The following is a 113,748-nucleotide window of genomic DNA, read 5'->3' as shown; positions in this document are numbered from 1 at the left end:
GCCGGGACCTGGATCTCGAAATTGATGCCCCGTCCGAACGGCCGCTCGAATCGGCCGGTGATCCATTGCCGGGCCCGCGGATCTCGCTGCTCCAGCATGACCCGGGCGCCGTTCAGGTCGAGGCAGGCGAAGCCGTCCTCCGGCCGGTCATAGGCGATCCGGAAACCGATCAGGTCCCGCCAGAACCGCAGCGACGCATCGAGGTCGGTCACCACCAGTTCCGGAACCAGCGCGGGTGGGCGGGTCATGACGGGTTTCCTGGAGACGGATGCGCCGCCGCCCGGCCGCCCTTGGCGGCGGCCGGGCGGCGGCAGCCCCTACCAGATGGTGTAGCCGGCGTCGGCGACCAGCACGTGGCCGGTCACCAGCGAGGCGGCGTCGGTGGCCAGGAACAGCACGCAGGCCGCGATCTCCGGCGGCTGGCCGACCCGGCCCATCGGGGTCATGTCCATCCAGATCTTGTACCAGTCCGCCTTTTCCATGCCGGGCTTGGTCATCGCCGTCTCGATATAGGTGGGCGCCACCGCGTTGACCCGCACCCCGCGCTTGGCCCACTCGCCGGCCAGCGACTTGGTCAGGTGGTGCACGCCGGCCTTGGCAGCGTTGTAGTGGACCTGCTCCTGCGGGTAGTTGGAGATGATGCCGCTCATCGAGCCGATATTGATGATCGAGCCCTTGCCGGCGTCCAGCATGTGCTTGCCGAAGGCGCGGTTGGTGTAGAACACCCCGTTCAGGTTGATGTCGACCACCTTGTGCCACTGCTCGTCGGGCATCTCCTCGCCGGGGGCGCTGAGCGCGATGCCGGCATTGGCGACGGCGATGTCGACCCGGCCGTACTTCTTGACCACCGCATCGGCGCAGGCGGTGACCGCCCTGCTGTCGGTCACGTCCAGCTGGTGCAGCTCCGCCTCGTAGCCCTTGGCCTGGAGCGCCGCCAGGCCCTCTTCGCCGACCTTGGGGTCGATCTCGGCGATCACGACCTTGGCGCCGTGCTCGGCCAGCGCCATCGCCGTGGCCAGCCCGATGTTGCGGCCGCCGCCGGTCACCACCGCGACCCGGCCACTCAGATCAAACAGCTCTTTGTACATGATGCTCCCTCGAGCGCACATTGTCGGCGATTCGCTGTCGGCTTGGGCGGCGCCTGGTCGCCGCACGACGTCGACCAGGGAGGGCGGCCCGGCAGGCAACCCTTGCAGGCGCGATGAAAGATCGTTTCACGAAACGGTGCCTCGCCTGGCGGGATGGCCGGATTTTCCGGCCGTTCAGCTTCCCTGTGGCTTGGGAGATAACGTCGCCGGCTCGGTCCTGGCAACGGTATGCTGGCGGATGGCCGCGGGACCCCTTCACCTTGCGGGGCCATGCCGCCGCCTTGACCAGTTCAAGCAACTGCTCATCGTTTGATCGTTTGCCCGATCTCCCCTAGGCAGGACGAAAGATTGATCAGGAGGGCTTCGTTGGACGAGATCGACCTGCCCGTCGACCGCCGGAGGGATCTGGCCGCGCGGGCGGCCTGGCTTTGGTACATCAAGAACGACACGCAGGAGACCATCGCCCGCTCGCTCGGCCTGAGCCGCGCCGCGGTGCAGCGGCTGGTGGCCCAGGCCTTGTCCGAACGTCTCGTCAGCGTGCGCATCGACCACCCGATCGCCGCCTGCATGCGGCTGGGCGCGGAGCTCGAGCAGATCTACGGCGCCGACAGCGTCGACGTGGTGCCCGACGCCGGCGGCCGGGCGCTTGGCCACGCCGCGGCCGAGCGGCTGGGCCGGGTGCTGGCGTCGAAGGTGCCGACCGTGGTCGCCGTGGGCGCCGGCCGGGCCGTGCGTGCCGCGGTCATGGAGCTGCCGGCGATCGAGCGTCCCCAGCACCAGATCATCGGCATGGTCGGCTCGATCGCCCGGGACGGCTCGTCCAATCCCTATGAGGGCGTGGTGCGCCTGGCCGACCGGATCGGCGCCCAGCGCTGGCCGATGCCGGTGCCGCTGATCGTGGACAGAACGGACGAGCGCATCCTGTGGCAGTCGCAGCGCCTGTGGACGATCCTGTCCTCGCTGGCCGAGCGCGCCGCCCTGGGCATCACCGGCATCGGCCACATCGGCGCCAGGGCATCGCTGGTGCTGGATGGCTTCATCGACACCGTCGAGATGGCCGACCTGGCCGCCAAGGGCGCGGTCGCCGAACTGGCTGGTTTCGCCTATGATGGCGATGGTCATCTGCTGGATCATCCGCACAACGGCAAAGTGACGAGCCTGCCGCTTCCACGTCCCCATCCGATTCTGTCGGTGGCGGCCGGCCCCGCCAAGGTCGAGGCGATCCGGGCGGTACTGCGTGGCAAGCTGGTGAACCGGCTGGTGACCGATGAGACGACTGCACGGCTGCTATGTGAAAGCGCTTGACCCTCAACCTGCATCTGGGCGAACAGTCGCCCATTGATCGGGCAGTCGCCCGCATCGTGCACATCAACAATCCAGGGGGGTTCGCCATGAAAAGACGTGATCTGCTGAGCGTGGCCGCTGCTGCTGCGCTCTTGTCCACCACCAGTTTCTCCGCGTTCGCGGACGACGCGTTCTGGGCCAAGGCCGCCGAGCCGTACCAGGGCGTCACCATCCGCGGCGTGTCCGAGAGCACGCCCTCGTCCAACTGGGCGAAGGACGTCATCGCCAAGGAATTCACCGAGAAGACCGGCATCGAGATCCAGTTCGAGACCACCTCCTGGGATCAGATGTACGACAAGGCGATCAAGGACATGGAGGCCGGCTCGGGCATCTATGACTTCGTCTATATCGAGCAGGACATCATCTACTCCTACCTGTCCCGCGACTTCCTGGTGAACATCACCCAGGCGCTCAAGGACAATCCCGACCTCGCCGCGCCGAACTTCGATACGAGCGCCTTCACCACCTTTGCCGACTACTTCAAGGGCAAGGACGGCGACCTGTACGGCGTGCCGATGGAGGCGTTCCTCAAGACGTATCTCTATCGCACCGACCTGTTCTCCGACCCGGACATCAAGGCGCAGTTCAAGGAGAAGTACGGCCGCGATCTGGCGCCGGCGACGGACCACCAGCAGTACCGCGAGATCGCCGAGTTCTTCACCGAGTACGGCCAGGAGAACGATCTGCAGCTGTGGGGCACCACGGTGCAGGCCAGCTCCGGCCACCCGGCCTCGTTCTACGAGTTCGTGGAGACGATCGCGCCGACCTTCGGCGTCTACAACTGGGGCCTGAACACCGAGAACTGGGCGGCCACCGTCGAGAACGGCGGCACCATGAACAGCGACAAGGCCAAGGCCGCGCTGTCCTGGTGGATCGGCAACCTGCAGTACGCCCCGCCGGAATCGACCAGCTCGACCTGGGACGAGGTCGCCGCGTCCTTCTCCGCCGGCCGTGCCGCGCAGGCCTTCGTCTATGGCGAGAACACCGCCTGGATCGCCACCGACGAGAACAAGTCGACCGTGGTCGGCAATGTCGGCGTCGCCCTTCCCCCGGTCGAGCCGGGCGTGATGGAAGAGATCGAGGCCGGCGAGGGCTATATCGGCTACTATGACGGCGGTGCCTTCGGCATCCCGCACTCGTCGAAGAACAAGGAAGCTGCCCTGCTGTTCCTGCAGTATGTCGGCCAGCCCGAGGTCCAGGTCGACTGGGCGGTCAACGCGGCCCGCGTGACCCACACCGCGACCTACGAGGACCCGCGCATCCAGGAACAGGACGAGAAGACCAGCGGCTACTACTCGCTGATGCGCGACGAGGGCAAGCTGTTCGCCGGTGCGCCGGACTTCCCGTTCCATGGCCAGCTGCGCGAGGCGATCGCCCCGTTCTTCTACGACGCGATCACCGGCAAGCTGACGCCCGAGGAGGCGCTCGACCAGGCCGCCGCGCGCGCCGAGGAAGAGCTGACCCGCCTGGGCTACCGCAAGAGCTGACGCCCGCGCCGGGCCCGGGACATGCGCATCCCGGGCCCGGCCCCCTTGATCTCGACCTTGCCTGATCGGAACGCCCCTTGCGCTCACCCGTAACCGGTTGGCTGTTCCTGGCGCCCACGATCGCGGTGCTGGGAATTTTCGGCCTTCTGCCATTCTTCTACGTGGCCTTTGTCGGGTTCTTCGACTGGAACCCGTTCGCCGCCAATCCCGGCCTGGTCTACGCTGGGGTGAACAACTATCGGCGCCTCGTCTTCGACGATCAGTTCCTGCGCTCGATCGGGCTCACGCTGCAGTTCACCTTCTGGGTGGTGCTGAGCGAACTGGTCATCGGCTACCTGCTCGCCCAGCTGTTCATGCGCGATTTTCCGCTCAAGGGGCTGTTCCGTACCATCCACACCCTGCCGCTGCTGGTGGCGCCGATCGCGGTGGGCGCCGCCTGGCGGCTCCTGACCGTGCCGGGCCTGGGCCCGGTGCCGTTCTACCTGGACCGCTGGTTCGGCATCGACTTCCGGCTGGGCTCGTTCGAGAACCAGGCGTTCCTGACCACGGTGATCATGGACATCTGGCACTGGACGCCGCTGGTGACCCTGACCCTGCTGGCCGGGCTCTCGGCGATGCCCAAGGAACCTTTCGAATCCGCCCAGGTCGACGGCGCCAACCGCTGGCAGATCTTCTGGCACATCATGCTGCCGATGCTGAAGCCGGTGCTGCTCACCACCGTCTTCATACGGCTGATGGACGCGCTGCGCACCGTGGACGAGGTCTGGATGCTGACCGGCGGCGGACCCGGCACCGCGACCCGCTATATCGGCCTGCATATCTGGCGGGTGGTCTTTCCGCAGACGGATTACGGCTACGGGGCCGCCATGTCGCTCCTGACCCTCTACCTCACCATCATGCTCTGCTGGTTCCTCTATGTCGCGCTGGTCGCGAGAAAGCCGCGCGCGTCATGAAGAAGAAAGGCATCCTTCTCCCGATCCTCATCTGGTGCGGGATGACGGTTCTCACCCTCCTGCCGATCTGGTGGCTGTTCGTCGTGTCGATGCGCACGCGCGTGCAGCTGTTCGGCCGGCCCTCCCTGATGCTGGATGGCTTCTACTGGGGCAACTACGTCGAGGTGCTGCAGAACGAGGAGTTCCGCTATTACCTGTGGAACTCGATCGTGGTGGCGTCCAGCAACTGCCTGATCGTGACCGTCCTGGCCCTGCTCGCGACCTTCGCTTTGTCGCGCTACAAGCTGGCCGCCGAGGACAGCCTGTTCTTCTGGCTGATCACCAACCGGATGGCGCCGGCGGCGGTGTTCCTGCTGCCCCTTTTCCTGCTCTACACCCAGGTGTTCCGGTTCGGCGACTACCAGCTGTTCGACACGCGGATCGGCCTGATCCTGCTCTACTGCGTGTTCAACCTGCCGTTCGCGATCTGGCTGATGAAGGGGATCATGGACGGCATCCCCAAGGAGCTGGACGAGGCGGCGATGATCGACGGGGCCAGCACCTTCGAGGTCCTGACCAAGGTGATCCTGCCGCTGGCCAAGCCCGGCCTGGCCGTCACCGCGATCCTGACCTGGATGTTCGCCTGGAACGAGTACCTGTTCGCCGCCACCCTGACCTCGGTGGAAGCGCGCACCATCACCACCGGCCTGGCCGAGTTCGTGACCGTCACCGGCACCAACTGGGGCGAGCTGGCCGCCCTGTCGATGCTGACCCTGGCGCCTGCCCTGGTGTTCCTGGGCTTCGTGCAGCGGCACATCGTGGCCGGCCTGACCTTCGGCGCGGTCAAGGAGTGAGCCGATGAAAGCTCCCGTCACCCACGAGGTAACTCCGCGCGAGGGCTTCCTCCCGATCAAGACCAACGCGTTCGACCGCGGCTTCATCGGGGTCGTGCTCGGCATCTTCCTGCATCTCTTGTGGATGCGCTTCCTGGAACAGGCCATCCCGCTCTGGGTCTGCACGATCCTGGCGGTCGCGATCGGGATCTATATTATCAAGCGTGGCTGACTCCCTTTTGGGGTCAGCCGACCGCGTCTCCGGCATGGCGACGCTTGCCCTGGCCGGAGGCAGGCGGTAGTTCATGAGCTTTGAAACGTTCCACCGCCAGCCAATGATGCGGGGAATCAGGGAGGCAACCATGAAGCTACACTCGCTCGCCGCCGCGCTCGCCGTGACGCTCCTGAGCGGCACGGCGTTCGCCCAGGAGACGCGGCTCACGATCGCCACGGTGAACAACCCCGACATGATCGTGATGCAGAAGCTCTCGACCGAGTACGAGAAGGAAAATCCCGGGATCAAGCTCGACTGGGTGGTGCTGCCCGAGAACGAGCTGCGCACCAAGGTCACCACCGACATCGCGACCAAGGCCGGCGCCTACGACATCCTGACCATCGGCACCTATGAAGTGCCGATCTGGGGCAAGCTCGGCTGGCTGACCCCGTTCGAGGAGATCCCGGGCGACTACGACATCGAGGACGTGTTCCCGCTGGTCCGCACCGCTTTGTCGGTCGAGGACAAGCTGTACGCGATCCCGTTCTATGCCGAGAGCAGCTTCCTGTTCTACCGCAAGGACCTGTTCGAGCAGGCCGGCATCGAAATGCCCGAGCAGCCGACCTGGGCGCAGCTCGAGGAATGGGCGGCCAAGCTCCACGACCCGGCCAACAACGTCTACGGCACCTGCCAGCGCGGCCTGCCCGGCTGGGGCGAGAACATGGCGATCGTCGGCAGCCTCGCGAACACGTTCGGCGCCCGCTACTTCGACGAGGAATGGCGGCCGGAGCTGACCTCCCCGGAGTGGAAGGAGGCGGTCACCTTCTACGTCAACCTGATGCAGAACTACGGGCCGCCCGGTGCCGCCACCAACGGCCACCTGGAGAACCGCACCCTGTTCGCGGCCGGCAACTGCGCCACCTGGGTCGATGCCACCTCGGCCGCCGGCTACATGTTCAACCCGGCCGAATCCAAGGTGGTCGACACGGTCGCCTTCGCCAACGCACCGATCGGCACCGTGCCAAACGGCAACCACTGGCTGTGGTCCTGGGCGCTGGCGATCCCCTCGACCTCGCCGGATGCCGAGGAGGCCAAGAAGTTCGTCTACTGGGCGACCAGCAAGGACTACATCCAGATGGTCGCCAAGGAGAACGGCTGGGCCGCCGTGCCGCCCGGCACGCGCAAGAGCACCTATGACGAGGCCGAGTACATCAAGCTCCCGTTCGCCCAGAAGACCCTGGACGCGATGAACACCGCCGATCCGACCAAGGCCACCGCCAAGCCGGTGCCCTATGTCGGCATCACCTTCGCGACCATTCCGGAGTTCCAGGCGGTCGGCACCGAGATCGGCAAGGCGGTCGCCGGCGCGCTCGCCGGTCAGACCAGCGTCGACGAGGCGCTGGAGACGGCCCAGTCCGCCTCGGACCGGATCATGCAGGAAGCGGGCTACTACTGAGCCCAGCCTGAGGGCTCGGGCGGGCCGTGGCGGCGTATCCCCTGAAGGGACCGCCGGCGCCGGCCCGCCCGGCCCGGTTCGCGGATCGACGAGCGAGGACGCTGGCCATGGCGGCAAGCCTGGACGAGAGCAGAAATGCGGCGGCGGCAGCGGCGCGCGGGATGGCCAGGCCGGCCGGGTCCCGCCAGCGCTGGACGATGCTGGCCCTGGTGGCGCCCGCGGTGGGCGTGCTGCTGATCTGGATGATCGTGCCGCTGGCGATGACCATCTACTTCTCGCTGCAGCGCTTCAACATTCTCTATCCAGAGCGGTTCGGCTTCGTCGGCTTCCGCAACTTCCAGATCCTCCTGAACGACCCGCTGTTCTGGAGCTCGATGGGCCGCACCCTGATCCTGGTCGGCGCCTCCCTGGCGGTGACGGTGATCCTGGGGATCGTCCTGGCCCTGGTCATGGAGCGGGAGTTCCCCGGCCGCAGCATCGCCCGCCTGATGGCGCTGGCGCCGTTCTTCGTCATGCCGGTGGTGGCCGCCCTGGTCTGGAAGAACATGCTGATGCACCCGGTCTACGGGCTGCTTTCCTGGCTGACTTCCAGCCTGGGCCTGCCGGTGGTGGACTGGCTGCAGAACTGGCCGATGACCTCGATCGTCATCATCGTCGCCTGGCAATGGACGCCGTTCGCCATGCTGGTGTTCCTGACCTCGCTGCAGTCGATGCCCGAGGAACAAAAGGAAGCCGCCTGGCTGGACGGCGCGAACCCGCTGCAGATGTTCTTCTCGATCATCCTGCCGCATCTTTCCCGCGCCATCACCGCGGTCGTGATGATCGAGAGCATCTTCTTCCTGTCGATCTTCGCCGAGATCTTCACCACCACCGGCGGCGGCCCGGGCCAGGCGTCCACCACGCTCACCTACATCATCTACGCCCGCGCGTTCCTGGAGTGGAACGTCGGCTCCGCGTCCGCCGGCGGCCTGTTCGCCGTGGTCCTGGCCAACATCGTGGCCATCCTCCTGATCCGCATGGTCGCCCGCAACATGCAGAACCCGGAGAAGTTCGGATGAAGCGCACCGGCCTCGGCACCGCCCTGCTCGGCCACGGGCTGGCCTTCGTGATGTTCTTCCCGATCCTGTGGATGCTGCTCACCTCGTTCAAGACCGAGATCGACGCCTTCTCGATGCCGCCGGTCCTGTTCTACGAGCCGACCCTGTCGTCGCTGAACGACGTGTTCGCCAGGGGATCCTACTCCAAGTTCGTCACCAACTCGGTGATCACCGCGCTGGGCTCGACCATCCTGTGCCTGCTGTTCGCGGTGCCGGCCGCCTACCAGATGTCGTTCCACCCGTCCAAGCGCACCAACGGCACGCTGCTCTGGATGATCTCCACCAAGATGATGCCGGCGGTGGGCGTGATCATGCCGATCTACCTGACCTTCCAGTATCTCGGCCTGCTCGACACCCTGCTGGGCCTGACCCTGATCTTCTTCCTGATGAACCTGCCGCTCGCGGTCTGGATGCTCTACACCTACTTCAAGGAGATCCCGGGCGAGATCCTGGAGGCGGCCCGGGTCGACGGCGCCGGCGTCGTGGAGGAACTGCGCTTCATCCTCCTGCCGGCCTCGATCCCCGGCATCGCCTCGACCGCCCTGCTCTGCACCATCCTGGCCTGGAACGAGAGCTTCTGGAGCCTGCAGCTCACCGCCGTGGACGCGGCACCGCTCACCGTGTTCATCGCCAGCTTCAAGGCGGCGGAGGGCATGTTCTGGGCGAAGATGTCCGGCGCCTCGATGCTGGCCATCGGCCCCATCGTGGTGCTCGGCTGGATGCTGCAGCGCCATCTGGTCCGGGGCCTCACCTTCGGAGCCGTCAAATGAGCGGAACGGACGCATGAGCAAAGCCTACATCATCGGCCGGGTCCGGATCACCGACCCGGAAGCCTACAAGGGCTATGTCGCCCGCACCCCGGCCGCCGCCGCCGCCCATGGCGGCCGCTTCCTGGTGCGCGGCGGCGAGGTCGACAGCCTGGAGGGCCCCGACGAGGACCGCCGCATCGTCGTCCTGGAGTTCCCCTCCCGGGCCGCCCTGGACGCGTTCTGGAACTCGGCCGCCTATGCCGAGGCCAAGGTGTTCCGGATGGACGCGGCCGAGTTCGAGGCGATCGCGGTCACCGGCGTTCCCGAGGCGGGGTGAGCCGGTGCCGCATGCGGGATGCCGGCATGAACATCAAGAAGAAGCAGAAGCATTTATCAAGCAAGGTTCTGTCATTTGTCCCACATGGACAGCCCTTGAGCTGCCTTGGCCAGTTGATGATGGATTGTCCGCTCCCCATGCTTGCCGATGTACAACGCTGAGATGCCGACAATACTTCATGAACATGACGTATTATTGAAAAATCGGTCATCGTGAGGGGAACCACCCTTCGGCGCCCTGGTTGGAAAGGCGCGGCACGAGAGGCATTCCATTCAGGGGTACGCCACAACCGGGCCACTGGCTGGAATGGGAAAGGATCGGATCGGCCTGTGCATTGGCAGGCAAGACCCGCCCCGGCGGGTCGCCGGTCCCGGCGCGAAGCGCGCGCCTTCCCGGCCGCTTGAGCAACCACCACCAACACCGTGCCTGAAGGAAAGAACCATGCGATCGATCCTGATTCCGGCCATCGCCAGCGCCGCCCTGTTTGCCCTCCCGGCCTTCGCCCAGGAGAACAGCTCGTCGGGCAGCCAGGGTGATTCTGCGCAGACCCAGCAGATGCGGACGATGAGCCAGGACAAACTCCGCAGCGCGCTGGAACAGGCTGGCTTCTCCAACATCCAGATTCTCGACACCGCCTACCTCGTCCAGGCCAAGACCCAGGATGACGAGACGGTGATGATGATGATCAATCCGCCCAACATGGGTGGTGCGTCCGGCCAGGGTGGCTCCGGCAGCGGGTCCATGGACCAGAGCCAGAGCGGCTCGGGCAGCGACTCCTCGGGCTCCGGCCAGCAGCAGTAATCGCGAACGGTCGGCCCCGGGCGGCACCGCTGCCCGGGGCCCAGGCCTTCCCCTGCCACCGCCTGCTCACGCGCCGTCCCTTGCGGCGGCAGTCCTTCCTGGGCTTCCAGGTTTTTTCACGAACGAACCCGAGCCTTCAGCACGAGCCCGCTCAAGGCATAAAGACTGCCTCACCCGCTCGCTGCAGGAACAGCGCGCCCGCTGCGCCCGGCAGCATCCCGGCACTGCCCCATCTCCGATCAGAACATCCTATCGATCGGCCTTTCTCTTGGCGAATAACACTGCCACGCCATGAACGCGGCGCCGTGTCGCCAGGCCCGGCGACTGCGGTAGCCCCGCGGATCCGGCATTTTCCGGACCGCCATGCCGATGGAGTTCGCCTCATGCCGACGATCGTCACCAAGGACGGTACCGAGATCTTTTTCAAGGACTGGGGGCCGAAGGCGGCGCAGCCGGTCGTGTTCCACCACGGCTGGCCGCTCAGCGCCGACGACTGGGACAACCAGATGCTGTTCTTCCTGGAGCAGGGCTACCGGGTGATCGCCCATGACCGGCGCGGCCATGGTCGCTCCAGCCAGACCGCGACCGGCAACGAGATGGACACCTACGCGGCCGACGTCATCGAGCTGGCGGCGGCGCTGGACCTCAAGAACGCCGTGCATATCGGCCACTCCACCGGCGGCGGCGAGGTCGCCCGCTACGTGGCGCGCTCCGAGCCCGGCCGGGTCGGCAAGGCCGTCCTGATCGGCGCGGTGCCGCCGGTGATGGTCAAGTCCGCGAGCAATCCGGGCGGGCTGCCGATCGAGGTGTTCGACGGCTTCCGCGCCACGCTTGCCGCCAACCGGGCGCAGTTCTACCTCGATATCCCCAGCGGGCCCTTCTACGGCTTCAACCGGCCGGGCGCGAAGATCTCCGAGGGCACCATCCGCAACTGGTGGCGCCAGGGCATGATGGGCGGCGCCAAGGCCCATTACGACTGCATCGCCGCCTTCTCCGAGACCGACTTCACCGCCGATCTCCAGAAGATCGAGGTGCCGGTGCTGGTGATGCATGGCACCGACGACCAGATCGTGCCTTATGAGGATTCGGCGCTGCTCTCGGTGAAGCTGCTGAAGAACGGAACGCTGAAGTCCTATGACGGCTACCCGCACGGCATGTGCACGACCCATCCCGAGGTGATCAACCCGGACCTGCTTGCGTTCATCCGGGCCTGATCCAGCCGGGGAGCGGCCATCCTCCGGCTGTTCCCCCCTCCGCCCACCTTGCTGACGACGCACCCGGTCTCCGGCCGGCTGCGCGCTGTTCCCCAAAGATCGACAGGGATCGGCATGACAACCTCCAACCATGTGCGGCTGAGCCGGCGCGGGTTCTGCCTGTGCTGTCTCGCATCCGGCACCTTCGCGGCAACGGCCGGATGGCTGAGCCCGGCGGAAGTGTTCGCCAAGGCGCGCAACATCGTCGACCTGATCCGCGCCGATGCGGCGACGGCGCCGATCCATGTCCACGCCCTGCGCGGGGACGTGTTCGTCCTGGAAGGCTCGGGCGGCAATATCGGGGTGCTGGTGAGGCCGGAGGGCAAGCTGCTGGTCGATGCCGGCATCACCGCCTCCCGTCCCCGGATCGTCGAGGCCCTGGACGGCCTTGGCCCCGCGCCGGTCACCCACCTCATCAACACCCACTGGCACTTCGACCACGCCGATGGCAACGAATGGCTGCACGAGGCCGGCGCCACCATCCTCGCCCACGCCAACACGCGCACCCATCTGATGTCGGCCCAGCGGGTGGCGGACTGGGACTTCGACTTTCCGCCATCGCCCGGCGGCGCCGTCCCGACCGAGCTCATCTCGTCGGACCAGACCCTCGATCTGCTCGGGCGTCCCCTGGCGCCTGCCCACCATGCCGCCGCGCACACCGATGGCGATGTCACGATCACCTTCGAGGATGCCGACATCCTGCACGCGGGCGACATCTACTGGAACGGGATCTACCCGTTCATCGACTATTCCACCGGCGGTGGCATCGACGGAATGATCGCGGCGTCCGAGGCGATCCTGGAAAAGGTCGGCGGCAGCACGATCATCGTCCCGGGCCATGGGCACCCGGTCAGCAACCGCGCCGAACTGCAATCCTATCGCGACATGCTGGTCGCCATCCGCGAGAACGTCGCGCGGTTGAAGCAGCAGGGCCGCTCGCTCGACGAGACGATCGCCGCGTCCCCCACGGCCGCATTCGATGACCAATGGGGACAATTCGTGATCACGCCGGCCTTCTTCACCAGGCTCGTCTATCAGGGCGTGTGACCTTCCTGGCGGCAGGACCGGGGATGCTCTAGAATGGGTGGCTTTCATCCCCGACGCCCGCTCCTGCCTGCGGACGGTCCGACGACGAGGACGAAAACGAACCCGACAACGACCAGTGAAATTGCCAAACGAACCCGAGAACACGTTAACCCATTGATTTTGCTGGACGTTTCTTGCGTCTCCAGGCGCCGGCTCCTGGCCGGTTGTCCGGGTTCTCCGTTTACACGAACGAACCCGAGCCCCATCCAGGGAGCCGCCGATCGGCCCCGGGATCATCCGATGTCGGATGGTGGGCCAGACAGACCGGGCCTGGCCAGGTCAGGCGGCCGTCGCCAGCTCGGTCCTGCCCTCCTCCGCCATGATCATCGCGGCTGCCTTGTGGCCTAGCGCCAGGGCGATGGCGTTGGTGTTGGCCGACGGGATGAACGGGATCGAGGCGCAGTCGATCACCCGCAGCGCCTCGACGCCACGGACCCGCATCCGCGCATCCAGGACCGCCATCGGATCGCCATCCGGCCCCATGCGGGCGGAGCCCACCGGGTGGAAGTTGGTCTTCACGGTCTTGCCGGCAAACGCCGCTAGCTCGGCGTCCGACATCTTGTCGGCCCCGGGCAGGATCTCGCTCGCGATGTTGGAGGCGAGCGGCTCGGTGGCGAGCAGCTGCCGGGCGAAGCGCATCGAGGCCAGGGTCAGGCGCAGGTCGTCCGGATGGCCGAAGAAGTTGGCGTTGACCCGCGGCTGCTCCTTGGGGTCGGCCGAGCGCAGGCGCACCGTGCCACGCGCCTTCGGCCGGAGCAGGCAGGACGAAACGGTGATGCCGTCGCCGTCCTCGACATCGGAAATGTCCCGGTCGACATGCACGATCGGACCGCAATAGAGCTGGATGGTCGGCCTCTCGCCGCCGTCGGGATCGAAGAACAGGCAGGATTCGATCCCGGTGGTGGTCACCGGGCCGGTGCCGAACAGCAGGTACTGCAGGCCGTTGCGGATCATTCGCCAGCCATGGTCCTCGCCATGGTAGCCGCCGGGCTCGCGGGTGAGCGCGATCACCGGCACCTCGTGATGGTCCTGGAGGTTCTGCCCCACACCCGGCAGGTCGGTATGGACCTGGATGCCATGCTCGCGCAAATGGTCGGCGGGGCCGAGCCCGGACAGCATCAGGAGCTTGGCGGTGTTGTAGGTCCCGGCCGCCACCAGCACCTCGCAGGCAGCATGGGCGCGGAAGGTGGCGCCATTGCGCTGGTACTCGACGCCGATCGCGCGGTTGCCGTCGAACAGGATCCTCGTCGCCAGGCTTTCGGTGATCACCGTCAGCCGCTCGTCGTCGATGACCTGGGACAGGAACGCCGTGACGGCGTCGCAGCGCTCCATCTTGCCGTTCCTGGCGATGCCCATGGTGTGCTGCATCACCCCGACACCGGCCTGGGTCGCCCCGTTGAAATCCCGGTTGTAGGGGATGCCGGCGCCCTGTGCCGCCAGGATGTAGCGCCGGGTGGTCTCGCACAGCTGCCCCGGGTCGGACACCAGCAGCCGGCCGTCGATGCCGTGGTACTGGTCGTTGAAGTTGGCGTTCTTCTCCAGCGCCTTGAAGTGCGGAAGCAGGTCGGCATAGCTCCAGCCGGACCCCTGGCCCAGATAGGCCTCCCAGCCGTCATAGTCCTCGCGCTGCCCGCGCATGTACACCATGGCGTTGACCGAGCTGCCGCCGCCCAGCACCCGCGCCTGCGGCACGATCGGCCCACGCCCGCCCAGCTGTGGCTGCGGCGCGGTGTGGTGCATCTCCAGGAAGTCCTCGCGCCACAGATACTTCATGTAGCCGGCCGGCATCCGCATCAGCCGGGCATATTTCGCCGGCCCGCGCTCGATCAGCAGCACCCGCGCGCCATGGTCTCGGACCAGGCGGGTCGCCGCCACGCAGGCCGACGACCCGCCTCCGGCGATGATGTAGTCATACTCCATGTGGCGAGGCTCCCTGTGCTGCTCCGGTCGAGCGGATAGCGCAGGGACGATCCGGGTCAACCGGGCGTGCAAGGTTTCACCGGATCGTGCGGCGGTCCATCCGGACGATCCGGGCGGGGCTGCCGGAGCAGCCCTGGCGGCATCCTGCTGTTTCCGCGGATGTCGCTTTCGCGCCGATCGTGGACGTCACACGGCCTTTTCGGCCGAGGCGCCATCCTGGCCATGCGCTTCCGGCTGCCAGCTCACCGCCTTGATGGTAAGTTCCTTGGTCCGCCCGTCCGTGGTCTGCCAGGTGATGTTCTGGCCGACCCGCAGGCCGATCAGCGCGCTGCCCACGGGCGTGACGATCGAGATCCTGCCCTTTTCGACATCCTCCTCGCCCGGGTAGACCAGGGTCACCTCCTGCTCCGCCCCGCTGTCGGAAACGAAGACGCAGCGCGAATGCATCGTCACCACGTCGTCGGGGATCTCGTCGGGCGACACGATCTGGGCGCGGTCGAGCTCATCGGCCAGGGATTCGACGAGTTCGGGATCGCCGCGCTTCTCGTAGGCCTCGACGACCCCGGACAGGCGCAGATGATCCAGGCTGGTCAGGACGATACCGGTCGTGGCACGCGAACTGGTGGACATGTCAGATACTCCATCCTTGTAGGTGAGGTGTGAAAGAGCCGGCGGTTTTCAAGCCGCCATGCTGTCGGCCAGACCCTGGGCCTGGCGCTCGAGCAGGCCCCGGTAGATGCCGTCCTTGCGCTGGGCCAGCAGCTCGTGCGGGCCTTCCTCGACGATCCGGCCCTGGTCGAACACCAGGATGCGGTCGACCGAGCGCACGGTGGACAGCCGGTGGGCGATGATGATGGCGGTGCGCCCTTTCATCAGCCGCTCCATCGCGTCCTGGACCAGCGCCTCCGATTCGGAGTCCAGGCTGGAGGTCGCCTCGTCCAGGATCAGGATTGGCGCGTCGGCGAAGAACGCGCGGGCCAGCGCCACCCGCTGCCGCTCGCCGCCCGACAGCTTCACCCCGCGTTCGCCGACTGTCGTGGCATAGCCCTTGGGCAGCCGGCTGATGAAGTCATGCGCGTTGGCGAGCCGCGCCGCATGCTCGACCTCCGCCAGGGTGACGGCCCGCCCGCGGCCGGCCTTGGCATAGGCGATGTTCTCGAACAGCGAGCGGTGGAACAGGATCGGCTCCTGCTGGACCACGGCGATCTGCGACCGCAGCGAGGTCTGGCTGACCTGGGAGACCTCCTGGCCGTCGATCAGGATCCTGCCGTCGGTGACGTCGTGCAGCCGCTGGATCAGCTTGACGAAGGTGGTCTTGCCCGAGCCGGAGCGACCGACCAGGCCGACCCGTTCCCCGCCGCGGATCACCGCCGACAGACCGTCATAAAGGGGAGCCAAATGGCTGCCGTAGTGGAAGCTCACCCTCTCGAACCGGATCTCGCCGTGTGTGACCCGCAGCGGCGCGGCGTCGGCACGGTCCTCGACGCCGATCGGCTGATGCTGGATGTCGACCAGTTCCTCCATCTCGTTGATCGAGCGCTGCAACGCGTGGACGTGGTAGCCGACATCACGCAGGTAGCCCTGCACGACCAGGTACATGGTCAGCACGTAGGCGACGTCGCCGGGCGTCGCCTGATCCTGCCACCAGAACCACAAGGCCAGGCCGATCACCGCCGCCCGCATCGCCTGGAGGGCGGCGTTCTGGGCCGCCTCGCTCGCGGTGCCGCGCAGCCAGAAGCGGCGGGTCCGCCGGCGCCAGCGGCCGAGCAGGCGGTCCAGCGTCTCGTCCTCGCGCGCCTCGGTGCCGAACGCCTTGACCACGGCGTTGGCGCCGATGGCGTCGGCAAGGGCGCCGCCCAGTCGTGTGTCCCAGCTGTTGGAGAGGCGTGCCGCCGGCGCCACCCAGCCGAGCGACAGCCCGGCGGTGATGGCGAGGTAGCCGGCGGCGCTGACCGCCACGACCAGGCCCATCGCCGGCCAGCGCCATCCCAGCAGGGCCGCCGAGCCGGCAAGCACCACCAGGGAAGGCAGCAGGGCCAGGAGCAGGGTATCGTGCAGCGCATCGATGGCGTTCATGCCCCGGCTGACCTTGCGAACGGTCGAGCCGGCGAAGTGGTTGGCATGCCAGTCGCTGGAGAAGCGCTGGACCCGGAAGAACGCGTCGCGGCCGATGTTCGCCATCACGTTCAGGGTAAGGCGGATCACCGCGACGATCGCGCCGGAGCGCGCCGCCAGCGAGACGAGGCCCAGGGCCACGATCATCAGCAGCGCCTGGACGGCCGCGGCCCCGGCCTGCTGGCGGCCGAGCAGGTCGGTGGAGGTCAGCGCGTCGACCAGACGGCCGGCGAACAAGGGCACCAGCAGTTCGGCCAGCGTGGCCACGATCATGCCCATGGCCACGGCAACGGCGATCACCCCCTGGCGCTGCCAGTGGCGGTACACGAACAGAAGGACGGCCCGGAACGGGCTCGCACGCTTGATGGCGGAAGTCATGGATGGATCCCAGGGGGAGTGCGGAAAGCACAGGCAGGGCTGGCCTTCGGCTCCCGGGTGAAAGTCGATATCGACCTGCAGCGGCACCGGCTGGTGCTCGGCAGATCAAGAATGGGGGAAGGAAGACGGCTCCCCGGGGCGGGGAAGCTGCGTCGGACCTAGCGGCCCGGTCCGTCGGGGCGGACGAGTGGTCGCATCGCTGTCATGAACAACCCTCCCGACGGCTGGAGCAAAACCATCCAGTCTCTGTAGAACGCCGCGGCCGCTCTGGCAACAGAGCCCTGGCGTCGCACCGCACCGCCCTTGTCTGTCGCCCCAGCCGATCCGATCTGCTTTCGGCCAGCGGCGACAACCACGTGACGGTGAATGTGGCGAACAGATCGATCAAGCAGGTGAAATCGGAGTGGACGGAGGTCGTGCTGGTGTGCCGCAAATGCTCGAAGAAGCTGCGCGGCGGCTTCGGCCCAGACGGCGACCAGTCTCTCTCCAAGGCGCTGCGCCGGGAAATGCAGCCCGAGAATGGCAAGGCCAAGGGAAGGCGCGCCCGGATCGGCGTGGTCGAGGTGGGCTGCTTCGACGTCTGCCCGAAGAACGCGGTGGTGGCGGTGCAGGCAGCCAGTCCTGGGAAGTGGCTGGTGATCCCGGCCGGGACGCCCGCGTCCGAGGCCGCCGCCCGGCTACGGACCAAGGAACCCTCAGCGTGACGCCAAAGGCTTCGCCGGCAATCCGGCAATCTCCAGAAGGAGCTTGCGCCGGATGGCCTCGGCGAAGCTGGTCGTCTGGTCCACGGTGACCACGAAGGCCCCGAAGCCGCCGATGACCTGGCGAGCGAAATAGTCTTCCAGGTCGCCCCGCGCCGGGCGGCCATCGCAGGTCCGGCAAAGGACCGCCAGGCCGTTGATGGTGATGTCGTCCGACACAGCAGCCTCGCGCGCCAGCGGCAGCGGCACCCCGCCATAGTTCCCGCTGTCGGCGGAGATGTCGATCACCCGGCGGATCCCTTCATGGTCGTTCTCGCGGATGGCCCGGTGGGCGAACGCGATCGCGTTGGAGATCGAGTTCCAGCCGGTGGCGCCGCGCGGGGTCATGCGAAGCTGCTCCGCGAAGGCGGCTGCGCTGTCGATCCCGTCGATGACCGCCCAGTCTGCGATCACCACCTGCGATTCGGCCCCGCCCCATTCGAAATACATGATCGCGACCCGTCCGCGGCTTCCCGACGTCATCGCCGTCACCAGTTCCGGGTCGCTCAGGGCACGGGCATACCCCTCCCGCTGCAACCGCATCTCGCCATCGTCGATCGAACCGGACCCATCGGCAGCAAGAACCAGTTCGAGATCGACATCCGCCGCACGAGCCGGTGCCACCCATAGCAGCAGCGTCAGGACCATTACCGACCTCGAGAGGCGTGACCCAATCATGGCATGCCCTGGATTTTGCAAAGCGTTCTGAGGGAGATTGGTGCAGCCTACCCTCTACGGCAACCTATCATCGGGCATTGGAACATCGGCATGAAGCCGCAAGCTGACCGTGCGCCATATCGGCTTGGCTGAGGAAGGCACAAGCGGATCCTGCCGATCGAACTTAGGACTGCCGCACTCCGTTTTACATCAGAAATTTCAGGTTCCGCGAGCCGGCAACACGCAAGACTCCAAGATATAACTTTAGATATAATCTTGCATAATAATTTTGTTTCCAAGGATATTATTCTAATAAAGTCGTAGCATTTTTTGAAGAATGTATTTGGCTTTGCAGTCATATACAGCAAATCTCTGTTGCAATAACACGCCATATTGGTCTATCGTTTGCATCACATACAACTGCTACTAGACCCACGCGTTGATCATTGATGAGGTTCTAGAGCAAATACAAAGTCGCAGTCGTTTTGCTGCGACCAGCGTCGGACGGTCGAACCAGTGCGACGTCTTGATCCGTGCTGAGATTCAAAAAGGCCTCACATCATGCATAAAGTTAATATTTCTCATAAACGCGATCGGCATACGGTGTCCCGGGCGTTCCTCGCAGTAGCCGGCATGTTCTGCTTTGCCCTTCCGGCTTGGGCAGCCGCGTCAGAACCACAGGTTCCTACAGGTCGACCGAAATACTTCGCACCCATGTACCGCTCTGCTATGGGTGCGCCCCTGCCGAGCCTCGCTCCCAGCCAGTCCCTGCCAAGCGTCATCCCTGCTGAAGGCAGTTCCGTGAATAGCAGCGGCAGTCTTGGGTTCATTGCACCCAGCTCCGCCAAAACGAAGGGCTCGGACCAGCACTCATTCTTCAAGTCGCTGGGTACCAATGGCCGCAGCTGTGGAACATGCCATCAGCCAAGCCAGGGCATGAGCATCAGCGTCGATGAGATCAACAATCGGTTCCGTCGATCGGGCGCAAGTGATCCGCTGTTCGCCCCGGTTGATGGGGCCAACTGCCCAAATCTTGTTCCGCCTTCCGAGACCGCTCCTTCCCGGTACTATGGGGGGCGCCAGGGTCGCGGCTCCGACTCGGCCAAAGCGCGCTCGCTGCTACTCAAGGACGGGCTGATCCGGGTCTTCATGCCCCTCAACCCTAATGCAGACTTCAGCATCGAAGTCGACCACGATCCCTATACCTGCAACACCGACCCGAACTTCGCCAAAGATCCAAGCACAGGTGTCCCTATCTTCTCCATGTACCGACGCCCTCTGATCTCGGCGAACCTTGCGTTCAAGACCGAGTTCCTGTCCTTCGGGGCACCGGGTCTAAGTAACAACATCATGTGGGATGGCCGCGAGCCGACCTTGGAGTCCCAGGCGATCGGCGCCACCTTTGGTCACGCCCAGCGCGACCTTGCAACTCAGGGGAACATCCCTGCTGCTGACGTCAAGGCGATCGTCGATTACGAGACGGAGTTTTTCACAGCCCAGAATGATGATTGGAGAGGGGGAGGGCTGCACCGCAATGGTGGGACAGGTGGTGTCCGAAACCTGAAGGTGAACATCACGCCATCAAGCAAGGTGCTGCCCTCGTTCCCGGCTCCGGGCGAGCCTTTCCCGGACCCGTTGTTCATCCCATTCAACGAATTCGATGGATGGGCGACATCGTTCAGCCCGCACCAGCGGTCCGTGGCCCGCGGTCAGGCATTGTTCAATGGCACTGCCGAAAATGATCGCGGCAGGTTCACGATGGGTGAAGTCGCCGGGTTCAACGATGCCTTCGGCGGCCCGACCGATCCACAACCGCGGCAGACTTGCGCGACGTGCCATAACGGCATGCATGGTGGCGGCGACATGCTGCAGTCCAACCAGCGCAACATCGGTACGGCAGGCGATTTCGCTGGCCGTGGCGGGAGTGCTCTGCGCACGGATCTGCCCATCTTCAAGATCACGTGCCACAATGGCACCCCGAATTTCAGGACCAGCCCTGTCTTCAAGACCAACGACCCGGGCTTGGCGCTGATCTCGGGGAAGTGCAACGACGTGGGCAGGATCACGGTGCCCTCGCTACGAGGTCTTTCTTCCCGTGCACCCTATTTCCATGATGGCTCTGCCAATACCATTGCTGATGTCGTCAAATTCTACAACATCCGGTTCAATATGGGCCTTACCAGCCAGGAGAAGGCTGACTTGACGAATTTCCTCGCTGCTCTTTGAGACGGGCCGGATCATGCCGGTTCACCTTCTCGGCCCTGGTCGAACCATTGGACGACCAGGGCCGCTGCATTTCTGCAAGTCCTCATCAAGCAATATTCTGCCGCGGAGGCCGACCATGAACTATGCGGGTCACTTCGAAGCAGCCGTGCAGCGGGTTCGCGCTGAAGGCCGCTATCGGGTTTTTGCTGACCTCGCCCGACAGGTGGGGCGCCACCCGCAGGCCTGCTGGCGCGGGCTGAGCGGGATGCGGGATGTCGTGATCTGGTGCTCCAACGACTATCTGGGCATGGGTCATCATGAGACGGTACTTGAAGGCGCCGTGTCGGCGATCAGGCGCTATGGAGCAGGCGCCGGTGGGACCCGCAACATATCCGGCACGACGCACCTCCATGTCCTGCTTGAGGCGGAACTGGCAGGCCTGCACGACAAGCAGGCATCATTGCTGATGACCTCCGGCTATGTCGCCAATGAGGCATCCATCAGCACGATCGCGCGGCTTCTGCCCGACTGCCTTATTCTGTCCGACCAACTCAATCATGCCTCCATCATTGCCGGGATCAAGGCATCTGGATGCGAGAAGCAGATCTTCCGGCACAATGACCTTGTTCATCTGGAGGCATTGCTGGCGGCTCAGCCACAGAACCGTCCGAAGCTGATCGTGTTTGAAGGCATCTACTCCATGGATGGCGACTTCGGACCGATCGCGGCGGTCTGCGCTCTTGCCAAGCACTATGGCGCTCTTACCTATCTGGATGAGGTCCACGCAGTGGGGATGTACGGCGCGCGCGGTGGCGGCATCGCCGAGCGCGACGGCATGGTCGGCGCGGTCGACGTCATCCAGGGCACGCTTGGCAAGGCCATCGGTTGCATCGGCGGATACATCGCCGGGCCGGCGGCCCTGATCGATGCGGTGCGCAGTCATGCGCCGGGCTTCATCTTCACGACCGCACTTCCACCGGCCATGGTCGGCGGTGCCCTCGCGGCAGTCCGGTTGCTGAAGGGGCCGGAAGGCGTCGCTATCCGCGCCATCCATCAGGAACGGGCAAGCGCCCTCAAGCGGCGTCTGGAGGCGATCGGCATGCCGGTGATGCCGTCCCCTTCCCATATCGTCCCGATCCTCGTCGGCAACGCCACCCGCTGCAAGCTGGCATCCGACCTACTGCTGGAACGACACGGAATCTACGTCCAGCCGATCAACTACCCGACAGTCGCAAAAGGTACGGAGCGCCTGCGCCTGACGCCCAGCCCACTGCACAACGACGTCCTGATGGACCGCCTCGTGCATGCCCTTGAAGATGTTTGGGACCAGTTGGATCTCATGAGGCACCACCGGGGCGGTTTGATCTACTCTGCTCGCCCCGAACGCACTGCAACTCAGGTGGCATGAGCATGGGCGGATCCAGCAAGTTCAGGCCGCAAGCCTGCCATGGGACCAATCGAGCGTTCGAGAACCAGCTTGCCGCTTTCGATGATGTCGAGCATGGCCTGCTTTGCTCCGGCGACATCTCGCGCCGCTACCCGCTCGAATACAGTCTCATGCAGAATCAGGCCCTGCTCCTGCGGAATCAGCGAGCGGCGCTGCAAGGCAAAGCTGACAGCGAGCACGGCATCCACGACGGACCCGAGGCGATCGATGAAGGGGTTGCCGGTGGCGGTAAAAAGAGCCCGGTGAAAAGCCAGGTCAGCCACATAGTAGGCCAGTGGATCGTTCAGCGCACGGCGCATGTCCGCAAGTGCCGCGGCAAGCGCTGCAAGCTGGGCCTCGTTGTGGCGCTCGGCGGCGAGCGCCACCGCGCCAGGCTCGATCAGCCGACGCATTTCGGTCAACTCATGGGTGAGCCGAGGATCGGGGCCCCCTGCGATCGACCATACCAGCACGTCGGGGTCCAGGAGGTTCCAGGCCTCGCGTGGCCGAACCAGCGTTCCCCGCTTTTGTCGTGTTTCGAGCAGGCCCTTGGCCGATAGCACCTTCACAGCCTCACGAATCGAGGTCCGCGAGGTATGAAGCTCGGTCATCAACTCCGCTTCCTTGGGAAGCATCTCGCCCGCAGCGATTTCTCCTCCGACGATCCGCCGTCCGATCGACTCGACGACCCGGCCGTGCACGCCGCGCGCGCCATAGGTACGAGCTTGATCGATAAGAGTCTGAGGGTCGAGTTCCATGTTACTTTCTTCAGTGCATCCACCACCCGCCATCCACCGAGAGGTTATGGCCGGTGACGAAGCGCGCCTTGTCGGAGACCAAGAACATCAGGGCATTGGCCACGTCGTCCGGGCTGCCGCGATACTTGAGAGCCTGATGGTCAAGCAGGAAGGTCACATAGGTCTCGATCTGATCCGCCCACACTTCCTGCTCCAGAGGCGTCGGAATGGCTCCCGGACTGATACAGTTCACGCGAATGCCGAACCGGCCAAGCTCGCGTGCGAGTGACCTGGTCAAGCCGAGCAGGGTACCTTTGGAGCCGACATAAGCGCTGAAGTTCTCCCATCCCCCGTTCAGCGTGACCGTCGTGATGTTGACGATCTGTCCCCAGCCCTTGGTCTTCATCGACGGAACGGTCGCCTGAGCGATGGCGACGCATGCCGTGGCATTCACGTCCTGTACCCGCTGCCACTCCGCCAGATCGTAGGCATCGATGGCCTTCAGCGGATTGATGGCCGCGTTGTTGACGACGATATCGATCCCGCCATGTTCCGTCGTGAGCTTGCTGACTAAGTCCTTCGTCGCCTGGGGATCCGTCAGATCGCAGGGGACCCAGACAAGCTCGCCCGCACTTGGGTCGATTTGCTCGCGCAGATCTTCGACAGCTTGGGGTTCCTTGACATCGAGCATCAGGACCTTGGCACCGGCCTCGGCGAGCATGCGCGATTGAGCAAGTCCCAGGCCTCCCGTGGCACCGGTGACCAGGGCTGTACGGCCTGCATGTTCCATGCCTGCACCTTCCGAAGATCAAAGGATCGGATGTGCTGCACCTTTGGTACGCAGAACCACATGAAGCAAGCGATAGGTACGATCCTTGATCGCGACATCAAGGCACCGGGCTATCGGGTCGGCCATGAGCCGGAGCCACGGGCGTCTTCAGGATGCTCCTCGGGTGGTTGGCATTGCCGCCTGTCGCGTACCCCGCAAGTCCGCCTCGCGCAGCCAGGCAGGAATCGCAAGCGAAGCGATCGCAGTGATCGCAAGCAATGTCCTCACCGATTCGGGGAACGGACCGAGGTGTCGATCCACTGCAAGCATCGCGTAGACCACCACGACATGGAACACATAGACCTGCAACGAGTGGCGACCGATGAGCCGGAGGAACGGCAGCGAGAACAGCGACGTAAGAACTGCTGCGACTTGCCGGATCCAGTTCTCCTCGGCCCAGGGCCCGGCGATCAGAAGCCATGCAAGAAGGTATCCTGTCGCCACGAAGTTCAGCAGGTAGACAAGGCTGAACTCACCGCGATTGGTAATGGCGACGAATCGGTCCCAACTGGCTTCAGGGATCACGCCAAAAGTCCACCCAAGGCGGAACGCCATGAAAAAGCTAAAGAAGACGACTGCCGCGAGCAGCATGCTCCTGCTCGACGGGTGAAAAACTTTCTTCCAATCGATGCGATGGGTCGCGGACAACGCGCCCATCACCAAGCCGGCCATGAATACAACCTGCCAGGCGAAAACGTTGAAGTGGTTGCGCATCGCCAAGCCTGGCTCAACCTGACCGAGCAGGTGATCCAGTGCATTTCCCAGGGGCAAATGGAGCCCCAGTTGCACAGCCAGCCACAGAACAGCCGAAGCGATCGCCACCAGCATCCATCGATCGCGCAGAACGAGATACACCAGCGGAGGAGCTACCAGGAGGTAGGCGATGTACTGGGGGAGGATGTCCATATAGGTCGGTTGATGGACGAGCGTTGCCGCCGCAAGCGTCGACGCATGCCCAGGAGACGCTAGTTCTCCCAGCCAGTTGGCCCAATACGCCTCCAGCTCAGGCATCAGCCTTACTGCCAGCAGCACCACGAACAGGCACAGCAGCGCATACAGGTACAGCTCGGCGGCACGATGCCAGATGCGCACTGCCCCTGCCGCAAAGCCTTCCCGAGCCATCCTCTTTGCATACACCATGCCGATAAGCAGGCCAGACAGGAAGACGAACCCCTGCGCGTCCTCCACGAAACCTAGTTCAGCATGATTGACGTGTACCAGTGTCAACCCACCTGTAAAGTACAGGTGGTTCAGCATCATAAATACAAGGAAGTAACCTCTCAGCCCATCGAGAAGTTCAAGACGCCGCATTTCTGATCGCCTCTTTGGCCGCCACTCCGAGCCCGACTACCCTTGAGTGGCAGATACCTGGGTGCACGACCCGCGACCACCGCAGGCTGATGGTGCCTATAAAGGGACGCCTCCTTCTCGGTTCCACCCTCATTCAGCTGTGTGAACGAAGATTATATGGTCCGCCATTCATGGCACCTTGATGACGGCAGCAAAAAGGCAACTCCCCGACGAATAACTCGCGTTCTGATAGAATTTCCGGTGAAAGTTGCTCGGTCCCGCGTGTAACCGGGAATCACTCCCTCACCGGGGGCACAACTGTTTCCGCAGCCGGAGTGGATCAGGATGCGACGCTCGTCTCTTGCCTTTGCCGTATCACTGGCTTTTCTGCTCTTGTCGCCTCCCGCTCTCGGAATGCCCTCATGTGATGCGGCGTCAGGAATCTGGGGTCCATTCGCGCCAGTAACCCAGACCCTGGAACTTCTTCGTGCAGGCCAGCCAGTGACTATCGTCGCGATTGGCTCATCAAGTACCTATGGTACAGGCGCCACCAGCCCGAAGCGCAGTTACCCGTCACAGCTGGCAGAGATCCTCTCCATCCGCTATCCGAATACGCCGATCGAAGTGATCAATTCCGGGATAGGTGGGGAGACTATTTCCCGCAACCTCATGCGGTTCGAGCGGGATGTGCTGGCATACCGTCCAAACCTTGTAATCTGGCAGGTCGGAACGAACGATGCCTTCCAAGGGAGGAGCATCACCGAGGTTTACGACGACCTTCAGACAGGAATTGCCCGGATCCGGAATAGCGGTGCCGACATCGTGTTGATGGAGGCGCAGTATTTTCCAGATCGACCCGACACCGATGCTCTTCGCTCCGTGCGGGAAGCGGTACGGCAGGCAGCGAACGACGCTGACGTGGAGCTTCTGCCGCGTCATGCGTTGATGCGTCACTGGATCGAGACGGGCCGCTTCTCGCCAGCCACGATGCTCATGGCAGACCGGATCCACATGACCGACTCGAGCTATCACTGCCTTGCTGAGCGAGTCGCTGATCTCCTACCGGCAGCTGGATCGCAATTTCGTCCCATCATCAGCGCGTCGGCTGCATCGTCCAACGGAGTTGTTGCCGTGCCAGACCCGATCGTTCCTTGACTGCAGGGCTGCCACCTGGGCTCTCGCCACCCGCTGCTGTCTCTTGAGGCCTCAGGCTCCCGGATCTATCGCCGTTGAAGGCGGGGCCAACGAATCTATCGCCGTTGAAGGCGGGGCCAAAGCCGCCGCCTTCCATCGCGTTCACGCCGCCCATTGCTTCAGGAAGTCGCCGCTTCAGCTGGGGCTCGTACCGCGGGACAGCCGGCCGGATCGGCGGTCGGCTCGTTGTCCCAGGTGAAGGCCATGACCCGACTGGCCTTGGGTAGCTCGACCGGGGTCGCGCGCTGGATGATCAGGTCTGCGACCTCGTTGCTGAGCATCGGACCATGACGCCAGCGATAGATCGAGGTGATGATGATGCCACGCGGATAGCAGGCCATCAGTTCCTCGACCGATCCGGGGGTGCTGATCACCGGGCGCCCGGTCCGGGTGTCCCGGGAGAATTCAGGCGCCTCGGCCCTTCCCATGGCGCCAGCCCGCTCACCCATCCGACTGCGGCTGATCAGGACGTCATAGGAGCCTAGGAAATAGAGAGCCTCGAGCTCCGAACTGACAACCACCACATCCGAACCTGCGATCAGCGGATCAAGAATCGGTTTTGCCAGATCCCACTGGGGCGCCGGCCGCTCCGGTGGAATCGTGATGTCGGCCAGCATCAGGACGGTTCGGATCGATGCGGCGTTTGCGGCCACTAGCCAGATCACCGCCATCACGAGTGCAGCGCTGACCAAGCCTGCAACCCTGCGACCCGGCAGAAGCCGTGCAAGCACAACCCCGCTGTGATCCCGGAAGTATCGCACGGCCCGCGCCAGCACCGCGGCCAATCCCACTCCCCACACCACGAACAAGAATGGCGTTGCGTAGAAGATATAGCGCAGGTCCTTCGCGCCAGCGAAGCTGTGCAGGACGAACGCGATTCCGAACACGGTGATCGCGAAAAAGGTTATCCGCGGGTGTGCGACAAGTGCCACCACCAGAAGAACCGGGAGCAGCGTCCAGAACGTCGGGTAGTAGAGAATCATCCAGACATGATAGAAGGTCACGTCATTCGCATTGCTCTCAGCCCAGAGTGCTGTACTCCGGTAGAGTGCAAGAGCATAGCTCAACTTGCCGCTCGCTGCCGCAGCCGCCAGCGCAATCGCCGCGAGTAATATCAGCCCCGCTATGACGGCAAGACGGCGTGAAGCAGTAACTTCGGGACGAGCCAACCACGGCACGAGCAAATAGAGAACTGCCCAAAGCCCCAGAGCAGCAATGCCAATGAAGGTCGTCACCTGGAATACGATCGCAACCAGAAAAGCCGCGATCGCCAAAGCTCCGCGCACGGCCACGGGACCGACACCGCGTGGGCGAGTCACCAGGTCATAAGTCAGAAGCGAACCGACCAGGAAAGCCAGCCCGTGGATGCCATAGAAGCGCGCAAACTGAGCGATATCCACCGCGAAGGGAGATACAGCAAACAGCCCAGCGCCGATCACCGCGACCAACAGGCCGGCTTCACGGCGCATCCAGATGAAGAGCACCGTAACCATCAGCGCAATGCAGAGAACAGAGGGCAGCCTGGCCACCCATAGATGCTCTCCAAAAATGCTAAACAGCGCTGCTACAGCTCGGGTAAATGGCCATGCACGGGTATAGACGCCCTCGGCGATGGCAAAGTTGCCCGTAGCATTGTAGCCACGGGCAGCCAGCACATGATATAGTTCATCAAAATGTGGCGCCTTGTCGAGGTTGATCGCATAGAGTGCGCAACAGAACAAGAACAGGAACAGAGGGACCGCCGGTCCCGTGCGCCATGAGATCATGGGGTGGACTTTCTCGTCATGATCTTCCCCCCAGAATATCGCGATAGAGTTCCGTCAGCCGTTCCGCCTGCGTCGCCCAGTTGAAGGTCGAGACGATCGCACGACGACCATTCTCGCCCATCCGGGTGGCTTCGGCCGGGTGATGATGCAGCCACAAGGCGGCATCCTGGATGGCCTTGGGATCAGCAGGGTCAACGCAAAGGCCAACTCCATGCCCTTCGATGAGATTTTTCCAGACTGGAAAGTTCGAGGCCAGGATCGGCAAGCCTGCCGCCATGTACTCGAAGAACTTGGTCAGTTCCTTTTCCCGGTAGTGTCCGCTGTCGGGCATCACGGCCAGGCCGCAGGTCCATGGCTGCCGGTAAGCTTCCAGGATCACAGGGAAAGGCAGCTTCTCGCCGAGTCCGGTGAAGTGCAGGCGCTCGACGCCGCTGCCGGCATGGGCACGCATCTTCGCCGCCAGGTCGGTGGGCGTGATCCCGACGAGATGGATTTCACATTCCGGCAGGTCGCGGGCGAGATCGGCGTAGATGAATGCACCGCGCTCGGCATTCAGGCCGCCGGTATAGAGTAGGCGGGGCTTGGCCGGCGGTTCCGCCGGCTTTCCGGCCAGGACAGCTGAAAACTGCTCCAGGCGCGGATAGTTCAGGACGGGCACCGCTTCGGGGAAACGGCGTGCATAGTAGCGTTCGGCGATCACAGTTCGAAAGGCGCGACGAGTGACCCGCTCGACCACGTAATACCCGGACGCCACTACCCGAGCTGCCGGACCGGACAGGTAGGGCGTCTTGTCCAGAATTGACGTGTAGTAGTCTTCATGGACGTCGAACACGACGGGCTTCCCGCTCGCGCGCAACCTCAGGGCCGGAATGATCAGTTCAGGATCATGGAACTGGTAGATGTCGGCATTCTCGGCAATCGCCCGCGCGATGACCGCTCGCGTGGTATTCAGGATCCGTTCGCGACGACCTTTTGGCTTTGGAACGGTCAGGATGCGCACGCCCTTGAGCACGCGATCACCCTCATCATCCGGAACGACGAGCGCGATATCGTAACCGGCCTCGGCCAGCGACACGCATTCCTTTTCAAAGATCCGGTTGTCCAAAGCATGGTGCACCGAGGTGATGTGCACGATCTTGGGCCGGGGCGAACTCATGGCAGGGGCCGGGGCATTCATGGTCAAGCCGCTCGATGCTCCTGCATTCGACGAGGCAAGGGCTCAAGGATCGGTCCGGTGCTCGCTTGGTCGAGCGGCTGATCCGCCATACCAATCCCGCCACAGCCCATAAAGGCAGAACGCGCACCCGCCGTGACGGGTACGCGGAAGGTCGAATGACAATGCATGAAGCGGCCCGTCGCAGGTCAATTGGGTTCCCGGCGACGGAAAATGCCAGGGTCGCCCCCCGGAGCGCAAGGGATCCGGACATCGCCGGATCACCAAGCCAGCAGGCGCGGCCCCAGGGTACGCCCGAGCAGCCCCGCTATCAGCACCGCGGGGAGGTACCAGGCGGCCAGGTAGACAGGATCGTCGTTCGGGCAGTGCAACGCATAGGCGGAGGCCGAAAGGGCTCCGGCGGCCAGTCCGATCCACAGGCCGGCGTCCGACAGGTTGGTCGGTGCCTGTCGACGGGCGGCGAGAGCCAGGATGGCTAGAGCCGGCAGGGACAACAGCGGAATCGTTGTCAGACAGATCAACGTGTCGGGTCGCCAGACTGCGATGTGAGACGCAAACGCCATCTCTGCGACCGCTGCCACGCTGACGCCTGTCGCGGCGATCAGCGGCAGGAACCGGGACCATCTCAGGGCAGATCCAGGACGGAGGCTGCGTCGGAGGGCCGGTATCGACAGGGCGAACAGTCCGCCGGTGAACAAGAGCTTGGCCAGGACGTCACTGCCTCCAAGAACTGCCAGCGGCCGGATCCCCAGAAAGCCCATCGTAAGCAGCACAGCCATGACGAACCCGCCGGTCATGGCAGCAGCCAGCGACCAGCCCTCCGGCTGCTGTACGAGATTGTCACGAGCGAGCAGGTCGACGAGATCGGAAGTTCGCATCTCTTCAGCCTTCCTGCGTCCGCACCAGACGAGCCAGTCGCTTCAATCCACGGTGCACGCCTACCTTGATCGCCGATACCGACATGCCGGAGCGGCTGGCCGCATCCTGCACCGACATACCTTCCAGTTTCGTCAGCTCGATAGGTATGCGCATCTGCGGAGGAAGGGTTCGGATCAGCCGGTCGAGATCGATTGAGGCCGTGGCCTCCTGAGGGTCACCATCCGCCGGCAACTCGGCGATGTCGTCCAGATCGACCCGAATGCCCTCCGTACGACGACGGCGGATCATGTCGATCATCCGGTAGCGGGCGATCGCATAAAGCCAGGGCCCAACCGGTTCCCTGGGATCGAATGTGTGACGCTTGGCGTGTATGGCCAGCAACGTCTCCTGCACCAAGTCCTCCAGATCTGCTAAGGAGCCGGACGGCAGGCGACGACGCAGGAATGCGCGCAGCCTTTGGGCAGCCTCCGTCAGGAAGTCGCGATAGGCGGCCTGATCACCCGCAAGGGCAGCTCGCATGAGACGATCTAGTTGCTCGCTCGGATTCGTCTCTGCCATCTCCACCCTTCTCTACGTGTCGGGTGCCGGCGAAGTTACGCAGGATAGAGACCAGGGGACAGGCCACGGTTGCAGGCCGAGCCGCCGCCCAGGAGCGGCTGCGGAGTTCTTCGAAGCGGCAATTTCATGGGGATCCAGGCGTGGGTGGCGCTGCCGGACGTGAGCCGGGCCGCCAGCGCCAGGGTGGGCTTCGTCTTCCGGTCTGGGAAGATGCCTGATCGACCTCCGCCTTGTCGAACTCCACCATGAGTCGCACGTCCAGTCCCACCGCTTCTTTCATTCCAGCGATTGGACAAAGACGACCTGCAGGAGATGACCTTTAATGAAGCGGCTCCATCTGGGTCGGCCCCCACATCTTCGTCGAGGTCTAGTTCCAAAGCCGCCGCTCGGAAGCAGCTCAGTCCACCGGGACCGGAGCACCATCGCCGGCCGGCTGACCGTGCAGGATGACGTGGCGGCTGAGCAGCCAGTTCACCGCGTAGTTCAGGCTCATCGCGATGCTGTAGATTAGGAGAGTGCTGTGGGCGGAAAGCTGGAACATCCACCCAGCGAGGAATGCCAGCAGCGTAATCGCCATGTTGCCCACGTCCCACCAGAGATTCAGATCCTGCCGGCCGAACATCGCGAGGGTCTGGCCGACCGGGAAGATGACGAACTGCGCGAAGTACATGACCGCGAGGATCTGGAGCTGTTCTCCAGCTTCTCGCCAGCTCTCGCCAAACACGAGCGCGAACAGGAAAGGTGCGGGAACCGCGACCGCCGCCATCCCGAGCAGACCCATCCATCCAAGATGGAAGGTGGTGGTCTTGAAGAGCCGGAGCATGCCCGCCCGATCGTGGCGGGCCAGTTTCGGTGCTGCGCCGAGATAGGCTTGGCCGATACCCATGCCGAGCAGGCGCACCGGGGCCAGTACGACACGCTGCGCCAAACCGAATTGCCCGGCGACGACCGGGCCGTACAACGTCGCGAGAAACACTGCGGGAAGCATTTTCGCCGAGGTGTTGAGCAGGAGCGACGGCGTGAGGAGCAGCGGGAAGCGGCGATGCCGTGAGAGCGCCGCCCGGATCTGAGCTATACGGGTCGTGCGCAAGAGCCTGCGGTCATCGGCATCGAAGCTGCGCACGAAGTTCAGGACGCCAGCCGGCTGGCCGAGGGCCTGGCCGACGACGAGGCCAGAAGGTCCCTTGGTCAGAAGCCCGCTGGCCAGCTGCCATAGGACCTGGAACCCGAACTGGACGATCTTGCTCAGTCCGACGGCGCGGAACGCATGGCGTCGGACTGCCCATAGATTGGTCGCATTGTAGAGCGCCATGCCAAACGTGCCGATCGGGATCGCCCACAGGAGCGGGCGCAGCCCCGGAACATTGGCGGTCTCGATCAGGTAGTCTCCCAGGATGAAGACACTGGCGGCCACGAACAGGGTGGTGACGAAGCCTGTCAGAAGTGCCGCCAGAAACGTGGCCATGGCGTCTTCGTCCCTCTCGTCCAGCGGGATCGCTGTCTCATAGCGCAGGTTCGTGACGGCCCCGGTGATGGACACGATTGCCGTGAACACGGCGAGCACGCCGAAGTCCTCTGGCGTGTAGAGCCTGGTAAGCAGCGGCGTGACCGCAATCACCAGTGCCTGGGCGAGGAGTGTCCCGATCGTGACGGTGAGCGCGTTGCGGGCAAGCCCGCCTTTCTTGAAACGGGCAATCAGGCGGGCGTACACGGGAGATGACGGCCTTTTGTGGCGGGCGACGCAGGCCTCCTCATGCCACGACCTGACCAGGGCGGCGAGCCCAGCCTAGCAAGCCTGGGCGATCTGCCTCAGCTGCTTCTGTTGCTTCATCCTCTCTCTTGAAGGCAATCCCGTCGAGAACGACGGAGGGCCGTATCATTCAGATACGGCCCTCCAAGATGCATCGCCACTGGCAAGGTGCACCGGCTCAAAGAGTTGAGCGGTCAACCGATCTGGAGAGCGACAGGCAGGTCCATGTCGGTCCGGGTCTGGGTTCCCAGGCTTTCCGAGGAAAAGCTCCAGCCGGACCAGCTCGACCCGCTATTGACGCTGTACTCGGCATACCCGGACGGCGCGAAGTTGCGGTCCTTGAAGCCATAGGATGTGCCGCGCTGAGCAGCTCCAAACCAGTAGTTGCCGGAGCTCGCCGAGAAACGCACCAGGTAGGTCTTCCCCTTCAGCAGGCTGCGAGGCTGGGAAAAGGAGCGGAACTGCCAGGGAACCGCATTGTCGTAGCGGGTGCTGGTCACGACCTGCGAGGCCGGGATCCGCATATCCTCCAGGACCGTGTTGGCCGAAGCATCGATGAGCTGGCAGATAAGCTCCGAGGGTGACCCACCTGACTTTCGTACCCTGAACCAGACCCCATCCACGCTGCGGGTCTCATCGAGGATCGCGAACCGCTGTCGCGCCATGAGCGAGCCCCCGATTTGCTTGTCACCGCTGTCATGGGCAAAGATCCAGCCTACCCCACAGGCCATGCCGTCCGAGTAGTAGAGTTCGAAGATCGGGCAGCGATCGGTGCGCACATACCATCCACCCGAGTTATTGACCCACAGATGCGCCATGACGTCTCCGTGGAACGGTCCCATCCGGCCGGTTCCATCAGTGGGAATCGCCATCTTGGTGTGCAGCATGTTGACCGAGACCTCGTTCTTGCCGCTGGAGTCGAGCTGGACGAAGACGAGGTGGTAGATCTCCCCCGCAGTCAGCACAGGATAAGGTGCCAAAAACGAAAGCTGAGCGAACCGATCGCTGTTCAGAAGGTTGGTGACGTTGGCAGTCTTAGCCAGGACCGTATTGGTGGGAAAGCCCGTGACCGGGTCATTGGTTCGCAGCTCCACGCGGATCGTGCCGCCATTGCCGATGCTGTACCCGACATGGCCCGTCGCTGTGTCATAACGGAGGAAGTAGCGCAGCGAGGTGACCGAGCCGCTCCGCTCTGCCGCAAAGCGGAAGACTGCCGGCTTGCCGTAGCCATAGCGGGTGTTGCCCACAGCCTCGGCATGAATGGCGCAGCCGAACAGGCGGCCGCGATAGGGTTTGTCATCGGAGGTGACAGGCGGCGGCTGTGCCACGTCCACCAGAACGGTGCCGACGGAGGTCGCATTCTGTGCGTCCTGCATCGTGTAGTTGAAGCTGTCCTCGCCCACGAAGCCCGAACTCGGCATGTAGACGATCTTGCCGGAGGAGATCGTGGCAGTGCCGTTCGCGGGCGTGGTGACCTGGCCGGCAACCAAACTACGCGCCCCATTTTCGGGATCAATGTCGTCGGCCAGCACGTCGATGGTGATTGCCGTGTTCCGAGCTGTGGCTACCCGGTTGGGAATCGCCACAGGCGCCTTGTTCCCGGCTCCGAAGACGTCCTCGCCCCCCAGGCCGTAGAACGCACTCGGCCTGCGATGATTGAGATACTCCGCTTTCAGCCAGTTGGCGGGGAGTGCCTGGGACCGCAGGCGCACCTCGTCGATGGCACCCTCCCAGGAGGTCGACTGGTCGAGCGCCGCGCGGCCGATCCGGAGTGGCCCATTGCTGAAGCTGCTGGTGCCCGATCGCACCGGCGTTCCGTAGGTGGGCGCACTGACGACACCGTCGATCCAGATCTGGGGATTGGCATTCTGCTGCCAGGTCACCGTCAGATGCTGGCGGCTGGTCCGCTGGACATCGGAGGCGCTCTCGACCCTGCTGCGGCCGTTGGTCAGCTGGTGCTCGACCAGGAGAACGTTGGTGCCGCCTCCGGAGTAACCGGCTGCGTCATAGCGCAGGCAGAACCCCATGGCGTCGTCCCGCCCGGTAACAGGTCCAACCGAAAGGATCCCCAGGTCGGTACCTACGCGGGCAGGCTGCACCCAGGCCTGGATCGAGTAGGCGGAAAGTCCGTCCAGAAAGGTCGGCAAGGCACAGGTCATTTCACTGGAGGCGCCATTGAAGGCACCCGCATCGCCGACCAGGCTCGACGTTCCGACAGCCGTGGCGGCGAGGTCGCGGCCCCGTCCTGTCCGGTCCGACGTGGAGGGAAGATGATAGACGGCGAGATAGTCCTTCCATACGCCGCCCACATTCTCTTCCGAGATGGTGAGACCGGCCTTGCCGTAATAGAGGAAGATGGTGGTATCGGCAGTGGACGTAAGGCTTGGCAGCCTGACCCAGGCTCGCAGGGTGCCATTGTTGCCAGAATAGGCCTCGGCCTCATGGTCAAGCCGCGTTCCGGAAGCAGATTCGAAACGCAGGTCCAGTCCCACCAGGCTCTCCAGCCGGCCGCCGCTGGCGCCCTTGTGCTTCAGCCAGTTGCCCGCCAGTTCGACCAACATCGGAAAGTCCATGAGCGAGCCTTCGCTCAAGGAAGAACGCGGGATCACGATGCGCCGACGATAGCGATAGCCGTTGGGATAGGCCTGGGGGTCGGGGTCAGGTTGGACCTCGACCGTCACCGTCCCGGCGCTCTCGGCACTCCTGCTGTCCGAGATGCGGTAGGTGAAGCTGTCGTTGCCAAGGAAACCCGTGTTGGGCGTGTAGACCACGCGCTGCTGTGCATCGACCGAGACTTTGCCGTTCGCCGGCACGGTCACGGCGACCAACCGGATCAGGTCCTCATCGGCATCGTCGTCGTTGGCGAGGACCGGGATGGTGACGGGGGCATTGGCGTAGGTGGTGACCGCATCGGCGCGGGCAACGGGAGCGGCATTGCTGGCCTGGACCCGAACAGTCACCCTGCCGGTGGCGCTGCCCCCCTGCCCATCGGAGATCGTATAGCTGAATTCCTCCGTCCCAACGAAACCGGGCGCGGGCGTGTAGGTCAGCCGGTTCAGGCCGTCGATCGAGATGCTGCCATTGGCCGGCACTGCCAGACCAGACAATTGGAGGGGGTCGCCATTGCCGTCGCTGTCATTGGCGAGCACGGCGATCAGGACGGACTGGCCCGGCTCCGTGACCACCTGATCGTCACGGGCAAGCGGCGGCTGGTTCTGGCTGGCCACGGTGATCGAGACCTGCGCCGCATCCGAGCCGCCCGCGCCATCCGCCACCGTGTAAGTGAAGCTGTCGACCCCGGAAAATCCAGCCTCGGGCTGATAGGTCACCGACATGTCGGGATGTGCAGTGATGCTGCCATGCGCGGGCATCGAGATGCTGCTGAGATGGAGCGGATCACCGTCCGGGTCACTGTCGTTGGCGAGGATGGCCACGTTGACCATCGTCGATGGCGAGGTCACGGCAGCGTCGTCATTGGCGACCGGCTGCCTGTTGCCGAGACCGACGGTGATGGTGACGAGAGCCTGCGCCGTCCCGCCCGTGGCGTCTCCGATCGTGTAGGTGAACTGGTCGACCCCGGAGAAGCCGGCAGCAGGCGAGTAGACCAGGGTGTTGGGCTGCTGGCCCAGGGCCACCGTCCCGTTGCCGGGCGACGAGAACCCGACAAACGACAGGTTCTCACCCTCATCATTCGCGAAAGGGGCTACCGTAACCGGCTGTCCCGGCAGGGTGGCGACGTGATCCGAACGAGCAATAGGCATGGCAGTACGCTCCAGAAGCCAGACGGGCACCCCTCAATGGGACTGCAATCATACGCTTCCTCCATACCTATTATAGGATCATAATCCGGTCAACGGAAATCACACCTTCCCACACCTAGCTTCAGAGCCGGACCGGCCGAGGAACTCGCTGTGGCCGAACTGGTTGCCGCGCCCTTACCGGCAACGCGTTCTGGTTTGCAGGAACGGCCAAACCAAACAGTCGCCTCCGGCTTGGCCGCGAGAAAAGGCGCCCGCCTCAAATTCGAGCGGTGGATGAGGCTTCCAGTACCTGCTTCGGTGATGCTTCAGGAGTTACTAGATGAGGATATTCAATCGCTTGTCTCAGCAGTTGCAAGCGCGGCATGGCCAGACGGACATCCAGCCTCAGGTCCAGACGGAACATTCTCAAGCAGGTCCAGGATCCGAGGATCCCGATAATCGGCCACGGCGAGAGCCGCGCCCAGGTCCAGGATCTCCTGCCGGGACAGCACCGTCTCGATGCCGACCACAGTCAGGCCCGCCGCCACAGCGGAACGTAGTCCTGCTCGGCTGTCCTCAAAGGCGATCGTGGTCTCCGGGCGTCCGCCGAGAAGCTCGAGGCCCGTCAGGTAAGGCAGTGGATGGGGCTTCGCATCCGACAGCTCGGCGGCGCTGATGATGCCTTCAAACCGGTCCAGGATTCCTGCACCGGTCAAAACCTTCTCTGCATTGGCGAAGGGGGCATTGGTCACTACGGCCCGACGCAGGCCCATGCGCTCAGCCAGGTCCAGGAACTCGAGCACACCGGGCAGAGGCACGAGATCGGTCAGCATCTCCCGGTAGAGTGCTTCCTTGTCCTCCATCACCTGCATCCTAGCATCGGTGGGGAGATGAGGCAGGAATTCGGCGGCAATGGCGGTCGTGGCGCCGCCCAGGATGCGGCTGTCGTAGATATTCCGGTCAAACACTACGCCGAGACGGCCGAACGTAATCTCGAACGCCTGATAGTGATGATGCTCGGTATCCACCAGGGTGCCGTCAAGATCGAACAGAAGCGTGCGGATCATTGAACACTCAGTCAAAGAGAAACCCTTCGCACCATAACCGAGCAGCGGCCGCCGAGGCAGGCCCCTCGGGACAGGGTTGCCCTGCACGCAGCGAGGGTCCCGAGATCAGGCGGCCAGGGCCTGGATCCGCTTCAGCTCACGCAGTTCCAGCGCCAACATGGTGATGTCGTCCGCCTGTGCGGCTCCCGCCGTGAATGCATCCAGCCCCGCCTGAACATCCTCGACCGCCCTTCGGGGGTTGCCGGCCGGCAGGCCGGAGAGAGCGACCTCCAGCCCCTTCGTATCGAAGAACCGCTCCTGGTGATCGGCTGCTTCGGTGACCCCGTCGGTAAACAGGAACAGCAGATCGCCCTCCCTGAGCGGGATCGTGCGCTCTTCGAAGTCAACCTGGTCGGATACGCCGAGTGCTGGCCCCAGAAACTCTTCGAAGGTCGACAGGCTGCCGTCCGAGCGGCGCAGGAACGGCGGATTGTGGCCGGCATTGGCAAGACGAAGCCGACCGGTCCGAGTGTCGAGGATCGCCAGCAGCGCCGTCGCGAACATCATCTGCGGATTGTCGGACGCCAGCACGCCATTGGCGAAACGCATCGCTTCCGCCGGCCCCGCGCCTTGCAGGCACGCCGCCTTGATCAGGCTCCGCGCGATCGCGATGAACATCGCGGCAGCCACGCCTTTGCCCGAGGCGTCGCCGATCGCCACGGCGATCCTGTCGTCGTCTATCAGGTAGAAGTCGTAGAAGTCCCCGCCGACTTCCTCGGCCGGCCGCATGGCCGCATACACGTCGAACTCACGATGATTGGGGAAGGCCGGGAACTGAGCCGGAAGGGTAGAGAGCTGCAGGTCGCGCGCGATCGAAAGCTCCTGGCGGAGATGAACCAGTTCCTCCCGCTCGCGCACCGCTTCCTTCAGCCTCTCCAGATCGCGGGTCCGCTCGGCAAGCAGGCTCGAGAGTTCCCTGGACTGGGCGAGCACCCTGGCCGTCATATGTTCGAAAGCGACGGCCAGCGGCGTAGCGCCGTCGGCATCGGCGCCGGCAGCCCTGCTGCCGGCCTCGATCCGGGCCAGATCGTGCTCCATCTCGCGGCGGGCCTGACTCTCCAGGGTCGCGGCCAGTTCCTGCATTTTTTCCCGGATCAGCGCCTCCGAGCGTCGCCGCTCCCTGGAATGGCGGAAGCGGATCCGCTCCAGGTCGATCGCTCCCTCGCGCAGCACCGCCACCGCTCGCGCTATCCCTCCGATCTCGTCATTCCGTTTGGGCAGAGCTGGCGAAAGCAGGAGATTGCCGCGCGCAATGGCCTGCACCACCAGCGCCAGTTCCTCCAGAGGTTCCAGGCTGTGCCGCAGCCAGCCGTACACCAGTCCCACCACGATCAGGACGACCAGCGTGCAGCTCACGATGGTGACGCTGGTGATCAGCCACCGCTGCTCCCGTTCCGCGGTCACGTCGCGCAGCGCTATCAGCAGGGCAGCGGGCGACCCCGACATGTCGAAGGTCTGGACGCTGCGCGCCTTGTAGATCCGTCCGTCCGCATCCGGGATGACCGGGTCGATGTCACCGCTTCGATAGGCAACCTGCAGGGCTTGCCAGGGCCGCTCGTCGGTCGCGGCAATCAGATCTGAGCGGGCGGTCATCAGGTAGGCGCTGCCGCCATAGGTTTCGGCGAAGGCGAGCACGGTGGGTCCGAGCGCCCGGCTGATCGCGAGACTGCCGCCCTCCATCGACAGCACCACCGTCGGGGCAAGCTGCTCGCCGGTCTGGGGCTGGAGGCCTATCCAGATGTCCGGTCCGGCCTGCGCCTCGGGCGCCAGCCGGCGCACATCCACCAGGGCGCGATCCTCGGCGTGACCGATGCTGGTCCACATGAGCTGGCCATCCGGTCCGATCAGATCGACCCGATCGAACGGCTGCTCCTCGCTCAACGCTTCCACCCGGGCCTCAAGGAAGGAGGCGGCGGCCAGCCGGTCGCCCTGCGCGAGAGCCTGGCTGAAGGCCTGATCGTCGGCGATCTCCCGGGCCATCCGGACAAGCGAAGCCGCCTCGGCGCGAACCGTGGCCTCCCACACCTTGAGCTGCGCCGTTCTCTCGATCCGGTTGGCATCCCGCCCGATGCCATCGGCGATGATCGAGGCAGCGGTGGCCACGATTCCGGTGATCGAGACGATCACCAGGAGCAGCACCAGAACGAGACGGACCCTGAGGAGCATCCTAGACAGTCTCGGCGTAGCGGAGCAGGGACAGAGGCGGATAGAACCGCAGCCGGTTGGCGGTCTGCACGTTCACGATCAGCGAGAACCGCGCCAAAGGCTCCACCGGAATGGCCGCCGGGTCGCTGCCTTGAAGGATCTGTTCGGCCTTGAAGGCGGTGAACTGGCCCACCGCGTAGTAGCGGCTGACCAGCCCGAACAGGGCGTGCGCCTGAAGGATGTAGGGTTCGGTCGAGGTGAAGCTCGGCAGGCCCAGAGAAAGCGCGCTCTCGGTCAGGGGCAGCTTGTTGGCGTTCAGGAAACTGTCCGGCGCGATATAGAGCCATTGCGCTCCTGCCTCCGCGATCTCGCGGACCTTCTGCGGAATGGCGGAGGCGATCGGCTTGCCGGCATCGTCCAGTGGGACGGGCCGGTCGATCAACTCGAAGCCCAGCCGCTCAGCCTCCTGCCCAAGCAGCTCGACCACGGCCCGTGAGTTGCCCTCGATCGGGCTGTAGGTGACCCCCATCGACCGGAAGGGGCGGTAGGCCGTGAGCGTGGTGAGCTGTTGCCCGACGCCGGTGATGTACAGCGTCCCGGTGACACGGCGACCAGGATGCTCCAGCGACGGCACGATCCGGTTCCACACCGGCTCGGTGACGATGTTGAACACTGCCGGGATCTCGTCGGCGAGATGCACCGCCGGATCGACGGCATCGAAAGGACCGAGTGCCACCATCGCCGTGGTGGTACCCCAGAGATAGACGAGATCCGGCCGGGTTGCCTTGGCCTCGGCAACGTGCCGGCTGACCATCTCCGGATTGCGGGCGGCATCACGCAGGATCAGTTCCACCGGCACATTCCGCTCGGTGAAATAGTCCGCGAAACCCTGGCAGGCGTCTTCCCAGCCGCGCCAGGTGATCATCATGATCTTCCAGGCCTTGTCCTGGGACCGGCCAGGGGTTGCTCGCAGCATGCCGGTAGCGGCGGCACCGCCCAGCAGGCTGCGCCGGTCCAGCAGACGGTGCCTCATGGGCTTGCTTCCCGGGCTGCCGGGATCAGACCACGACCGGGGGAGAGCAGCCCCACGGCCGCCAGCAGAATGGCAGCGGCCCCGGGGATCATGCCCAACCAGAACAGCGCATCCTGCGATCCCGCGCCGGCCAGGAGCGTGGCGGCGATCATCGGTCCAAGCATGCTGCCGATCCGCTCCCCACTGCGCAGGAAGCCCAGCAGGACCGCCGAATCTCGTCGGCCATCAGGCCCTCGGCACATGGCCGGCACCGCTGCCAGCATCGGGGCGCTGCCGAGCCCATGGCCCAAACCCAGGGCTGCAACCGCGACAAGCATCCCCGCCTCGACGCCCAGGACCGGCACGAACAGCACCCCTGCCGTGGCAGCGAGCCCCATCAGCACCATCGGCAACAGATAGAGGTGGCGGCGATCGGCGAGCCAGGCCCCGGCGCGGATCGCGACCAACATGCCGATCGAGTACATCATGATGGTGCGCCCGATCGCCGGCAGGGTCACCCCGACGTCCGCAAGATAAAGGGGCGCCAGGTAGTAGACGAGGCCGTTCAGCCCGATCTTGGCCGGGATCGCGGCGAGCAGCACGATGGCGAGGAAGCGCGGCGAGCGAAGCGCCAGGGACCAGCCACGTCCACCAGCCGCCTGGGCTGCTGGTTGGTCCTTCGACTCCTCCCGCTCTTCCCGCGGCAGCACCCATCCCGCCAGCAGCGCCGAAACCAGCACCAGGCCCGCTGCGACCATGAACGTGCTGGTATAGCCCAGACGGTCGGCCAGTACGGCCCCGATCGCCATGCCGCAGATTGTTCCGGTCACCACCGCCAGAACAAAGACCGCGAGACTCCCTGCTTGCCGCCCTTCTGCCGCCACACGCACCAAATGATGCTGGCAGGCGATCGTCACCAGCGCGTAGCCGATCGCGGCGATGACACGGGCGACGATCAGCATCGTGAGGCCATCGGCCAGCCCTGCCAGGATATGCCCGAGAATCGCCGGAACGGCGCCTGCCAGGAAGACCCGCCGACTGCCGATGCGCCCGACCCACCATCCACCGAAGGGGGTTGCGATGGCGACGGCAGCCACGAAGGCCGAGAGTGGCAGCCCGATCGCGATAGCCGGCCCCAGCCAGGGCAGCGGCGTATAGAGGGTCCTGGCATAGAGCGGCATGAACGATGTCGGCAGTTGCTCCGCGAAGACGAAAATGAACAGGGGCGTACGTGCCATGACCGCGTTCGGCAGAGCGGTGAGCCGTCCGAGCCCATCGGGTGCGAACGACAGTCCACGGCCGAGCTCGGCAAGCTCCCGAGCGATCCGCTCACCGGTGGCACGGCCTTCCCTGGCCACCTCCTCCGCCTTCCACATCACACGCCCATAGGCTTCGTTCACCGTACGCACCGCGAGATTGAACGCACCCAGGAGCTGGCGGCTCTCGTCGGCTCCCACCACGGGCACGGACCTGGTCCACCGGCCCTCCATCAGTTCCCGGGTCGCCCTGCCCAACAGTTCCAACGGGGCCACCGCGGAGCGGGCCAGCAGGAAGATCAGGATTTCATAGGTCGCCAGCACGGAGACCAGCAGCACGATCCAGACATCCCAGCGGACGTCGCTGATCTGCATCTCATAGACGCTGCTCGAAGAGCCGACATGCAGCACCAGCGGCTCCTGGTTCGGGACCATGATCGGCCAGGCCGTGTCACGGATTTCGGCTAACGTCGTGCTGACGGCTCGCAATGACAGATCCTGCTCCGTTCCATCTTGGCTGGGCAGGACGATCTGATCCGGACGTGCAATCAGGCCGGCTCCAAGCAGGGCCTCAAAGGATGGGAGCTCCGGTCCGATGCCGTGCAGCATCACCGAATCGGCATCGACCAGCGCCACGTAGCCAAGGCTTGGAAGCTGACGTCGGAATTCCTCAAGGAAGGGTTCGACCCCAACGAGTTCCTTGGGTGGTATCCCCAGCTCGACTGCCCGTTCGACCGTGGCCGCTATCGAGCTGGAGACCGCCTCGGCCTCTCGATCCATGAGCGGCAGAAGTTCCCGGTTGAATGCGTCGAGCGCCCGGTTTGCGACATAAAGCGTCGAAAGCACCAGCACCGCGACCACCAGGAAGACCAGGGCAATGCTTTCGCCACCGCTGGTGCTGTTATGTCGTTCGCCGGACAGGGCGCTGGCCACCTGGTTGCGTGTCGAGACCCTCACGGGAGATCTGCCCGTTCGATGTGGCGCTCCGTGCGCGCCAGGCGGTCGAGGGTCTCGCTGATGACGCTGGCGACAGGGTCCGGTGCACCCCCGCTCGTCGACGATCGATCCGCCGATCCGTCGATGGCGCTCATCACCGCTACCGTGCTCGCCCGCATGCGCCTGCGGGTCCGGTGCATGACCATCGCCACGCCCAGGATCAGCACGACCGCCGCCGGCACGCTCGCCTCGAGGATGGCCTGGCCGAGAATGACCCGGATGGCGAGCATGGTCTGCTCGATGCCGCTCTCGCTGTAGCCAACCGCAAGCCCACCCACCGGACGATCGAACAGGTTCACAAGGGGTACCACGATGACCGGCACGTCCAGTCGCACGGGCTGTGCAACCTGCCCCGGCTCAAGGCGGCTTGCCTCCTGCCATGCCGCTGGAACGGGCTGGTCCACCGCCGCCGTCCGGTCTGTGGTGTAGAGCCGGCGCCCCTTGTCATCGAAGATCACGATCCACTCGATCAGCCGGTCGATGGTACGGCGGCGGTCGATCAGTGGCTGCAGGGAGCGGAGCGCATTGAGCGGCAGCCCGATCCGCATGCCGTCCTGGATGGTGGAGGCGAGATCGCGGGTCAGGAACTCGAAACGCGCCTGCTCCTTCTGGCGGACTACCTTTTCGAACTTGAGCAGATTGAGCGTTGCAGAGAGGGCGAGACTGGCCAGGACAATCACGAAGGCAGTCAGCGCCAGGCGCCCGACCAGGGATGTTCCGGATAACATCAGCCTCTCCGCCGTCCGCTCAAACCGACATCCCGACGAAGTTGCCGCTAAGACCCGGCCGCAAATGCCTACGTTGCGGCCGGAGCACAATGCGACCGCATTGGGGCGGATGGACAGCGGAAACCATACTGGCTACCTGTCCCTCGCTTCAAGCAGCCGTGCATCCGAACGGTCGGGGCCAGCTGCGAAAACTGTGTCTCCTGGCAGACGGAAGACCGGGCTATTGCGAATTCTTGTCTGCACCAAGGCAGATCTACCAAGCCTGATCGCAATGAACCGGCTCCTCCCGGCCCTTGCGGGGCATGAAGTCGAACTGCTGCTCACCGAGCGCACTCGGCCGGCGGAGCGAAGTGCTCCCGAGCTGGCGACGCTCAAGTTTCTTGAGCGTGACCTGCCCCTGACGATGCTGTTTCCAATCCTTGAGCAGGAGGGACGGACCAAAAATCGCCTGCGGACCTTCCGGGAACTCGCGCGCGACCTGACAATCCCCATGGCATCGATCGACCGTATCAACGATGGCGACGGGTTCGGCCGGGCCCAAGCTTTCGAGCCTGACCTCGTCATCTCCAGCCGATTTAGCCTGGTCTTCCGCAAGGCGATGCTGGAACTGCCGCGCCATGGCATTCTCAACCTGCATCCTGGGCCCCTGCCGGGCTATGGCGGGCTCTTCGCCATCTTTCAGCAGATGCTGGCAGGATGTCCGGAGATCGGCATCACCCTGCACCTCGTCGACGCCGGCATCGATACTGGCCCGGTCGTCACGATCCGGCAGATGCCGATCCAGGCTGGCCGATCCATGATGTGGCACGTGCTCCGCGCCTATCACGAGGGCGTCGAGGCAATCCTCGATGCGGTCGCGCATCTCGATCGAGAGAACGCCCTGGTCGTGTCCGCTCAGGATCCTGGCCAAATGCGCTACTTCAGGCTTCCGGATAGCCTTCAGTTCACGGCATTCGCCAAAGCCGGCCTCAGCCTCTACGATCTCGAGGAGTATGCCCGGGATCTCGAGCAGTTCTTCGGCTTGCCGCGAAGCCGGATCGACCGGCTGATCGAACGGTGTCCGCCGATCCCTGCGGCAGTGACCTGATCGGGCCGGGGTGGCAGTTGCCGGGGGCGCCAATGCGCTGTTACTGGCTTCCCGGGAGGCCCATCCGCTCGGACGGGCTCGCGAGAAGCCAGTAACAGGAGCGGCAAACGGCCATGGAGTTGAGCAGTACGCTTCACGAGGATGTCCTGGTCGTCTCGGCGTGTGGCGACCTGAATGCCGTCTCCTGCAGCAGCCTGGAGAAGGAACTCACCGCTCAGGCCGAGGCGGGGCATGCCCGGATCGTGCTGGATCTGGCAGAGATCCGCTATGTCTCGTCGGCTGGCCTGCGCGTCTTCCTGGTCAGCGCCCGCAAGCTTGGCAAGCAAGGCTTCATTCTGGCGCGGCCAACCGAAGCGGTAGCCCAGATCCTGAAGATGACCGGCTTTGACCGGATCGTCCGGGTCGAACCAAGCCTGGACGCTGCCATCGCGGCCGCCCAACCGGATAGTGCGTGAAGCACCGAATTCGCCTGAGCCGAGGTTTTCCGTTTAGTCGGTGGTACCTTCGCCAAGCAGGAAGCTCTGGTCCCGCAGCGCCAGTTCGATGCAGTCCCGTGGCTGGCCGGATTTGAACGACTGGACCAGGAACACCCCCGCCGCATCGCCCTCGAAGAAAATTGGAAGGTGCCAGACGTTGCGGGCGTAGATCACCCCCTGTTGCGGCCCCAGGCGCACGGCGCGCAACTGATCCAGATCCGGAACGCCTTCCTGGTCAGGTGCCATCACGATGATCCAGTGCCCTACACCCCCCACCGGCAGGATCAACTGCTCACTGTCAGGATGCTTCTCCAGAAGCTCCACCCTGAACGGCAGGCATCTCGGAGCCACCTCGAACAGGGCGGTAGCCAGTTCCAGACCGTCGTGGTGGTCAAGGCTTCCAAAGGAATAGCGCTGGGCCCTCCCTTGGTTGACCACGTCCGGATCACTGAGCCCAGTTCCGACGAATCGACAGAGGTGGGCGAACTCCTCGGCCTCGGAGAGGCCAGATATCCGGCGACAGATCGCAACTTGGCGCACCCATGTCTCCACTCAAGGTAGCGCATTCCCGGATCAGCCCATGGCCGCTCCAGGATCTGGGCGCTTTGGTTGGTCAGGCCCTGCCATGATTGATCGAGCGGCGCCAGCAGAGGTGAATCATGGCACCGGTGCGCGGAAGCGATCGGAGGTCATACCCGCGGGAGCCGTTAGAGAGTTAAAGAGTTCTGTTGTTAGAAAGTTAGAGCTTGGGTTTCTATAGACATTTCAGCTAGTTAATAGCTTTTTCTGTGAATGATGTACCGAGCTTTCGTGGATGATGTACCGATCATGTCCGTGAACGAAGTACCGAGCTTTGGTGGATGATGTACCGAGTATCCCATCTCTCAGGCTCGCATGGCATGTGAATGAAGTACCGTGCTTTGTCAGCCTGTGACCGTCGCGACGGGAGCAGGGAGTCGAGAGATCGGTACTTCGTTCACGAACGCGTCGCACAGGCCCCACATCCGTGAGGCTGCGACCGTGATTCCTGCAGCCGCCACCCGGAATAGAGCCCTGCGGTGCCCTATTGGACCGGCCCAGTAAGCGACATCACCACCCGGAACCGGTGAATGATGTACCGAATGTGCCAGGATGGCGTGAATGATGTACCGGATCGACCCCTGCTGCTGCGGCCGACCGGTCCGAGACGGTACATCGTTCACGGCTCAGGATCCGGGCAAGCGGCACAGCATTCAGATGGAATCCGGCTTACGAGCGTGAACGATGTACCGAATCCCGGCAAATGTGGACGATGTACCGAACCTCACGCCGCTGCGCGCGGGGAGAACACCACCAGAAGGCGCTCATTGGATGCCCAGCGTCGTCCATCGAAGCCGTCATCCTCGACGGCCTGTCGATCGGCCGGGTCGAAATTGATCGCGATGTGGTAGTCGGGCAGGTCGTCGTCCTCGACGATCTTGCGCAACTGCGGCTTGAAGAAGCGCGCCTCCATCACCGACCCGCATTTATCGATCAGCTTGGGCAGGGAAATGACCCAGCGCGCCTGGAAGCCGCAATGCTTGCGAGCCAGCTCGTAGAGGCGACGCTTCAGGCCCATGCTGATCTGGAAGTACTCCGGGCTGATGGTCAGAACCCGCCGATCCTTGACGATCGCCCGGAACATCCAGTCGTTCAGCGTGATCTCGCAGCCGGCCATGATCTTCTTGCCGGTGCGGGTCTTGCGCTCGAGGACGCGGAACGTTTCGATCCAGCCGAAGCCTCGCCGCTCCTTGGTGTCCTGCGATTCGATCGTCGTGACGATGGTGGTGGAGCGCAACCGGTAGATCGCATCCAGCAGCAGCTCATAGCCGCGCTTGCCAGAGCCGCGGCCGGTCACCTGCAGAAGGTTATGGGCATTGAAGCGCACGGTCTTTTCGACCGGCATGCCACGTTCGATCCGGTCGTTGATGATCGATGCCAGGTAGATCAGGACATCCTTGTCCCAGATCGTGGCGATGCCGCGGTCGCCTGGCCGGATCTCGACCCGCACCTTGCCATCGTCGTAGATCATGGGCTTGGTGCGCGGGGTCTTCTGCAAGGAGAAGAACGGGAACTCCATGAGCGCCCGGTCATCCTTGAACGGCGCGCTGATCAGGCTGTCCAGGAACAGGTCGACCTGGCGCTCGGCACCATCGCTGCTGGCAAGGGAAGGAAGTCGGCGCTGCGGCTCCCCTTCCGCCGCCGGGCGCCGCCGTGTCCGATCGCGCGGAGAGGCTTCGGGCGGTTGCGGTTCCGCGCCGGCAGAGGCGGGAGTGTCTTCGGGAACAGCCGGGTCCGTGTGGACGATGTACCGACTCATCGATCCTCGCCCTTGAACTCGTGACGACGACGATCTCGAATCTCAGCAGCGTCAACCCGGTAGCCGGCTCTTGCCAATGCATCCAGGACCAACGCACGCATGGTGGTTTCGTCCTGGGCGACCCGAACCCGCAGCTGCCGGAGCACATCGACCGGCAGCAGCACGGTGAGCTTGCGATCGGGAGGACCGCCATCCGGCGGCGGAACAGCGAATGCCATAGGCACGTACTTACGGCAGTAGTCTCTGGACTGTCCACTCCTCGCGGGAGAAGTTGGCGAATTTTCCGCGCAGATGGTTGTGGGATCCTGGCTCTGGGCCTAGGTCGCCTCCAACGAGACCATATCTGATCTCCAGCTATCCGCACCGGCGGAAGGTCTCTGGCACTGGAGAAGTTTGACATGAGTGGCCGCAATCGGAGGATGCGGATCCGGCCGGCGATGGCGGGAGCGTTCTGGCGGACCAAGAGCCTTGAGGAGATGACCAAGCCGGAATGGGAATCACTCTGCGATGGCTGTGGGCTGTGCTGCCAGATCCGCGTGGAGGACGAGGATACGGGCGAACTGGCTCTGACCGATGCCGCTTGCCGCCTGCTCGACCTCTGCACCCATCGCTGCAGTGACTACGTCCACCGGCACACGAAGGTTCGCGATTGCGTCGCGATCACGCCCCAGAACGTGCACGAACTGAACTGGCTTCCCCATACCTGCGCCTACCGCCTCGTCGCCCACGGCTATGATCTGCCTGACTGGCACCATCTCATCTGCGGCGATCCCAAACGGGTGCATGAAGAGGGTCCCTCAATGCTGGGTGAACTGGTCAGCGAGGAGGAGGTGGACTGGGAGGCTGATGACGAGCGCTGAATGTCGGACCGGGTGCTTGACGAATCATTTGCAAGAACCATGAAGTGTGCGCCTAAGATGTTGTAAAACACGATCAGGTCGCCGAATACATATAGATAAAAATCTCGTTGTTGGATTGGCCGCAAACCCGATATACTTTCTTGTGTAGGAAAATATCTCATTGTTTGAGCTGATTTCAGCATCGAGTTGGGAAGAAGCGTCGATATTCGCTGTTCGTCTATAAAAGAAGCTTTGTCCGTTCCTCCCCATCTCGGTGAGTTAGGTAATGAGGGGGAGGATGCTCACGGGATCGCTTCCTCGCAGTATTACAGAGCAGCGATGCGAGAAAGGCATGGCTTTACCGATTGGCCGCGGCGCTGATCTCGAGATTTGCAATCTCCGCTTCTCAAGATCGATGACTGACGTGTGACCGGAAACCACAGGATCATCAGCCGGGTGCGCAGGATAGCCACACCCTGTTCCAATGAGTGAGATCGCCGCAGGTCCATCGACTGCCGGACACTTCCCACTCATACGCATTCGCTGATATGAACTGTTTTGGGTGCAGTGCAGCGAACGGAAGCTCCGAACTGGAAACGCCTGAGAAGAAAGCGCTCCCCGAGAGGGTGTTGCCTGCCGACTTCGAACCGTGTCTTCCGGTTTCCGCTCGCTGAGCATCCGATCACGACCGCCGGGAGCGTCGCTTGATGCTTCGGACAACCCCCTGACGTGATGTGACCGTGATCATGGCCGACGATCAGCTCCGCTATCCTCCTCAGAATCAGGCTGCGTATCGCGCTGCCGAGTATGAAGGCGAGGCGGATGGCCCCAACCTGGGGCAGCTCGCCGCCGCCCTGTGGCGCCGCAAGACCATGATACTTGGCGTCATCGTGCTCGGCACGGGCCTCGCCGCCCTGGCGGGCGTCTCGATGACGAAGAAATACACGGCCAAGGCGATGGTGGTCGTTCAGGGCCAGAGCTCGAACGTCGTCGACATGCAGCAGGTCGCTGCCGGCCTGGAAGCCAATCCGACCACGGTCGAGACGCAGATTCGGGTCCTGCAGTCGGCCCCGGTGGTCGACCAGGTCATGACCCGCTTGAATCTGTTCACCGATAGCGAGTTCCGGCCCGCCCTCGAGGAGGGCGACGAGGGGCAGGTCCTGGTCTTCACCCTGCCGGAGCCGTGGAGCGGCTACCTTGCGACGGCAACGTCGTTCCTTCCGGACAGCTGGCTGATCGCCACGGGTCTCGCCAAGGAGCCCCTGGTCTCCAACGACCTGATCCAGATGGCGGCACTGGACGCCACCGTTGCCGTGCCGGCGGCGGGATCGGACGGGATGATGGAGGCTTCGGTGGATCCAGCGGCCGGGCAGGCAGCCGTTCCGTCCTATTCCGGATCGTCTCGCCTTACTCCCGGGACGCCGGCGCAGCAGGCCGGACCGGTTGGCAGTGCTGCAACGGCCGGAGAGTCGTCGCTGTATGCTGCGGAAGAAGAGGCGTTGATCGATGTCGACCCCCTGCGGCAGGTTGCACGCAGCAAGTTCCTGAAGAACCTGAGCGTATCTCCGGAAGGCCGTTCGTTCGTGATCGGCGTGGCATTCACCTCGGAGAACCCGGACAAGGCTGCGCGTGTCGCCAATCTGGTCGCCGAAACCTACGTGCAGAGCCAGATCGACCAAAAGCGCCTCACCACCAGTCAGGCAGGCGACTGGCTGGGGCAGCGGGTGGAGGAACTGCGCGAGGAACTGGAGACGGTCGAGGCCAAGATCCAGCAGTACCAGATCGACCACAGTCTGACTTCCGGCAACCGGACGGACCTGACCGATCTGCAGCTTACCGACATAAACCGCGAACTGCTGGCCGCCCAGGCCCAGCTCGCCGGACGGGAAGCGCGGCTGGCCTTCGTGCGCGAGCTCCGCGCCCAGGGACAGCCGCTCGACACGCTGCCCGAGGTTCTGGCGTCGCCGCTGGTCCTGCAGCTTCGGGCCCAGGAAAGCGAGCTTGAGCGCCAGGAGGGCGAGCTGCGCGCGACCTTCGGGGCGAAACACCCGCGCGTCCAGCTGATCGCCGCGGAGAAGGAGAAGCTGAACCGCAGCGTCGACGGCGAGATCGAGCGGATCATCGCCAACATGGAGAACGAGGCGAAGGTCAACGCCGCGCAGATCGAGGTCATCCAGGAGAACCTGGGCCAGGTCCAGGGCCGCAGCGGCGAAGGCATGGTCGCGGAAGTCGGCCTGCGCGAGCTCGAGCGCGAAGCCGCTTCCACCAAGCAGCTCTACGAGAGCTTTCTCCAGCGCTACAAGGAGACCCGCGAGCAGCAGCAGATCCTGGACTCGGATGCCAAGATCCTGTCGGCGGCACAGCGCCCGGTTGTGCCGTCCACCCCGGGCCTTCCGATCTTCCTGGCCGTCGGCTTCGTGGCCTCTTCGCTGGTCGGCAGCATGGGCGCCCTGCTCCTGGAGCGGATGGACAAGGGGCTTCGTTCCGCCGAGGACGTCGAGCGCTATCTGGGCCTTCTGCGGATCGGCCTGATCCCGCAGACCAAGGAGATCTCGGCCAATCGCCCGGTGTGGCGCTTCCTGCGGGACAAGCCCCTTTCCGTCTTCGCGGAGTCGGTCCGGGGCGTGGGCACGGCCATCCGTTTCGCCGATGTGGACATGCCGGCCCGCACCATCCTGGTGACCTCCTCGGTGCCGGGCGAAGGCAAGAGCCCGCTGGTGCAGAGTCTGGCCGTCGTCGCGGCTGCTGCCGATCACCGGGTGCTGCTGATCGACCTGGACACCCGCCGTCCGGTGCAGGGCAAGACCTTCGGCGTCGAGCCTGCCAATGGCATCGTCGAGATGCTGGGCGGCGAGGCAGCGTTCGAGGACACCGTGGTCCGCCACGAGGCCTCCGGGGTCGACCTGATCCTGGTGCGGCGCCGGCCGACCAATCCGGCGGCGCTCATGGAAAGCCGCAAGCTGCGAGCCTTCATTGAGGAGGCAAAGGAGAACTACGACTACGTCGTGATCGACTCCCCGCCGGTGCTGGGCGTGAACGACGCGCTGCTGCTCTGCCCGATGGCTGACGCGGTGGTCTTCGTGGCGCAGTGGGCCGAGACGAAGCACCAGCTGGCCTTCAATGCCGTGCAGGCGCTGCGCGGCGCCCGCGCCAAGCTGCTGGGCACCGTTCTGACCAAGGTCGATGTCAAGAAGCACAAGCGCTACGGCTATGGGGATGCCGGCGAGTATTACGGGACCTACAGCAAGTACTACTCCGAGTAAGCTTCGTTATCGACGCTGATCAGGTTCACGCGAGCGCGCCCATTCTCCATCATGCCGGAGGATGGGCGCATTGCTTTTGCGGGTGCAGGACTTCCACCGGTCTGGGGGGTCTTGAAGTATCTATCGTCATTTCTCCACTTCACGAGGCGTGAATGCCTTGCTAGCTTCGCGCTCCGTTAGAAGCCCGCAGGTGGGATACGCTTCCCGATGGACGGCCAGAGCATCACGCTTGATCGTGTGACCATGCGGTTCGGCACATTCCTTGCCGTGGACGATGTCTCCCTGCAGGTTCAGCCCGGCGAGTTCTTCAGCTTTCTTGGCCCCTCCGGCTGCGGCAAGACCACCATCCTCCGGATGATCAGCGGCTTCATGGAGCCCTCGGCCGGCCGGGTCCTGATCGGGGACAAGGACATGGCCGGCATCGGCCCCAACCGGCGCCCCACGGCGTTGATCTTCCAGAACCTGGCCCTGTTCCCGCTGATGAAGGTCTGGGAGAACGTGGCGTTCGGCCTGGAAGTGCGTGGTGTCGATAAGGCGGCACGGCGTCGGCGCGCCAATGAACTGCTCGAGATGGTCGCCCTGGCCAACCAGGGAGAGAAGCTGGTGTCCGAGCTGTCGGGCGGCCAGCGTCAGCGGGTCGCGATCGCCCGGGCGCTTGCGGTGGAGCCGTCAGTCCTGCTGCTCGACGAGCCGCTTTCCGCGCTCGACCTGAAGCTGCGCCAGCACATGCGCGCCGAACTGCGCATGCTGCAGCGGCGCACCGGGGTGACGTTCGTGTACATCACCCACGACCAAGGCGAGGCGCTCACCATGTCCGACCGCATCGCGGTCATGAGCAGCGGGCGGATCGAGCAGATGGGCACCCCGAGCGAGGTCTATAACCATCCCAGCACCGCGTTCTGCGCCACCTTCGTGGGCGAGAACAATGCTTTTCCTGGTCGGGTGGTGGCTGTCGATGGCGAGATCGCCGCCATCGACACGCCAATGGGCCGGCTGTTCGGGCGCCGGGACAGCGCGACCCGGGAGGGCGACCCCGCAATCCTGTTCGTTCGGCCGGAACGCTGCCATCTCGGCGAGGCTTCCTCCTCCGGCAACCGGATCGACACCAGGGTCATCCGGCTGGATCTTGAAGGAGCCTACACCAACCTCGTCGCCGAAGGGCCGGACCGCGAACTCACGGTTCACCTGAGCGGCGATGCAGGGTTCGCCGGCGTCGCTGAAGGTGGGCCGGTCACGATCGGGTTCGATCCGATGGCAGCCCTGGTGCTACCGGAAGGCCGCATGGCCCGAGCCTGAGCGGTCGCGGCCCATCGGCGCGGCCGGATCGAGGATACCCGGCTTCTAGGCAACGGCCTCGGGGCCCACATCCTCGCGGGCGTTGAATGCACCGGCGCTGCCATGGTTGTTCAACCAGGCGCGGGCCTCGTCGATCGACGCCTGGTTGACCTTCTCGCCGAACACCACCATCCGTACCGTCCAGGCAATGATCTTGAGGTCCAGCCATGGCGATGCGTGGCGGATGTACCACAGGTCGAGGGCCATCTTGTCCGGATTGGACAGCTGGTGGCCGCCATTCACCTGGGCCCAGCCGGTCAGGCCCGGGCGCAGCCGCGAGCGCTCCCATCCCCCATCGGTGAGATCGGCCAGATCACGCGGCAACAGCGGGCGAGGTCCGATGAACGACATGTCGCCCTTCAGGACGTTCACGAGCTGCGGGATCTCGTCCAGGCGAGTCCGGCGCAAGAACCTTCCCACCATCCCGGTGCGCTCGCTGTCGCTGAGCAACCGGCCGTCCGGACTGCGCGGCGACCGCATCGAGCGGAACTTCAGCAAGGTGAACGGCCGCAGGCCATGTCCCGGCCGCACCTGACGGAACAGGACCGGATGGCCCATCTCCACCATCACCAGGAAGGCAGCGAGCAGGGAGATCGGCGCCGTGAACAGCAGCAGGGCGGCGCTGGTGGCGATATCCAGGAGGCGCTTGATCTCCAGCCAGCGGGGCGCCCCGATCGGCATCGGCTCGTCGGCCGTGGCGATCACGCCGCCACCCCCCAGCCGCAAGGACAGGAGGTCCGGCAGCGAGTCGATCTCCACGCCGTGGCGGCGCGCAATCCCACCCAGCCGGCTGACCAGGCCTGGCGGCAGGCCCTCCAGCGGCTTGGTCACGATCATGCGCTCGGCAAAGATCCCGTGGGTTTCCAGGTCGACCAGGACCTGCTCCAGGTCCTCGGCGCCTCCCAGGACCGGCACGCCATTGAAGGAGCGCCCGACCAGGTGGCCCTGGTCGCACAGGATGCCGACGGCGTAGAAGGCAGAGCCCGGTGTGGCGTCCAGGGCATGCAGGTAGATCGCCGCACCCTCCCCAGTTCCCAGCAGCAGGACCGGCGTGCGGTGCCGGAACAGCCTGCGGTCGCCCTTGCGGGTCATGTACCAGCGATAGATGAAGCGGGAGCCGGACAGCAGCGTCACCAGGACGAACCACTGGATGAACGGGACAGAGCGTCCCACCCCCTCCAGTCGCCCGATCACGAACATGGTCGGCACGAACAGGAACACGGCAAGCGTGGCCGCGCGCACCACCGCCATCTGGTCGGCGGTGGAGCTCCAGCGCCACACGCTCTTGTGAAGGCTGAGGGAGAAGAACACCACCGCTGCCAGGCTGGCGAAAATGCCGGTGCCGAGAACGAGGGCGTAGGTGTTCTCCGGCGTCCAGACCTCCGGCGCGCGCAGCAGCATGGCAAGGACGAACGACAGCGCCGCCATCAGCGTGTCGTGCGTCAAGATGATCGCTCGCCGGCCTGCGTGACCTGACTTCGTCGCCATTAAGAAACCCGACATCGGCGAGAACGTCTCCGGCTTTAGGTGATGGAACAACACGCTCCATCTCGACAACTGGGAAGATCGAAACCGGAAGGAATGATGCTCCTCCTCACGGCTCCGTGAACCATGGCTGCGCCGCCTCCGGGCCTGGTGCCATGTCCACCGAGGCAGTCTGAGCACGAATGGGCCGCTTTCTCAACGCCACCTACCCGCGCAGCGCTATCCTGTACTGCACGATTGTCGCCTTACGGTGACGACCATCACATCAGAAGTGTGTATAGGGGCGCTGAACCTGGTCAAAGCCACGCGGCTTTACGCGGAGCCGGTGCTTCGGGTATGAGCGCCGCTGAACTCGACGGGATACGGCGGTCGACGCATGTCCATGACGTGTGAAACCGGGCAGGACTCGTGTGAGGGGATCGAGCCGACAGGATTGCCATATAGGGTGGCGGACGGATCGTCCTGCGCCCTGATGTCCGGTGTGGATGTACCCCAGGGTGCATGTGACACTCGACACCGTAGGAAGCATGCTTATCTGCTAGCATTATTCCTGTCGGAAGCTACAACTTTCGTGAACGTTTCGTAACCTCTATGGTGGCGGGCCATGCTGCACGCCGCAGGAACGCAACTGGTCGGAGCGCGATGAACGCCAGCAACATGCAGAACAGCGGCAACACCATCCGTCGTGGCAAGCGCGGTGCCGCCTCTGCCGAGGACGACCAGGACTCGATCGACCTGGGCGAACTGTTCGGTATCCTCTGGCGGCGGAAGTGGTTGATCGCTGCCCTGGTCGTTCTCGGCACCACCGCCGCGACGATTGCGGGAATGCAGGTCGAGAAGCGCTATACCGCCACCGCAGCGCTGATGCTCGAGCCCAAGGACGAATCGGTCGTCAACCTGCAGCAGGTCGTCGCCGGGCTGACCGGTGACCTGCCGGCCCTCGCCACCCAGGTGCGGCTGCTGACCGCGCGCGACCAGATCGCGCGGGTCATGGACGACATGAACCTGTTCGAGGATCCGGAGTTCAACCCGGCGCTGGACCCCGAGAACGAGCCGAGCAACCTGGACTATGCGGTGGGTGGTCCGGTGGAGCGCCTCCTGGCGCTGCTGCCGGAGAACCTGCTGATCGCGAGCGGCCTGGCCAAGGAGAAGCTGCCTGTCCTGGAGAGCGAGGCGCCGACCCTGAACCGTCAGGCGGCGGTGGACCGCTTCGCCCGCAACTATCAGGTCAAGCTGGACGACCCCTCCTACGTGATGCTGGTGTCCTTCACCTCGGCCGATCCGCAGAAGGCGGCGGACGTCGCGAACCGGGTCACCCAGATCTATGTCGAGGAGCAGGTCGCCTCGAAATCCGCGGCGACCACCAAGGCCGCAGGCTGGCTCGACGAGCGGCTGGCCGCGCTGAAGGAGGAAGTCGAGTCCGCCGAGCGCGAGGTCGAGCGGTTCCGCGCCGAGAACGACATGGTCTCGACCCGCGACATCACGCTGAACGACCAGCAGCTGGCCGACCTGAACCGGCAGCTGATCGAATCCCGCGCCGAGCTTGCCGGGGCGGAGGCCAAGCTTCGGCTCGCCCGGGACATGGGCCAGGGAAGCGCTGGCCTCGACACGATCGCCGAGGTGCTGAACAGCCCGGTGATCATCGCCCTGCGCAGCCAGGAAAGCGACCTGCTCCGCCGCGAGAACGAGCTGAAGCAGCAGTTCGGGGCGCGCCATCCGCTGATCCAGCAGATGGCCACGGAGAAGCAGCAGCTCTACGGCAAGATCGCGGCCGAAGTCGCCCGCATCAGCTCCAACCTGGGCAATCAGGTCGAGGTGATCCGAACCCGGGTGGCGACGCTCGAGAACGAGCTGGACAAGGCCAAGGGCACCACGGTCAAGGACCGCGACGCCGAGATCAGGCTGCGTGAACTGCAGCGACAGGCCGACGCCAGCCGCGCGCTCTACGAGCAGTTCCTGCAGCGGTCGAAGGAGACCCGCGAGCAGCAGCAGCTGATCGAGGCGGATGCGAAGATCATTTCCGTGGCGGCGCCGCCGGACAAGCCGTCGACCGCCGGTCCCCGGCTGTTCGGTGCCGTCGGCTTTGCCGGCAGCCTGGTCGTGGGTTCGCTGCTCTCGCTGCTCCTGGAACGGCGCGATCGCGGCCTGCGCTCGTCCCGGCAGATCGAGCGCCTGCTCGGCCAGCAGCCGCTGGCCCTGGTGCCGCGCCTGGACCGCCTCAAGCGGAACCAGAAGCCGCATCAGTACCTGATGGCGAAGCCGCTCTCGGCCTACACCGAATCGATCCGCTCGGTGCTGACGACGCTGAAGCTGTCCTCGATCGACAACCCGCCCAAGGTGATCCTGGTCACCTCGTCGCTGCCCCAGGAAGGCAAGTCGACCTTCGTCGCCAGCCTCGCGACCTTCGCGGCCCGCTCGCAGAAGAAGGTCATCCTGGTGGACCTCGACCTTCGCCATCCCTCGGTGGCGCGGGAGCTCGGGCGGCCGGTGGCGGCCGGCATCGTCGAGTTCATGGTGGGCGACCGCACCCTGGACGAGGTCGTCCAGCACGACCCGGCCAGCGGTCTGGACTTCCTGCCGGTCAAGCGGCAGACGGCGAACCCGACCGATCTGCTCGACAGCCAGAAGATGCGCCTGCTGATCGAGACCCTGCGGCAGACCTACGACTACGTGTTCCTGGACTGCGCGCCGGTGATGAGCGTGACGGACAGCCGGGTGGCTGCCCTGCTCGCGGATCAGGTCGTGTTCTGCGTGCGCTGGTCGAAGACTCCGCAGGACGCGGTGACCCTGTCGTTCGAGACGTTGCGCCAGACCAACGTCCCGATCGGGGGCGTCGTGGTGACCCAGGTGGACGTCAAGAAGCATGCCCAGTACGGCTATGGTGACGTCGCCCAGTACTACGGCAAGTACCAGGACTATTACGTGAACTAGCCTCGATCACCGGGGGGCGCTCGGAGCGCCCCCCGGTTCTCGTTGGCACTCTGGTCCGAACAGTAGGACGACCGCCTTGGCGCTTGTGTTGAACCTGCCGAAGATCGCTCCGCTGCGAGGTCTTCCCACCGGCAATCCGGTCGTTCGCCTGCTGCTCGACCTGTTCTCGTTCGAAGCCCTGTTCGTCCTCTTCCTGTTTGCCGGCCGCTACAAGGCCGATCCCCGTTTCGCGTTCATCCCGATCGACCCGACCATCCTGTTCCTGGTGGCGAGCATCGCCGTCGGCCTGGTCCTGATTTTTCAGGAAAAGCTCTACCTCCCGGGTGCCTATGCCCTCGGGGTGTGGACGGTGTTCCTGGTCTACATGTGGATCGGCCTGATCTGGACCGAAGGCCGCATGTATGGCCGCGAGAAGCTCATGCTCGCGACCATCACCGACACCTGGTGCCTGATTGCCGGCGCCCTGATCATGGCGAATTCGAGGGAACGGGTGCGCCGGTTCATGCGGCTCGTGGTGCTCTTCGCGATCTGGCTGGGTGTGGAGGCCCTGCTCGCCTGGGCGAGGCAGGGGTTCCAGGGGCGCCTCCTGATCAACAATGGCGACAACTACCTGGGCTTCGGCCGGGTCTGCGGCATGGGTGCCATCATCGCCTGTGCGTTCTGGGCCACCAGGAGCGGGCTGACGTTCGCGCGGATCGGCCTGATGGCGCTGCTCGGCATGTTCATGCTGGTGCTTCTGATCGGCGGCGGCCGCGGGCCCCTGGTGGCCGGGGTGGTGCCGATGCTGCTGATCGCGGTGATCGGCTGGAAGGTCACCCGGGGCGGGCGGGTCCGGGTGATGAAGATGCAGATCCCCATCCTGCTGGCGCTGGTGGCGATCGTTGGCGTCATCATCTACGCCTTCACCTCGCCCGACGCGGACCTCGGCACCTTGTCCACCCTGGCGCGGTTCCGCGGGCTCCTCAGCGGCAGCGAACTGGCTAGCTCGTCCGACTTTCGGCGCACGGCCAATCTTGAGGCGGCCCTGGAGTGGATCCCGCGAGCCCCGATCTTCGGCCATGGCATCGGAAGCTGGCCGATCCTGGTCCATCACGGTGATTTCCAGGATCATCCCCACAATTTCATCCTCGACATCATGTTCGATTTCGGCCTCGTCGGCCTTGCGATCATGATCGGTGTGTTCTGGGCCTGCCTCCGGAACATCTCGGTCCACCGCCTGCGTACCGACCCCCTTCTGCTCGCCTCGGCGATGCTGTGCATCAACGTGCTCATGAACGCGATGACCTCGGGCGACCTGCCCGAGAACCGCCAGGTTTTCGTCATGCTGGGGCTGCTGCTGATGCGTTCGGAGGAAGACGAGGAGGAGGAAGATGTCCTGGACGGCGAGGACGATGAGCCTGCGGGTGTCCATCGCCCCTGGGTGGTGGACGATGCCGACGATGAGCTGGCGGCGTTCCGCCACCTTCGCCCCCGGGCATTCGACGACACTGACGCGCCGGATGCACGGGTCTAGGGACTTCTCTCCAGCGTACAGGCGCGTATCCCCATCACCCCCGTTGAGCTGGACCCAAACGAGGTGCTAGGGCCTGGGCGTCCCAGCTGAGCGCCGTACAGGTAGTTCGATGATCTTCCATGGTGGTCCATGGTCCAGACCGGAAAACGGAGTGCCCGGTGCTCCGGATTGGGACCGCAGCCGCCGCATGACTCGCCGTCGACCGGAAACGTCTCGGGGTCACGATCACTTCCCTCCCCCAGATGCCTGGCATCCTTATCCCGATCACTGGCCGCACCGAGACGTGAGGTTCCCTATCCGTGTCGCAGAACGCCACCGTCTCCATCATCATGCCGTCGCACAACAGCGCGCGTTTCATCGGCGAGAGCATCCGGTCGGTCCAGGCCCAGGACTTCCGGGATTGGGAACTGCTCGTTTCCGACGACGGGTCGAGCGACGATACCTGCTCGATCGTGCGCTCGCTCCAGGATGACGATCCCCGGATCCGGCTCCTGGCCTCGCCAGTGAACCAGGGACCGGCGGCGAGCCGTAACGCGGCGCTTTCCGTCGCCCAAGGCCGCTATGTGGCGTTCCTGGACAGCGACGATCTCTGGGCGCCCAGCAAGCTCAGCAAGCAGCTGGCTTTCATGCGGGAGCGGGACGTCGCCTTTTGCCACACCTACTACACGGCGGTGAACGAGGACGGCGAGCGTTCGGAGGAGGTCAGAAAGGGCCTATCGAGCGTCACCTATGCGGACCTCCTGGCCCACCGGACCACGATTGGTTGCCTGACCGTGATGTTCGATACCGAGAAATGTGGCCGGCCGCTGATGCCCGACATCCGGCGTCGGCAGGATTACGCCCTGTGGCTCAAGATCCTGAAGCAGGGTGTGACCGCCGAACGGCTGGAAGAGCCGCTGGCATTCTACCGTGTCCGCAGGAACTCCGTCTCCCGGAACAAGATCCGGGCGGCTTGGTATGTCTGGCGGGTCTATCGCGAGGTGGAAGGGCTCAACCTCGCCAGGAGCCTCTACTATTTCGCCCATTACGGCATGTATCACCTGTTCCCGACCCGCAGCCCTGCCAGTTCCTGAACCGCCAGGGTGGAACCATCCGGCGCTCCCGGCACGCCGGATCGGCATTGCCTGCTCCACGTCGCATTTCCGGCCGGTCATGAAGGGATCGCGTGTCCGTGACCGCTTTCGGGCCGCTTGACTGGAACGCACCATCCCTAGGGACGTTGTATTGACGTGAGCAACGCTCGAAAGGAATACAGGATGTCATCCGGAACCGCCGACAAGGTTAAGGGCAACGTCAAGGAAGCGGCCGGCAAGGTCACTGGTGATCAGCGCCTCGAGAGCGAAGGCAAGGCCGATCAGGTCAAGGGTGATGCCAAGAAGGCTACCGACAACGTGACCGAAGCAGCCAAGGGCGTCCGCGACAGCGTCAACAAAGGCTGATCACTCCGACGGGCATGAGCCCTCAGGACGATTGGAGGCTGGCCCGCCCCCGGAAGGGGGTGGGCCGGTTCCTTTTTGTGGAGCGTCCGCCCGGTGCGCGGCGGAAAGGATGCCCCAAGCTCTTCCATGCTTGCGGCATCCCGATGGTCCGACCGGTCGAGCCTGGTCAGTGGCTCTCCTGGACATGCGCCTCGAGGAACCACAGGGCCTTGTCGAGATCCCGCGATGCCTGGGTGAAGATGTCGGCGGTGGTGGGATCGCCCGCTTCCTCGGATTCGTCGATCGCCTTGCGGACCATGTTCGCCACCGCGCCGTAGTGCTCGATCAGCGCCTTGAGGTGGTCGGCCACCGCATAGATGTCCGTCGGGTACGGTGCGAGCGAGGAGTTCTTGGCGACCGCCTGCAGGCTGCCCAGGGCGGTGCCCCCGAGCTGCGTGACCCGTTCGGCGAACGTGTCGACGTGACCGTCGATCTGGGTCCGGAAGCCGTCCAGCATCTCGTGCACCGCGATGAACTGGGGCCCTTTCAGGTTCCAGTGCGCCTGCTTGGTCAGCAGCGCCAGATCGATGGACGCGGCGAGGTTCTTGTTCAGCAGCTCGATGACCGTCGCCTTGACGTTCGAGGGGGTGTCGTTCTTCGTGGAATGGGTCTTCATGAAGGCATCTCCTGGAGTCGCGGCCGGTGCACCGCCGCGACGACTTCGGATGTCTACCAACGGGAAAATGCCCCAGGCGTTCCGTGAAACCTACCGGTTCTCCTCACGCGCAGGCCGGCAGACGGCGCCGGAAGTGCGTCCGCGGCACCCCGCCTGGGTGTCAATGACGCACCCGATGGCGCACGAGGGGAGGTGTCGCTTTTCATGGAAGGCTTCCCAGACTACACACCCTGCGCAAGGGCCGCCCGAGCGCGGGCCCGCCATTGGACAGCACGGAGTGTCATGTCGGTCGATCTGTCGATCATCGTCCCGGTCTACAACGAGGAGGACAATGTCCTCCCGATGTACCAGGCGATCCGTGATGCCATCGCCCCGATCGATCGGGAGGTCGAGCTCGTCTTCGTCGATGATGGCTCGCGCGACCGCACGGTCGAGCGGCTGAGTGAATTGCCGAGGCACGGCAAGCCGAAGGTCCGCATCGTCAAGTTCCGCCGCAACTACGGCCAGACCCAGGCGATGATGGCCGGGATCGATGTCGCGAACGGCAAGGTGCTCGTCACCATGGACGGTGACCTGCAGAACGACCCGCGCGACATCCCGCGCTTCCTGGAACAGATCGAGGCCGGCCACGACCTGGTGGTGGGATGGCGCAAGGACCGCAAGGACCACTGGTCGCGCGTCCTGCCCTCCAAGGTCGCCAACCGGCTGATCGGCTGGGTGACCGGCGTGCCGATCAAGGACAATGGCTGCTCGCTCAAGGCCTACCGGGCCGACCTGATCAAGAAGATCCCGCTCTATTCCGAGATGCATCGCTTCATCCCGGCCATGAGCTCGCTCGCCCGGCCGAAGATCGCCGAGATCGTGGTGCGTCATCATCCCCGGATGCATGGATCCTCGAAGTACGGCTTCTCGCGGATCTACAAGGTCTTCGTCGACCTGATCTCGATCCGCACGATCCTGACCTTCGCCCGCTCGCCCCTGATGTGGCTGAGCGGGTTGACCATGGTCACCCTCCTGCTGACGCTGTTCGCTGCGGTGTCCGCGGTGGTCTTCGCCGATACCTCCTATGCCGGCTCGTCGGTGGTCTTCGCCGGCGTGACGCTGCTGTTCGGTGCCCTGTCCCTGTTCCTGATCTTCCTGGCCTTTCTCGGCCAGTTGATCTGGGGCGCGCGCTCCAAGAGCCTGGCCCCCTTTGTTGATCTCGCCGTCCGCCCAGCCGGTCGGGAAGTCCAGTGACCCAGCCCTCCTCGGATCTCATGACCCGCACCACCACCCCTACCCTCCCCGACGAGAGCGTCCTCGGGTCGCCCGAGACCGGCCCGGCCGACTTCGCGCCGGCCGACTTCCAGCTGTCGGTGATCGTGCCGGTCTCCCGCGAAACCGAATCGATCCTGCATCACCACGAGCGGCATGCCGCCGCCCTGGCCGAGTTCGGGCCGGTAGAGTTCCTCTACATCGTTGACGGGCAGTTCCCGAAGACCACCTCGGAGCTGGAGAAGCTGGCGCGCGATTCGGACCATACGGTCCGGGTGCTGGTGTTCAACCAGACCTTTGGCGATTCCGCGGCGCTATCGGTGGGTTTCAAGCGCGCTCGGGCGCCGCGGATCCTGACCCTGGTCCCGGAGGCGCAGGTGGATCCTGCCGACCTGCCGGACCTCGTCCGCGGGCTCGAAGCGGCCGACATGGTGGTGGCCAAGCGGAGCAGCGGGGTCGGCGGCTCGGTGTTTGGCGTCGGCAAGATGGAATGGGTGCTCAAGCGCATCCTGCAGTCGCCGTTCGCCGACCTGCGCTGCCGCGTGCGCGCCCTAAAGAAGGAGGTGGGCGAGGAGATCGTGCTCTACGGTCACCAGCACCGCTTCTTCCCGCTGCTGGCTCTGCGCCATGGCTTCAAGGTGGTCGAGAAGTCGGTGCGCCCCGGGGGGGGAACCCCGCCCCGCGACACCAATGCACCGCTCGACTATTCCCTTATCCTGGACGTCGTCACCGTCTTCTTCCTGCTGAAGTTCCTGAAGAAGCCGTTCCGGTTCTTCGGCGGCTTCGGCCTGGCGGTGCTGGCGCTTGGGCTGCTGGCGACCGGATGGCTGATCTTCACGAGGCTGGCCTTCGGCACGCCTCTGGTCGACCGTCCTGCCTTGATCCTTTCATCACTGATGGTGGTCCTGGGCGTCCAGATCATCGCGGTGGGCCTGATCGGCGAGATCGTGACCTTCGCCTACACCAAGGACATGCGTGAGTACCGGATCGACCGGATCATCGAGTAACGGGAGCCATTGCGGGCTCACCTCGTAGATGGGCCGGTTTCCTGCGGGGCGATGATCCCCGCAGGGAGCGTCGGTTCCGCCTGGCTCAGATGACGCCGACAAAGACAAGGACCATGGCAAGGATGGCGAGCGCCACGCTGATCATCAGCACGTAGCGCATCCGCCCCAGCTTGCGGCCCTGGCGCGCATCGGTCGGTGTCTTGACGGCGTTCGAATCGTGCCGCCCTGGCTCGGACACGCGGCGATCGGTGGCAGCCATCGTCGTTCTTTCCTCATTCCATCCTGTACTTCGGTGGAACGGCCCGCTCGTGGCAGGGTTCCGGGATAGGCGCCTCCCGGGGCGGCATTCAGGCGCGCCGATCAGCGGCCGGCCGCAGCCCCGCTCGATGACGGATTATCTCGACCTCCGGCACCGCCCGCCCGCCATAGATCGCCAGCTTGGCCAGCCGGACCCGGCAGCCCTCGACCTGCGGATCCTCGAGCACGAAAACGATCAGGTCTTCGGCCCAGCTTTCCAGGAGCGCCTGGTGCGGCCGGGTCGGCCAGACCTCGGTCAGATGCGTGAACAGCCGGTGATAGTCCAGGCAGTCCTGGTAGCGGCCGCTGGTGAAGGCCCCGGCATCGCGCCATGCTTCCACCTCGATCTCGACCGGCTGGGTGCGGCCGTGCTCGTCGTCGAACACCCCGATCGCGAGGTCGAGCACGAGGCCCTTCAGCCGGATGATCTGCCGATCCCGCAAGCGCTCTGTTCCTTCGGTCCGTGAGGTGGTGCGGGGCTTTTGGACCTGGGTTTCCGTCCAAGCTAGTATCAAATCTCCCCGGAGGCGGCAGGAGGCGACGATCGCGTGCAGCAGCTCGGTTCGACCATGCGGGTATTCCGGCCCTTTCCGGGCCTGGTCGCATTCTACGACGGCCGCATCGAAGGCATGCGGCTGCACTCGGACAAGCCCAACTGGCTGGACGACGGCGCCTTCGCCCTGGGTGTCTGCACCTACGCCCTGGTCGATGGCGAGGACGCCCTGGTCTACGACACCCATATCTCCCTGCAGCATGCCCGGGTCGTCCGGCGCACTTTGGTCGAGGCCGGCGTGCGCCGGATACGGGTGGTGCTCAGCCACTGGCATGTCGATCACGTCGCCGGCAACGAGGTGTTCCAGGACTGCGAGATCCTCGCGCACCGGCTGACCGCCGAAGCGCTCGATGCTCACCGCCAGGAACTGGAGGCTGGCGATCCGCCGATCCGGCCGCTGGTCATGCCGACCCGCACCTACGAGGACAGGCTGGAACTCCAGGTCGGGCAGTTCCAGGTCGAACTGCGTCACGCCGACGTGCACAGCCTGGACGGCACTGTCCTTCTCCTGCCGGAGCATGGGCTGATGCTGGCCGGCGACACGCTGGAGGACCCGGTCACCTATGTGGTGGAGCCGGAGCGCTTGGCCGTGCATCTGCGCGGCCTGGAGCAGATGGCGCGATGGAACGTCCGGCGCATCCTTCCCAATCATGGCGCTTTGGAGACGATCGAGGCCGGCGGCTATGGACCGGAGTTGATCGACGCTACCCGCTCCTATGTCGCCAGGCTCCTGCGGGTGCGGGAGGAACCGGCCCTTGCGGAGGCGGACCTGCCCAGCTTCTGCCGCCCCGCCTTCGATTCCGGGGCGATCCACTACTTCCCCGCCTACGAGGCAGTCCACCGGCGCAACGTCCAGGCGGTCATCTGAAGGAAACCAGCTTGCCCAAGTCAGGAGCCCGCCGGGCCGTGCGTGCGGAAACGGCCTCGGCAACCCAACCGCCCCAGCCCGGCCATACCGGCCGCTATCTGGTCCTGCTTCCCGAGGACGACATCAAGACTGGGCTCTCGGCGCTGAAGAGCGTCGCCGGACTGCGGGTCGCCCATTCCAGCGACTATCGTGACGGATCGTCGGTCGGGGCCTTCGCCGAGGCGGACGGGCTGGTGCTCGACGCGCTGCAGGTCGCGGTGGTCGCGACCCCGCCAGGCGACCTGCATCTGCTCAACTCGGTCGCCGCCGGCAGCGGCGTCCTGGCGATCGAGCCGGAGCGCGTCGTCCATGCCTTTCCCGACAGCAAGGTCGGCATTCCGTCGCCGGTCCCGAGCCTGCCGAACGCGTCGACGGGCGCCGGCTGGTCGACCGAGTACCTCCGTGGCTACCGGGACGGCGTGAACTCCGTGCTCGACCGGCTGATCGGCGACGACCGGCCCGCGGCTACCCTCCCCCGCACCGAGAGCGAGAGTGAGGCCACTTGGGGCCTGCAGGCGGTGCGGGCGACCACCACGCGCTGGACCGGCGACGGGATCCGGGTGGCGGTCCTGGACACCGGGATGGACCTCACCCATCCGGACTTCGAGGGCCGGGCGATCGAAGCCCGCAGCTTCGTGACCGGGGAGGAGGTCCAGGATGGCAACGGCCACGGCACCCATTGCATCGGGACCGCCTGCGGCCCGCTGCTCCCGCACCGCCTGCCGCGCTACGGCGTGGCCGGCAACGCGCTGATCCATGCCGGCAAGGTCCTGAGCGACCGGGGCAGCGGGTCGGACGGCGGCATCCTGGCCGGGATCGACTGGGCGGTCGCTGCCGGCTGCCCGATCGTGTCGATGTCGCTGGGCGCCGCGGTGGAGGTCGGGACGCCCTTCTCCGTGATCTTCGAGCAGGTCGGCCGGCGGGCCCTGCGGGCTGGCACCCTGATCGTGGCGGCAGCGGGGAACGACAGCCGGCGGCCGGACCAGCTCTGCCCGGTCGGGCATCCGGCGAACTGCCCCTCGATCATGGCGGTGGCGGCCCTGGACCCGCAGCTTCGGGTGGCCTGGTTCTCCTGCGCCGGGCTGAATCCGCAGGGCGGCCAGGTCGACATCGCGGCGCCAGGGGTGGCGGTCTACTCGGCCTGGCCTGGAACACTCTACAACACGATCAACGGTACCAGCATGGCGACCCCGCATGTCGCCGGGATCGCGGCGCTGATTGCCGAATCGGACCCGGATGCCCGAGGGAGTGCACTGTGGGCGCGCCTCGTGCAGTCCGCCCACCGGCTTGACCGGTTGGGGCGGGATGTCGGGGCTGGGCTGGTCCAGGCGCCATTCTGAAGCGTCGCCGATGATATCGCCCGAGAGGGCCGCCTTTGGCCAAGCAATGGCGGCGGCGACGACCAGTCGAGCAGAATGTTCACGTTATGTTCTCATTGAGATTGTTGGTCCGGCGTCGATGTGGATTAGGGTCCGCCTTGCCTCGCGTTCTGAATCCAGGCACGTTCACAAACAATGTGCTCCGACCATATATGGATGGATACTCCACGAGGCGTCAGATGACCGGCAAGCTCAGCGTCGTGGTCTCGGTCGACGAGGCCCGCTTGAAGGATTTTCCAGCCGTGCTGCGGGACATGGTCGAGGCCGGCCTGCATGTCGAGAACCAGATGGCGATGGTCGGCACGGTCTCCGGCTCGATCGATGACGCGCGCACGCTGAACAGGCTCCGGCGGGTCAAGGGCGTGGCCCATGTGGAGCGGTGCCGCCACTTCCAGATCGCCCCGCCCAACGCCGACGTGCAATAGCGCCTGCCGGCGCTCGGCCGGCTTGCCTTCCCAGCTTCCTCCATGTCGAAATCCGCCCATCATGATGGAGGAACGCGACATGCGCATGAGTAGGATACTGGCCGGGGTCGCAATTTGCGGCGCCTTGCTTGCCGCCCGGGCGGAGGCCCAGGAGACGGGCCTGTGGGGCGTCTACGAGCAGCAGCTGAAAGCGGCGAAATACATCGACCTCACCCACGCCTTCGCACCTGTCCAGCCGGTCTGGCCGGGCTTCGCCAACGCCACGTTCGCGCCGGCCACCGCGGGCAAGGACATCGAGGGCTATGTCGCCAAGGGCGACGTCTACACCTACGCCGACCATGGCTTCGTCGCGTCCGCCTACACGCTGCCGACCGACCAGTACGGCACCCAGCTCGATCCGCCGGCCCATTGGGACGAGTATGGCGCCACGATCAGCGACCTGCCGCCGACCTTTGCGGTGCGCCCGCTGGTGGTGATCGACATCTCCGGCAAGGTGGCCGCCGACCCGGGCTATGCCCTGCAGGTCGCCGACATTGAAGCCTTCGAGCAGGAGCATGGCCGCATCCCGGAAGGGTCGGTCGTGTTCGTGCGCTCGGACTGGTCGAAGAAATGGGACGATGTCGAGCACTTCAACGACAAGCCGTTCCCTGGTGTCGGCCTGGACGCGCTGAAGTTCCTGCACCTGGAGCGCAAGATCCTGTTCCACGGCCACGAGCCGCTCGACACCGACGCCACGCCCACCCTGGAAGGCGAGGCCTGGCTCCTGCACAACCACTATACCCAGGCCGAGGGCGTCACCAATCTCGATCTGGTCCCGCCGACCGGCGCGCTGGTGACGATCGGGTTCGCCAAGCCCCTGGGCGGAACCGGCGGCTATGCCCGCTATGTCGCGATCGCGCCGGCCGACTGGCCCCACGGCGTGACGATCGCCGAAGCTCCGGGCGCCCCCCTGCCCAGGCAGCCGGCGCCGCTGCGCCGCGACGAGAACGGGGTGATGAGGCCCACGCCGCAGGACTGAGCCTGGATGCGGGACGTCGCGCGATGTCCCGCATGCGCGCCGGGTCGCCAGCTTCAGCGCGGGCAAATGTTCCCTGCCGCCGCAATCCCGGTCGGCCTGCGGCGAACCGGAGCGAATGGCCAGCAACGGTCCTTGTGCTATCGTCGCCGGCGCGCCACCCCTTGCGCCCGCAAGCTCCGGATGGCGGATGGTAACGATGCGGCTCCTGCTGGTCGACAACTACGACAGCTTCACCTTCAATCTCGCCCAGCTCGTGGCCGTGGTGAGCGGGGCGGAGCCGTGGGTCGTGAAGAACGATCAGGTCGATCTGGATCAGGTCGCGGCGTTCGGCCCGGATGCGGTGATCCTCTCGCCCGGCCCGGGCCGGCCCGATCGTCCGGCGGATTTCGGCATCTGCACCGCCCTGATCCGCTCCTATCAGGGCCCGATCCTCGGCGTCTGCCTCGGCCATCAGGGACTGGCCGCCCATGGCGGCGGCAGGATCGGCTATGCCCGCACCGTCATGCACGGCCGGCCAAGCCGGATCCGTCACCTGGGCACCGGCCTGTTCCACGGCCTGCCGCAGGATTTTCGGGCGATCCGCTACCATTCCCTGCTGGTGACGGAGCCCGGGCCCGACTTCGAGCCGGTCGCGTGGTCGGACGACGGCATCATCATGGCCCTGCGCCATCGCCATCGTCCGCTCCACGGCGTCCAGTTCCACCCCGAGTCGATCGATACGGAGCATGGCGCTGCCCTGGTCCGCAACTTCCTGGATCTGGTCGTCTCTCCCTCCGCGCCCCGGCGCATCCCGCCGCCACGCCCATGCCCAGCTACGGCCAGGCCGGCCGGAGGAGAACTGCAGCTCTTCACGCGGGCCGGCCCCTGCGCCGCCGACCCCGAGCGGAGCTTCGTCGCCCTCTACGGACGGTCGGGAACGGCGTTCTGGTTGGACAGCGCCCGGCTGGATGCCGCCGGTGCCCGCTGGTCGTTCATGGGCGACGGCTCGGGGCCGCATGCCCGGCAGATCACCTATCGGGTGGCCGATCGAGGGATCCCGCAAGCCGAGACCCACCCCTCCGTCTTCGACGATCTCGAGCGGTGGCTGGACGAGCGGCGCATCGAGCGCCCGGCAGGGCTCGATGTGCCTTTCCTTCCCGGCTGGGTTGGCTATCTCGGCTACGAGTTGAAGGCCGATGCCGGTGGCGCCGCTGCCCACCACTCGTCGCTGCCGGACGCGCAACTCCTGTTCGCCGACCGGATCGTCGCGTTCGACCACGCGACCGGGCGCGTCGTGCTCCTGGCCCTCGATCATCCGGGCCAGCAAGAACGCGCCGACGCCTGGTTCGACGTCACTCTCGAGCGCATCACCGAGGCCCCTTCCCTGCCGGAACCTCCCCCTCCCTGCGGCCGACCCATCTTCCGGCCCCATCTGGCGGACGACGCCTACCTGGAGCGGATCGCCGCTGCCCAACAGGCGATCCGCCAGGGCGAGAGCTACGAGATCTGCCTGACCAACGAGTACGCCGCGCAGGTGGAGGTCGATCCGCTCGACGCCTATCGCCGCCTGCGCCGGATCAACCCCGCCCCGTTTGCCGCTTTCCTCCGCTTCGGCGACCTCGCCATCCTGTCCTCGTCGCCCGAGCGCTTCCTGAGCATCGATGCCGAGGGCAGCGTCCAGGCATGCCCGATCAAGGGCACGATCGCGCGCGGGGCCGATGAACGGCAGGACCGGGCCATGGCCGAGAAGCTGCGCTCCAGCGTCAAGGACCGCTCCGAGCATCTGATGATCGTCGATCTCCTGCGCAACGACCTGGGGAAGGTCTGCGCGACCGGCAGCGTGCATGTCCCGGACCTGTTCCGGATTGAGCGCTACGCCACGGTCCACCAGATGGTCTCGACGATCTGCGGCCGGCTCCGGGGCGGCACTTCGCCGATCGCCTGCGTGCGCGCGGCCTTTCCAGGAGGCTCGATGACCGGGGCGCCCAAGCTCCGCACCATGAGGATCCTGGACGAGCTGGAGGGGCGGCCGCGCGGGATCTACTCTGGCGCGATCGGCTACCTGGGTTCAGACGGCCGGGTGGACCTGTCGATCGTGATCCGCACCGCGGTGGTCGAGCCGGGCCGGATCAGCATCGGCGCCGGCGGCGCCATCGTCGACCTGTCCGACCCGCTCGCCGAGCTCGCCGAGGTCCGCCTGAAGTGCCAGGCGCTGGTCGAGGCGTTCGGTGGTCGCCTGGAAGGTGACGCCACCCTCGCCCGGCCCGCTGCCATGGAGGTTCCCGCATGAGGTCGACCAGAAGACTGTTCGCGGCGACGATGTTGCTGGCGGCCTTTGCGGTCGCCGGATGTGCGACCTCCCCCCTGGAGTCCATCGGGGATCAGGTGCTGGCACCGGCGCCGATCGAGTATGTCCCGGTCGACTGGAGCAGCCCAGCTGAGCGCACGCTCTTCGCCAGCCCGGCCGGCACGGGGAGCGGCGCCAGCCTTGAGGCGCCGGCTGCCCTGAACACCCTCCTGTCGTCGCTGCAGCCAGGCGACCGCGTGCTGCTCCTGCCAGGCAGCTACCCCAGCGCGAAGGTCGTAGCCAAGGGAACCTCCGCAGCACCTATTCGCATCGAGGCCCTGCACCCGGTGGTCACTGGACCCGGCCTGAAGCTCGCCGCGACCGACCGGGCCGTGTTCAGGAACACCGAGCTCAAGGTCACCGGTTCGGCCTTCCTGCGGGTCCAGGGCATCGATTTCGAGGTCGAACCGGACCAGAGCGGCAACGGCCTCACGGTGAGGGGCAGTCACGATCTGGCCTTCGTCCAGAACCGGTTCTTCCAGCAGAGCAATACTGGCCTCCTGCTGAACGGCCAGCCCGGCGCAGACATCCGGCAGGTGCTGGTGGAGAACAACGTCTTCCAGAACATGATCGTGGAGGGGGAAGCGGGCGGAATCGGCGCCGTGCGCATGGATTACGGGCTGCGCGTCCATGGAGGCGACACCCTGGTCATCCGGGGCAATCTGTTCGAGGGCTACTTCAACCACTCCCTCTCGCTGAAGGAGAAGACCGCCAACGTCGTGATCGAGAAGAACAGGTTCGAGCTGTGCGGGCTGGTCTGCATCGAGGGCGGCCAGGAGCCGGACACCGCCCATGCCGATGTCGTGACCGAGCGGACCATCGCCAACATCGTGGTCGCCGACAACAGCTTCGATGGCCTGGACGATGGGACGGTCGGCGTGTTCGCGCGCAACGTCGAGCGGATCTTCGTCACCGGCAATCGCTTTGCCGGGATCAGCGAGCCGCTGCGCGTCGCCAACAATGACCGCAACTCGAAGAACTGCGCCCGGCAGCTCTACCTGGTCGGGCGGACCTTCGGTGGGTGCGAGCCGGATTCGCGGCTGACCCAGATCGGCGTTGGCAATCGCAGCGTGCTGTTCCGTTCCAACCAGGTCGAGGGCGACGCCCGTCTGCTGGTCGCCGGCCGGGGCTATCCCGATGACGTGCTGGTGGTCAGCGACTCCTCGGCCACCGGCAGGGTCGACATCTGCCTGCGACCCTTCATCCTGAACGAGGCCGGGTTCAATCGCTGGACCGAGGGCCTGCCGGCCGTGGCGGAGCCGCCCCGCCTGGTCCTGGACAGGTCTCCAGGCTTCGTCGTCGGGCCGGAACCCTGCCTCGGCAAGGACCTGACCCATGCCTGCGAGGCTGATCAGAGCTGTTCCCGTATGAACGACTGAACAAATTCGCCGCACGATTGAGATCTCGAATTTTTTGGATTCGTGAAAGCATCGTGTCTAACGCTTCTCCGGAAACGGTAATGCCGTCGAAGGAGAGAGCCATTGACCGGATGCCGCAGGGTCGCCGCCCTGGTTTATACAATCTTGGCGGTGTTTATCGGAGTGCCGGCATCCGCTGCGGCTGAAACGGCACCGGCGCTGAAGCCTCCACCTGTGGACTATCGCTACATTAAGTGGGAACGCCCGCCGCTGCGGACCTTCTATGCCAGTCCTCATGGCGGCGGGAACGGCACCAGCCGGTCCAGGCCCCGGGCGTTCAACAAGCTCTTGCCGACGCTGCGGGCGGGCGACCGGGTGATCCTGCTGCTTGGCAACTATCCGAGCGCCAGGCTCTCCCTCCAGGGCACCGCCACCCGGCCGATCCGGATCGAGGCGGAGCATCCGATCGTGCGCGATGCCAGGCACACCGTCGCGGCCTGGAAGAAGGTCGTCTTCCGCAACACCGGCCTGCAGATCAGCAAAAGCGCCTATGTCCGGATCAAGGGGCTGTCGTTCCACACCGATCAGGGCCGTTCGAGCAGCGGCATCGAGGTCCTGTCCGGCAGGAACCTGGCCTTCGTGCAGAACCAGTTCCTGCAGAACAGCAACTATGGCTTGCTGTTCTTCGGGAAGAAGACAGGTGACGTCGCTCAGGTGCTCGTCGAGGGCAACGTGTTCCGCAGCATGATCTCCGGCAAGGAACCGGGCGGGATCGGCCGGGCGTGGATGGATTACGGGCTGCGCATCCACGGCACCGACACGCTGGTCGCGCGCAACAACCTGTTCGATGGCTACTTCAATCACGCCGTCTCGGTGAAGGAGATGTCCAGGGACATCCTGATCGAGCGCAACAAGTTCAACATCTGTTCGGTGATCTGCGTCGAGGCTGGCCAGGAGCCCGATACCGCCGCCGGCGGGACCTTGATCGACCGCACCGTCGTCAACGTGAACATCCGCAACAACGTCTTCAATGGCCGGAATGACGGCAGCACCGGGGTCTTCGCCCGCAACGTCGAGCGGGCCTATGTGACTGGCAACGCGTTCAACCGGATCGCCCGGCCCCTGCGCATCGCCAACAACGACCTGAACTCCCGCAGCTGCGAGCGGCAGCTTCAGGTGATCGGGCGGATGCTGGCGATCTGCGAGCATCGCTCGCGCCTGACCCTGACCGGACGCAGGAATCGGGCGGTGCTGTTCGAGAAGAACAGGGTGAGGGGCAAGGCCGCGATCTACGTGACCGGGCGCGGCTATAAGGGCGACTTCTTGTCGATCCGCGATACCAGCGCCGACACCAGGGTCCCGGTCGTCCGCCGCTCCTTCGTCGTCAACAAGGCGGCGGTGAACGCCTGGACTAAAGGCGCGCAGGAAACGCTGCTGCCGCCCCAGGTCTATCTGAAGGGCTCCGGCGCCTTCTACCTCCAGAAGTGACCAAGGCGGGAGGGCCAGCGCGCGACCGGGTCGTCGCCGCCCTCCCCCCTTCTGCGCTTCGCAAGGGCGGTCCTTCTTAGGATGCCGGTCCGCGATACATCAGCAGGGCCCAGGTCCGGCCTTCCGGCCCGCGGAAGGAGTTCACCGCCCGGAACTCCGCGGCACGCGAGATCACCGCAGGCGCCGCGCCGATATCCTGCAGCTGCTGGTCGCTCAGCGCGAGTAGCGGGTCGGGGCCCTCAGGCCGCAGATGCGCGGCCATGCGGGCCAGCCACCGCCGAGCCCTCCGGCCCGCGCTATCCTGGACGTGGAGTCCGAAGGTCTCGCTCCGGATACTGACAGCACACATGTCTTCAAACCTCGATTGATCACCAGCGCGATCGACTTCCCAGCTTATCCGCCTTTTTTCCCGGGTTGCCCAGCGAGGGCTCCTTGTAGCATCATGAAGCCTGGCTTGATGATCGGAGATGGCATGGCCCGGCGCATCCCGGGGTTGAATGCGCTGCGGACCTTCGAGGCCGCCGCACGCCACCTGAATTTCACCCGCGCCGCCGAGGAACTGAGCGTCACCCCGGCGGCGGTGAGCGCGCAGATCCGCACCCTGGAGGAACAGGTCGGGGTGCGGCTGCTCTGGCGCACCAGCCGCAACGTGCGGCTGACCGAGGCGGGTGAGCTGCTGTGCGATGCCGTGGGTCAGGCCCTCGACCTGGTCGGTCAGGCGGTCGAGCAGATCGGCACGCCGGCCATCCGGCCGACCCTGAAGGTCAGTACCGGCTTCTCGTTCGCGGCGAAGTGGCTGGTGCCGCGCCTCGATCGGTTCCGACGGCTCTATCCCGACCTGGACGTACGGATCGACGCCAACGACCGGCTGGTCGACTTCGTCCGAGACGAGATTGACGTCGCCATCCGCTTTGGCAGCGGCATCTATCCGAACATGCGGGTCGACCGGCTGTTCGAGGAGCAGGTCTTTCCGGTATGCAGCCCCAAGCTGCTGGACGGCGACCCGCCCCTCCGGGTGCCGGAGGACTTGCGCCACCACGTCCTGATCCACGAGGCCTGGCCGGCGCAGGACGGTTCCTGGCCGGACTGGCGGACCTGGTTCCTGGCAGCAGGCTTGGCCGATGTCGACATGCAGCGCGGGCTGCACTTCCAGCAGAGCGCCCTGACCATTCAGGCGGCCATCGATGGCCAGGGTGTGGCGCTGGGCAACACCAGCCTGGTGGGCGACGACCTCGCCGCCGGCCGGCTGGTCCAGCCGTTCGCCCTGTCGCTCAGCGTGCCGCGCTTTTCCTATTTCGTGGTGGCCCCCAGGCGCAACGCCGAGCGCTGGTCGGTGCGGGCCTTCCGGGACTGGATCCTGTCGGAGGTCGCCGCGCGCTGATCAGCGGCGCAGCTCGGCCAGAAGGCCTGCCAGGTCGATGGGAGCGGTGACCATCTGCAGGCTGCCGTCGCGGTCGCGCGGCCACTCAGCCTCCGGGCGGTCCCGGTAGAGCTCCACCCCGTTCTGGTCCGGGTCGCGCAGGTAGAGGGCCTCGCTCACCCCATGGTCGCTGGCGCCGTCCAGGACGATCCCGGCCCGGTTGAGCCGGTTCCACGCATCGGCCAGGGCGGCGCGGGTCGGATAAAGGATCGCCAGATGGAACAGGCCGGTGCTGCCCGGCGGCGGGGGACGGCCGCCCAGGCTCTGCCAGGTGTTCAGCCCGATGTGATGATGATAGCCGCCGGCAGAAATGAAGGCGGCCTGCGATCCGAAGCGCTGCTGCAGCTGGAAGCCCAGCACGCCGCAGTAGAAGTCCAGTGCGCGCTCGAGATCGGCGACCTTGAGGTGGACATGGCCGATCCGGGTCGCGGGATCGATCGGCTTGGCGGGCAAAGCAGGCTCGGGCATCGGCGGCTCCAGGCGGTTCTCCACCTGTCCTATCACCATGGTCATCCCCCGTTGCTATCCCCTTCCCGCGAAACGGTCCGTCGCCTGGGGGGAACCGATGGCCCTAGCCCTTGCCCGGCGGGACCAGCGCCTCGTCCGCCGGCGGATGGAGATAGGGCCGGAGGATCGTCCGCAGCTGGGCGGGATCGTACGGCTTGGTGATCACCAGGGTGCCCTTCAGGCTGGGCGGTACCGGCAGTTCCTGGCCATGCCCGGTGGTGAACACGCACGGCACGCCCAGGGCGACCAGGCGCTCGGCCAGCGCGAAGCTGGTCACCCCCCGCAGGTCGATGTCCATCAGGGCGAGACTGGGCGTCTCCCGGTTGATGGCGGCATCGGCCTCCTCAAGGGTGAACGTGGCGTCCACCCGCGCGACGCCCATGTCCTGGAGCGTCATGCTGGTGTCCAGCGAGATGACGGGGTCGTCCTCCACCAGGAGTACAACCGCCGATGAACGACCTTCGGCCATGTCAGGACGAGCCCCCTTCCCTCGTGCAGTGAGGGTCGTTCATGCGATGCGGCGAAGGCCGCCCTGCGAACGGTGGAGTTCCGTAGCGGCTGCCCTTTCCGCGGTACGAACGCCCTCTTCTACCAAAGCACAGTCATGGCTCGAGCGTCTGTGCTCAAGTCGACATAACATCCTTTGCACAGCGGGGGCGATTCAAAATGGTGTTGATCCCGGAGGTCGCTCGGCCATCTCCGGCAGGATCCGGGCGAAATGGTCGCGCACGGACCGGTAGCACTCGCACGACGCCTTCTCGAGCTTGCGCGGGTCGAGGATCGTGATCCGCCCGCGGGCCTGCTCGATCAGGCCCCGGCGGGCAAGATCGCCAAGCGTGCGGGTGACCGTGGTGCGCTGGACGCCCAGCATGTGCGAGATGAACTCCTGGGTGACGTCCAGGGCATCGCCGCCGACCCGGTCCCGGGTCGTCAGCAGCCAGCGGCAGCAGCGCTGGTCGAGCGAATGCAGAGCATTACATACTACCGACTGTAAAACCTGCGCCAGGAGAGCATCGGCATAGCGGGCGAAAAGGTCGTGCAGATGCGGGCTCGCCCGCTTGGCTTCTTCCAGCCGGCTGGTTTCGATCCGCAGGCAGGGTCCGGGCAATTGCACCATGGCCCGGGCGAAGGCCGGCTTGTGCCCGGCACTGACGATCCCCCCGATGGCGCCTTCCTTGCCGATGGTCGCCGCCTCGGCGATCGATCCATCGCGCATCACCAGGATCAGCGCGGCCATCGCCCCTGAGGTGGGGAAGTAGGTGTGGACCACGTCGTCCCCGCTCTCCACCAGGACGGTCCCGGTGGCCAGCTCGACAATCTCGGCGTGGCGCAGGAGGAGCTTCCGGTCCGCCGGCGCGAAGGCCCCGAGCAGGCGGTTGTGCTGCAGCTGCGCGAGGACGGCAGGTTCGCCCTGGGCCGGAGGCGTCTCCGTGGATGGGACCGACTGCATATGCTCTCCCCTCCGTTCGAGGGCATGGTGGCGCCGTGACGGGAAGCCAGGCACTCACCATCCATATCGGATCAACCGGTCACTTCCTGCGACGTTGCATGGCATCCGACGTCGGATGTGGAGCCCCTGCCCTGCTCCGTCGTTCAGCCAGTCTTCCCCAGGAGGCCGCCCAGGAGCTGCCAGAGCCGTTCCAGGCTTTCCCGGGTGCCCTGGTCGAGGTCGCGCCGGTCGATCTCCCGGAGGGCGCCCAGCAGCTTCCGGCTGCTGTCGCCGACCAGGCGTGGCGCCGGCTTCGGCTTCCGGCCCGGGATCACGGCCTCGCCCCCCTCGCCCCGGCGCACGGCACGGATCTGGCGCACCGTCGCCAGGCCCTGCTTGGCCAGGTCCCAGAGGCGCAGCTGCTCCTCCTCCTCCTGCACCTGCGCGAGTTCCACCAGCAGCGAGCGGCCGACGCCGGGCGCCTCGGCATATTCCACCTGGATCCGCTCGGGCAGACGCGCCAGCGACAGGAGCGCCGACACCGTATTCTGGCGCTTGCCTACCGCCCGGCCGACCTCATCCTGGGTCCAGCCCTTGTCCTGCATCAGCCGCTCGATCGCGGCAGCCTCCTCGAACGGGCCGAGCTGCTCGCGCTGCAGGTTCTCCACCAGCGCGATCTCCAGCGGGTCGCCATCGGTGACGATCGCGGCGATGGTGGCGCGCCCGAGCTTGCCCGATGCCCGCCAGCGGCGCTCCCCCGCGACCACGATCCAGCGCCCGGGGGTCGGGCCGCGCCGGACCAGGATCGGCTGCAGCAGGCCATGGGCCTCGATCGAGCTGGCAAGTTCCTCGATGGCCTGCGCGTCGAAATGCCGGCGCGGCTGGCCCGGGTCGGGATCGATCGTCGCCAGGTCCAGCTCGACGATCTTGGGCAGGTCCACCGAGGTCTTGAACAAGGCGTCGGCGGCCAGGCGGTCCTTGAGGGTGGGCCGCGCGGCCTTAGCGGATTTCACGTTCGATCGCATCGGCGACTTCCTCGATCCCCCGGATGATGTCGGCCTTGATTTCGTCGGGCGCCGAGGTGACCGAGGCCCGATCGAAGGCGGTGGTGCGCCGGACCGGCGCGAACACATGGTGCTTGTCGCCCATCGCGGCGGTCAGCTCTTCCAGCGCCTCGCGATCGTGGCGGTTGCGCACGTCGTGGATGGTCGGCAGCAGGCCGAGCACGCTCAGGCCTGGGTTCAGCCGGGTCTGGATCCGCTCGACCGTATCGAACAGCAAGGACACGCCCATGATCGACAGGTAGTCGGTCTTGACCGGCACCAGGACCTTGTTGGCGGCCGCCAGCGCGTTGACGGTCAGCAGGCCGAGCGACGGCGAGCAGTCGATCAGGATGACGTCGAACCGGTCGTGCAGCGGCTGCAGCTTGTCGCGGATGATGCTGGCGCCGTTCCAGGCCGCCACCAGCTCGCTCTCGGCCGAGGCCAGCCGGATCGAGGCAGGCAGCAGGGTAGGCTCCCCCTCGATCAGCACCTTTTCCGCCGGACGCCGATCGAACATCAGCGCGTGCAGGGTCCGGTCCTCCGCCTCCAGGAGCCGTGGATCATGGCCGGCATAGACGGTGAGGCTGGCCTGCGGATCGTCGTCGACCATCAGCACCCGCCGGCCGCGCCGTGTCAGGGCGTGGGCGAGATGAAAGGTGGTGGTCGTCTTGGCGACGCCGCCCTTCTGGTTGGCGATCGCGATGGTCACCGCCATGTCGGACGTCCCGTTGCTTGCAGCGAATTGGCTGGTCCGATCGCTACGCGGCGCATCCGGTCGGAGCAAGCATCGGCTGCATCCGACGTCGGATATGCCGGGGCAGTGTCACCCATATCCGACGTCGGATGAACCTGCCACGTCCCGCCGGGGCTCGACGGGCCCGGCGGGACGTGGCAGGACCGGAACAAATCCTGCAGGGGGCATGGGGATGCGGATCACCGGGGCAGCGCGGGTCGCCGGCGTCATGGGCTGGCCGATCGCCCATTCGCTTTCGCCGGTGCTGCACGGCTTCTGGTTCGAGCGGCACGGCATCGACGGCGCCTATGTCCCGCTTCCCGTCCGCCCCGAGGATGCCATCACCGCGATTCGCACGCTGCCCAAGCTCGGCTTTTTGGGCTGCAACGTCACTCTGCCGCACAAGGAAGCCGCCTTCGCCGCGGTCGACGTGCGGGACGCGGTGGCCACCCGGATGGGCGTGGTCAACACCGTGATGGTCCAGCCCGACGGCAGCCTGCACGGCACCAGCACCGACGGCGCCGGCTTTTTGGCGAACCTGGCCGAGCAGGCGCCGGACTGGCGGGCAGAGCAGGGGCCGGCCGTCCTGTTCGGGACCGGCGGGGCGGCAAGGGCGGTGGCGATCACCCTGCTGGATGCCGGCGTACCTAGCATGCGCCTGATCAACCGGACCGAAGCCAAGGCTCAGGCGCTGGCCTGCGACCTGAGGGCAATGTTCCCCGGCCGCCCGGTCGAGGTCGTCGCCTGGCAGGAGCGTGCCGAGGGGCTCGATGGGGCCGGCCTGCTGGTCCAGTGCACCTCGCTTGGCATGAAGGGCCAGCCGGATCTGGACCTGGCGCTCGATGCCCTGCCCGGCAGCGCTCCGGTCGCCGACCTCGTTTACACCCCGCTGGAGACCGGCCTGCTGCGCCGCGCCCGTGAACGTGGCCATCCGGTGGTGGACGGGCTCGGCATGCTGCTGCACCAGGCCGTGCCGGGCTTCGCCCATTGGGGCGGCGTGACCCCGGTGGTCGATGCCGCCGCCCGCCAGGTGGTGCTCGATGTGCTGCAGAAGAGATCTTGAAGCAAGGCCGGCGTCCGCCGGCCGATCGGGAGGGAAAGAGACATGGATCTGGGGCTCACGGACAAGGTCGCGGTGATCACCGGCGGCAGCATCGGCATCGGCCTGGCGATCGCGCACGGACTGGCTGCGGAAGGCGCCCATGTGGTGGTCGCGGCCCGCAACCTCGAGCGCGCCAAGGAGGCGGCCGACGAGGTCGCCGCCAAGCACGGCACCCGCACCCTGGCGGTCGGCGCCGACGTCGCCACCGCGGACGGCTGCGCCCAGCTGATCGCCCAGGTCGAGCAGGCGTTCGGCGGCGCGGATATCCTGATCAACAATGCCGGCACCGGCAGCAACGAGACCATCCTCGAAGCGCCGGACGAGAAGTGGCAGTATTACTGGGACCTGCACGTGATGGCGGCGGTGCGGCTCGGCCGCGGCATGGCGCCGGCCATGATCAAGCGGGGCGGCGGGGTGATCCTGCACAACGCCTCGATCTGCGCGACCCAGCCCCTGTGGTACGAGCCGATCTACAACACCACCAAGTCCGCCCTGCTGATGTTCTCCAAGACCCTGGCCAACGAGCTGATCCCGCACAACATTCGTGTGAATACCGTCAATCTCGGCCTGACTCTGACCCCGGACTGGGTGAAGACCGCCACCCAGCTCACCGAGGGCACCGACAAGACCTGGAAGGATTATATTCAGGGTGTCGCCGACGAGTGGGCCCCGATCAAGCGCTTCGCCTCGCCCGAGGAGGTCGCGGACTTCTTCGTGTTCCTGTGCTCCAAGCGGGCCACCTACAGCGTCGGCAGCACCTATTATGTCGATGGCGGCATGATGAAGTCGATCGTGTGATCGATTGAACCGGCACCCTGCCTCGCCCCGCGAGGGGAGGGCAGGGTGCGCACTGGCATGGCGATTGCTGCTTTTGGAGGCGCCGTCTGGCAGCGTCCGGAGCAGACACGTCATGCGCTACGATCTGATCGTCATCGGCAGCGGACCCGCCGGGCGCCGCGGTGCCATCCAGGCCGCCAAGCTCGGCAAGAGCGTGCTGGTCGTCGACAAGGGCCGCCGGGTCGGCGGCGTCTCGGTCCATACCGGCACGATCCCCAGCAAGACCCTGCGCGAGACCGTCCTGAACCTGTCGGGCTGGCGGGAGCGCGGGTTCTATGGACGTTCTTACCGGGTGAAGAAGGAAATTTCTGCCGGGGACCTGCTGAACCGCCTGCACATCACCCTCAACCACGAGGTCGAGGTCCTGGAGCACCAGTTCGCGCGCAACCGGGTCGCGACCCTGCACGGCACCGCGCGTTTCCTCGATCCCCACCATCTGAAGGTGGAGGGCGATAGCAACGAAAGCCTGGTCCTGTCGGCCGACCGCTTCCTGCTGGCGGTGGGCACCCGGCCGCACCGCCCGGCCTCCGTTCCCTTCGACGGCCGCCACGTCGTCGACAGCGACGAGATCCTCGAGATCGACCGGCTGCCGCGCAGCTTGGCGGTGGTCGGGGCAGGGGTCATCGGCGTCGAGTACGCCACGATCTTCAGCGCCCTGGACGTGCCGGTCACCCTGATCGAGCCGCGCCCGACCATGCTGGACTTCATCGACCAGGAACTGGTCGAGGATTTCGTCCACCATCTGCGCGACCGCGGCATGACCCTGCGCTTTGGCGCCGGCATCGCCGCCATCGAGCCGCCGGGGGCGCGGCCCTGCACCATCCGCCTGGAGAACGGCCGCACCGTGCAGGCCGACATGGTCCTCTACGCCGCCGGCCGCGCCGGCGCCACCGCCGAACTCGACCTCGCCGCCTGCGGGATCGGGGTGGACGGCCGCGGCCGGCTGGAGGTCGACCCGCACAGCTTCCAGACCGCGCAGCCCCACATCTATGCGGCCGGCGACGTGATCGGGTTTCCGAGCCTGGCTTCCACCTCGATGGAGCAGGGCCGGCTCGCCGCCTGCCACGCCTTCGGCGTCCAGGCCTTCGAGCCGCCGCGCTTCTTTCCCTACGGGATCTACTCGGTGCCGGAGATCTCCACGATCGGCCTGAGCGAGGAGCAGGTCCGCCAGAAGAACATCCCCTATGAATGCGGCATCGCCCGGTTCCGCGAGACCTCGCGCGGCCAAATCATGGGGCTGAACTCGGGCATGATGAAGCTGATCTTCGGCCAGGAGGGCCGCCGCCTGCTGGGCTGCCACATCGTGGGCGAGGGCGCGACCGAGCTTGTCCATATCGGCCAGGCGGTCATCAACCTGGGCGGCACGCTCGACTACTTCATCGAGAACGCCTTCAACTATCCGACCCTGGCCGAGGCCTACAAGATCGCCGCCCTGGACGCCTGGAACAGGATGCAGCACGGCTGACGGCCAGGCAGGGGAGGGGAGGCCCGCCCCTTTACCTGGAGCCTTCCGTGAACCAACTGCTCCCGACAATGCCCTGGTCGAACGTGAAGGAGATGGTTGTTGGAACAGCGGGAACTCGGCAAGTCGGGCCTGAAGATCGCGCCGCTCGTGTTCGGCACCAACGTGCTGGGCTGGACGGTGGACGAGCGGACCTCGTTCGATCTGCTCGACCGGTTCGTCGATGCCGGCCTGAACGCGATCGACACTGCCGATGTCTATTCGGTCTGGGCTGACGGTCACCAGGGCGGCGAGTCCGAAGCCATTATTGGCAAGTGGATGAAGGCGCGCGGCAACCGGGACCGCATCATGCTGGCCACCAAGGTCGGCATGGACATGGGTGGTGGGCGTACCGGGCTGAAGGCCTCCTACATCGCCGAGGAGGTCGAGACCTCGCTGCGCCGGCTGCAGACCGACTATATCGACCTCTACTTCGCCCACCAGGACGATCTGGAGGTGCCGCTGGAGGAGACCCTGGACGCGTTCGCCCGGCTGGTGGAGCAGGGCAAGGTGCGGGTGATCGGTGCCTCCAACTACGAGGCGCCGCGCCTGTCCGAGGCCCTGGCAGTCTCGGCCGACAAGGGCCTGCCGCGCTACGACGTCCTCCAGCCGCACTACAATCTTTACGACCGGATGGCCTACGAGGTGGCGCTCGAGGAGGTCGCGGTCGAGCACGGCCTGGGCGTGGTCACCTACTTCTCCCTGGCCAAGGGGTTCCTGACCGGCAAGTACCGCAGCGAGGCCGACCTCTCCCAGAGCGTGCGCGGCAGTGGCATGGCCGCCAACCTGGAGGCCCGCGGCCAGCGGATCCTGGCGGTCCTGGACGAGGTCGCCGCCGAGACTCGATCCAGCCCGGCCCAGGTGTCCCTGGCCTGGCTGATGGCGCGCCCGTCCGTGACCGCGCCGATCGCCAGCGCCACCAGCATCGCCCAGATCGACGAGCTGATCGGCGCGGTCGAGCTGAAGCTCGGCGCGGACGCAATCGAACGGCTGGACCATGCCAGCATGCCGAAGCTTTTGGAGGAGTCCGAGAAGATCCTGGTCAACGAATGACGGCCGGCCCTTCCCCTGGCTCAGGGGAAGGGCCCTTGCTCAGAACGCGGCCTTGGTGCCCTCGACGGTCAGGCGGATCAGCAGGTCGACCACGTCCCGGCCGGCCTGCTCCTCGCTCACCTCGGCCTCGCGGGCGGCCCTCCAGGCCGCCAGCTGCGCATCGGCGCTGGTGCCGCGGGCGACGATGTCCTTGGCCTTGTGCAGTTCCTCGCCGCAGCCCAGCGCCTCGGCGTCCTCCTGCAGCTCGTCGACCAGTTCCTCGACCAGCTGCCGGACCGGGATCAGGCGCTCCCGCTTCAGGCAGGCCAGCTCCGCCTCGACCCCGCCAAGCTGCGCGCGCCACTTGTTCTCCTCGGTGACGAGCTTCTGGAACCGGTGCGGCGCCGGGTCCTCGGTGCGCGCGAACAGCGACAGCAGCGACTGGTAGATCGCCGCCAGGGTCACCGTGTCCTCCAGGCGGGTGCAGATCTCGGCGGTCCGCAGCTCCAGGGTCGGCTGGCGCAGGCTCGGCCGGGCGTCCCACCAGATCTTGGAGGAGTCGGTGCAAAGGCCGGACTTCGCGAACAGGTCGGTGAACGCCTTCCATTCCGCCCAGTCCGCCATGACCTGCGGAATGCCGGTGCGCGGGAACTCGCCAAAGATGGTTGGCCGGAACGCCTTCATCCCGGTGGCATGGCCCTGCCAGAACGGCGAGGAGGTCGAGAGCGCCAGGAACAGCGGCAGGTAGGGCACCAGCCGGTTCATCACCGTGATCCGCCGGTCCTTGTCGTCGATGCCGCCATGGACATGCATGCCGCACACCACGGCGCGGCGGGCGACGAACCGGTAGTCCTGGGCGATCTTGCGGTAGCGCGCACCCTTGCTGGTGCGCTGCGCGTCCCACATCGAGAAGGGATGGGTGGAGCTGGCGACCAGCGCCATGTCGTGCTCGCGGGCGATCGTGGCGAGCGTGCCGCGCAGCTTCGCCAGTTCCTTGCGCGCGGCGCCGACCGTCTTGCACACCCCGGTCGCGATCTCGATCTGCGACTGGAGCAGCTCCGAGGTGACGACCTCGCCCAGGGCCTTGCGGGAGGCGTTGAAGAAGGCGTCGTTGTGCCTGGCCACCAGCTCCCGGGTCTCCAGGTCGACCAGGAGATATTCTTCCTCGATCCCGATCGTATGCCGGACCGGCTTGGTATTCATCGTCGCTCGCACTCTATCGCAAGGGCCGGGCAAGACGCTGCCCCGCGTGCCTGCCGAACCGGACCAGGAGATCGACGGTTCCGTGGCGGGTCGCGGCGGGTCATCCCTGACGCTGCCGCTCCAGCTCCTCGCCAGCCCGCGCATGCTGGCCCTCGAGCGGAGCGTCGTCTTCCGGCTCCGCTTCCGGATCGTAGGACGCGATCTCGGAGAACGCGAACAGCAGCAGCACCACGCCGAACACGATCTCGGCGAGCACCAGGAAGCGGGCAAGCGCGTTGACCGGCGTGATGTCGCCATAGCCAATCGTGCTTAGGGTCACGAACGAGAAATAGACCGCGTCGGGCAGGGTCAGGCGGGTCTCGGCCCCGGCCACCGAGAAGGCCGGCCTCGCGGCATGATGATCGACCAGCGCATAGAGCGTGGCGAACACGGCCCCGATCATGAGGAACACGATCAGGAACGAGAAGATCGGCACGATCCTGGTGCGCATCCGGACCAGGAACAGCCGGAACAGCCGTCCGGTCTCGTCAAGCAGGCAGGCGATGTCCGGAGCGAACCAGACCGTGGTCGCCGCGATCGCCGCCATCGCCCACAGGAGCGAGACGGTCGCGGAACTGGCGTCCTCTTCCACCGGCCCCGTGGCCGCGGCGACCGCTCCGATCGAGAAGCAGGCAGCCAGCCAGCCGATCCCGCGCAGCAGGATCCGCTGCCGGAGCCGGCGCTGCCGCCGAAGCAGCCGCGCCCGGATGACCTGGCGCTTCCAGGCAACCCCGGCGACCAGGCCCAGCAGCGGCAGCACGAAGCCCACCGCTTCGGCGGCCCAGCTGGCGCCGCGGAACACCCCGATCGAGGCGCAGGTGAACGCCGCGGTATAGATCGCGATGCAGGTGGCGAGCGTCGCGCTGACGGTCGCCGCATGGGGAAGCAGGCGCGCCACCGTGAGCACGGTGGCGCTGACGCTCAGGATCATCATCAGCACGAACAGCGGCCGGTGAGCTCCGACCGCGGCCGACACCAGCAGGATCATCAGGATCGCCACCGACATCCCGCCCGCCAGGGAGCGCTGCCCGGGACGGACGCTCACGTGGACCACCCGGTCGCTGCGGCGAGCCGGGCCTGGGAGGCTGTGGACCAGTGCCAGCGAGGATCATAGGTCCCTTCATGCGCCGGGAGATGGGAGTCCAGCACTACCCATGGCTGCCGGCTCGCCGTGTAGCAGTGCAGGGCCGGAACCAGGGCGTCCGGGCGGTCCAGCGTGCCGACGAAGACGAAGGCGATCGCCTCGCCGAACGCTGCATGGTTGCTCCAGAGCGCCGTGGCGCAGCGCGGGCAGCGGTGCAGCTTCTTGCCGGCGGGCAGGGCGGAGGGCGTGGTCACCACCGTCGGCGCCACCCCCCACAGGGTCAGGCGCCGGGTCTCGATGATCGTGTTCACCGCGAAGGCCGAGCCGCTGACTTGCTGGCAATGGCGGCAGTGGCAGCAATGGGTGAAGATGGGCGCAGCCTCCATGCGGTATCGGACAGCGCCACAGGCACAGCCGCCTTCGAGATTGCCGGTCATCCACAAGATCCGCGAACGTGCGTCATCTGGCCTTCACCTGAACAGGACCGGATTGGCGGCGCGCCGGCACCAAGCGTCGTCGCCGCTCCCCCTCCTGTCAACTTGGCCGCTGCCTTCGCACCAGGCGCAGGAGGCTACGCCCGTCCTCGGCCGAGGGCAGCAGCAGGTCGCGCAGCTTCGTGCCGAAGATCCGGTGCCAGGCGAACAGCACCGCCGCCGCCACCACCGCCTGGCCGATCGTGTAGCCGATCGCGGCCCCGGGCACGCCCAGGCGCGGCGTCAGCCACCACACCAGCAGCCCGTGGATCAGGCTGCCCGGGCCGAAGATCAGGAGCCCGAGCCGGGCCTGACCGCGGGCGGACAGGCCCGGGAACAGCATGCTGGCCTGCGCGCCCAATACCGCTCCCGGCAGCATCAGGCGCAGGGCATCGGCCTGGCCGACATAGGCCTCGCCCAGCACCAGGCCCAGGAGCCAGGGCGCCGCCAGGCCCACCACCACCGCGAACCCGGCCATGCTGATCGTGAGCAGCCGCACCAGCCGGATCGTGTCGGCGGCGCCCCGGCCACTCTTGTCCTGCTGGACGCCGTGGGCGAACACGGCGACCCCCACGGCGGTCGCCAGTTCCGCCAGGATCTCGGTCATCCGCAGCGTGCCGACATAGCGGCCGACCAGGTCCGGCTGGTCGACCGCGGTGATCGCCCAGATCCCAACCCGGCTGAACAGGATCACCCCGATGATCCCGGCCAGGAACGGCAGCCCGCCCAGCACCAGCTCGCGGCACAGGGCCAGGGAGGGCAGGGGCAGCGGGCGCAGCCGCACCAGGAGCTGGCCGACCAGCACCAGGGCGCCCGTCCACTGCGCGGCCACCAGGATCAGGAGCGCCGTTTCCAGATCAAGCATGTTCTGGAAGAAGGCCGGCACGGTCAGCAGCAGCAGGACGGCGCGCACCGCCAGCTCGCCGACATTGAGCTCGGCCACCCGCTTCAGTCCCAGGAGCGGTCCCTGCAGCGTGCGCATCACCACCTGGGGCGGCGTCACCATTGCGGCGCTCAGCAGGAGCTGGTGGCTGAGGTCGTAGCCGGCCATCGCGCAGGCCTGCCAGGTCGCCATAGCCCCCAGCGGCGCGGCCATCGCCAGGAACGCCATGGCCGTGGTCGCGACCGCGCCGGCCGGCACCCCGCGCTGGCCGATCGCGTAGGCGCCGGCCTGGCGCAGTCCCAGGTCGAGCGCTACCGAGAGGATCAGCGTGGTGGCCACCAGGAAGCCGTAGAATCCGAAATCGGCGATCGGCAGCGCCCGGGCCAGGAGCGCCAGGGCCACGACGTTGGCGCCGCGCATCAGCAGACGGCTGGCCAGCACCCAGGCAGTATCGAGAACGAGGCGGCGCAAGCGGGTGATCCGTGTCCGGGGTGGAACTCGCCGTCGGTTTGGGGCTGGACGGACGTCCTGCCAAGCGGCATCGCCTTGCGACGCCCTGGAGATCCAACGGGAGACGGTGATGGACCAGCGAGTAACCGAAGCGTTCGATGCGCTGCGGGCGCATGCGGCAGGGGTGAAGAAGCAGCACCTGCGGACGATGTTCGAGCAGGACCACGACCGGTTCCCGCGCTTCACCGCGGAAGCCTGCGGGATCCTGATGGACTACTCCAAGTCCCGGATCACCTCGGACACGGTGAAGCTCCTGGAGAAGCTGGCCGCCGCCGCCGGGATCGAGGCGCGCCGCGACGCGATGTTCGAAGGCGAGAAGATCAACACGACCGAGGACCGCGCGGTCCTGCACACCGCCCTGCGCAACCGGTCGAACAGCCCGGTCGAGGTCGACGGCCAGGACGTGATGCCGGACGTGAACGGCGTGCTGGCGGCGATGGAGAAGTTCACCGACGCGGTGCGCGACGGCAGCCGGACCGGCTCCACCGGCAAGCGCATCACCGACGTCGTCAACATCGGCATCGGCGGCTCGGACCTGGGGCCCCGCATGGTGGTCCGGGCGCTGTCGCCTGACGCCTCGCCGGAGCTGCGCGTCCATTTCGTCGCCAATGTCGACCCGGCCGACATGCACGACACCCTGCAGGCGCTGGATCCGGCCACGACCATGTTCGTGATCGCGTCCAAGACCTTCACCACCATGGAGACCATGACCAATGCCCGGGCGGCGCGCGCCTGGGTGGCGGACGCGCTGGGCGAGGCCTCGGTGGGCGCCCATTTCGTGGCGGTTTCCACCAACGCCAAGGAAGTCAGCGCGTTCGGGATCTCCACCGACGAGATGTTCGGCTTCTGGGACTGGGTGGGCGGACGTTATTCGCTCTGGTCGGCGATCGGCCTGCCGATCGCGCTCTCGGTGGGCTTTGCCACCTTCAAGGAGTTGCTGGACGGCGCCCACCAGATGGACCGCCACTTCCAGACAGCCCCTATCGGCCAGAACCTGCCGATGCTCTTGGGTCTGCTGCGGGTCTGGGAAATCGACGCGATGGGCAGCAGCTCGATCGCCCTGCTTCCCTACGACCAGCGCCTGGAGCTGTTCACCCCGCATCTCCAGCAGGTCGACATGGAGAGCAACGGCAAGGGCGTGATGCTGGACGGCTCGCCGGTCGTGTTCGGCTCCGGGCCGGTGATCTGGGGCTCGCCTGGCACCAACGGCCAGCATGCCTTCCACCAGCTCCTCCACCAGGGCAACCGCATCATCCCCTGCGAGTTCCTGCTGGCCAAGACCAGCCGGAGCCCGATCGGCGACGGCCACCAGAAGCTGATCGCCAACTGCCTGGCCCAGTCCGAAGCGCTGATGCGCGGCAAGACCGAGGACGAGGTGCGCGCCGAGCTCACCCGCCAGGGCATGTCCGGCGAGGCCCTGGAGGCGCTGGTCCCGCACAAACTGTTCACCGGCAACCGCCCCTCCATCACCTTCCTCTACGAGAAGCTCGACGCCCGGACCCTGGGCGCGGTGATCGCCCTCTACGAGCACGCGATCTTCGTGCAGGGGACCTGCTGGGACGTGAACAGCTTCGACCAGTGGGGCGTGGAGCTGGGCAAGCAGCTGGCCCTGCCGATCCTGGAGGAGCTGACCGGCGGCAAGAGCGGCAGCCATGACGCCTCCACCGCCGGGCTGCTGGCGCGCGTGAAGAACTGAGCGGCAAGGACGCCTTCGGCCCTGCCCGGAGGCGTCCTTGCCAGACCATCGGTTCATCCCCGCGCCGACTGTATATTCGGCGCGGCTTGCATTGTGTCCCGGTCCCGGGGTTGCTCGCCAAGAAAAGCCGCCAAACCGGATCGCCCCGCCGATGCGCCTCCTGCTCCTGCTGCTCGGGACCGAGTACCTGCGTACCCGATGGCTGGCCTTCGCCCTGCTGGGTGCGGTCTGGATCCTGGCCGGCGTCGTGATCGTCCTGGATGCGCTGGACGGGGTACAGTACTTCCCGCTGAGGCTGTTCGGCTGGCTGCTGGTCGTCGAGGCCGGCATCGGCCTGGCGATCGCCCTGGCTGGCATCGCCCTGCGTCCGGTACTGCGCGGCGCGTGGGCGGCGCTGACGCTGCTGACCGGCCTCCTGCTGGTCCTGCCGTTCCAGGTCGACCACCTGGTGCTCGCCCTCCTGTTCGGGCTGACCTTCGCCGCCGACGGTCTGTTCCGGATTGCCGCCGCCTGGATGGTGCGCTTCCCAGGCTGGCGTACCGCGCTCGCCGGCGGCGCGCTGGAGATCCTGTTCGCGGCCTCGGTGATGCAGCCTTGGCCCAGCCGCTATCTCGGCACCGTGCCTATCTGCCTGGCGCTCGTGCTGGCGCTCTCGGGCTGGACCCTGGCCAGGGTCGGCTGGCGCCTGCGCCGGCTGCGCCCCCAGGCATCGCTGGGCCTGCTCTATGCCCGCGGCCATTTCCTGCGCGAGGGCCAGCTCGCGGAAGGTGCCGACCTGCCGGTGTCATCCGACGGCGCGGAGCTGACCGTCCATGTCTGGACGGCACTTGGCACCGCGTCCGACCCGCGGCACCGTCCGCTGATCGATCGCTACATCGCCGCCGTCGACCACAAGGGCGTGGTGTCCACCGGCCACTCGGCCCTGGATCTGCCCCCGGACCTCTATGTCAGCCACTACCCCGCCATCGAGATCGACCACGCCCCGGACGACTTCGCCCGCCTGCTGCGCGCCACCGCCGAGAACGACGTACCCGGCCGCTTCCTTCCCTCCTACACACAGGAAGCGGCGGACTGGTGCCCCTCCACCGAGCAAGTGCGCTTTTGCCGCTTCGACGCCGGTCGGCTCCGGCGGTTCTGGGAGGTCTATCGCCGGGATGCGACCTACAACCTGACCAACCGCAACTGCTCGAGCGCCGTCGCCCACGCCCTGGAGATCGCGCTGGAGGGAACGCTCGGCCGGCCTGACCGGGGGCTGCGCCATGCCGTGCGGGTCCTGATGAGCACGGAGTTCTGGGCCGCCTCCATCCTGCGCCAGCATGCCGAGTCCATGGCCTGGACGCCTGGCCTGGTGCTCGACTACGCCCGCAACCTCCAGGCTTTGGAGAACCCGCCCCGCCTGTCGGCCCATGCCGTGTGGCGGATGCTGCGGCACCCGTGGCGCCGCGGCCGGGCGTTGCGGCGCCACCAGCGCCCGCGCTCGGTGACGGCCCTGTGAACGAGGCAGGGTCGTCCCCGGAAGCCTCGCGCTCCACGATGCTGTCCTGCGCGATCGTGATCCTCACCGCCTCGATCTTCGGGCTGACCTACGGCCTGACCGCGCCGCTGATCGCCGTGGACCTGGCGGCGGATGGCCATGGCGAGCTGGTGATCGGCCTGAACGCCGCCATGCACGCGCTGGGGGTCCTGCTGGTGGCCCCGGCCATGCCGCTGCTCACCCGCCGGCTCGGCGCCCGCCGGCTCGTCCTGCTGGCCCTCCTTGCCAGCGGCGTGCTGCTTGCCCTGTTCCCATGGATGCCCACGGTCTGGCTCTGGTTCCCGCTCCGCCTGGGCCTGGGGATCGCCGCCGAGATCCTGTTCGTGCTGACCGAGACCTGGGCCAATGCGCTGAGCCCCGAACGGATGCGCGGTCGGATCATGGCCGCGTACACGGCGTCCCTTTCTTTGGGCTTTGCCGGCGGCCCGGCCATCCTCGCCGGCATCGGCACCGGCCAGGAGGCCTATCTGGTCGGTGCGCTCATCGCGCTTGCCGCCCTGGTCCCGGTCTTGCTCCCGATCGCCCACGCCCCGCCGCCGATCGAGGACAAGCCACGCCACCCGCTGCGATTCGTGCGCATCGCCCCGCTCGCCATCGGCGCCACCTTCCTCAATGCCGCCGTGGAAACCGCCGGCCTGTCCTTCATCGCGCTCTATGCCGGCGCCATGGGCTGGCCGGAACAGGATGGGCTTCGCCTGGTCACCACGCTGATGGTCGGCGCCATCGTGCTGCAGCTTCCGATCGGCTTCCTGCTCGACCGCTGCGACCGCCGGCGCATGGCGACGGTCCTGGCCGTGCTGGCGACGCTCGGCGCGTTCCTGTGGCCCTGGACGCTGGCCACGCCCGTGCTGGCCTATGGCTTCGTCTTCGTCTGGGGCGGGCTGTTCGTGGGGATCTACACGGTGATGCTGATCGTGGTCGGCAGCCGCTTCTCCGGCAGCGACCTGGTCGGCATCTATGCGGTGATGAGCCTGGCCTGGGGCGGCGGGGCGCTGGTCGGGCCGGCGCTGGCAGGATTGGCCATGAGCGCCAGCCCGGCCTTGGGCCTGCCGTTCGCGATCGGGCTGGGCTGCGGGCTGTTCGCCCTGGCGGCCTGGCGGAGCCGGGGGACCTGAACCATCCCCCGGACCGGCCCGGCCGTCAGCCCCGCCGGTTGCGCACCATGAAGGCGTCGTAGCCGAACTCGGTCACCTGCCACCACAGGTACTGGTCGTCCCGGAACGCGACCAGGTGGTCGTAGACCTTCTTGAACTCCGGGTTGCTCTCGGAGATCTCGGCATAGAGCTTGTTCGCCTCTTCCCAGGCGGCCTGCATGACGTCCTGGGGGAAGGGGCGCAGCACGGTGCCGGCGGCGATCAGCCGCTTCAGCGCCGCCGGGTTCTCGGCATCGTATTTCGAGCTCATCCAGCCATTGGCGTACGCCGAGGCATAGGTCAGGATCGCCCGGTACTGCTCGGGCAGTTCCCGCCACTTGTCCAGGTTGACCATGGTGCAGATCAGCGGGCCGCCTTCCCACCAGCCAGGGTAGTAGTAGTACTTGGCGACCTTGTAGAGGCTGAGCTTCTCGTCGTCGTAGGGGCCCACGAACTCGGCGGCGTCGATGGTGCCGCGCTCCAGCGCCGGGTAGATGTCGCCCGGTGCGATCTGCTGCGGCACGGCGCCCAGCCGCTCCCAGATCTGGCCGGCCATGCCCGGGATCCGGAACTTCAGGCCCTTCAGGTCGGCCAGCGAGTTGATCTCCTTGCGGAACCAGCCGCCCATCTGGCAGCCGGAATTGCCGCCAGGCATCGCGTGGACGCCGTACTTCTCCATGAAGCTCTGGAGCAGTTCCATACCGCCGCCCTGGTAGAGCCAGGCGTTCTGCATCCGGGTGTTCAGGCCGAAGGGCAGGTTGGTGAACAGGGTGAAGGTCGGGTCCTTGCCGGAATAGAAGTAGCTGGGCCCGTGGCCGATCTCGACCGTGCCGTTCTGCGCGGCATCCAGCACCTGCAGGCCCGGCACGATCTCGCCGGCTGCGAACACGTCGATGCGGAAGCGGCCCTCGCTGAGCTCCGAAACCGCCTCGGCGAACCGGCTCGCGGTGCCGAACAGCGTGTCCAGGCCCTTGGGAAAGCTGGACACCAGCCGCCAGTGCAGCTCCGGCATCTCCTGCGCCGAAGCCGGCTTCGGCGGCAGCGCCAGACCTAGTCCTGCCGCTGTCCCGGCCACGCCGGAAACGAGGTTGCGCCGCCCGATCATCTGCCACCTTCCATTTTTGGCCCGGCCGGACCCTACACGGGGAAGGGCGGGCCGTCAGCGGGCGCGCGGGTCGATCTGGCCGATCGACGGCGAGGTCGCCGGCAGGTTGACGAATCCGGGCCGTTCCTCCGGCGGCACCGCCGCCCTTCTGGTCATCCGCCAGAGCACGAAGCCCGCTACTCCGCCGGTAACCCCGCCACAGAACAGGAACAGCCCGGAGGGGCCGGTAATCTCCATGAGCTTGGCCGCGATCAGCGGCCCGCTCGCGGCACCGACCGCCCAGATGAACAGCATGCCGGACGCGAGCCTGGTCATCCCGCCCGGCTGGACCTGGTCGGCGGCATGGGCGGCGCAGATCCCGTAGAAGCTCAAGGCCACCCCGCCCAGCAGCAGGAACAGGACGAGCAGGGCCGGCTGCCCTGTGGGCGGGAAGGCGGCCAGGATGCCCGAGAAGCCGGCGACGCCCGCCAGGCAGGCGACGATCACCCAGCGCCGGTCGATCCGGTCCGACAGTCGGCCCAGCGGCCACTGCACCAGCAGCGACCCTGCCTGCATTGCCGAAAGCAGGATCACCGGCAGGCTCACCCCGATGCCGATCTGGTCGCCCCAGACCGGCAGGAGGGCCGGCACCGCGCCGTTGATCAGCCCGGCCCCCATCACCCCCACCACCGCTGCCGGCGCGGTCCGCCAGAGCTCCGCCAGCCGGAAGCCGAACTCGGTCGGCATCGGCGGCTCGCTGGTGCGGGTGAGGGTCACCGGGATCAGGGCTGCGATGAATCCCGCCACCGCAAGGCCGATCCAGACCGGTGCGGTCGGCACGCCAAGGGCGAACGAGGTCTGCGCCAGCACGACCGCGGCCTTGATCGTGACCAAGTAGAACGCGATCACCCCCCCGCGGGCATCCTTGGGCGTGGCGGCGGCGAGCCAAGCCTCGACGATCACGAACAGCCCCGCCAGCACAACGCCCATCAGGAAGCGCAGCAGCGTCCACAGCCAGGGCGACAGTGTCGCGGCGAAGGCCATCGCCACCAGGGCGCAGGCGGCGGCAAGCGCCGCGAACGCGCGGATATGGCCGACCCGGCGCACCAGGTGCGGGCCCAGGGCGCAGCCGAACAGGAAGCCGGTGCCGTAGGCGGTGCCGATCAGCCCGACCACCACCGGCGAGGCCTCGGCCAAGGTGAGCCGCACCGGCAGCAGGATGGCGAAAAGGGCGTTGGCGAACTGCAGGAGGGCCGCGCCGATGACGACCGCGATGACCGCAGTGTAGGGACCCATCCTCGATCGTTCCGGTCCGCTGTGAAGCTTTCCAGCCGTGCAGGCCGGCTCGCGCTGGACCTTGCATCAACCAGCCGCCGGTTTCGATCCCTTTTCCCGGAACATCGCGATCAGGATGGCGCCACGGAGGCGAGGCGCCGCGTGCGGGCAAACGCCTCCGTGGCCCGCGTCATTCCCGCTCAGTAGCCGTAGAACTCGTCGATGCGCCGGCCGTAGTCCCGGTCCATCCAGTGGCCCTGGTCCTGGTCCGCGGAATAGCTCGGAGCACCCTCCAGCCGGTTCTTGTCGATGTCGATCACATAGCCGCCGCTGATCCGGTCATAGGTCAGGGCGCGCCACGGCAGCGGGTGGTAGGTGCTGCCGATGCCGAGGAACCCGCCGAACGACAGGACCGCGTAGGCGACCTGGCCGCTGGTCTTGTCGATCATCAGGTTGTGGATGGTGCCGAGATGGTCGCCGGCACGGTTGTAGACCTCCGTGCCTTCGACCTTGTCGGAGGCGATGAGCGTGCTCGTCTCGTTGGCTTCGACACTGCCCTGGAGATCGCTCGAGGTCGCAGACATGGCTGCTTCTCCGGTGTTCGGTTCCTTGCTGGAACGAACATCGGGAGGATGGGCCGGTTCCGCCCGGGGCAGGGGAGTGGCGGCTCCGCCCCATTCGCTTCACGCAACCGCCGCAGCACCCTCGGGTCAGCGCGCCGACCAGGCTCGCGGGGCGCCGGTGTCGACATGGACGAAATGCGAGACCGGGTAGTAGCCGACCCCGCCCTTGTTCAGCGCGAGCGCGGCGTTGCGGATCTGCCGGGGAGTGCGGCCGGAGATCCGCAGGTCGACCGCCTGGCCCTTCATGTGGAAGCTGTTCTTGGCGACCCCGCGGCTCTTGCGCCGGAGCATCGCGTTGGTCTCGGGCGTACGGTAGCCGGACAGGACGTCGATGGACGCGTTGGTCTCGAGCTTGCGGTGCAGCTCCCAGAGCAGGTCCAGCAGGTCGGTGTCGATATGCTTGACCTCGTCGGTCCGCCAGTCGCGCATCACCAGGTCGATGCGGCGCAGGTTTTCCGGGATGAGGCGACCGTCCGCCTTGTAGACCACCTTCAGCCGTTCGCCGGTATGCTGGTGGGACAGGGACAGGACGCGTTCCACGCCCTTGGCCTTGCTGTTGGCGATCGCGGGGGCGGGGAAGGCTGCGGCGATGACCGGGGCGGCGGCGAAGGTGCACAGCCAGGAACGGCGCGTCAGCCTGGGGAGCGGCGCGGAGTCGAGCAAGGGGATCCCCCGTTGAGGCAGTAGGGCAAGCGGCCAGGGCTGCCGACGGTCGCGGCGGTTCTACCCTCGATGGCCGTACCTTCACCTAGAGTTTACTCTTGGCACGGGCAACCGGGCAATTGCGCCACATGGACTGTGGCAGTTCCGCACGATCAGCCGGCCGACCTTCGCCTCAACCCGAGCCATGCAAGCCCGCTGGCGGCCGCGGCATAGGCTGCGCAGCCAAGGAAGATGCTGGCAAAGCCGGTGCCGTGGTCCAGGAGGAGGCCGAACACGCCTGGCGCCGCCGCGGCCGACATGATCGTCGCCGAGGTCACCAGGGCCCGGACGCTGCCGAGGTCGCCAAGCCCGTAGAGCTCCGCCAGGGTCGAGGTGCTGACCGTGGCGAAGGCGCCTTGGGTGAGGGCTGCCAGCGCCATGAACAGGAAGATCGCCTGCGGCTCCTGGCCCGCCGCCAGCACCAGGCAGGCTGCCGCCTGCGGCAGCACCAGGACCGGCAGGAGGCGGCCGGCGCCGATCCGGTCCACCGCGACGCCGCCGCTCAGCGAGGAAAGGATCGAGGTCGAGGCGAACACCACGAAGGCGGCGGCGAACTGGGCGAGGCTCCAGCCCTTCGCGTCGACCAGCGCCACCTGGTGGAAGAAGATCCCGGTCGAGATGAAGGGCGGGGCCAGCAGAACCGGCAGGATCATCAGGAAGCGGCGGTCGCGCAGGAGCCAGAGCGCCGGGCGGGCCATGCCTCTCCCCCCGCCGCCGTCGCCGCGGCCAGCCGGGACCAGGGCCAGCAGCAGCGGGATCATCAGGATCACGAGCAGGCTGGCCGCGGCCAGCCAGACCGCGCGCCAGCCGATCCAGCCCTGCAGGTTCACCGCGAGCGTGGGCAGGACCGCCTCGCCGACGCTGAATCCTAAGGCTGCCAGGGCGATGCCGCGGCCGCGGAACGCACCCAGGTGCCGCGCGACCATGGTCATCGCCGCATGGCTCATCAGCCCCTGCCCGAACAGGCGCAGGCCGAACAATGCCACCGCCAGCACCACCGGGTGCGGTGCTGCCGCCAGGGTGGCGCAGGCCAGCGCCAGCCCGGCCACCGCCCCGATGCAGAAGCGCCGCAGGTCGATCCGGTCGATCTGCGCGCCCAGCCACAGCATCAGGAACCCGCTCAGCAGGTTCACCCCGGAATAAAGCGTCCCGTAGCCGCCATGGCTGAGATTGCCGATCGCCGCGATGTCCTGGGCGAACAGGGCGATGAAGAAGGTCTGCCCAAAGCTCGAGAAGAAGCAGAGCCCGAACCCGGCAGCGAGCCAGGTGAGGTTCGATCGCGCCGAGTGGGCGGCCGATCGGGGCGGGGCGGAGGACATGGACGGTTCCGAGACTGCGGAGCGGGCGCCGTTGCCGGGCACCCATCGCGCGTTCGCCGGCACCTGTCCATGTCTGCGGTCCCCGGGGCCCTCGTTCTTCGGGCGGGAGGAGGCCCGGCTCAGGAGGCCTGCGGCGAACCGGCTTCCTCGGGCGTCAGCGCACGCAGGGCCAGCGCATGGATCCGCTCCTCCATCAGCGGAGCCAGCAGGGCGTTGACCGCCCGGTGGCGGGCGATCCGGCTCTGGCCGCGGAAGCTCGCCGAGACGATCATCACGTCGAAATGGGTCTCGCCTCCTTCCCGCCATCCCCCATGGCCGCGGTGGTCGGCGGAACGGTCGTCCACCTGCAGCGCCAGCGGTTCCAGGGGCGCCAGGGCGGCGCGGATCCGGTCGGTCATCCTCATCTCAGCGTCTCCTCGCTTTCCCGCGCACCTGCCGCGCCACCGCGCCGCTGGCAAGCGCCGCCTTGCCGCCCTGCGCGATCTGCCCAGGCCGCAACAAACGTCATGGGCGCAAACCGATCGTTAACCTTTACGACCTAGAGTAGCGTCCAGACGCAACCGGTAAGGCTGGTGCGTTGCCTCGCATCCACACCGGAGACGATGATGAAGGGGAAGGTCAACGGGCTTTCCGCGCCAGGCAGCGGCCGCGCACGGGCCCAGGACATCGACCGTTTCGTGGGCAACCGCATGCGCGCCCGCCGGACGATGCTGGGGCTCACCCAGCAGCAGATGGCCGACATCATCGGCGTGACCTACCAGCAGGCCCACAAATACGAGAAGGGGGTCAACCGGATCGCCGCCGGCCGGCTGTTCCAGATCGCGCAGGCCCTGGGCGTGGATGTCGGGTTCTTCTTCGAGGGGATGAGCGGCATCGCCGAGGTCAGCCCGTCCCCGCAGCAGCGCATGCTGCTGGAGCTGGCGCGAAACTTCATCGCCATGCCCAACCGCCGCCACCAGGAAGCCCTGTGCACCCTGGCCCGGGCGCTCGCCGAGAACGACGACAACTAGGCGGAGGGGGCGGATCAGGCAGTCCGCCCACCCGGCAGGTCGATTCTCGAGAAGCCAGGCGCACGGCATCCGCCGGCCCGAGGGATGCAGGGTGATCGGCGGCTTCACGCCCACGCGCCGCGGCTTGTCCCGTCCTCGCGCGGCCGGGCGCGCTCGCCCGCTTCTGGGGCTGACGAAGGGCGAGAGGCCGCTGGCCATCTCCGGACAGTCTTCTGACGCCGGCCCCACGCGGCGGCAGAAGACTGTCCGGCCAGCGAACGGGTCATCCCGGAGCCAACGGCCCCTGCTGCACAACTCCGGAAATCGTTGCCAGCAGCCAGGCGGCGTGGATATTTCACTTCGATCGAGCGACGGAAGCAGTACGCGGCGTCTTCCGATCCTGCGAAATCCGATCCTGCGAATCGGGGAGGTGGCGCCGAATCGGATGGTCGATTGCTTCGCCGGTGCTGACTGCGCCACAAGGATGTCCTGCGTCGGCGGTGGCCGCTGCTTGGCTTCATTCCGGAGAAGGCGGGCGGATGGCGACCAGCGCCTCTGACATCGACCGCAAGCTCTGCCTGACCGCTGCGGCGATCGGCGCGATGACCCGCAAGGATCTCGCCTCGGCGTTCCGCAGCGTCAATCCCACAACCTCCTTCGACATCGAGCGTGCCCACAAATGGCTGCAGGGCCGCGCCCGGCCGCGGGAGCGCAGCATCTACGAGGACTGGAGGCAGGTGGCCGGGCTGGAACAGGCCGGCAGCTGGATCGCCGACTGTTCCCTCGAAGCCTTCCTTGATGCGCTATGCCAGCGGCATCGCCAGGACCGGGCGATCCTGCTGCGCCGCGCCGAGGCCTTTCGCGGCCAGCCGGCCCGTCCCCCTGCCGACGGGATGGCGGACCTGCTGGGCGCCTATGTCTGCTACTCCCATGCCTGGTCGCCCTATTTCAGCGGCCGGCTGGTGCGCGGCTTCCTGTCGATCGCGACCGAGCGGGACCAGCTCCTGGCCCGTTATGTCGAGGACCTGCCGACCGGAACGCTCAACGTGCAGGGCAGCGTGACCGACATCCGCCATGCGCTGCATCTGGACCTGCGCGATCCGAACGGCCACGCCCACTTCATGTACTGCCTGTTCCCGCCCTCCGCCCCGGTGAGCGTCCTGGGCGGGCTGATGTGCGGCACCACCATCCTCGGCCCGGAGCCGTGCCCCTCGGTGACCCGGATCCTGATGATCCGCCTGCCAGTCGCGCAGGCCCGGCCGCCGGAGGGGGAGGCTTATCTGCCGGCGGGCGGGTCGATCGCGCGTGACCTAGCGCGCATGGGGGTGCAGCTGGACGACCCGGAGCCGGCCGACCGGCAGCTCGCCGGCTTCCTGGGCAGCCGGACGGCCATGGGCATGGACCAGGTTCCCCAGGCGGCGTTCCGCTCGATTGTCGAGCTGTTCGACCGTGCCTGGATCACCCGGGGCGACCATGCCGGGTAAAGACAACCTCCCAGCGGACCGCACCACCCTGCCCGGGCGCGGGGCCAGCCAGCGACGTCCCCGCCAGCCGACGCTCAGGCGTTGTGGGAACCTCCACCTTCGGCCGTTGGCAAGCCGTTTGCTGCCTCCCTGCCCGCCTCGTCGGAACTAAGGACCCGTTCACCATGGATTCATCGCAGCTCCCTTATGCCAACCTGGTCGACATTGCCGGGCTGATCCGCACCAAACAGATCTCCCCGGTCGAGGTGACCGCGGCCATGCTGGAGCGCATCGAGGCGCTGCAGCCCAGGCTGCATGCCTACGTGACCGTGACCGCCGACCAGGCGATGGCGCAGGCCAAGGCCGCCGAGGCCGAGATCATGAGCGGCCGCTATCGCGGGCCGCTGCACGGCGTGCCGATCGGCCTGAAGGACCTCTGCTTCACCAAGGGCGTGAAGACCACCGGCGGCATGGCGATCTATGCCGACTACGTACCCGACGAAGACGGCACCGTGCCGGCGCGCCTGACCGCCGCCGGTGCGGTCACCCTCGGCAAGCTGAAGATGACCGAGGGCGCCTATGCCGAGCATCATCCCACGGTGCAGGCGCCGCTCAATCCCTGGAACCCGGCGCACTGGGCAGGCTCGTCCTCCTCGGGCTCGGGCGTCGCGACCGCCGCCGGCCTCTGCTACGGCTCGATCGGCTCGGATACCGGCGGCTCGATCCGCTTCCCGTCGCTGATGAACAACGTCACCGGCCTGAAGCCGACCTGGGGCCGGGTCAGCCGCCACGGCTCGTTCGTCCTGTCCGACACGCTGGACCATCTGGGCCCGATGACCCGGTGCGCCGCCGATGCTGCGGTGATGCTGCACGCGATCGCGGGCGAGGATGACCGCGACCCGACCACGCTGCTGGCCCCCGTCCCGGACTATCTGGGCGCGGTGCAGGCGGCCGGCGTGTTCGGCGCGCGCGGCCTGCGGATCGGCATCGACCGCGACTACAACACCAAGGACGTCGACCCGAGGGTGGTCGAGCTGACCGAGGCCGCCGCCGCGGTGCTGGCCTCGCTCGGCGCCGAGCTGGTGGAGGTCGAGTTCCCCGACAGCCAGTCGGTGCTGGAAAGCTGGGTGGCGTTCTGCGCCTACGAGACAGCCCATGTCCACCGGGAGACCTACCCCTCCCGCCGGGACGAGTACGGCCCGACCCTGGCCGGCTTCATCGACATCGGGCTGGCGCAGGGACCGCTCGACCTGGCGGCGATGGCGATCGAGCGCGACCGGTTCAAGGGCCGGCTCGCCCGTCTGTTCCGCAAGGTCGACCTGGTCCTGATCCCCGGCCTGTTCCTGCCCGGGCCGTCCCTGGAGCGGCTGGCCCTGGGCGATCCCTCGGAACTGACCCGCCTGCTCAAGTACACGGCACCTTTGGACGTCAGCGGCAGCCCGACCATCACGCTGCCCTGCGGCTTCTCCGACATCGGCGTGCCGGTGGGCTTCCAGCTGGTCGGCCCGCATCTGTCCGAGCAGACCCTGCTGTGCGCCGGCCACGCCTTCCAACAGGCCACGGACTGGCACACCCGCCATCCGGAACTGTGACTTTTCTGGGCATTTTCTTGCCGATTCCTGCATAAGCAATGATGCCCACGCCATCGCACCGCGCGGCCCGAAGCCGTGCATCGGCATGGTGGTGCCGATGCACGGCTTCGGCGGCCTGGTCGCTAACAGCGACACCGCCATGCTGCAGGACCCGCTGCCCGGATCGCCAATTGCGAGCCGATCGACGGGATGGTCGTCGGGCATGGCTTCGACAAGCTGGGGGCCTACCTGCTGCTGACCCAGGCAGGCCGCGTCCGCCTGGGCAACATGGTCGACCCCAAGTACACGCTGGGCGCCCGCATCACGAAGTCGATCATCGGCTGAACCCGCTCCGTTCATCGTGGCGGGTCGGTGCCTGGAGTGGCCGGCTCCCGGTCGGCCATGGCGTCATGCTGGAGAACACCCCGTCGCGGCGGACGAGCCCGTGCATCAGCGCCGCCGCGGCATGCCCAAGGATGGCCGCAAAGAACAGGTAGGCCAGGACCTCATGGGCAGCGCGCAGGTTGGCGTAGAGCATCGGGTCGGCCGGCAGGATCGGCGGCAGGTGCAGCCCCGGCGCCAGCACGATCGGGTAGTCCTGGGCCGACAGCATCCCCCAGCCGACCAGCGGCAGCGCGATCATCAGAGCATAGAGCAGGTAGTGCGACAGCCTCGCCACGGCCCGCTGCACGGCTGGCAGGTCCGCGGGCAGGGGCGGGGCAGGTTGTCCCAGCCGCCAGGCGAGCCGGACCAGCGCCAACACCAGGATGCAGATGCCCAGGGGCCGGTGGATCGCGAGCAGCATGGGATAGCGGGTCGATACGGTGGAGACCATGCCGACGCCGATGAACAGCATGGCGAGGATCAGGACCGCCATCACCCAGTGCAGCAGGCGGGCAGGGGCCGTGAAGCGCGCGCTCATTCGCCCTCTCCAGGGCGTACCGGAGGGGTCCGGACCGCGCTCGGCTGCTTGGGCTCGCCATCCCGACGCCGCACCGATTCCGCATAGACCGCCGAGCGCGCTGCCGGGATCGGGTCGTCCGACGGCTCGATCCCCGACGGGAGCACCAGCGGATCGAAGTTCACGTCCCGGCAGCTGCCGGAATCCTCGCCTTCCACCCGGTCGATCGTCAGTGTGCCGAGATCGATCCGCCGGCGATCGGCGGGCCAGGCGACGGTCGGATCGGCCGTGACGTCGCCTGGCTCCGCCAGCGTCACCACCAGATGCCAGCGCAGCTCCTGCCGATGCACGGCCTGGATCAGGTCGTCGAAAAGGTAGTTCGGATCCGAGCCGGTCTCCTTGGGCGACGCGGAGGCAGCCTGCTCCGGCACCATCGACCAACGCACCGCTTTCTTGCCGCCGTCCCGGTCGACGAAGCGGAACGCATTGAGGCTGTTGTAGGTGGCCGTCTCCAGGCTTGCTGCCTTGGGCGCGCTTTTGATGGTGGCAAGCGCCTTCGCCGTGGCCGGATGCGCCTTCAGGAAGGCCTGCATCACGGCGGGGTCCGGCTTTCCCGTGGCGGGATGCGGCCTCCCCGCGATCACCAGCCCGGCAAATTCCCGGGCATTGCGCACCGTGAAGACCGGGATGCTGTTCATGCCGGTGCGCCACTCGTCGCCGTCGGCTGGTAGGAAGCGCAGCGCCATGCTCCAGACCGGGCTTGCGGTATCCGGCACGTCCGGTCGCCCCGATGCCAGGGCCAGCCGGCCGAGCACCGGAACCCGGCTCTGGGCGAACACGCTTGCCCGGGAAAGCTCGCTTCCGGCGGCACTGCTTGCGAACGTGCCGGAGATGCAGACGCCCTTGGCATGGTTGCGGCGAAAGCCCGGATGGTGGCCGTTGGTGCGCTCCAGCGCGTCGGCGACCTGCTCCGGCGACAGGCGGCCAGGCGTCAGCCAGCCACCCGCGAACGCGAAACCGGTCGCGGCCACGACCATGGCAGCGCCGATGGCGCCAAGGCGCAGGAGCGCCGCCGTTCCACGGACCGCGCCCTGCCCGTGTTCACCCTGCTGCGGCAGATCATGAGACAAGCCTACCTCCTCCGCAGCCAGTGGCTGCAGCCTGTGATGTCGTTCCCGGATCGGATGGAGCTGTCGCTACGTGTCCCGCGCGAACATTCCCGGCAGGTCGTCGGCACGCGGGTCGTCGGATCTGGTCACCACGGCATAGCTGTAGTCGCCGCGCGTCCAGTACTGGGCCAGGAGATCGCCGTCCCGGCGGGCACCCTCAATCCTGTCCACGCGCGACGGCCGTGGCCGGATGTAGAAGCTCACCCGCTGTCCCCCGGCATCCTCGTAGAGGACCATCGCCGCGGCCCCATTGTCCGTGACGAGCAGGCGCCCGTCGACCGGGCGCAGTCCCAGTGCCTGCAGGTCCGGCAGCGCCCCGCTGTCACCGAAGCGTGCCGCAAGCCATGGCTGGATTTCCGCCACTGAACCGTCCGGGCGCGACCTCGCTGCTTCGTCGGCGAACAGCCGGTAGGCCTGGAGGGCGTCCTCCATCGGCGGGTGGGCCGCCACCAGGGTAGCCTCCCGCATCTGCCAGCCGCCGGTGGCGCCCAGGCAAAGCGTCAGCGCCAGCATCGCCGCCATCGCCAAGTACCGCCGCCGGCGCGCCTGCAGCCGGTGCCGCACCCGCGCCGGGTCAAGCGCCGGGTTGGCCGGCAGCATCTCGGGATTTGCCCAGGCCGCGCGCAGGCGCTCGGCATCGCGCCGCCACCCGGCCACCTGAGTGGCCTGGTCCGGCCGTACCGCCAGTCGTTCCTCCACCCGGCGCCGCGCAGCCCCGTCCAGTTGGCCATCGACGAGGGCGTGCAGGTCCGCTTCGTCCGGTCGGATCTCGTTCATTTGACCACCCGCAGGCGTGGCTGCTCCATCTCGCCGTCCACCAGAGTACGCAACCGACGCCGCGCGCTGCTCAGACGGGACATCACCGTGCCCATCGGCACACCCAGGATCTCGGCCGCTTCCCGATAGGTCACGCCTTCGACGACGGTCAGCACCAGCAGGGCCCGCTGCTCGGCGGGCAAGTCGCCGAACATGTCGAGCGCCGACCGCGCCAGGACGAGGTCCTCGGTCGAGGCCGCCATCGCATCGGGATCGCCAAACCAGGACAGCAGGCGGGCAAGACGCCGGGCACGCCGGCTTCCGTCGATGAACTGCCGGTAGAGAATGGCGAACAGCCACGACTGGGTGCTGCCGCCGCTGCGCTTGCTGCCCCAGCGCGACAGCGCCCGCTCCAGGCAGTTCTGCACGAGGTCGTCGGCCGCGGCCGGCTCGCGGGTCAGCGACAGGGCAAACCGTCGCAGCCGTGGCAGGATCGCCCGCAGCTCCTCGTCATCGATCTCCGACATCGCCCCTCATCCGGCAGCGCCCCGTCCCATCATCCGTGGATCGCAGGTTGGACGACCGGCCGCCGGATTTATTCACTGTTCCTGCCGCAGATTCCTTCCAGGGGCCCGGCTGGACCGCAGCCGGCCGGACCCGGTCCCTCAGACGAACACCATCCCGCCATCGACCAGCAGCGACTGGCCGGTCATGAAGTCGGAATCGCTGGACGCCAGGAACTTGGCGACGCCCACCAGGTCCTTGGCGACCGAGGGTCGGCCCAGCACCGCCTGGGACGCCATGTCGTGGAAGGAGGCGTCCTCGCCCTGGCTCAGGCCGTGCTCCTGGAAGCCGCGGTCGATCACCTTCCACATCTCGGTCCCGACCACGCCCGGGCAGATCGCGTTGACGTTGATCTTGTCCTTGCCGAACGCGCGGGCCGCCGCCTGGGTCAGCGCCACGACGCTCCATTTGCTGGCGCAGTAATGGGCGAGCGGGTCATAGCCCTGCTTGCCGGCGATCGAGGCGGTGTTGACGATCTTGCCGCCGCCGCCCTGCTCCAGGAACACCTTGATGGCCTCCTGCATCCCGATCAGGACGCCCAGCCCGTTCACGTCCATGACGTTGTGCCAGTCCTCCTCGGTGATCTTGAGGAAGGGTCGGACCTGGGCGATCCCGGCATTGTTGAAGATCACGTCCAGCCGGCCATGCGCCTTCACCGCGGCCTGAATCATCGCCTGGACCTGCCCCCGGTCGCGCACGTCCGCAGCCACGGCGATCGCGGATCCGCCAGCGGCGCGGATCTCCTCCGCCACCGGCCCTGCCGCCTCCTCGCTCAGATCCGCCACGGCGATCTTCGCACCCTCGGCCGCCAGGCCCTTGGCGATCTCGGCGCCAATCCCGCGCGCAGCGCCGGTGATGACGACGCTCCGCCCTTCCAGTCCGTAGCCCATGCCCTGTCTCCCTGATGCCGGCCCGCCTCCTTGGTGGGCGGGCCTGGGTCATCCCGTGATGATCCCGAAGGGGCAGGCTGTCGAGGGGGGCGGGCAGGGGGCCTGCGGTCGCAGCTGCCAGGGACGGCCGGTGCATGGGTGGCGGCCGTGGCGGCAGAATGTATGGTCGGTCCAAGCATCCAGCGCACGAGGTCAGGCCATGCCCGTCACCCTCCACGGATCCTGCCGCTGCGGCGCCGTCCGCTTCTCCTGCGACAGCCATACCCCGCAGCCCTATCAGCGCTGCTACTGCTCGATCTGCCGCAAGACCGCCGGGGGCGGAGGCTACGCCATCAACCTGGGCGCCCGTTCGGACAGCCTGAAGGTCGAGGATCCGGACCAAGCCATCGCGGTGTTCCGGGCCGAGATCCGCCAGGAGGACGGCAGCTGCGAGCTGTCCACCGCGGAGCGCCGTTTCTGCGCGCGCTGCGCCACGGCGCTGTGGCTGTTCTCGCCGGAATGGCCGGACCTGATCCACCCGTTCGCCTCGGCGATCGACAGCGAGCTGCCCCGGCCGCCCTCCTCGGTGCACCTGATGCTGCGCTTCAAGCCGTCCTGGGTGGAACCGCAGCTCGGGCCGGACGACGCCCGGTTCGACCTTTATCCCGAACAGTCCCTGGAGGACTGGCACAGGAGCCGGGGCCTGTGGGTCGAGTGAGCGCGCCAGTGCCGGCTCAGAGGCCTTCCTCGGCGCGGATCTGCTCGTAGGCGCTCCGCACCGACTCCTTGCCATAGGTCCGCTCCAGCCGGCGCACGATGAAATGGCCTCGCGCCAGCGACTGGAAATGGTTGGTGAAGGCGGCATTCACTGCGGCCCCGCCCAGCGCCCCCAGCACCGGGACCGCCTGGGCCGCCACCTTCTGCGAGACGGTGATGCCGAAGCGGGCGCCGATCTGGGTGAGCAGCCGGGTGATCGCATGGGCGCTGCGGTCGAGCACGCCGCGCCCGGCGATCTGCCGGGCCGCCTCGGCGACCGACTTGGCCAGCGCGGTGCGCACCGCGAAATAGCTGCTCTCGTGCAGATGGGGCGAGCCCGCCTGCCCGCCCAGCGCGAACACCTGCAAACAGGCCAGGGCCGCTTCCGGCCGGCTCAGGTCCTCGCCCTCGCTCTGGGCGATCTGGGCGATCGCCCGCAGGATGATGGTGGTGGATACCGGCAGCTCGATCGGCAGGGAAGCCAGGCCGAACGCGCCGCCCACCGCGCCGGACAGGCTAGCCAGCGCCTGGTGGGTGCGCAGGCGCGGCTGCCCGTCCCGCTGCGGCACCGTCTTCAGGACGAAGCCGAACGCCCGCGACAGCGCGGCCGCGGTCGCCCGGGAGATGATCTCGCTGGCGGACTGGGGCAGGGCGCGGCCCAGGATCGCCACCGGCGTCCCGGCCAGGGAAGCCAGCCGGGCGGTGAAGCTCGGCCCTTCCAGCAGGCGGACGGCTTCGCGCAGGACGATGCGGTCGGTCCCGGCGATCTCGATCCCCGGTTGCACCGACCTGTCCGGGACCGACACTAGCTCCTGCGTGCTCACCTTTTCCCCCGCTTCCTGCGCGTTGCCCTCGGGCGCGCCGCCCGCAACAAGAAATGGTTCCGGCCAGCCCCGGTGCCCATGGCAGGGACCAGGACCGTCCGGTGGTGCCTTTCGCCGCTACAGCGCCGTGCCCGAGGCCGGAAGGTGCGGCTCGATCGCGGCCAGCTCGGCCTCGCTCAGCGCCGGGGCGGCTAAAGCGTCCAGGCTGTCGTCGAGCTGCGCCACGTCGCGGGCGCCGATCAGCGCCGAGGTGACCCGCTTGTCGCGCAGCACCCAGCTGAGCGCCATCTGCGCCAGGCTCTGGCCGCGCTCGCGGGCGATGTCGTTCAGCGCGCGCAGCCGGGCCTGCAGTTCCGGGGTCAGCCGCTCCGGCTTCAGGGAGGTGGTGCCGCGGGTGGCGCGCGAGCCTTCCGGAATGCCCTCCAGGTACTTGGAGCTGAGCAGGCCCTGCGCCAGCGGCGAGAACACGATGCAGCCAATCCCCTGCTCGCCCAGCACGTCGAGCAGGCCGCCGTCGGTGACCCGGTCCAGCATCGAGTAGCGCGGCTGGTGGATCAGGCAGGGCGTGCCCAGCGACTTCAGGATCGCCGCAGCCTGCCGGGTCTGCTCGGGGGAATAGTTGGACAGGCCGGCATAGAGCGCCTTGCCGCTGCGCACCGCCTGGTCGAGGGCGCCCATGGTCTCCTCCATGGGCGTCTCCGGGTCGGGGCGATGGCTGTAGAAGATGTCGACACGGTCCAGGCCCATCCGGACGAGGCTGCGCTCCAGGCTGGACAGGAGATACTTGCGCGAGCCGCGGTCGCCATAGGGGCCGGGCCACATGGGGTAGCCGGCCTTGGTGGAAATGATCAGCTCGTCGCGATAGGCGCGGAAGTCCGTGGCCAGGATCCGCCCGAACTGTTCCTCGGCCGAGCCCGGCGGCGGCCCGTAATTGTTGGCGAGGTCGAAATGGGTGACGCCCCGGTCGAACGCGCGGCGCAGCACTTGGCGGCCGGTCTCGATCCGGTCGATCCCGCCGAAATTCTGCCAAAGCCCCAGCGAGATCGCCGGCAGGAGGATCCCGCTGCGGCCGCAGCGCCGGAACCGGGCCGCCCCGTAGCGCCCATCCTCGGCCTTCCACACCTGGTTCATGCTCTGCTCCAGCTCCGCCGGCCCGCTCCGGCCGCCCAGACCTAAGGCTCCCTTGGCGCCAGTTCCAGCCGCCCGTTTCCGGCAGCCTCATGCAGGGCCGGCACGGTCGAGGCATGTTCATGCGCCTGCGCCCTTAGGACAGTTGACCCGCAGGGGGATATTTGCGCATGCCTCCCTCCGCGTGTAGGAGGCTACCCGCCGCGGCCACGGCCTGCGACATCCTCCCGGACCCCACTGCCGTCATCGGATCACTCAGCGATCATGTCCCATCTCGACGAGCTCGAAGCCGAGAGCGTCTACGTCCTCCGCGAGGCCTTCGCCAAGCTGGAGCGGCCGGCGATCCTCTGGTCCTTGGGCAAGGACAGCAACGTCGTCCTCTGGCTGGCCCGCAAGGCCTTCTTCGGCCACGTGCCCTTCCCGGTGATGCATGTCGACACCGGCAAGAAGTTCAAGGAAATGTACGCCTTTCGCGATCGCTACGCGAAGGAGTGGGGCCTGAACTTCATCCGCGAGGAATGCCCGCCGATCGAGCAGACCGACCCGTCCCTGCCGCCGGCCGCCCGCTCGGCCGAGCGCAAGACGCTGGGCCTGCGCGCGGCCCTGCTCAAGCACCAGTTCACTGGCCTGGTCGCCGGCATCCGCCGCGACGAGGAGGCGATCCGCGCCAAGGAACGCTACTTCTCGCCGCGCAGCCTGGACGGTTCCTGGAACCTGAAGGACCAGCCGCCGGAAGTGTTCGAGCAGTACATGACGAGCTTCCCGCCCGGCGTGCACGTGCGGATCCACCCGCTGCTGCATTGGACGGAGCTGGACATCTGGCGCTACACCAAGCGCGAGAACATCCCGGCGATCGAGCTGTACTTCGCCAAGAACGGGATGCGTTACCGCTCGCTCGGCGACGAGGACATCACCAAGCCGGTGCCGTCCACCGCGTCGACCATCGACGAGATCATCGCGGAGCTGGAGACCACCAAGGTGGCCGAGCGCTCCGGTCGCGCCATGGACCACGAGGCCGAGGACAGCTTCGAGCGCCTGCGCGCGTCCGGCTACCTCTGACCGGGCTCCACCTTGGGCTCTCTGATCCCGCCCCGATACCTCGTTCTTCCGGAATCCGAAGATGTCCGACCGTAGCGGTCAGAAACTTGCCATCGTCATCGTCGGCAGCGTGGACCACGGCAAGTCGACCCTGATCGGCCGCCTGCTCCACGACACCGGCTCCTTGCCCGAGGGCAAGTTCGAGGCGCTGCAGGCGATGTCGAAAAAGCGCGGCATGCCGTTCGAATGGGCCTTCGCGCTGGACGCCATGCAGGCCGAGCGCGACCAGGGCATCACCATCGACACCGCGCGCATCCGCTTCGCCACCAGGAAGCGCGACTACATCATCATCGACGCGCCCGGCCACCGCGAGTTCCTGAAGAACATGGTGACCGGCGCATCGGCCGCCGACGCCGCGCTCCTGCTGGTCGACGCCGACGAGGGCGTGAAGGAGCAGTCGCGCCGCCACGCCTATGTCCTGCACCTGCTGGGCATCCGGCAGGTCGCGGTCCTGGTCAACAAGATGGACCTGGTGAACTACGACGCCGAGCGGTTCGGCGCCGTGGCCGAGGCGATCCGCGGCAACCTGCGCTCGCTCGACATCGAGCCCTCGCACATCATCCCGATCGCCGCCCGCGATGGCGACAACCTGGTCAGCAAGAGCGAGCGGATGCTCTGGTACCAGGGCCCGCCGGTGGTCGAGGTGCTGGACGAGCTGTCGCCGCGCGCCCGCGGCGTCGACGCGCCGCTGCGCCTGCCGGTGCAGGACGTCTACAAGTTCGACCAGCGCCGGATCATCGCCGGCCGGATCGAGAGCGGCCGGATCGAGGTCGGCCAGCAGATCCAGTTCTCGCCGTCCAACAAGATGGTGACCGTCGCCTCGATCGAAAGCTGGAACGTGCCGGAGGCGCCCGGCAGCGCCGTGGCCGGCACCTCGGTGGGGATCACGCTCAGCGAGCAGATCTTCGTCGAGCGCGGCGAGGTGATCAGCCATGTCGAGAACGCGCCGGTTCTGACCAACGTCTTCCGCGGCAAGCTGTTCTGGCTGTCGAAGAAGCCGCTCCAGGTCGGCCGCAGCTACACGCTGAAGCTGGCCACGGTGGAGGCCCAGGTCGTCGTCGAGAAGATCGAGAAGGTCATCGACACCACCGACCTCGGCGAGCGCCAGGTCGACCAGGTGGAGCGCGACGAGGCGGCGGAGGTGATCTTCCGCAGCACGCGCATGCTGGCCCTGGACGAGTATCGGGCGGTGCCGGGCACCGGGCGGTTCGTGCTGGTCGACGACTACCTGACGGTGGCCGCGGGCCTGGTGTCGATGGAGGGCTATCCCGACCAGCGCCGCCAGCTCTCGGTCAAGGCGACCAACGTCCATGCAGTGGGCCATGCGGTCACCCGCGAGGCCCGCGCCCTGCGCAACGGCCATGGCGGCGGCGTGCTCTGGCTGACCGGCCTGTCCGGCGCCGGCAAGTCGACCCTGGCGCTGGCGCTCGAGCGCGAGCTCTTCGCCAAGGGCTGGCATGTCTATGTGCTGGACGGCGACAATGTCCGCTCCGGGTTGAACAAGGACCTGGGCTTCGGTCCGGAGGACCGCGCCGAGAACATCCGCCGGATCGGCGAGGTGGCGGCGCTGTTCGCCGATGCCGGCTTCCTGGTGGTGACCTCGTTCATCTCGCCCTACCGCACTGACCGGCAGCGCGCCCGCGAGGCGGCCGGCGAGCGGTTCCGCGAGATCTACGTCAAGGCGTCGCTGGAAGCCTGCGAGGCGCGCGACCCCAAGGGCCTCTACCGCAAGGCCCGCGCCGGCACGATCACCGACTTCACCGGGATCCAGGCCCCCTACGAGGAGCCCGAGAACCCGGACGTGGTGGTGGAGACCGACCGGCAGAGCGAGGCGGAGTGCGTCGAGGTGCTGATGGGCTTCGTCCGCAACCAGTTCGGCGTATAGAGCAGCCGGGCACACCGGACGCAAAATCAACAGACCCGGTGCTGACGCGCCGGGTCTGTTGTTGTTTCCGGAAGGCGAGTTGGCAAAGCTCGCCGTATCGGCCCAGGTGAGGGGTGGGAACTAAGCGGACGCGGAGGGGCATGCGGATTGCCGTCATGATGCGGCACGCCGCCGAGGGCGGCGGAACCGGCACCTACACGCGCGAGCTCGTCCGCGGCCTCGTGGACCGGGGCACCTGTCACCGTTTCGACCTGCTGTTCGACGATCCCGCCGCCGCGGCCGAATGGGCCGGCCAGGCCCATGTCCATCCCGTGGTCCTGCGGGCGCCCGGGCGGATGGCCTGGGACCAGTGGGCCGTGCCGCGCTACTGCAACCGGGCCGGCGTCGACGTGGTCTTCAACCCCAAGCACGCCATGCCGTTCCTGGCGAAGGCGCCCTGCCTGTTCGTCCTGCACGGCGCCGACTGGTTCGTGGTGCCGGAGAACTATGGCTGGCGGCTGCGGGCCTATCAGGCCGTGGCCCTGCCGCTCTACCTGCGCAAGGCACGGCACACGATCAGCGTGTCCGAGGAGAGCCGCCGCCGGCTCGCCGCCCGCTTTCCGTTCACGGCCGGTCGTTCCAACACGATCCACCACGGCGTCTCCCCCCGGTTCCAGCCGGTCACCGACCCGCAGGTCCTGGCCAGGGTGCGGGCGCGCTACCGCCTGCCGGAACGCTTCGTGCTCTATCTGGGGCTGATCTACCGGCAGAAGAACGTTGGCGGCCTTCTGGAGGCGTTCCGCCGGCTGATGGGATCGGTCCCGCACGATCTGGTGGTCGCCGGCCGGCCGGCCTTTCACGGCCGGAGGGCGCTGGAGCCGCTGGCCGATCCGGCCCTGGCCGCCCGGGTCCATCTGCCCGGCTGGATCGACGAGGACGACCTTCCGGCGGTGCTCTCGCTGGCCGAGCTGTTCGCCTTCCCGTCCTACTACGAGGGGTTCGGGATCCCGCTGCTGGAAGCGATGGCCTGCGGCACCCCGGTGGTGACCTCCACGGGCGGCGCCTGCCCGGAGGTCGTCGGCGCCGCGGCGCCCACGGTCGATCCCGACGACCCGGACGCCATCGCCGCTGCGATGCACGCGGTGCTGGCCGATCCGGAGCAGGCCAGCCGCCAGCGCCGGCTGGGGCTGGCACGGGCGCGGCTGTTCACCTGGCAGACCGCGGCCGCCCGCACCCTGGCGGTGCTGGAAGCGCTGGGCCGGGACGAACCTCCCGACCTGCCGCCGCCGCCCGGCCTGGCCGAGACCGCGGTCCCCGACCGCGCCCCGTTGCCCCGGGACCTGAGCTCGCCGCTGGCGGGCTGACGCGGCAGCCAATCTCCCTGCCACGCCCGATGCCCGGCGATCCTGAACCTCGGATTCGGAAGGTCCTCTCCCCATGATCCGGCTCGTGGCGGCCCGGATCATGGTCTTGCATATCCCGGATCGCCCGGCGTGGCCTGCCCGAGGCGACAGCTCAGCCCGAGCTGCGGCAAGCTGCGGTGGCTGGCGGCGGAGGAGGGGCGGCCGGTTCCGCGGACTGTCCCTGGCCCCCTCAACGTGCCGGAGCTTGCCGACCTGGCCGGCGCTCCCACGACACCCTCGGCCGAAAGCCCGTTCGAGCACGGGCATGAATGGCGGATGCGACACAGGAGGGGGTCGGCCGATGGCAACCTGGATGGAGACCTGGGGAACACCGAGGCGCATCCCGTACTCCGGCGCCGGGCGGCTCTGGCGGGTCATCCGGCCGGACGTTTACTCTGCCGCCCGCCTCGCCTCCGGAAGATCTCCTGCTGACGGTCATCGGTCTCGACCCCGACGTGCCGCTGGCGTCCGCGGACCCTCTTCCCGGTGCCGCAGCCGCTCGTGCGGCAGAACCACCAGCAATTGGCCTGCCACGACCCCTGGTGGATCGGCAGCATCCGCCAGCCGCCACCAATGCGCGACATGCGGCGGATTGCGTTCCGCACATCCCGACAGCCAATCCCGGGCTGCGCCAACGTGGGCGGGTCAAGGCAGCAGCGGCTTGATCCGCTGCCAGTTCTCGTCGGCCTGATCAGTAGATAGCGTCTGGCCTTGCTGGCAGTCGGACCATCCGGCCACGCTTCTCCTGATCCCACGTTCCGGGCTTCCAACACGGCGCCTCATCCACGGAAGGATTATGATCGTCCTAGCCGGATCTGCCGCGCCGACCGTCGCCAAGTGCCATCTGCGGCCGACATCCGCCGGCTGAATCCACGCCCCCGTCCTTTCGCCGAGACACCGGGAGACAGCCTGGCGGAGGAGCGGCCGCAAGAGGGGCCGGGTGCCCGCGCTGGTCCAGCGCCACAGACGTCACCACGCCTTCAGCCGGTGGGCCGTTCTGCCGGAAGGGTTCGCTGTGGCGGGACCGGTGCAAGCCGGGCAGAGCAACCCTGGCTGGTCGAGCCCGGCGCCGACCGGTCCTGGACGGTGGCGGCGGTCAAGGCCCGGGCCGGCGCTAGAGCGGAATCCCATCAGTCTGGATCGTATCCGCATGCACTGAAGTGGTTGGCCCACCCTGCGGGGTTGCAGGCGGCGGCGATGCGGCCGATGGCCGGTCCAGAGGCCCTCAACGGCGCGCCCGGCCGCCTTTCGCAGCATGGCCTTGAGCCTGGCGGAAGCGATCTCGCCTCCCGGTCCTGCTGTACCGGGCCCTTTCAGGGGGCGGATGATCCGGCTCCTGCCGGATCATGGGTTGAAGTCGGGGCTGTCGGGCGAAAGGAACGGCAAGCTCGCCCCTGCGGCCTCGATCAGCGCGCGCGTCGTTGGTCCCTTGTGGCCGGACAGGTTGTCCATGATGACGATGCCGCCACGTTGCAGTTCGGGAACGAAAACCTTTTCGACGTAGGTCTCGAAGGCATCGCGATGGATCGCGCCGTTCAGGACGACGGGCGCGATCATCCCGCGCGTGGTCAGGGCGCTCCCGAAAGTAGCCGTCTTCCAGTGCCCGTGGGGGACGCCCATGCGCAGGCGCTCGCCGCGGGGGCAACCTCCGTGCGTGCGGGCCATGTTCGTCTTGGCCCCGTCGATCGCCGCTGGCGCTCGACCATCGATGAACACCAGCCGCTCGGGATCAAGGTCGGTCCGGCCGTCGAACCACGCCTGCCGGCGCTTCAGGACATCGGGACGGTCCTGCTCGGTAGCGTGCCCGCTCCTTTCTTGCGTGTCAGCCCGTGACGGCGGAAGAACCCCTGCAGGGTGCCGCAACCAAAGCCTCGGCCGCGCTTGGGTCAGCGCCGCGCGCGGTTCCTCCGGGGTGATATCGGGCGTTGCCTCCAGCAGTTCTCGGATCAGCCATCCTGCGCCTCGACGCGGACGAAGCGGCGATCACCACCGGGCGGACCAGGCTGCGGATCGCCCTGCGTCCGCTCCAGCGCGCGCCACCGGCTCACGCTCGCGGCGCTGACGCCAGATCGCGACGCTGCCGCTCGGTGGCTTGCGCCCTCAGCCACTGCCTTCAACACGCTCACGAAGATCGCCGGAAAGCGCCTTGGACATCCAAGCCGGCCTCCATCCCGGCGGACATCGTGAATCAGAACCAGCGCCTCAGGGGGATCCCCGACGATTCGATCAGGTCGGCCGATGCTCTATCCCGCCCATCGACCGGGTGCGGATCGTCATGCTGGCGGGATGCGGCCAGATCAGCAGCATCTCGCAATTTGCATCCAGATCCCGGCCCTCTGCGCCAGTGGCGCTGCCATGGCCCTCCACGCAAGCCGGCCGCACCGCTGCCCGCCATCCAGGAGATCGGCATCCGCCGCCGCAGGCTTCGCGGTCGGGCGACCATGCCAGGGATCGTTTGCCTGGCATCGAGAGCCGGCCGCCGCCCGGTGGCGCGGAATGGATCGTCCGGCAAATCCCGGTGAGGCTTGGCCGCGTGCCCTGTCCGGCGCCCCTAGGAACATCCACCGGATCCGCGCCGGG

General features: G+C 66.6%; 101 protein-coding genes and 2 pseudogenes (1 of these 103 only partly in view). 51 read left to right on the top strand and 52 right to left on the bottom strand.

What is annotated here, in order from left to right; translation table 11 throughout:
- Nucleotides 1-248, bottom strand: partial view of a bleomycin resistance protein gene (locus GEMRO_RS0100510; RefSeq protein WP_027132473.1) — the 5' portion only. Its footprint begins 178 nt before the window's first position; the window shows 248 of its 426 coding nt (coding positions 1-248); its start codon is at nt 246-248; its stop codon lies off the left edge, out of view.
- Between the two features lie 69 nt (nt 249-317).
- On the bottom strand, nt 318-1,088 hold the full coding sequence (locus GEMRO_RS0100505) for an SDR family NAD(P)-dependent oxidoreductase (RefSeq protein ID WP_027132472.1): 771 nt from the start codon (nt 1,086-1,088) through the stop codon (nt 318-320).
- Between the two features lie 366 nt (nt 1,089-1,454).
- On the opposite strand from GEMRO_RS0100505, the gene GEMRO_RS0100500 reads away from it, so the two are divergent.
- From GEMRO_RS0100500 to GEMRO_RS0100445, 13 genes are all read left to right on the top strand, one after another.
- On the top strand, nt 1,455-2,393 hold the full coding sequence (locus GEMRO_RS0100500; RefSeq protein WP_027132471.1) for a sugar-binding transcriptional regulator: 939 nt from the start codon (nt 1,455-1,457) through the stop codon (nt 2,391-2,393).
- An 86-nt stretch (nt 2,394-2,479) separates the two neighbouring features.
- Nucleotides 2,480-3,919, top strand: a complete 1,440-nt coding sequence (locus GEMRO_RS0100495; protein WP_035484430.1) for an extracellular solute-binding protein — start codon at nt 2,480-2,482, stop codon at nt 3,917-3,919.
- 77 nt (nt 3,920-3,996) lie between these two features.
- The gene (locus tag GEMRO_RS0100490; RefSeq protein ID WP_027132469.1) at nt 3,997-4,872 is read left to right on the top strand and encodes a carbohydrate ABC transporter permease; all 876 of its coding nucleotides are present in this window, start codon (nt 3,997-3,999) and stop codon (nt 4,870-4,872) included.
- On the top strand, nt 4,869-5,705 hold the full coding sequence (locus tag GEMRO_RS0100485) for a carbohydrate ABC transporter permease (RefSeq protein WP_027132468.1): 837 nt from the start codon (nt 4,869-4,871) through the stop codon (nt 5,703-5,705). The genes GEMRO_RS0100490 and GEMRO_RS0100485 overlap by 4 nt, the downstream gene beginning before the upstream one ends.
- A gap of 4 nt (nt 5,706-5,709) precedes the next feature.
- The gene (locus GEMRO_RS0100480; RefSeq protein ID WP_027132467.1) at nt 5,710-5,916 is read left to right on the top strand and encodes a DUF2160 family membrane protein; all 207 of its coding nucleotides are present in this window, start codon (nt 5,710-5,712) and stop codon (nt 5,914-5,916) included.
- Between the two features lie 130 nt (nt 5,917-6,046).
- A complete protein-coding gene (locus GEMRO_RS0100475) occupies nt 6,047-7,354 on the top strand; it encodes an ABC transporter substrate-binding protein (protein ID WP_027132466.1) in 1,308 nt (435 codons plus the stop codon).
- 161 nt (nt 7,355-7,515) lie between these two features.
- The gene (locus tag GEMRO_RS26570) at nt 7,516-8,412 is read left to right on the top strand and encodes a carbohydrate ABC transporter permease (RefSeq protein ID WP_051328526.1); all 897 of its coding nucleotides are present in this window, start codon (nt 7,516-7,518) and stop codon (nt 8,410-8,412) included.
- Nucleotides 8,409-9,221: a carbohydrate ABC transporter permease gene (locus GEMRO_RS0100465; protein WP_027132465.1), complete on the top strand. Its 813-nt coding sequence runs from the start codon at nt 8,409-8,411 to the stop codon at nt 9,219-9,221. Before GEMRO_RS26570 ends, GEMRO_RS0100465 begins: the two co-directional genes overlap by 4 nt.
- 13 nt (nt 9,222-9,234) lie before the next feature.
- The gene (locus tag GEMRO_RS0100460) at nt 9,235-9,537 is read left to right on the top strand and encodes a DUF1330 domain-containing protein (RefSeq protein WP_027132464.1); all 303 of its coding nucleotides are present in this window, start codon (nt 9,235-9,237) and stop codon (nt 9,535-9,537) included.
- A 26-nt stretch (nt 9,538-9,563) separates the two neighbouring features.
- Nucleotides 9,564-9,698, top strand: a complete 135-nt coding sequence (locus tag GEMRO_RS35565) for a hypothetical protein (RefSeq protein ID WP_276202810.1) — start codon at nt 9,564-9,566, stop codon at nt 9,696-9,698.
- Nucleotides 9,699-9,978: 280 nt separating this feature from the next.
- Nucleotides 9,979-10,338: a hypothetical protein gene (locus GEMRO_RS0100455; protein WP_027132463.1), complete on the top strand. Its 360-nt coding sequence runs from the start codon at nt 9,979-9,981 to the stop codon at nt 10,336-10,338.
- A gap of 383 nt (nt 10,339-10,721) precedes the next feature.
- On the top strand, nt 10,722-11,552 hold the full coding sequence (locus GEMRO_RS0100450) for an alpha/beta fold hydrolase (RefSeq protein WP_027132462.1): 831 nt from the start codon (nt 10,722-10,724) through the stop codon (nt 11,550-11,552).
- Between the two features lie 114 nt (nt 11,553-11,666).
- Nucleotides 11,667-12,638 (top strand): MBL fold metallo-hydrolase, encoded by a 972-nt coding sequence (locus tag GEMRO_RS0100445; protein WP_027132461.1) that lies wholly within the window; start codon nt 11,667-11,669, stop codon nt 12,636-12,638.
- Between the two features lie 318 nt (nt 12,639-12,956).
- On the opposite strand, the gene GEMRO_RS0100440 is transcribed toward GEMRO_RS0100445, so the two are convergent.
- From GEMRO_RS0100440 to GEMRO_RS0100430, 3 genes are all read right to left on the bottom strand, one after another.
- Nucleotides 12,957-14,597, bottom strand: a complete 1,641-nt coding sequence (locus GEMRO_RS0100440) for a GMC family oxidoreductase (RefSeq protein WP_027132460.1) — start codon at nt 14,595-14,597, stop codon at nt 12,957-12,959.
- Between the two features lie 186 nt (nt 14,598-14,783).
- Nucleotides 14,784-15,227: a nucleoside diphosphate kinase regulator gene (rnk, locus tag GEMRO_RS0100435; RefSeq protein ID WP_027132459.1), complete on the bottom strand. Its 444-nt coding sequence runs from the start codon at nt 15,225-15,227 to the stop codon at nt 14,784-14,786.
- 48 nt (nt 15,228-15,275) lie between these two features.
- Nucleotides 15,276-17,090 (bottom strand): ABC transporter ATP-binding protein, encoded by a 1,815-nt coding sequence (locus GEMRO_RS0100430; RefSeq protein ID WP_027132458.1) that lies wholly within the window; start codon nt 17,088-17,090, stop codon nt 15,276-15,278.
- A gap of 392 nt (nt 17,091-17,482) precedes the next feature.
- Between GEMRO_RS0100430 and GEMRO_RS0100425 the strand changes: the two genes are divergently transcribed.
- Nucleotides 17,483-17,794: a thioredoxin domain-containing protein gene (locus GEMRO_RS0100425; protein ID WP_205624859.1), complete on the top strand. Its 312-nt coding sequence runs from the start codon at nt 17,483-17,485 to the stop codon at nt 17,792-17,794.
- Here the strand turns inward: GEMRO_RS0100425 and GEMRO_RS0100420 are convergent.
- Nucleotides 17,786-18,478 carry a DUF1194 domain-containing protein gene (locus GEMRO_RS0100420; protein WP_035484355.1) on the bottom strand — a complete coding sequence of 231 codons (693 nt, stop codon included), beginning with the start codon at nt 18,476-18,478 and terminating at the stop codon, nt 17,786-17,788. The genes GEMRO_RS0100425 and GEMRO_RS0100420 overlap by 9 nt on opposite strands.
- A 945-nt stretch (nt 18,479-19,423) precedes the next feature.
- Here GEMRO_RS0100420 and GEMRO_RS33845 point away from each other — a divergent pair.
- Together GEMRO_RS33845 and hemA are read left to right on the top strand one after the other, a co-directional pair.
- The gene (locus GEMRO_RS33845) at nt 19,424-20,713 is read left to right on the top strand and encodes a hypothetical protein (RefSeq protein WP_169728285.1); all 1,290 of its coding nucleotides are present in this window, start codon (nt 19,424-19,426) and stop codon (nt 20,711-20,713) included.
- Between the two features lie 115 nt (nt 20,714-20,828).
- The gene (hemA, locus tag GEMRO_RS26565; RefSeq protein ID WP_084506362.1) at nt 20,829-22,100 is read left to right on the top strand and encodes a 5-aminolevulinate synthase; all 1,272 of its coding nucleotides are present in this window, start codon (nt 20,829-20,831) and stop codon (nt 22,098-22,100) included.
- Here hemA and GEMRO_RS26560 read toward each other — a convergent pair.
- The 3 genes from GEMRO_RS26560 to GEMRO_RS26555 form a co-directional block, all read right to left on the bottom strand.
- On the bottom strand, nt 22,088-22,876 hold the full coding sequence (locus GEMRO_RS26560) for a FadR/GntR family transcriptional regulator (RefSeq protein WP_051328519.1): 789 nt from the start codon (nt 22,874-22,876) through the stop codon (nt 22,088-22,090). The two genes, hemA and GEMRO_RS26560, sit on opposite strands and share 13 nt — an antisense overlap.
- 10 nt (nt 22,877-22,886) lie before the next feature.
- Complete coding sequence (locus GEMRO_RS0100400; RefSeq protein WP_027132454.1) at nt 22,887-23,645, bottom strand: SDR family NAD(P)-dependent oxidoreductase; 759 nt, start codon at nt 23,643-23,645, stop codon at nt 22,887-22,889.
- 147 nt (nt 23,646-23,792) lie between these two features.
- Nucleotides 23,793-24,995 carry an OpgC family protein gene (locus GEMRO_RS26555; protein WP_035484353.1) on the bottom strand — a complete coding sequence of 401 codons (1,203 nt, stop codon included), beginning with the start codon at nt 24,993-24,995 and terminating at the stop codon, nt 23,793-23,795.
- A 324-nt stretch (nt 24,996-25,319) separates the two neighbouring features.
- Here GEMRO_RS26555 and GEMRO_RS33155 point away from each other — a divergent pair, with 324 nt between their 5' ends.
- Nucleotides 25,320-26,129 carry an SGNH/GDSL hydrolase family protein gene (locus GEMRO_RS33155; RefSeq protein ID WP_084506358.1) on the top strand — a complete coding sequence of 270 codons (810 nt, stop codon included), beginning with the start codon at nt 25,320-25,322 and terminating at the stop codon, nt 26,127-26,129.
- 158 nt (nt 26,130-26,287) lie between these two features.
- Here GEMRO_RS33155 and GEMRO_RS0100385 read toward each other — a convergent pair whose 3' ends face one another.
- The 11 genes from GEMRO_RS0100385 to GEMRO_RS34540 all read right to left on the bottom strand — a co-directional run bounded on the left by GEMRO_RS0100385 (nt 26,288) and on the right by GEMRO_RS34540 (nt 43,278).
- Nucleotides 26,288-27,934: a glycosyltransferase family protein gene (locus tag GEMRO_RS0100385; RefSeq protein ID WP_157505362.1), complete on the bottom strand. Its 1,647-nt coding sequence runs from the start codon at nt 27,932-27,934 to the stop codon at nt 26,288-26,290.
- Between the two features lie 16 nt (nt 27,935-27,950).
- Nucleotides 27,951-29,111: a glycosyltransferase family 4 protein gene (locus tag GEMRO_RS0100380; RefSeq protein WP_240476553.1), complete on the bottom strand. Its 1,161-nt coding sequence runs from the start codon at nt 29,109-29,111 to the stop codon at nt 27,951-27,953.
- A gap of 257 nt (nt 29,112-29,368) precedes the next feature.
- Nucleotides 29,369-29,986 carry an NrsF family protein gene (locus GEMRO_RS32170; RefSeq protein ID WP_051328516.1) on the bottom strand — a complete coding sequence of 206 codons (618 nt, stop codon included), beginning with the start codon at nt 29,984-29,986 and terminating at the stop codon, nt 29,369-29,371.
- A 4-nt stretch (nt 29,987-29,990) separates the two neighbouring features.
- Nucleotides 29,991-30,545 carry a sigma-70 family RNA polymerase sigma factor gene (locus GEMRO_RS0100370; protein WP_035484350.1) on the bottom strand — a complete coding sequence of 185 codons (555 nt, stop codon included), beginning with the start codon at nt 30,543-30,545 and terminating at the stop codon, nt 29,991-29,993.
- Nucleotides 30,546-30,942: 397 nt separating this feature from the next.
- A complete protein-coding gene (locus tag GEMRO_RS0100365; protein WP_027132450.1) occupies nt 30,943-32,256 on the bottom strand; it encodes a lipopolysaccharide biosynthesis protein in 1,314 nt (437 codons plus the stop codon).
- 233 nt (nt 32,257-32,489) lie between these two features.
- On the bottom strand, nt 32,490-36,056 hold the full coding sequence (locus GEMRO_RS0100360; protein WP_084506353.1) for a DUF2341 domain-containing protein: 3,567 nt from the start codon (nt 36,054-36,056) through the stop codon (nt 32,490-32,492).
- A gap of 329 nt (nt 36,057-36,385) precedes the next feature.
- On the bottom strand, nt 36,386-37,102 hold the full coding sequence (locus GEMRO_RS26540) for an HAD family hydrolase (protein WP_051328515.1): 717 nt from the start codon (nt 37,100-37,102) through the stop codon (nt 36,386-36,388).
- 105 nt (nt 37,103-37,207) lie between these two features.
- Nucleotides 37,208-39,268, bottom strand: coding sequence for a PP2C family protein-serine/threonine phosphatase (locus GEMRO_RS32165; protein WP_169728283.1), 2,061 nt, complete (start codon nt 39,266-39,268; stop codon nt 37,208-37,210).
- A 40-nt stretch (nt 39,269-39,308) separates the two neighbouring features.
- A complete protein-coding gene (locus GEMRO_RS26530; protein WP_084506349.1) occupies nt 39,309-40,319 on the bottom strand; it encodes an ABC transporter substrate binding protein in 1,011 nt (336 codons plus the stop codon).
- Nucleotides 40,316-42,487 carry an MFS transporter gene (locus GEMRO_RS0100335; protein WP_157505360.1) on the bottom strand — a complete coding sequence of 724 codons (2,172 nt, stop codon included), beginning with the start codon at nt 42,485-42,487 and terminating at the stop codon, nt 40,316-40,318. The genes GEMRO_RS26530 and GEMRO_RS0100335 overlap by 4 nt, the downstream gene beginning before the upstream one ends.
- A 20-nt stretch (nt 42,488-42,507) precedes the next feature.
- Nucleotides 42,508-43,278, bottom strand: a complete 771-nt coding sequence (locus GEMRO_RS34540; RefSeq protein ID WP_027132447.1) for a hypothetical protein — start codon at nt 43,276-43,278, stop codon at nt 42,508-42,510.
- A gap of 223 nt (nt 43,279-43,501) precedes the next feature.
- Between GEMRO_RS34540 and GEMRO_RS34535 the strand changes: the two genes are divergently transcribed.
- Both GEMRO_RS34535 and GEMRO_RS0100320 read left to right on the top strand, forming a co-directional pair.
- The gene (locus tag GEMRO_RS34535) at nt 43,502-44,365 is read left to right on the top strand and encodes a formyltransferase family protein (RefSeq protein WP_169728282.1); all 864 of its coding nucleotides are present in this window, start codon (nt 43,502-43,504) and stop codon (nt 44,363-44,365) included.
- Nucleotides 44,366-44,478: 113 nt separating this feature from the next.
- Complete coding sequence (locus GEMRO_RS0100320; protein ID WP_035484348.1) at nt 44,479-44,820, top strand: STAS domain-containing protein; 342 nt, start codon at nt 44,479-44,481, stop codon at nt 44,818-44,820.
- Nucleotides 44,821-44,853: 33 nt separating this feature from the next.
- Here the strand turns inward: GEMRO_RS0100320 and GEMRO_RS26520 are convergent, their stop codons facing one another.
- The 3 genes from GEMRO_RS26520 to GEMRO_RS33840 all read right to left on the bottom strand — a co-directional run bounded on the left by GEMRO_RS26520 (nt 44,854) and on the right by GEMRO_RS33840 (nt 47,397).
- Complete coding sequence (locus GEMRO_RS26520; protein WP_169728281.1) at nt 44,854-45,381, bottom strand: ureidoglycolate lyase; 528 nt, start codon at nt 45,379-45,381, stop codon at nt 44,854-44,856.
- 763 nt (nt 45,382-46,144) lie between these two features.
- The gene (locus GEMRO_RS26515; protein WP_051328511.1) at nt 46,145-47,179 is read right to left on the bottom strand and encodes a replication initiator protein A; all 1,035 of its coding nucleotides are present in this window, start codon (nt 47,177-47,179) and stop codon (nt 46,145-46,147) included.
- Nucleotides 47,176-47,397: a hypothetical protein gene (locus GEMRO_RS33840; RefSeq protein WP_157505354.1), complete on the bottom strand. Its 222-nt coding sequence runs from the start codon at nt 47,395-47,397 to the stop codon at nt 47,176-47,178. The genes GEMRO_RS26515 and GEMRO_RS33840 overlap by 4 nt, the downstream gene beginning before the upstream one ends.
- A gap of 180 nt (nt 47,398-47,577) precedes the next feature.
- Here GEMRO_RS33840 and GEMRO_RS0100305 point away from each other — a divergent pair, with 180 nt between their 5' ends.
- From GEMRO_RS0100305 to GEMRO_RS0100295, 3 genes are all read left to right on the top strand, one after another.
- Nucleotides 47,578-48,039, top strand: coding sequence for a YcgN family cysteine cluster protein (locus tag GEMRO_RS0100305; protein ID WP_240476551.1), 462 nt, complete (start codon nt 47,578-47,580; stop codon nt 48,037-48,039).
- A 725-nt stretch (nt 48,040-48,764) separates the two neighbouring features.
- Nucleotides 48,765-51,281: a GumC family protein gene (locus GEMRO_RS0100300; RefSeq protein ID WP_157505352.1), complete on the top strand. Its 2,517-nt coding sequence runs from the start codon at nt 48,765-48,767 to the stop codon at nt 51,279-51,281.
- Nucleotides 51,282-51,488: 207 nt separating this feature from the next.
- The gene (locus GEMRO_RS0100295) at nt 51,489-52,577 is read left to right on the top strand and encodes an ABC transporter ATP-binding protein (protein WP_027132443.1); all 1,089 of its coding nucleotides are present in this window, start codon (nt 51,489-51,491) and stop codon (nt 52,575-52,577) included.
- A 45-nt stretch (nt 52,578-52,622) separates the two neighbouring features.
- Here GEMRO_RS0100295 and GEMRO_RS33835 read toward each other — a convergent pair whose 3' ends face one another.
- Nucleotides 52,623-54,062, bottom strand: a complete 1,440-nt coding sequence (locus GEMRO_RS33835; protein WP_169728280.1) for a sugar transferase — start codon at nt 54,060-54,062, stop codon at nt 52,623-52,625.
- 681 nt (nt 54,063-54,743) lie between these two features.
- Here GEMRO_RS33835 and GEMRO_RS26505 point away from each other — a divergent pair.
- The 4 genes from GEMRO_RS26505 (at nt 54,744) to GEMRO_RS0100270 (ending at nt 59,984) form a co-directional block, all read left to right on the top strand.
- Nucleotides 54,744-57,032 carry a GumC family protein gene (locus GEMRO_RS26505; RefSeq protein ID WP_035484344.1) on the top strand — a complete coding sequence of 763 codons (2,289 nt, stop codon included), beginning with the start codon at nt 54,744-54,746 and terminating at the stop codon, nt 57,030-57,032.
- An 85-nt stretch (nt 57,033-57,117) separates the two neighbouring features.
- Nucleotides 57,118-58,545, top strand: coding sequence for an O-antigen ligase family protein (locus tag GEMRO_RS0100280; RefSeq protein WP_240476552.1), 1,428 nt, complete (start codon nt 57,118-57,120; stop codon nt 58,543-58,545).
- A gap of 299 nt (nt 58,546-58,844) precedes the next feature.
- Complete coding sequence (locus GEMRO_RS0100275; protein ID WP_027132441.1) at nt 58,845-59,618, top strand: glycosyltransferase family 2 protein; 774 nt, start codon at nt 58,845-58,847, stop codon at nt 59,616-59,618.
- A gap of 183 nt (nt 59,619-59,801) precedes the next feature.
- Nucleotides 59,802-59,984, top strand: coding sequence for a CsbD family protein (locus GEMRO_RS0100270; RefSeq protein ID WP_027132440.1), 183 nt, complete (start codon nt 59,802-59,804; stop codon nt 59,982-59,984).
- Nucleotides 59,985-60,150: 166 nt separating this feature from the next.
- Here the strand turns inward: GEMRO_RS0100270 and dps are convergent, their stop codons facing one another.
- Complete coding sequence (gene dps / locus GEMRO_RS0100265; protein WP_027132439.1) at nt 60,151-60,639, bottom strand: DNA starvation/stationary phase protection protein Dps; 489 nt, start codon at nt 60,637-60,639, stop codon at nt 60,151-60,153.
- A gap of 282 nt (nt 60,640-60,921) precedes the next feature.
- Here dps and GEMRO_RS0100260 point away from each other — a divergent pair, with 282 nt between their 5' ends.
- Together GEMRO_RS0100260 and GEMRO_RS0100255 are read left to right on the top strand one after the other, a co-directional pair.
- Nucleotides 60,922-61,875, top strand: a complete 954-nt coding sequence (locus tag GEMRO_RS0100260; protein ID WP_027132438.1) for a glycosyltransferase family 2 protein — start codon at nt 60,922-60,924, stop codon at nt 61,873-61,875.
- A 20-nt stretch (nt 61,876-61,895) separates the two neighbouring features.
- A complete protein-coding gene (locus GEMRO_RS0100255; protein ID WP_027132437.1) occupies nt 61,896-62,900 on the top strand; it encodes a glycosyltransferase in 1,005 nt (334 codons plus the stop codon).
- Between the two features lie 85 nt (nt 62,901-62,985).
- Here the strand turns inward: GEMRO_RS0100255 and GEMRO_RS33830 are convergent, their stop codons facing one another.
- Nucleotides 62,986-63,159 carry a hypothetical protein gene (locus GEMRO_RS33830; RefSeq protein ID WP_157505346.1) on the bottom strand — a complete coding sequence of 58 codons (174 nt, stop codon included), beginning with the start codon at nt 63,157-63,159 and terminating at the stop codon, nt 62,986-62,988.
- 88 nt (nt 63,160-63,247) lie between these two features.
- Entirely contained in the window at nt 63,248-63,640 is a 393-nt protein-coding gene (locus GEMRO_RS0100245) for a dihydroneopterin aldolase (protein ID WP_027132436.1), read from the bottom strand.
- 105 nt (nt 63,641-63,745) lie between these two features.
- Between GEMRO_RS0100245 and GEMRO_RS0100240 the strand changes: the two genes are divergently transcribed.
- From GEMRO_RS0100240 to GEMRO_RS0100210, 7 genes are all read left to right on the top strand, one after another.
- Nucleotides 63,746-64,618: an MBL fold metallo-hydrolase gene (locus GEMRO_RS0100240; protein WP_027132435.1), complete on the top strand. Its 873-nt coding sequence runs from the start codon at nt 63,746-63,748 to the stop codon at nt 64,616-64,618.
- 38 nt (nt 64,619-64,656) lie between these two features.
- Entirely contained in the window at nt 64,657-65,997 is a 1,341-nt protein-coding gene (locus tag GEMRO_RS0100235; RefSeq protein ID WP_027132434.1) for a S8 family peptidase, read from the top strand.
- 218 nt (nt 65,998-66,215) lie between these two features.
- Entirely contained in the window at nt 66,216-66,461 is a 246-nt protein-coding gene (locus tag GEMRO_RS0100230) for a hypothetical protein (protein ID WP_027132433.1), read from the top strand.
- 85 nt (nt 66,462-66,546) lie between these two features.
- On the top strand, nt 66,547-67,479 hold the full coding sequence (locus GEMRO_RS0100225; RefSeq protein ID WP_157505342.1) for a cyclase family protein: 933 nt from the start codon (nt 66,547-66,549) through the stop codon (nt 67,477-67,479).
- 196 nt (nt 67,480-67,675) lie between these two features.
- A complete protein-coding gene (pabB, locus tag GEMRO_RS26500) occupies nt 67,676-69,748 on the top strand; it encodes an aminodeoxychorismate synthase component I (protein WP_084506340.1) in 2,073 nt (690 codons plus the stop codon).
- Nucleotides 69,745-71,184: a right-handed parallel beta-helix repeat-containing protein gene (locus tag GEMRO_RS0100215; RefSeq protein ID WP_084506338.1), complete on the top strand. Its 1,440-nt coding sequence runs from the start codon at nt 69,745-69,747 to the stop codon at nt 71,182-71,184. The genes pabB and GEMRO_RS0100215 overlap by 4 nt, the downstream gene beginning before the upstream one ends.
- Before the next feature lie 213 nt (nt 71,185-71,397).
- The gene (locus tag GEMRO_RS0100210) at nt 71,398-72,651 is read left to right on the top strand and encodes a right-handed parallel beta-helix repeat-containing protein (protein ID WP_027132430.1); all 1,254 of its coding nucleotides are present in this window, start codon (nt 71,398-71,400) and stop codon (nt 72,649-72,651) included.
- A 76-nt stretch (nt 72,652-72,727) separates the two neighbouring features.
- On the opposite strand, the gene GEMRO_RS26495 is transcribed toward GEMRO_RS0100210, so the two are convergent.
- Nucleotides 72,728-72,913: a hypothetical protein gene (locus GEMRO_RS26495; protein ID WP_027132429.1), complete on the bottom strand. Its 186-nt coding sequence runs from the start codon at nt 72,911-72,913 to the stop codon at nt 72,728-72,730.
- Nucleotides 72,914-73,123: 210 nt separating this feature from the next.
- Between GEMRO_RS26495 and GEMRO_RS0100200 the strand changes: the two genes are divergently transcribed.
- On the top strand, nt 73,124-74,032 hold the full coding sequence (locus tag GEMRO_RS0100200; protein ID WP_027132428.1) for a transcriptional regulator GcvA: 909 nt from the start codon (nt 73,124-73,126) through the stop codon (nt 74,030-74,032).
- On the opposite strand, the gene GEMRO_RS0100195 is transcribed toward GEMRO_RS0100200, so the two are convergent.
- The 5 genes from GEMRO_RS0100195 to GEMRO_RS26475 all read right to left on the bottom strand — a co-directional run bounded on the left by GEMRO_RS0100195 (nt 74,033) and on the right by GEMRO_RS26475 (nt 77,765).
- Complete coding sequence (locus GEMRO_RS0100195) at nt 74,033-74,539, bottom strand: VOC family protein (protein WP_027132427.1); 507 nt, start codon at nt 74,537-74,539, stop codon at nt 74,033-74,035.
- 103 nt (nt 74,540-74,642) lie between these two features.
- Complete coding sequence (locus GEMRO_RS26490) at nt 74,643-75,047, bottom strand: response regulator (RefSeq protein ID WP_084506337.1); 405 nt, start codon at nt 75,045-75,047, stop codon at nt 74,643-74,645.
- 192 nt (nt 75,048-75,239) lie between these two features.
- Complete coding sequence (locus GEMRO_RS26485) at nt 75,240-76,028, bottom strand: Crp/Fnr family transcriptional regulator (protein WP_051328508.1); 789 nt, start codon at nt 76,026-76,028, stop codon at nt 75,240-75,242.
- Nucleotides 76,029-76,171: 143 nt separating this feature from the next.
- Complete coding sequence (locus tag GEMRO_RS26480; protein ID WP_169728279.1) at nt 76,172-77,032, bottom strand: ParB/RepB/Spo0J family partition protein; 861 nt, start codon at nt 77,030-77,032, stop codon at nt 76,172-76,174.
- Complete coding sequence (locus GEMRO_RS26475) at nt 77,007-77,765, bottom strand: ParA family protein (protein ID WP_051328506.1); 759 nt, start codon at nt 77,763-77,765, stop codon at nt 77,007-77,009. The genes GEMRO_RS26480 and GEMRO_RS26475 overlap by 26 nt, the downstream gene beginning before the upstream one ends.
- Nucleotides 77,766-77,976: 211 nt before the next feature.
- On the opposite strand from GEMRO_RS26475, the gene GEMRO_RS0100170 reads away from it, so the two are divergent.
- The 4 genes from GEMRO_RS0100170 (at nt 77,977) to GEMRO_RS26470 (ending at nt 82,276) form a co-directional block, all read left to right on the top strand.
- Complete coding sequence (locus GEMRO_RS0100170) at nt 77,977-78,846, top strand: shikimate dehydrogenase (protein WP_027132426.1); 870 nt, start codon at nt 77,977-77,979, stop codon at nt 78,844-78,846.
- A gap of 42 nt (nt 78,847-78,888) precedes the next feature.
- A complete protein-coding gene (locus tag GEMRO_RS0100165; RefSeq protein ID WP_027132425.1) occupies nt 78,889-79,683 on the top strand; it encodes an SDR family NAD(P)-dependent oxidoreductase in 795 nt (264 codons plus the stop codon).
- Nucleotides 79,684-79,795: 112 nt separating this feature from the next.
- Nucleotides 79,796-81,187 carry a Si-specific NAD(P)(+) transhydrogenase gene (gene sthA, locus GEMRO_RS0100160; protein WP_027132424.1) on the top strand — a complete coding sequence of 464 codons (1,392 nt, stop codon included), beginning with the start codon at nt 79,796-79,798 and terminating at the stop codon, nt 81,185-81,187.
- Nucleotides 81,188-81,286: 99 nt separating this feature from the next.
- On the top strand, nt 81,287-82,276 hold the full coding sequence (locus GEMRO_RS26470) for an aldo/keto reductase (RefSeq protein ID WP_051328505.1): 990 nt from the start codon (nt 81,287-81,289) through the stop codon (nt 82,274-82,276).
- Nucleotides 82,277-82,315: 39 nt separating this feature from the next.
- On the opposite strand, the gene GEMRO_RS0100150 is transcribed toward GEMRO_RS26470, so the two are convergent.
- From GEMRO_RS0100150 to GEMRO_RS0100135, 4 genes are all read right to left on the bottom strand, one after another.
- Complete coding sequence (locus GEMRO_RS0100150) at nt 82,316-83,458, bottom strand: carboxylate-amine ligase (RefSeq protein ID WP_027132423.1); 1,143 nt, start codon at nt 83,456-83,458, stop codon at nt 82,316-82,318.
- Between the two features lie 100 nt (nt 83,459-83,558).
- Entirely contained in the window at nt 83,559-84,542 is a 984-nt protein-coding gene (locus GEMRO_RS32160; RefSeq protein ID WP_157505339.1) for a potassium channel family protein, read from the bottom strand.
- A complete protein-coding gene (locus tag GEMRO_RS0100140) occupies nt 84,539-85,018 on the bottom strand; it encodes a GFA family protein (RefSeq protein WP_027132422.1) in 480 nt (159 codons plus the stop codon). The genes GEMRO_RS32160 and GEMRO_RS0100140 overlap by 4 nt, the downstream gene beginning before the upstream one ends.
- Nucleotides 85,019-85,115: 97 nt before the next feature.
- The gene (locus GEMRO_RS0100135) at nt 85,116-86,408 is read right to left on the bottom strand and encodes a lipopolysaccharide biosynthesis protein (protein ID WP_027132421.1); all 1,293 of its coding nucleotides are present in this window, start codon (nt 86,406-86,408) and stop codon (nt 85,116-85,118) included.
- Nucleotides 86,409-86,514: 106 nt separating this feature from the next.
- Here GEMRO_RS0100135 and pgi point away from each other — a divergent pair, with 106 nt between their 5' ends.
- The 3 genes from pgi (at nt 86,515) to GEMRO_RS0100120 (ending at nt 90,792) form a co-directional block, all read left to right on the top strand.
- Nucleotides 86,515-88,143, top strand: a complete 1,629-nt coding sequence (gene pgi / locus GEMRO_RS0100130) for a glucose-6-phosphate isomerase (protein ID WP_407645344.1) — start codon at nt 86,515-86,517, stop codon at nt 88,141-88,143.
- A gap of 151 nt (nt 88,144-88,294) precedes the next feature.
- On the top strand, nt 88,295-89,638 hold the full coding sequence (locus GEMRO_RS26460; RefSeq protein ID WP_051328503.1) for an HdeD family acid-resistance protein: 1,344 nt from the start codon (nt 88,295-88,297) through the stop codon (nt 89,636-89,638).
- 38 nt (nt 89,639-89,676) lie between these two features.
- Nucleotides 89,677-90,792 carry an MFS transporter gene (locus GEMRO_RS0100120; protein WP_035484339.1) on the top strand — a complete coding sequence of 372 codons (1,116 nt, stop codon included), beginning with the start codon at nt 89,677-89,679 and terminating at the stop codon, nt 90,790-90,792.
- A gap of 25 nt (nt 90,793-90,817) precedes the next feature.
- Here GEMRO_RS0100120 and GEMRO_RS0100115 read toward each other — a convergent pair whose 3' ends face one another.
- From GEMRO_RS0100115 to GEMRO_RS0100090, 6 genes are all read right to left on the bottom strand, one after another.
- The gene (locus GEMRO_RS0100115) at nt 90,818-91,915 is read right to left on the bottom strand and encodes a TRAP transporter substrate-binding protein (RefSeq protein ID WP_157505337.1); all 1,098 of its coding nucleotides are present in this window, start codon (nt 91,913-91,915) and stop codon (nt 90,818-90,820) included.
- Nucleotides 91,916-91,969: 54 nt separating this feature from the next.
- Nucleotides 91,970-93,190, bottom strand: a complete 1,221-nt coding sequence (locus GEMRO_RS0100110) for an MFS transporter (RefSeq protein ID WP_027132417.1) — start codon at nt 93,188-93,190, stop codon at nt 91,970-91,972.
- Nucleotides 93,191-93,369: 179 nt separating this feature from the next.
- A complete protein-coding gene (locus GEMRO_RS0100105; RefSeq protein ID WP_027132416.1) occupies nt 93,370-93,753 on the bottom strand; it encodes a PRC-barrel domain-containing protein in 384 nt (127 codons plus the stop codon).
- Between the two features lie 126 nt (nt 93,754-93,879).
- Nucleotides 93,880-94,455 carry a YcbK family protein gene (locus GEMRO_RS0100100; protein WP_051328502.1) on the bottom strand — a complete coding sequence of 192 codons (576 nt, stop codon included), beginning with the start codon at nt 94,453-94,455 and terminating at the stop codon, nt 93,880-93,882.
- A 152-nt stretch (nt 94,456-94,607) separates the two neighbouring features.
- Nucleotides 94,608-95,813, bottom strand: a complete 1,206-nt coding sequence (locus GEMRO_RS26455) for an MFS transporter (protein WP_051328501.1) — start codon at nt 95,811-95,813, stop codon at nt 94,608-94,610.
- A gap of 119 nt (nt 95,814-95,932) precedes the next feature.
- Nucleotides 95,933-96,217: a BolA family protein gene (locus GEMRO_RS0100090; RefSeq protein WP_027132414.1), complete on the bottom strand. Its 285-nt coding sequence runs from the start codon at nt 96,215-96,217 to the stop codon at nt 95,933-95,935.
- A gap of 201 nt (nt 96,218-96,418) precedes the next feature.
- Between GEMRO_RS0100090 and GEMRO_RS26450 the strand changes: the two genes are divergently transcribed.
- From GEMRO_RS26450 to GEMRO_RS35560, 4 genes and pseudogenes are all read left to right on the top strand, one after another.
- The gene (locus GEMRO_RS26450) at nt 96,419-96,823 is read left to right on the top strand and encodes a helix-turn-helix domain-containing protein (protein WP_051328500.1); all 405 of its coding nucleotides are present in this window, start codon (nt 96,419-96,421) and stop codon (nt 96,821-96,823) included.
- A gap of 518 nt (nt 96,824-97,341) precedes the next feature.
- Nucleotides 97,342-98,286 (top strand): hypothetical protein, encoded by a 945-nt coding sequence (locus tag GEMRO_RS0100080; RefSeq protein WP_027132413.1) that lies wholly within the window; start codon nt 97,342-97,344, stop codon nt 98,284-98,286.
- Nucleotides 98,287-98,450: 164 nt separating this feature from the next.
- Nucleotides 98,451-99,857, top strand: coding sequence for an amidase (locus tag GEMRO_RS0100075; protein WP_027132412.1), 1,407 nt, complete (start codon nt 98,451-98,453; stop codon nt 99,855-99,857).
- Between the two features lie 153 nt (nt 99,858-100,010).
- A pseudogene (locus tag GEMRO_RS35560) lies at nt 100,011-100,181 on the top strand (acetamidase/formamidase family protein); the annotation flags it as partial.
- Here the strand turns inward: GEMRO_RS35560 and GEMRO_RS0100065 are convergent.
- The 5 genes from GEMRO_RS0100065 to GEMRO_RS0100045 all read right to left on the bottom strand — a co-directional run bounded on the left by GEMRO_RS0100065 (nt 100,171) and on the right by GEMRO_RS0100045 (nt 104,116).
- Nucleotides 100,171-100,758 (bottom strand): cytochrome b, encoded by a 588-nt coding sequence (locus tag GEMRO_RS0100065; RefSeq protein WP_027132411.1) that lies wholly within the window; start codon nt 100,756-100,758, stop codon nt 100,171-100,173. The pseudogene GEMRO_RS35560 and the gene GEMRO_RS0100065 overlap by 11 nt on opposite strands.
- Nucleotides 100,755-101,774 (bottom strand): catalase family peroxidase, encoded by a 1,020-nt coding sequence (locus GEMRO_RS0100060; protein ID WP_084506332.1) that lies wholly within the window; start codon nt 101,772-101,774, stop codon nt 100,755-100,757. The genes GEMRO_RS0100065 and GEMRO_RS0100060 overlap by 4 nt, the downstream gene beginning before the upstream one ends.
- A gap of 159 nt (nt 101,775-101,933) precedes the next feature.
- A complete protein-coding gene (locus GEMRO_RS33820) occupies nt 101,934-102,683 on the bottom strand; it encodes an anti-sigma factor family protein (protein WP_027132409.1) in 750 nt (249 codons plus the stop codon).
- Nucleotides 102,680-103,189 carry a sigma-70 family RNA polymerase sigma factor gene (locus GEMRO_RS0100050; protein WP_027132408.1) on the bottom strand — a complete coding sequence of 170 codons (510 nt, stop codon included), beginning with the start codon at nt 103,187-103,189 and terminating at the stop codon, nt 102,680-102,682. Before GEMRO_RS0100050 ends, GEMRO_RS33820 begins: the two co-directional genes overlap by 4 nt.
- A 138-nt stretch (nt 103,190-103,327) precedes the next feature.
- Entirely contained in the window at nt 103,328-104,116 is a 789-nt protein-coding gene (locus tag GEMRO_RS0100045; RefSeq protein WP_027132407.1) for a glucose 1-dehydrogenase, read from the bottom strand.
- A gap of 199 nt (nt 104,117-104,315) precedes the next feature.
- Between GEMRO_RS0100045 and GEMRO_RS0100040 the strand changes: the two genes are divergently transcribed.
- Nucleotides 104,316-104,813, top strand: coding sequence for a GFA family protein (locus GEMRO_RS0100040; protein ID WP_027132406.1), 498 nt, complete (start codon nt 104,316-104,318; stop codon nt 104,811-104,813).
- 16 nt (nt 104,814-104,829) lie between these two features.
- Here GEMRO_RS0100040 and GEMRO_RS0100035 read toward each other — a convergent pair whose 3' ends face one another.
- Both GEMRO_RS0100035 and mgrA read right to left on the bottom strand, forming a co-directional pair.
- Nucleotides 104,830-105,675, bottom strand: a complete 846-nt coding sequence (locus GEMRO_RS0100035; RefSeq protein WP_027132405.1) for an EcsC family protein — start codon at nt 105,673-105,675, stop codon at nt 104,830-104,832.
- A gap of 117 nt (nt 105,676-105,792) precedes the next feature.
- The gene (gene mgrA, locus GEMRO_RS0100030; RefSeq protein ID WP_027132404.1) at nt 105,793-106,806 is read right to left on the bottom strand and encodes an L-glyceraldehyde 3-phosphate reductase; all 1,014 of its coding nucleotides are present in this window, start codon (nt 106,804-106,806) and stop codon (nt 105,793-105,795) included.
- Between the two features lie 261 nt (nt 106,807-107,067).
- Between mgrA and cysD the strand changes: the two genes are divergently transcribed.
- The 3 genes from cysD (at nt 107,068) to GEMRO_RS32155 (ending at nt 111,129) form a co-directional block, all read left to right on the top strand.
- Nucleotides 107,068-107,862: a sulfate adenylyltransferase subunit CysD gene (cysD, locus tag GEMRO_RS0100025; RefSeq protein WP_027132403.1), complete on the top strand. Its 795-nt coding sequence runs from the start codon at nt 107,068-107,070 to the stop codon at nt 107,860-107,862.
- A 61-nt stretch (nt 107,863-107,923) separates the two neighbouring features.
- Complete coding sequence (gene cysC / locus GEMRO_RS0100020; RefSeq protein WP_027132402.1) at nt 107,924-109,786, top strand: adenylyl-sulfate kinase; 1,863 nt, start codon at nt 107,924-107,926, stop codon at nt 109,784-109,786.
- Nucleotides 109,787-109,926: 140 nt separating this feature from the next.
- Nucleotides 109,927-111,129: a glycosyltransferase family 4 protein gene (locus tag GEMRO_RS32155; protein ID WP_051328499.1), complete on the top strand. Its 1,203-nt coding sequence runs from the start codon at nt 109,927-109,929 to the stop codon at nt 111,127-111,129.
- A gap of 1,169 nt (nt 111,130-112,298) precedes the next feature.
- Here the strand turns inward: GEMRO_RS32155 and GEMRO_RS35780 are convergent.
- Both GEMRO_RS35780 and GEMRO_RS34775 read right to left on the bottom strand, forming a co-directional pair.
- A pseudogene (locus GEMRO_RS35780) lies at nt 112,299-113,322 on the bottom strand (IS630 family transposase).
- 72 nt (nt 113,323-113,394) lie between these two features.
- Nucleotides 113,395-113,748: hypothetical protein (locus GEMRO_RS34775; protein WP_205624854.1), on the bottom strand; the 354-nt coding region annotated here is incomplete at its 5' end.

The sequence above is a fragment of the Geminicoccus roseus DSM 18922 genome (assembly GCF_000427665.1).
In the GTDB taxonomy this organism is placed as follows: Bacteria; Pseudomonadota; Alphaproteobacteria; order Geminicoccales; family Geminicoccaceae; genus Geminicoccus; species Geminicoccus roseus.
The sequence above is the reverse complement of the archived record's forward strand: the minus strand, read 5'-3'. Positions and strand labels throughout refer to the sequence as shown.

Excerpts from the sequence above, each read along its gene's own strand:
- GEMRO_RS26555 (WP_035484353.1), bottom strand. The coding sequence starts at position 24,995 with ATGCGGCGTCTTGAACTTCTCGATGGGCTGAGAGGTTACTTCCTTGTA.
- GEMRO_RS0100200 (WP_027132428.1), top strand. The coding sequence starts at position 73,124 with ATGGCCCGGCGCATCCCGGGGTTGAATGCGCTGCGGACCTTCGAGGCC.
- GEMRO_RS0100420 (WP_035484355.1), bottom strand. The coding sequence starts at position 18,478 with ATGGTCCTGACGCTGCTGCTATGGGTGGCACCGGCTCGTGCGGCGGAT.
- GEMRO_RS0100480 (WP_027132467.1), top strand. The coding sequence starts at position 5,710 with ATGAAAGCTCCCGTCACCCACGAGGTAACTCCGCGCGAGGGCTTCCTC.
- GEMRO_RS33830 (WP_157505346.1), bottom strand. The coding sequence starts at position 63,159 with ATGGCTGCCACCGATCGCCGCGTGTCCGAGCCAGGGCGGCACGATTCG.
- GEMRO_RS0100455 (WP_027132463.1), top strand. The coding sequence starts at position 9,979 with ATGCGATCGATCCTGATTCCGGCCATCGCCAGCGCCGCCCTGTTTGCC.
- GEMRO_RS26570 (WP_051328526.1), top strand. The coding sequence starts at position 7,516 with ATGGCCAGGCCGGCCGGGTCCCGCCAGCGCTGGACGATGCTGGCCCTG.
- GEMRO_RS0100115 (WP_157505337.1), bottom strand. The coding sequence starts at position 91,915 with ATGATCGGGCGGCGCAACCTCGTTTCCGGCGTGGCCGGGACAGCGGCA.
- sthA (WP_027132424.1), top strand. The coding sequence starts at position 79,796 with ATGCGCTACGATCTGATCGTCATCGGCAGCGGACCCGCCGGGCGCCGC.
- GEMRO_RS0100150 (WP_027132423.1), bottom strand. The coding sequence starts at position 83,458 with ATGAATACCAAGCCGGTCCGGCATACGATCGGGATCGAGGAAGAATAT.
- GEMRO_RS0100065 (WP_027132411.1), bottom strand. The coding sequence starts at position 100,758 with ATGAGCGCGCGCTTCACGGCCCCTGCCCGCCTGCTGCACTGGGTGATG.
- GEMRO_RS0100360 (WP_084506353.1), bottom strand. The coding sequence starts at position 36,056 with ATGCCTATTGCTCGTTCGGATCACGTCGCCACCCTGCCGGGACAGCCG.
- GEMRO_RS0100400 (WP_027132454.1), bottom strand. The coding sequence starts at position 23,645 with ATGGAACATGCAGGCCGTACAGCCCTGGTCACCGGTGCCACGGGAGGC.
- GEMRO_RS0100385 (WP_157505362.1), bottom strand. The coding sequence starts at position 27,934 with ATGATCTCATGGCGCACGGGACCGGCGGTCCCTCTGTTCCTGTTCTTG.
- GEMRO_RS33840 (WP_157505354.1), bottom strand. The coding sequence starts at position 47,397 with ATGGCATTCGCTGTTCCGCCGCCGGATGGCGGTCCTCCCGATCGCAAG.
- GEMRO_RS32170 (WP_051328516.1), bottom strand. The coding sequence starts at position 29,986 with ATGCGAACTTCCGATCTCGTCGACCTGCTCGCTCGTGACAATCTCGTA.
- hemA (WP_084506362.1), top strand. The coding sequence starts at position 20,829 with ATGAACTATGCGGGTCACTTCGAAGCAGCCGTGCAGCGGGTTCGCGCT.
- GEMRO_RS26490 (WP_084506337.1), bottom strand. The coding sequence starts at position 75,047 with ATGGCCGAAGGTCGTTCATCGGCGGTTGTACTCCTGGTGGAGGACGAC.
- GEMRO_RS26460 (WP_051328503.1), top strand. The coding sequence starts at position 88,295 with ATGCGCCTCCTGCTCCTGCTGCTCGGGACCGAGTACCTGCGTACCCGA.
- GEMRO_RS0100170 (WP_027132426.1), top strand. The coding sequence starts at position 77,977 with ATGCGGATCACCGGGGCAGCGCGGGTCGCCGGCGTCATGGGCTGGCCG.
- GEMRO_RS0100300 (WP_157505352.1), top strand. The coding sequence starts at position 48,765 with ATGGCCGACGATCAGCTCCGCTATCCTCCTCAGAATCAGGCTGCGTAT.
- GEMRO_RS26480 (WP_169728279.1), bottom strand. The coding sequence starts at position 77,032 with ATGCGATCGAACGTGAAATCCGCTAAGGCCGCGCGGCCCACCCTCAAG.
- mgrA (WP_027132404.1), bottom strand. The coding sequence starts at position 106,806 with ATGAACCAGGTGTGGAAGGCCGAGGATGGGCGCTACGGGGCGGCCCGG.
- GEMRO_RS0100380 (WP_240476553.1), bottom strand. The coding sequence starts at position 29,111 with ATGAATGCCCCGGCCCCTGCCATGAGTTCGCCCCGGCCCAAGATCGTG.
- GEMRO_RS35565 (WP_276202810.1), top strand. The coding sequence starts at position 9,564 with ATGAACATCAAGAAGAAGCAGAAGCATTTATCAAGCAAGGTTCTGTCA.
- GEMRO_RS0100430 (WP_027132458.1), bottom strand. The coding sequence starts at position 17,090 with ATGACTTCCGCCATCAAGCGTGCGAGCCCGTTCCGGGCCGTCCTTCTG.
- GEMRO_RS26450 (WP_051328500.1), top strand. The coding sequence starts at position 96,419 with ATGAAGGGGAAGGTCAACGGGCTTTCCGCGCCAGGCAGCGGCCGCGCA.
- GEMRO_RS0100305 (WP_240476551.1), top strand. The coding sequence starts at position 47,578 with ATGAGTGGCCGCAATCGGAGGATGCGGATCCGGCCGGCGATGGCGGGA.
- GEMRO_RS0100485 (WP_027132468.1), top strand. The coding sequence starts at position 4,869 with ATGAAGAAGAAAGGCATCCTTCTCCCGATCCTCATCTGGTGCGGGATG.
- GEMRO_RS0100060 (WP_084506332.1), bottom strand. The coding sequence starts at position 101,774 with ATGGTCGTGGCCGCGACCGGTTTCGCGTTCGCGGGTGGCTGGCTGACG.
- GEMRO_RS0100050 (WP_027132408.1), bottom strand. The coding sequence starts at position 103,189 with ATGTCGGAGATCGATGACGAGGAGCTGCGGGCGATCCTGCCACGGCTG.
- GEMRO_RS0100495 (WP_035484430.1), top strand. The coding sequence starts at position 2,480 with ATGAAAAGACGTGATCTGCTGAGCGTGGCCGCTGCTGCTGCGCTCTTG.
- GEMRO_RS26485 (WP_051328508.1), bottom strand. The coding sequence starts at position 76,028 with ATGCAGTCGGTCCCATCCACGGAGACGCCTCCGGCCCAGGGCGAACCT.
- rnk (WP_027132459.1), bottom strand. The coding sequence starts at position 15,227 with ATGTCCACCAGTTCGCGTGCCACGACCGGTATCGTCCTGACCAGCCTG.
- GEMRO_RS33155 (WP_084506358.1), top strand. The coding sequence starts at position 25,320 with ATGCGACGCTCGTCTCTTGCCTTTGCCGTATCACTGGCTTTTCTGCTC.
- GEMRO_RS0100460 (WP_027132464.1), top strand. The coding sequence starts at position 9,235 with ATGAGCAAAGCCTACATCATCGGCCGGGTCCGGATCACCGACCCGGAA.
- GEMRO_RS32155 (WP_051328499.1), top strand. The coding sequence starts at position 109,927 with ATGCGGATTGCCGTCATGATGCGGCACGCCGCCGAGGGCGGCGGAACC.
- GEMRO_RS0100320 (WP_035484348.1), top strand. The coding sequence starts at position 44,479 with ATGGAGTTGAGCAGTACGCTTCACGAGGATGTCCTGGTCGTCTCGGCG.
- GEMRO_RS0100195 (WP_027132427.1), bottom strand. The coding sequence starts at position 74,539 with ATGCCCGAGCCTGCTTTGCCCGCCAAGCCGATCGATCCCGCGACCCGG.
- GEMRO_RS0100260 (WP_027132438.1), top strand. The coding sequence starts at position 60,922 with ATGTCGGTCGATCTGTCGATCATCGTCCCGGTCTACAACGAGGAGGAC.
- GEMRO_RS0100120 (WP_035484339.1), top strand. The coding sequence starts at position 89,677 with ATGCTGTCCTGCGCGATCGTGATCCTCACCGCCTCGATCTTCGGGCTG.
- GEMRO_RS0100450 (WP_027132462.1), top strand. The coding sequence starts at position 10,722 with ATGCCGACGATCGTCACCAAGGACGGTACCGAGATCTTTTTCAAGGAC.
- GEMRO_RS0100140 (WP_027132422.1), bottom strand. The coding sequence starts at position 85,018 with ATGACCGGCAATCTCGAAGGCGGCTGTGCCTGTGGCGCTGTCCGATAC.
- GEMRO_RS0100505 (WP_027132472.1), bottom strand. The coding sequence starts at position 1,088 with ATGTACAAAGAGCTGTTTGATCTGAGTGGCCGGGTCGCGGTGGTGACC.
- GEMRO_RS26505 (WP_035484344.1), top strand. The coding sequence starts at position 54,744 with ATGAACGCCAGCAACATGCAGAACAGCGGCAACACCATCCGTCGTGGC.
- GEMRO_RS0100080 (WP_027132413.1), top strand. The coding sequence starts at position 97,342 with ATGGCGACCAGCGCCTCTGACATCGACCGCAAGCTCTGCCTGACCGCT.
- GEMRO_RS0100225 (WP_157505342.1), top strand. The coding sequence starts at position 66,547 with ATGAGTAGGATACTGGCCGGGGTCGCAATTTGCGGCGCCTTGCTTGCC.
- GEMRO_RS26475 (WP_051328506.1), bottom strand. The coding sequence starts at position 77,765 with ATGGCGGTGACCATCGCGATCGCCAACCAGAAGGGCGGCGTCGCCAAG.
- GEMRO_RS33845 (WP_169728285.1), top strand. The coding sequence starts at position 19,424 with ATGAGCATCAGCGTCGATGAGATCAACAATCGGTTCCGTCGATCGGGC.
- GEMRO_RS0100445 (WP_027132461.1), top strand. The coding sequence starts at position 11,667 with ATGACAACCTCCAACCATGTGCGGCTGAGCCGGCGCGGGTTCTGCCTG.
- GEMRO_RS0100440 (WP_027132460.1), bottom strand. The coding sequence starts at position 14,597 with ATGGAGTATGACTACATCATCGCCGGAGGCGGGTCGTCGGCCTGCGTG.
- GEMRO_RS0100255 (WP_027132437.1), top strand. The coding sequence starts at position 61,896 with ATGACCCGCACCACCACCCCTACCCTCCCCGACGAGAGCGTCCTCGGG.
- GEMRO_RS0100270 (WP_027132440.1), top strand. The coding sequence starts at position 59,802 with ATGTCATCCGGAACCGCCGACAAGGTTAAGGGCAACGTCAAGGAAGCG.
- GEMRO_RS0100215 (WP_084506338.1), top strand. The coding sequence starts at position 69,745 with ATGAGGTCGACCAGAAGACTGTTCGCGGCGACGATGTTGCTGGCGGCC.
- GEMRO_RS26455 (WP_051328501.1), bottom strand. The coding sequence starts at position 95,813 with ATGTCCTCCGCCCCGCCCCGATCGGCCGCCCACTCGGCGCGATCGAAC.
- pabB (WP_084506340.1), top strand. The coding sequence starts at position 67,676 with ATGCGGCTCCTGCTGGTCGACAACTACGACAGCTTCACCTTCAATCTC.
- GEMRO_RS0100045 (WP_027132407.1), bottom strand. The coding sequence starts at position 104,116 with ATGGGCTACGGACTGGAAGGGCGGAGCGTCGTCATCACCGGCGCTGCG.
- GEMRO_RS0100370 (WP_035484350.1), bottom strand. The coding sequence starts at position 30,545 with ATGGCAGAGACGAATCCGAGCGAGCAACTAGATCGTCTCATGCGAGCT.
- GEMRO_RS26515 (WP_051328511.1), bottom strand. The coding sequence starts at position 47,179 with ATGAGTCGGTACATCGTCCACACGGACCCGGCTGTTCCCGAAGACACT.
- dps (WP_027132439.1), bottom strand. The coding sequence starts at position 60,639 with ATGAAGACCCATTCCACGAAGAACGACACCCCCTCGAACGTCAAGGCG.
- GEMRO_RS0100465 (WP_027132465.1), top strand. The coding sequence starts at position 8,409 with ATGAAGCGCACCGGCCTCGGCACCGCCCTGCTCGGCCACGGGCTGGCC.
- GEMRO_RS0100090 (WP_027132414.1), bottom strand. The coding sequence starts at position 96,217 with ATGAGGATGACCGACCGGATCCGCGCCGCCCTGGCGCCCCTGGAACCG.
- GEMRO_RS26560 (WP_051328519.1), bottom strand. The coding sequence starts at position 22,876 with ATGGAACTCGACCCTCAGACTCTTATCGATCAAGCTCGTACCTATGGC.
- cysD (WP_027132403.1), top strand. The coding sequence starts at position 107,068 with ATGTCCCATCTCGACGAGCTCGAAGCCGAGAGCGTCTACGTCCTCCGC.
- GEMRO_RS0100230 (WP_027132433.1), top strand. The coding sequence starts at position 66,216 with ATGACCGGCAAGCTCAGCGTCGTGGTCTCGGTCGACGAGGCCCGCTTG.
- GEMRO_RS0100040 (WP_027132406.1), top strand. The coding sequence starts at position 104,316 with ATGCCCGTCACCCTCCACGGATCCTGCCGCTGCGGCGCCGTCCGCTTC.
- GEMRO_RS26530 (WP_084506349.1), bottom strand. The coding sequence starts at position 40,319 with ATGAGGCACCGTCTGCTGGACCGGCGCAGCCTGCTGGGCGGTGCCGCC.
- GEMRO_RS0100105 (WP_027132416.1), bottom strand. The coding sequence starts at position 93,753 with ATGTCTGCGACCTCGAGCGATCTCCAGGGCAGTGTCGAAGCCAACGAG.
- GEMRO_RS0100295 (WP_027132443.1), top strand. The coding sequence starts at position 51,489 with ATGGACGGCCAGAGCATCACGCTTGATCGTGTGACCATGCGGTTCGGC.
- GEMRO_RS33820 (WP_027132409.1), bottom strand. The coding sequence starts at position 102,683 with ATGAACGAGATCCGACCGGACGAAGCGGACCTGCACGCCCTCGTCGAT.
- GEMRO_RS0100110 (WP_027132417.1), bottom strand. The coding sequence starts at position 93,190 with ATGGGTCCCTACACTGCGGTCATCGCGGTCGTCATCGGCGCGGCCCTC.
- GEMRO_RS0100165 (WP_027132425.1), top strand. The coding sequence starts at position 78,889 with ATGGATCTGGGGCTCACGGACAAGGTCGCGGTGATCACCGGCGGCAGC.
- GEMRO_RS26540 (WP_051328515.1), bottom strand. The coding sequence starts at position 37,102 with ATGATCCGCACGCTTCTGTTCGATCTTGACGGCACCCTGGTGGATACC.
- GEMRO_RS34540 (WP_027132447.1), bottom strand. The coding sequence starts at position 43,278 with ATGTTATCCGGAACATCCCTGGTCGGGCGCCTGGCGCTGACTGCCTTC.
- GEMRO_RS26495 (WP_027132429.1), bottom strand. The coding sequence starts at position 72,913 with ATGGCCGCGCATCTGCGGCCTGAGGGCCCCGACCCGCTACTCGCGCTG.
- cysC (WP_027132402.1), top strand. The coding sequence starts at position 107,924 with ATGTCCGACCGTAGCGGTCAGAAACTTGCCATCGTCATCGTCGGCAGC.
- GEMRO_RS0100075 (WP_027132412.1), top strand. The coding sequence starts at position 98,451 with ATGGATTCATCGCAGCTCCCTTATGCCAACCTGGTCGACATTGCCGGG.
- GEMRO_RS0100475 (WP_027132466.1), top strand. The coding sequence starts at position 6,047 with ATGAAGCTACACTCGCTCGCCGCCGCGCTCGCCGTGACGCTCCTGAGC.